At 53.1% G+C, this 115,343-nt stretch carries 103 protein-coding genes and 4 tRNA genes (2 of these 107 cut by a window edge); 35 read left to right on the forward strand and 72 right to left on the reverse strand.

Annotated elements, in window-relative coordinates:
• From topA to fadB, 3 genes are all read right to left on the reverse strand, one after another.
• Window positions 1-1,332 carry the 5' portion of a type I DNA topoisomerase gene (topA, locus tag DOQ08_RS13760; RefSeq protein WP_114335568.1) on the reverse strand. 1,311 nt of this gene lie to the left of the window's left edge, so the window shows 1,332 of its 2,643 coding nt (coding positions 1-1,332); its start codon is at window positions 1,330-1,332; its stop codon lies beyond the left edge, outside the window.
• Window positions 1,333-1,596: 264 nt separating this feature from the next.
• Window positions 1,597-2,772 carry an acetyl-CoA C-acyltransferase FadA gene (fadA, locus tag DOQ08_RS13765; protein WP_114335569.1) on the reverse strand — a complete coding sequence of 392 codons (1,176 nt, stop codon included), beginning with the start codon at window positions 2,770-2,772 and terminating at the stop codon, window positions 1,597-1,599.
• A 33-nt stretch (window positions 2,773-2,805) separates the two neighbouring features.
• On the reverse strand, window positions 2,806-4,953 hold the full coding sequence (fadB, locus tag DOQ08_RS13770; RefSeq protein ID WP_114335570.1) for a fatty acid oxidation complex subunit alpha FadB: 2,148 nt from the start codon (window positions 4,951-4,953) through the stop codon (window positions 2,806-2,808).
• A 342-nt stretch (window positions 4,954-5,295) separates the two neighbouring features.
• Here fadB and DOQ08_RS13775 point away from each other — a divergent pair, with 342 nt between their 5' ends.
• Both DOQ08_RS13775 and DOQ08_RS13780 read left to right on the forward strand, forming a co-directional pair.
• On the forward strand, window positions 5,296-6,114 hold the full coding sequence (locus tag DOQ08_RS13775) for an SNARE domain-containing protein (RefSeq protein ID WP_114335571.1): 819 nt from the start codon (window positions 5,296-5,298) through the stop codon (window positions 6,112-6,114).
• Window positions 6,115-6,227: 113 nt separating this feature from the next.
• The gene (locus tag DOQ08_RS13780) at window positions 6,228-6,659 is read left to right on the forward strand and encodes a universal stress protein (protein WP_114335572.1); all 432 of its coding nucleotides are present in this window, start codon (window positions 6,228-6,230) and stop codon (window positions 6,657-6,659) included.
• Window positions 6,660-6,702: 43 nt separating this feature from the next.
• Here the strand turns inward: DOQ08_RS13780 and DOQ08_RS13785 are convergent, their stop codons facing one another.
• From DOQ08_RS13785 to DOQ08_RS13800, 4 genes are all read right to left on the reverse strand, one after another.
• On the reverse strand, window positions 6,703-8,640 hold the full coding sequence (locus DOQ08_RS13785; RefSeq protein ID WP_114335573.1) for an ATP-binding cassette domain-containing protein: 1,938 nt from the start codon (window positions 8,638-8,640) through the stop codon (window positions 6,703-6,705).
• 5 nt (window positions 8,641-8,645) lie between these two features.
• Entirely contained in the window at window positions 8,646-9,443 is a 798-nt protein-coding gene (locus DOQ08_RS13790; protein WP_114335574.1) for an MOSC domain-containing protein, read from the reverse strand.
• Window positions 9,444-9,581: 138 nt separating this feature from the next.
• Window positions 9,582-9,657: transfer RNA gene (locus DOQ08_RS13795), tRNA-Gly, on the reverse strand.
• Window positions 9,658-9,772: 115 nt separating this feature from the next.
• Entirely contained in the window at window positions 9,773-10,375 is a 603-nt protein-coding gene (locus DOQ08_RS13800) for a DUF924 family protein (RefSeq protein ID WP_114335575.1), read from the reverse strand.
• A 54-nt stretch (window positions 10,376-10,429) separates the two neighbouring features.
• Between DOQ08_RS13800 and DOQ08_RS13805 the strand changes: the two genes are divergently transcribed.
• From DOQ08_RS13805 to DOQ08_RS13815, 3 genes are all read left to right on the forward strand, one after another.
• Entirely contained in the window at window positions 10,430-10,807 is a 378-nt protein-coding gene (locus tag DOQ08_RS13805; RefSeq protein WP_114335576.1) for a sirohydrochlorin chelatase, read from the forward strand.
• A 36-nt stretch (window positions 10,808-10,843) separates the two neighbouring features.
• Complete coding sequence (locus tag DOQ08_RS13810) at window positions 10,844-11,749, forward strand: TIGR01777 family oxidoreductase (protein ID WP_114335577.1); 906 nt, start codon at window positions 10,844-10,846, stop codon at window positions 11,747-11,749.
• A gap of 85 nt (window positions 11,750-11,834) precedes the next feature.
• Window positions 11,835-11,910 (forward strand) — tRNA-Glu (locus DOQ08_RS13815).
• A 7-nt stretch (window positions 11,911-11,917) separates the two neighbouring features.
• On the opposite strand, the gene ccoM is transcribed toward DOQ08_RS13815, so the two are convergent.
• Window positions 11,918-12,073 (reverse strand): cytochrome c oxidase subunit CcoM, encoded by a 156-nt coding sequence (ccoM, locus tag DOQ08_RS16195; protein ID WP_319921912.1) that lies wholly within the window; start codon window positions 12,071-12,073, stop codon window positions 11,918-11,920.
• 290 nt (window positions 12,074-12,363) lie between these two features.
• On the opposite strand from ccoM, the gene DOQ08_RS13820 reads away from it, so the two are divergent.
• Genes DOQ08_RS13820 through pta form a run of 3 tightly spaced genes read left to right on the forward strand, consistent with a single transcriptional unit; the run spans window position 12,364 to window position 18,168 of the window.
• Window positions 12,364-14,781: a bifunctional diguanylate cyclase/phosphodiesterase gene (locus tag DOQ08_RS13820; protein WP_114335756.1), complete on the forward strand. Its 2,418-nt coding sequence runs from the start codon at window positions 12,364-12,366 to the stop codon at window positions 14,779-14,781.
• A 20-nt stretch (window positions 14,782-14,801) separates the two neighbouring features.
• Window positions 14,802-15,986 carry an acetate/propionate family kinase gene (locus tag DOQ08_RS13825; RefSeq protein WP_114335578.1) on the forward strand — a complete coding sequence of 395 codons (1,185 nt, stop codon included), beginning with the start codon at window positions 14,802-14,804 and terminating at the stop codon, window positions 15,984-15,986.
• A gap of 28 nt (window positions 15,987-16,014) precedes the next feature.
• Window positions 16,015-18,168 carry a phosphate acetyltransferase gene (gene pta, locus DOQ08_RS13830; protein WP_114335579.1) on the forward strand — a complete coding sequence of 718 codons (2,154 nt, stop codon included), beginning with the start codon at window positions 16,015-16,017 and terminating at the stop codon, window positions 18,166-18,168.
• A gap of 33 nt (window positions 18,169-18,201) precedes the next feature.
• Here pta and der read toward each other — a convergent pair whose 3' ends face one another.
• The 13 genes from der to trmJ form a co-directional block, all read right to left on the reverse strand.
• Window positions 18,202-19,623, reverse strand: a complete 1,422-nt coding sequence (gene der, locus DOQ08_RS13835; RefSeq protein ID WP_114335580.1) for a ribosome biogenesis GTPase Der — start codon at window positions 19,621-19,623, stop codon at window positions 18,202-18,204.
• Window positions 19,624-19,683: 60 nt separating this feature from the next.
• On the reverse strand, window positions 19,684-20,853 hold the full coding sequence (gene bamB / locus DOQ08_RS13840) for an outer membrane protein assembly factor BamB (protein ID WP_114335581.1): 1,170 nt from the start codon (window positions 20,851-20,853) through the stop codon (window positions 19,684-19,686).
• Window positions 20,853-21,506 carry a YfgM family protein gene (locus DOQ08_RS13845; RefSeq protein WP_114335582.1) on the reverse strand — a complete coding sequence of 218 codons (654 nt, stop codon included), beginning with the start codon at window positions 21,504-21,506 and terminating at the stop codon, window positions 20,853-20,855. Before DOQ08_RS13845 ends, bamB begins: the two co-directional genes overlap by 1 nt.
• 50 nt (window positions 21,507-21,556) lie before the next feature.
• Entirely contained in the window at window positions 21,557-22,831 is a 1,275-nt protein-coding gene (gene hisS, locus DOQ08_RS13850; RefSeq protein WP_114335583.1) for a histidine--tRNA ligase, read from the reverse strand.
• A 39-nt stretch (window positions 22,832-22,870) separates the two neighbouring features.
• Window positions 22,871-23,989, reverse strand: a complete 1,119-nt coding sequence (gene ispG / locus DOQ08_RS13855; protein WP_114335584.1) for a flavodoxin-dependent (E)-4-hydroxy-3-methylbut-2-enyl-diphosphate synthase — start codon at window positions 23,987-23,989, stop codon at window positions 22,871-22,873.
• Between the two features lie 34 nt (window positions 23,990-24,023).
• Window positions 24,024-25,004 (reverse strand): RodZ domain-containing protein, encoded by a 981-nt coding sequence (locus DOQ08_RS13860; protein ID WP_114335585.1) that lies wholly within the window; start codon window positions 25,002-25,004, stop codon window positions 24,024-24,026.
• The gene (gene pilW / locus DOQ08_RS13865) at window positions 24,994-25,797 is read right to left on the reverse strand and encodes a type IV pilus biogenesis/stability protein PilW (protein WP_114335586.1); all 804 of its coding nucleotides are present in this window, start codon (window positions 25,795-25,797) and stop codon (window positions 24,994-24,996) included. The genes DOQ08_RS13860 and pilW overlap by 11 nt, the downstream gene beginning before the upstream one ends.
• Before the next feature lie 38 nt (window positions 25,798-25,835).
• On the reverse strand, window positions 25,836-26,945 hold the full coding sequence (gene rlmN, locus DOQ08_RS13870; RefSeq protein ID WP_114335587.1) for a 23S rRNA (adenine(2503)-C(2))-methyltransferase RlmN: 1,110 nt from the start codon (window positions 26,943-26,945) through the stop codon (window positions 25,836-25,838).
• A gap of 62 nt (window positions 26,946-27,007) precedes the next feature.
• Entirely contained in the window at window positions 27,008-27,436 is a 429-nt protein-coding gene (gene ndk, locus DOQ08_RS13875; RefSeq protein WP_114335588.1) for a nucleoside-diphosphate kinase, read from the reverse strand.
• A 68-nt stretch (window positions 27,437-27,504) separates the two neighbouring features.
• Window positions 27,505-28,653: an IscS subfamily cysteine desulfurase gene (locus DOQ08_RS13880; protein ID WP_114335589.1), complete on the reverse strand. Its 1,149-nt coding sequence runs from the start codon at window positions 28,651-28,653 to the stop codon at window positions 27,505-27,507.
• 23 nt (window positions 28,654-28,676) lie between these two features.
• Window positions 28,677-29,174, reverse strand: coding sequence for a Fe-S cluster assembly transcriptional regulator IscR (gene iscR, locus DOQ08_RS13885; protein ID WP_114335590.1), 498 nt, complete (start codon window positions 29,172-29,174; stop codon window positions 28,677-28,679).
• A 78-nt stretch (window positions 29,175-29,252) separates the two neighbouring features.
• Window positions 29,253-30,038 (reverse strand): serine O-acetyltransferase, encoded by a 786-nt coding sequence (gene cysE, locus DOQ08_RS13890; RefSeq protein ID WP_114335591.1) that lies wholly within the window; start codon window positions 30,036-30,038, stop codon window positions 29,253-29,255.
• Between the two features lie 4 nt (window positions 30,039-30,042).
• Window positions 30,043-30,903, reverse strand: coding sequence for a tRNA (cytosine(32)/uridine(32)-2'-O)-methyltransferase TrmJ (gene trmJ, locus DOQ08_RS13895; protein WP_114335592.1), 861 nt, complete (start codon window positions 30,901-30,903; stop codon window positions 30,043-30,045).
• A 192-nt stretch (window positions 30,904-31,095) separates the two neighbouring features.
• Here trmJ and DOQ08_RS13900 point away from each other — a divergent pair, with 192 nt between their 5' ends.
• The gene (locus tag DOQ08_RS13900) at window positions 31,096-31,896 is read left to right on the forward strand and encodes an inositol monophosphatase family protein (RefSeq protein WP_114335593.1); all 801 of its coding nucleotides are present in this window, start codon (window positions 31,096-31,098) and stop codon (window positions 31,894-31,896) included.
• Window positions 31,897-31,978: 82 nt separating this feature from the next.
• Here DOQ08_RS13900 and secF read toward each other — a convergent pair whose 3' ends face one another.
• From secF to DOQ08_RS13985, 17 genes are all read right to left on the reverse strand, one after another.
• A complete protein-coding gene (secF, locus tag DOQ08_RS13905) occupies window positions 31,979-32,932 on the reverse strand; it encodes a protein translocase subunit SecF (protein ID WP_114335594.1) in 954 nt (317 codons plus the stop codon).
• Window positions 32,925-34,799 (reverse strand): protein translocase subunit SecD, encoded by a 1,875-nt coding sequence (gene secD, locus DOQ08_RS13910; protein WP_114335595.1) that lies wholly within the window; start codon window positions 34,797-34,799, stop codon window positions 32,925-32,927. Before secD ends, secF begins: the two co-directional genes overlap by 8 nt.
• Window positions 34,800-34,886: 87 nt before the next feature.
• Complete coding sequence (gene yajC / locus DOQ08_RS13915; protein ID WP_114335596.1) at window positions 34,887-35,249, reverse strand: preprotein translocase subunit YajC; 363 nt, start codon at window positions 35,247-35,249, stop codon at window positions 34,887-34,889.
• A 41-nt stretch (window positions 35,250-35,290) separates the two neighbouring features.
• Window positions 35,291-36,412: a tRNA guanosine(34) transglycosylase Tgt gene (tgt, locus tag DOQ08_RS13920; RefSeq protein ID WP_114335757.1), complete on the reverse strand. Its 1,122-nt coding sequence runs from the start codon at window positions 36,410-36,412 to the stop codon at window positions 35,291-35,293.
• 14 nt (window positions 36,413-36,426) lie between these two features.
• Window positions 36,427-37,527 (reverse strand): tRNA preQ1(34) S-adenosylmethionine ribosyltransferase-isomerase QueA, encoded by a 1,101-nt coding sequence (queA, locus tag DOQ08_RS13925; RefSeq protein WP_114335597.1) that lies wholly within the window; start codon window positions 37,525-37,527, stop codon window positions 36,427-36,429.
• A gap of 181 nt (window positions 37,528-37,708) precedes the next feature.
• Window positions 37,709-38,947 (reverse strand): flagellar hook-associated protein FlgL, encoded by a 1,239-nt coding sequence (gene flgL, locus DOQ08_RS13930; protein ID WP_114335598.1) that lies wholly within the window; start codon window positions 38,945-38,947, stop codon window positions 37,709-37,711.
• Window positions 38,948-38,963: 16 nt separating this feature from the next.
• Window positions 38,964-40,997 carry a flagellar hook-associated protein FlgK gene (gene flgK, locus DOQ08_RS13935; protein WP_114335599.1) on the reverse strand — a complete coding sequence of 678 codons (2,034 nt, stop codon included), beginning with the start codon at window positions 40,995-40,997 and terminating at the stop codon, window positions 38,964-38,966.
• A gap of 6 nt (window positions 40,998-41,003) precedes the next feature.
• On the reverse strand, window positions 41,004-41,996 hold the full coding sequence (flgJ, locus tag DOQ08_RS13940; protein ID WP_114335600.1) for a flagellar assembly peptidoglycan hydrolase FlgJ: 993 nt from the start codon (window positions 41,994-41,996) through the stop codon (window positions 41,004-41,006).
• Window positions 41,997-42,004: 8 nt separating this feature from the next.
• Window positions 42,005-43,099: a flagellar basal body P-ring protein FlgI gene (locus tag DOQ08_RS13945; protein ID WP_114335601.1), complete on the reverse strand. Its 1,095-nt coding sequence runs from the start codon at window positions 43,097-43,099 to the stop codon at window positions 42,005-42,007.
• Window positions 43,096-43,797, reverse strand: coding sequence for a flagellar basal body L-ring protein FlgH (gene flgH, locus DOQ08_RS13950; protein WP_114335602.1), 702 nt, complete (start codon window positions 43,795-43,797; stop codon window positions 43,096-43,098). The genes DOQ08_RS13945 and flgH overlap by 4 nt, the downstream gene beginning before the upstream one ends.
• Before the next feature lie 3 nt (window positions 43,798-43,800).
• Window positions 43,801-44,589: a flagellar basal-body rod protein FlgG gene (gene flgG / locus DOQ08_RS13955; RefSeq protein WP_114335603.1), complete on the reverse strand. Its 789-nt coding sequence runs from the start codon at window positions 44,587-44,589 to the stop codon at window positions 43,801-43,803.
• Between the two features lie 83 nt (window positions 44,590-44,672).
• Window positions 44,673-45,425: a flagellar basal body rod protein FlgF gene (locus DOQ08_RS13960; protein ID WP_114335604.1), complete on the reverse strand. Its 753-nt coding sequence runs from the start codon at window positions 45,423-45,425 to the stop codon at window positions 44,673-44,675.
• A gap of 73 nt (window positions 45,426-45,498) precedes the next feature.
• Window positions 45,499-47,391, reverse strand: a complete 1,893-nt coding sequence (locus DOQ08_RS13965; protein WP_114335605.1) for a flagellar hook protein FlgE — start codon at window positions 47,389-47,391, stop codon at window positions 45,499-45,501.
• 28 nt (window positions 47,392-47,419) lie between these two features.
• Complete coding sequence (locus DOQ08_RS13970) at window positions 47,420-48,097, reverse strand: flagellar hook assembly protein FlgD (protein WP_114335606.1); 678 nt, start codon at window positions 48,095-48,097, stop codon at window positions 47,420-47,422.
• Between the two features lie 18 nt (window positions 48,098-48,115).
• Window positions 48,116-48,565, reverse strand: coding sequence for a flagellar basal body rod protein FlgC (gene flgC, locus DOQ08_RS13975; protein WP_114335607.1), 450 nt, complete (start codon window positions 48,563-48,565; stop codon window positions 48,116-48,118).
• Between the two features lie 32 nt (window positions 48,566-48,597).
• Window positions 48,598-48,999, reverse strand: a complete 402-nt coding sequence (gene flgB, locus DOQ08_RS13980; protein WP_114335608.1) for a flagellar basal body rod protein FlgB — start codon at window positions 48,997-48,999, stop codon at window positions 48,598-48,600.
• A gap of 220 nt (window positions 49,000-49,219) precedes the next feature.
• On the reverse strand, window positions 49,220-49,801 hold the full coding sequence (locus tag DOQ08_RS13985; protein WP_114335609.1) for a nitroreductase family protein: 582 nt from the start codon (window positions 49,799-49,801) through the stop codon (window positions 49,220-49,222).
• Window positions 49,802-50,014: 213 nt separating this feature from the next.
• On the opposite strand from DOQ08_RS13985, the gene DOQ08_RS13990 reads away from it, so the two are divergent.
• Complete coding sequence (locus tag DOQ08_RS13990) at window positions 50,015-51,454, forward strand: adenylate/guanylate cyclase domain-containing protein (RefSeq protein ID WP_114335610.1); 1,440 nt, start codon at window positions 50,015-50,017, stop codon at window positions 51,452-51,454.
• 5 nt (window positions 51,455-51,459) lie between these two features.
• Here DOQ08_RS13990 and queF read toward each other — a convergent pair whose 3' ends face one another.
• The 3 genes from queF to DOQ08_RS14005 are packed head-to-tail and all read right to left on the reverse strand — an operon-like array spanning window position 51,460 to window position 54,018.
• Window positions 51,460-52,278 carry an NADPH-dependent 7-cyano-7-deazaguanine reductase QueF gene (queF, locus tag DOQ08_RS13995; RefSeq protein ID WP_114335611.1) on the reverse strand — a complete coding sequence of 273 codons (819 nt, stop codon included), beginning with the start codon at window positions 52,276-52,278 and terminating at the stop codon, window positions 51,460-51,462.
• 19 nt (window positions 52,279-52,297) lie between these two features.
• Window positions 52,298-53,071: an ABC transporter permease gene (locus tag DOQ08_RS14000; RefSeq protein ID WP_114335612.1), complete on the reverse strand. Its 774-nt coding sequence runs from the start codon at window positions 53,069-53,071 to the stop codon at window positions 52,298-52,300.
• Entirely contained in the window at window positions 53,068-54,018 is a 951-nt protein-coding gene (locus DOQ08_RS14005; protein WP_114335613.1) for an ABC transporter ATP-binding protein, read from the reverse strand. Before DOQ08_RS14005 ends, DOQ08_RS14000 begins: the two co-directional genes overlap by 4 nt.
• Before the next feature lie 230 nt (window positions 54,019-54,248).
• Between DOQ08_RS14005 and DOQ08_RS14010 the strand changes: the two genes are divergently transcribed.
• Entirely contained in the window at window positions 54,249-55,373 is a 1,125-nt protein-coding gene (locus DOQ08_RS14010; RefSeq protein WP_114335614.1) for an organic solvent ABC transporter permease, read from the forward strand.
• On the opposite strand, the gene DOQ08_RS14015 is transcribed toward DOQ08_RS14010, so the two are convergent.
• The 3 genes from DOQ08_RS14015 to DOQ08_RS14025 form a co-directional block, all read right to left on the reverse strand.
• The gene (locus DOQ08_RS14015) at window positions 55,363-56,667 is read right to left on the reverse strand and encodes an HD-GYP domain-containing protein (RefSeq protein WP_114335615.1); all 1,305 of its coding nucleotides are present in this window, start codon (window positions 56,665-56,667) and stop codon (window positions 55,363-55,365) included. The genes DOQ08_RS14010 and DOQ08_RS14015 overlap by 11 nt on opposite strands.
• A 175-nt stretch (window positions 56,668-56,842) precedes the next feature.
• The gene (locus DOQ08_RS14020; RefSeq protein ID WP_114335616.1) at window positions 56,843-57,436 is read right to left on the reverse strand and encodes a hypothetical protein; all 594 of its coding nucleotides are present in this window, start codon (window positions 57,434-57,436) and stop codon (window positions 56,843-56,845) included.
• A gap of 59 nt (window positions 57,437-57,495) precedes the next feature.
• Window positions 57,496-57,774: a PilZ domain-containing protein gene (locus DOQ08_RS14025; RefSeq protein WP_114335617.1), complete on the reverse strand. Its 279-nt coding sequence runs from the start codon at window positions 57,772-57,774 to the stop codon at window positions 57,496-57,498.
• 187 nt (window positions 57,775-57,961) lie between these two features.
• On the opposite strand from DOQ08_RS14025, the gene DOQ08_RS14030 reads away from it, so the two are divergent.
• Both DOQ08_RS14030 and DOQ08_RS14035 read left to right on the forward strand, forming a co-directional pair.
• Window positions 57,962-58,975 (forward strand): Fe(3+) ABC transporter substrate-binding protein, encoded by a 1,014-nt coding sequence (locus DOQ08_RS14030; protein ID WP_114335618.1) that lies wholly within the window; start codon window positions 57,962-57,964, stop codon window positions 58,973-58,975.
• A gap of 158 nt (window positions 58,976-59,133) precedes the next feature.
• Window positions 59,134-60,822 carry an ABC transporter permease gene (locus tag DOQ08_RS14035; RefSeq protein WP_114335619.1) on the forward strand — a complete coding sequence of 563 codons (1,689 nt, stop codon included), beginning with the start codon at window positions 59,134-59,136 and terminating at the stop codon, window positions 60,820-60,822.
• 71 nt (window positions 60,823-60,893) lie between these two features.
• Here DOQ08_RS14035 and DOQ08_RS14040 read toward each other — a convergent pair whose 3' ends face one another.
• Complete coding sequence (locus DOQ08_RS14040) at window positions 60,894-62,561, reverse strand: AMP-binding protein (protein WP_114335620.1); 1,668 nt, start codon at window positions 62,559-62,561, stop codon at window positions 60,894-60,896.
• Window positions 62,562-62,817: 256 nt separating this feature from the next.
• Here DOQ08_RS14040 and DOQ08_RS14045 point away from each other — a divergent pair, with 256 nt between their 5' ends.
• The 3 genes from DOQ08_RS14045 to DOQ08_RS14055 all read left to right on the forward strand — a co-directional run bounded on the left by DOQ08_RS14045 (window position 62,818) and on the right by DOQ08_RS14055 (window position 65,568).
• Window positions 62,818-63,792, forward strand: coding sequence for an ABC transporter substrate-binding protein (locus tag DOQ08_RS14045; protein ID WP_114335621.1), 975 nt, complete (start codon window positions 62,818-62,820; stop codon window positions 63,790-63,792).
• Window positions 63,793-63,858: 66 nt separating this feature from the next.
• Window positions 63,859-64,764, forward strand: a complete 906-nt coding sequence (locus DOQ08_RS14050) for an ABC transporter permease (protein ID WP_114335622.1) — start codon at window positions 63,859-63,861, stop codon at window positions 64,762-64,764.
• Window positions 64,765-64,773: 9 nt separating this feature from the next.
• Window positions 64,774-65,568, forward strand: coding sequence for an ABC transporter ATP-binding protein (locus tag DOQ08_RS14055; protein ID WP_114335623.1), 795 nt, complete (start codon window positions 64,774-64,776; stop codon window positions 65,566-65,568).
• 55 nt (window positions 65,569-65,623) lie between these two features.
• On the opposite strand, the gene DOQ08_RS14060 is transcribed toward DOQ08_RS14055, so the two are convergent.
• Window positions 65,624-66,439, reverse strand: coding sequence for a DUF6160 family protein (locus DOQ08_RS14060; protein WP_114335624.1), 816 nt, complete (start codon window positions 66,437-66,439; stop codon window positions 65,624-65,626).
• Between the two features lie 372 nt (window positions 66,440-66,811).
• Between DOQ08_RS14060 and DOQ08_RS14065 the strand changes: the two genes are divergently transcribed.
• The 5 genes from DOQ08_RS14065 to DOQ08_RS14085 all read left to right on the forward strand — a co-directional run bounded on the left by DOQ08_RS14065 (window position 66,812) and on the right by DOQ08_RS14085 (window position 71,346).
• Window positions 66,812-68,950, forward strand: coding sequence for an adenosylcobalamin-dependent ribonucleoside-diphosphate reductase (locus tag DOQ08_RS14065; protein ID WP_114335625.1), 2,139 nt, complete (start codon window positions 66,812-66,814; stop codon window positions 68,948-68,950).
• A 30-nt stretch (window positions 68,951-68,980) separates the two neighbouring features.
• Window positions 68,981-69,679 carry a TSCPD domain-containing protein gene (locus tag DOQ08_RS14070; protein WP_114335626.1) on the forward strand — a complete coding sequence of 233 codons (699 nt, stop codon included), beginning with the start codon at window positions 68,981-68,983 and terminating at the stop codon, window positions 69,677-69,679.
• A gap of 107 nt (window positions 69,680-69,786) precedes the next feature.
• Window positions 69,787-70,239, forward strand: coding sequence for a hypothetical protein (locus DOQ08_RS14075; protein WP_114335627.1), 453 nt, complete (start codon window positions 69,787-69,789; stop codon window positions 70,237-70,239).
• Window positions 70,240-70,346: 107 nt separating this feature from the next.
• A complete protein-coding gene (locus DOQ08_RS14080) occupies window positions 70,347-70,835 on the forward strand; it encodes a GNAT family N-acetyltransferase (protein WP_114335628.1) in 489 nt (162 codons plus the stop codon).
• Window positions 70,836-70,839: 4 nt separating this feature from the next.
• Complete coding sequence (locus DOQ08_RS14085) at window positions 70,840-71,346, forward strand: methylated-DNA--[protein]-cysteine S-methyltransferase (protein ID WP_114335629.1); 507 nt, start codon at window positions 70,840-70,842, stop codon at window positions 71,344-71,346.
• Here the strand turns inward: DOQ08_RS14085 and DOQ08_RS14090 are convergent.
• Entirely contained in the window at window positions 71,309-72,187 is an 879-nt protein-coding gene (locus tag DOQ08_RS14090; RefSeq protein ID WP_227537695.1) for a metal-dependent hydrolase, read from the reverse strand. The two genes, DOQ08_RS14085 and DOQ08_RS14090, sit on opposite strands and share 38 nt — an antisense overlap.
• 148 nt (window positions 72,188-72,335) lie before the next feature.
• Here DOQ08_RS14090 and DOQ08_RS14095 point away from each other — a divergent pair, with 148 nt between their 5' ends.
• Window positions 72,336-73,355, forward strand: coding sequence for a class I fructose-bisphosphate aldolase (locus DOQ08_RS14095; protein WP_114335631.1), 1,020 nt, complete (start codon window positions 72,336-72,338; stop codon window positions 73,353-73,355).
• Window positions 73,356-73,384: 29 nt separating this feature from the next.
• Here the strand turns inward: DOQ08_RS14095 and DOQ08_RS14100 are convergent, their stop codons facing one another.
• From DOQ08_RS14100 to DOQ08_RS14130, 7 genes are all read right to left on the reverse strand, one after another.
• Complete coding sequence (locus DOQ08_RS14100) at window positions 73,385-74,362, reverse strand: tRNA dihydrouridine synthase (RefSeq protein ID WP_114335632.1); 978 nt, start codon at window positions 74,360-74,362, stop codon at window positions 73,385-73,387.
• Window positions 74,363-74,498: 136 nt separating this feature from the next.
• Entirely contained in the window at window positions 74,499-76,670 is a 2,172-nt protein-coding gene (katG, locus tag DOQ08_RS14105) for a catalase/peroxidase HPI (RefSeq protein ID WP_114335633.1), read from the reverse strand.
• A gap of 249 nt (window positions 76,671-76,919) precedes the next feature.
• Entirely contained in the window at window positions 76,920-77,138 is a 219-nt protein-coding gene (locus DOQ08_RS14110) for a DUF2835 domain-containing protein (RefSeq protein ID WP_114335634.1), read from the reverse strand.
• Between the two features lie 12 nt (window positions 77,139-77,150).
• A complete protein-coding gene (gene htpG, locus DOQ08_RS14115) occupies window positions 77,151-79,043 on the reverse strand; it encodes a molecular chaperone HtpG (RefSeq protein WP_114335635.1) in 1,893 nt (630 codons plus the stop codon).
• Window positions 79,044-79,414: 371 nt separating this feature from the next.
• The gene (locus tag DOQ08_RS14120) at window positions 79,415-79,849 is read right to left on the reverse strand and encodes a PaaI family thioesterase (RefSeq protein ID WP_114335636.1); all 435 of its coding nucleotides are present in this window, start codon (window positions 79,847-79,849) and stop codon (window positions 79,415-79,417) included.
• The gene (locus tag DOQ08_RS14125) at window positions 79,846-80,316 is read right to left on the reverse strand and encodes a PaaI family thioesterase (RefSeq protein ID WP_114335637.1); all 471 of its coding nucleotides are present in this window, start codon (window positions 80,314-80,316) and stop codon (window positions 79,846-79,848) included. Before DOQ08_RS14125 ends, DOQ08_RS14120 begins: the two co-directional genes overlap by 4 nt.
• An 18-nt stretch (window positions 80,317-80,334) precedes the next feature.
• A complete protein-coding gene (locus tag DOQ08_RS14130) occupies window positions 80,335-81,075 on the reverse strand; it encodes a DUF599 domain-containing protein (protein WP_114335638.1) in 741 nt (246 codons plus the stop codon).
• A gap of 194 nt (window positions 81,076-81,269) precedes the next feature.
• Between DOQ08_RS14130 and DOQ08_RS14135 the strand changes: the two genes are divergently transcribed.
• The 4 genes from DOQ08_RS14135 (at window position 81,270) to DOQ08_RS14150 (ending at window position 85,401) form a co-directional block, all read left to right on the forward strand.
• Entirely contained in the window at window positions 81,270-82,547 is a 1,278-nt protein-coding gene (locus DOQ08_RS14135) for a M48 family metalloprotease (protein ID WP_114335639.1), read from the forward strand.
• 165 nt (window positions 82,548-82,712) lie between these two features.
• Entirely contained in the window at window positions 82,713-83,258 is a 546-nt protein-coding gene (locus DOQ08_RS14140) for a hypothetical protein (protein WP_114335640.1), read from the forward strand.
• Window positions 83,258-84,445 carry an iron-containing alcohol dehydrogenase gene (locus DOQ08_RS14145; protein ID WP_114335641.1) on the forward strand — a complete coding sequence of 396 codons (1,188 nt, stop codon included), beginning with the start codon at window positions 83,258-83,260 and terminating at the stop codon, window positions 84,443-84,445. Before DOQ08_RS14140 ends, DOQ08_RS14145 begins: the two co-directional genes overlap by 1 nt.
• A gap of 173 nt (window positions 84,446-84,618) precedes the next feature.
• Window positions 84,619-85,401 carry a substrate-binding periplasmic protein gene (locus DOQ08_RS14150; RefSeq protein ID WP_114335642.1) on the forward strand — a complete coding sequence of 261 codons (783 nt, stop codon included), beginning with the start codon at window positions 84,619-84,621 and terminating at the stop codon, window positions 85,399-85,401.
• A gap of 8 nt (window positions 85,402-85,409) precedes the next feature.
• Here DOQ08_RS14150 and DOQ08_RS14155 read toward each other — a convergent pair whose 3' ends face one another.
• Both DOQ08_RS14155 and DOQ08_RS14160 read right to left on the reverse strand, forming a co-directional pair.
• Window positions 85,410-87,896, reverse strand: a complete 2,487-nt coding sequence (locus DOQ08_RS14155) for an ABC transporter permease (RefSeq protein WP_114335643.1) — start codon at window positions 87,894-87,896, stop codon at window positions 85,410-85,412.
• Complete coding sequence (locus DOQ08_RS14160; RefSeq protein WP_114335644.1) at window positions 87,896-88,615, reverse strand: ABC transporter ATP-binding protein; 720 nt, start codon at window positions 88,613-88,615, stop codon at window positions 87,896-87,898. Before DOQ08_RS14160 ends, DOQ08_RS14155 begins: the two co-directional genes overlap by 1 nt.
• 62 nt (window positions 88,616-88,677) lie before the next feature.
• Here DOQ08_RS14160 and DOQ08_RS14165 point away from each other — a divergent pair, with 62 nt between their 5' ends.
• Entirely contained in the window at window positions 88,678-89,307 is a 630-nt protein-coding gene (locus DOQ08_RS14165; protein ID WP_114335645.1) for an arylesterase, read from the forward strand.
• Window positions 89,308-89,499: 192 nt separating this feature from the next.
• On the opposite strand, the gene DOQ08_RS14170 is transcribed toward DOQ08_RS14165, so the two are convergent.
• Entirely contained in the window at window positions 89,500-90,408 is a 909-nt protein-coding gene (locus DOQ08_RS14170; protein ID WP_227537696.1) for a YheT family hydrolase, read from the reverse strand.
• Window positions 90,409-90,538: 130 nt separating this feature from the next.
• Here DOQ08_RS14170 and DOQ08_RS14175 point away from each other — a divergent pair.
• Window positions 90,539-90,614: transfer RNA gene (locus tag DOQ08_RS14175), tRNA-Asn, on the forward strand.
• A gap of 53 nt (window positions 90,615-90,667) precedes the next feature.
• On the opposite strand, the gene DOQ08_RS14180 is transcribed toward DOQ08_RS14175, so the two are convergent.
• Window positions 90,668-91,951: a M18 family aminopeptidase gene (locus tag DOQ08_RS14180; RefSeq protein WP_114335646.1), complete on the reverse strand. Its 1,284-nt coding sequence runs from the start codon at window positions 91,949-91,951 to the stop codon at window positions 90,668-90,670.
• Window positions 91,952-92,066: 115 nt separating this feature from the next.
• On the opposite strand from DOQ08_RS14180, the gene DOQ08_RS14185 reads away from it, so the two are divergent.
• Both DOQ08_RS14185 and DOQ08_RS14190 read left to right on the forward strand, forming a co-directional pair.
• Window positions 92,067-92,558 (forward strand): hypothetical protein, encoded by a 492-nt coding sequence (locus DOQ08_RS14185; protein ID WP_114335647.1) that lies wholly within the window; start codon window positions 92,067-92,069, stop codon window positions 92,556-92,558.
• 100 nt (window positions 92,559-92,658) lie between these two features.
• Window positions 92,659-93,261, forward strand: coding sequence for an outer membrane beta-barrel protein (locus DOQ08_RS14190; RefSeq protein ID WP_114335648.1), 603 nt, complete (start codon window positions 92,659-92,661; stop codon window positions 93,259-93,261).
• Between the two features lie 190 nt (window positions 93,262-93,451).
• Here the strand turns inward: DOQ08_RS14190 and rlmKL are convergent, their stop codons facing one another.
• Window positions 93,452-95,626: a bifunctional 23S rRNA (guanine(2069)-N(7))-methyltransferase RlmK/23S rRNA (guanine(2445)-N(2))-methyltransferase RlmL gene (gene rlmKL, locus DOQ08_RS14195; protein WP_114335649.1), complete on the reverse strand. Its 2,175-nt coding sequence runs from the start codon at window positions 95,624-95,626 to the stop codon at window positions 93,452-93,454.
• A gap of 319 nt (window positions 95,627-95,945) precedes the next feature.
• Here rlmKL and rmf point away from each other — a divergent pair, with 319 nt between their 5' ends.
• Complete coding sequence (gene rmf / locus DOQ08_RS14200; RefSeq protein WP_114335650.1) at window positions 95,946-96,158, forward strand: ribosome modulation factor; 213 nt, start codon at window positions 95,946-95,948, stop codon at window positions 96,156-96,158.
• A 172-nt stretch (window positions 96,159-96,330) separates the two neighbouring features.
• Here the strand turns inward: rmf and DOQ08_RS14205 are convergent, their stop codons facing one another.
• Window positions 96,331-97,356 carry a quinone-dependent dihydroorotate dehydrogenase gene (locus DOQ08_RS14205; RefSeq protein WP_114335651.1) on the reverse strand — a complete coding sequence of 342 codons (1,026 nt, stop codon included), beginning with the start codon at window positions 97,354-97,356 and terminating at the stop codon, window positions 96,331-96,333.
• A 403-nt stretch (window positions 97,357-97,759) separates the two neighbouring features.
• Here DOQ08_RS14205 and DOQ08_RS14210 point away from each other — a divergent pair, with 403 nt between their 5' ends.
• Window positions 97,760-98,920, forward strand: coding sequence for a cation diffusion facilitator family transporter (locus DOQ08_RS14210; RefSeq protein ID WP_114335652.1), 1,161 nt, complete (start codon window positions 97,760-97,762; stop codon window positions 98,918-98,920).
• A 14-nt stretch (window positions 98,921-98,934) separates the two neighbouring features.
• Here DOQ08_RS14210 and DOQ08_RS14215 read toward each other — a convergent pair whose 3' ends face one another.
• Window positions 98,935-100,434: a RimK family protein gene (locus DOQ08_RS14215; protein WP_114335653.1), complete on the reverse strand. Its 1,500-nt coding sequence runs from the start codon at window positions 100,432-100,434 to the stop codon at window positions 98,935-98,937.
• A gap of 200 nt (window positions 100,435-100,634) precedes the next feature.
• Here DOQ08_RS14215 and rimI point away from each other — a divergent pair, with 200 nt between their 5' ends.
• Window positions 100,635-101,750 carry a ribosomal protein S18-alanine N-acetyltransferase gene (rimI, locus tag DOQ08_RS14220; RefSeq protein WP_114335759.1) on the forward strand — a complete coding sequence of 372 codons (1,116 nt, stop codon included), beginning with the start codon at window positions 100,635-100,637 and terminating at the stop codon, window positions 101,748-101,750.
• Here rimI and uvrB read toward each other — a convergent pair whose 3' ends face one another.
• A complete protein-coding gene (gene uvrB, locus DOQ08_RS14225) occupies window positions 101,751-103,808 on the reverse strand; it encodes an excinuclease ABC subunit UvrB (RefSeq protein ID WP_114335760.1) in 2,058 nt (685 codons plus the stop codon).
• A 189-nt stretch (window positions 103,809-103,997) separates the two neighbouring features.
• Between uvrB and DOQ08_RS14230 the strand changes: the two genes are divergently transcribed.
• On the forward strand, window positions 103,998-105,182 hold the full coding sequence (locus tag DOQ08_RS14230) for a pyridoxal phosphate-dependent aminotransferase (RefSeq protein ID WP_114335654.1): 1,185 nt from the start codon (window positions 103,998-104,000) through the stop codon (window positions 105,180-105,182).
• Between the two features lie 70 nt (window positions 105,183-105,252).
• Window positions 105,253-105,328 (forward strand) — tRNA-Asn (locus tag DOQ08_RS14235).
• Window positions 105,329-105,556: 228 nt separating this feature from the next.
• Here the strand turns inward: DOQ08_RS14235 and pyrF are convergent.
• The 10 genes from pyrF to serC form a co-directional block, all read right to left on the reverse strand.
• On the reverse strand, window positions 105,557-106,267 hold the full coding sequence (pyrF, locus tag DOQ08_RS14240; protein ID WP_114335655.1) for an orotidine-5'-phosphate decarboxylase: 711 nt from the start codon (window positions 106,265-106,267) through the stop codon (window positions 105,557-105,559).
• Between the two features lie 31 nt (window positions 106,268-106,298).
• Window positions 106,299-107,468, reverse strand: a complete 1,170-nt coding sequence (gene lapB / locus DOQ08_RS14245) for a lipopolysaccharide assembly protein LapB (RefSeq protein WP_114335656.1) — start codon at window positions 107,466-107,468, stop codon at window positions 106,299-106,301.
• Entirely contained in the window at window positions 107,468-107,770 is a 303-nt protein-coding gene (locus tag DOQ08_RS14250; RefSeq protein WP_114335657.1) for a LapA family protein, read from the reverse strand. The genes lapB and DOQ08_RS14250 overlap by 1 nt, the downstream gene beginning before the upstream one ends.
• A gap of 65 nt (window positions 107,771-107,835) precedes the next feature.
• On the reverse strand, window positions 107,836-108,132 hold the full coding sequence (locus tag DOQ08_RS14255) for an integration host factor subunit beta (RefSeq protein ID WP_114335658.1): 297 nt from the start codon (window positions 108,130-108,132) through the stop codon (window positions 107,836-107,838).
• Between the two features lie 133 nt (window positions 108,133-108,265).
• Entirely contained in the window at window positions 108,266-109,957 is a 1,692-nt protein-coding gene (gene rpsA, locus DOQ08_RS14260) for a 30S ribosomal protein S1 (RefSeq protein WP_114335659.1), read from the reverse strand.
• A 131-nt stretch (window positions 109,958-110,088) separates the two neighbouring features.
• The gene (cmk, locus tag DOQ08_RS14265; RefSeq protein ID WP_114335660.1) at window positions 110,089-110,769 is read right to left on the reverse strand and encodes a (d)CMP kinase; all 681 of its coding nucleotides are present in this window, start codon (window positions 110,767-110,769) and stop codon (window positions 110,089-110,091) included.
• The gene (locus DOQ08_RS14270) at window positions 110,769-112,997 is read right to left on the reverse strand and encodes a bifunctional prephenate dehydrogenase/3-phosphoshikimate 1-carboxyvinyltransferase (RefSeq protein ID WP_114335661.1); all 2,229 of its coding nucleotides are present in this window, start codon (window positions 112,995-112,997) and stop codon (window positions 110,769-110,771) included. Before DOQ08_RS14270 ends, cmk begins: the two co-directional genes overlap by 1 nt.
• Window position 112,998: 1 nt before the next feature.
• Window positions 112,999-114,123 carry a histidinol-phosphate transaminase gene (gene hisC / locus DOQ08_RS14275; RefSeq protein ID WP_114335662.1) on the reverse strand — a complete coding sequence of 375 codons (1,125 nt, stop codon included), beginning with the start codon at window positions 114,121-114,123 and terminating at the stop codon, window positions 112,999-113,001.
• 32 nt (window positions 114,124-114,155) lie between these two features.
• Window positions 114,156-115,253 carry a prephenate dehydratase gene (gene pheA / locus DOQ08_RS14280; protein ID WP_114335663.1) on the reverse strand — a complete coding sequence of 366 codons (1,098 nt, stop codon included), beginning with the start codon at window positions 115,251-115,253 and terminating at the stop codon, window positions 114,156-114,158.
• A 2-nt stretch (window positions 115,254-115,255) separates the two neighbouring features.
• On the reverse strand, window positions 115,256-115,343 hold the 3' end of the coding sequence (gene serC / locus DOQ08_RS14285) for a 3-phosphoserine/phosphohydroxythreonine transaminase (protein ID WP_114335664.1). It continues 995 nt past the right edge of the window; 88 of the gene's 1,083 nt are visible here — the last part of the coding sequence; its start codon lies beyond the right edge, outside the window; it ends in the stop codon at window positions 115,256-115,258.

Here is a 115,343-nt window from a genome sequence, read left to right on the forward strand (position 1 = left end):
TTCAAACTTAACAATACGCCCACGGGTACGAAGCTCGTAATCGCCATTAGCCACCAGAATGGAGGTACTCAGGAATTCTGCATCAGCCATTTGACAGGCAATGAACTGACGCCAGATCAAGTCGTAGAGCTTTTCAGCGTCTTTCTCAAGGCCCGAAATATCGGAAGGCCTACGAGTCACCTCAGAAGGGCGAATGGCCTCGTGCGCCTCCTGAGCGCCCTCTTTGCTGCCATACAGGCGCGGGGCGTCCGGCAAATAACGGTCGCCGAACTGTTTTTGCACAAATTCCCGGCAACTCTCTACCGCATCCTTACTGAGATTGGTGGAGTCTGTACGCATGTAGGTGATGTAACCCGCCTCGTACAAACGCTGCGCCAACATCATCGTCTTCTTAACGCTGAAGCCCATCCGGTTACTGGCCGCTTGCTGCAGCGTCGAGGTAATGAACGGCGCTGACGGCTTAGATCGAGTCGGCTTATCTTCCCGTTTGGCAACCTTGAAGCCACCCTCTTTGAGGCGCGCCACATGTTCGTTGCTCTGAGCTTCGTTAACCGGGCGATAAGGCTTGCCAGCGTAACGGGTAACTTCAAATCTTACCGATTGCTTTGCTTCTTCCGGATTCAAATCTGCGTGCAACTGCCAAAACTCTTCCGGAACAAACTTACGTATTTCGCGTTCACGCTCGACAATCAGGCGAACCGCAACAGACTGAACACGACCCGCCGATAAACCGCGGGCAATTTTGCTCCAAAGAAGCGGCGAAACCATATAACCGACTACCCGGTCCAGAAAACGGCGGGCCTGCTGCGCGTTTACACGGTCGGTATCGAGATTACCCGGATCTTCAAATGCTTCCTGAATGGCACGCTTGGTGATTTCGTTAAACACGACCCGCCGATATTTTTCGGGCTCACCACCGATGGTTTCCTGGAGATGCCAGGCAATGGCCTCCCCCTCTCTATCCAAATCCGTCGCGAGATAAATGTGGTCTGCACTCTTCGCCAGACGTTTCAGCTCGCTCACCACCTTCTCTTTGCCCGGCAGGACTTCGTATCGCGCACTCCAGTCGCGATCAGGATCGACACCCATGCGTGCAACCAACTGCTCCCTGGCTTTACGCTTCTTGTGCTCGACCTTTTCCTCGGGACTCAACTTACGTGTAGCAGCCGCCTGCTTAGCCCGCTCTTTCGGGTCAGACTGACTACCACTACCACTGACTGGCAGGTCACGAATGTGGCCGACGCTCGACTTAACAATGAAGTCCGAGCCCAGATACTTGTTGATGGTCTTCGCTTTCGCTGGAGACTCGACAATAACGAGACTTTTACCCATATCGGAGATCTATATCCTTGGCGGCGAATCGGTTAATAACTGAACAAACCGCAAACTCGCATAAAAATCAGGCAACTGGAAACGTAAGGGTTGCCATTATGTATAGGCACACTGTTTTACAGGGTCAAGAATGCCAAGACAACCCATTCTTTGACTTGAAACAGTCTTTTTCTGATTTCTGGCACCAAAAAAGTGCACCACAAACAGGAAGGCCCGGCATAAGCCGGGCCTCCTTAATAAGCGCTACTGATCGTGATTACTCGATCAGAGACGCTCCCAGACCGTCGCGATGCCCTGGCCCAAACCGATACACATGGTGGATACACCAAGCTTACCGCCTTTGGCCTGCATAACGTTCAGCAGGGTGGTAGAGATACGGGCACCAGAGCAGCCCAGCGGATGCCCAAGAGCAATCGCGCCACCGTTCAGGTTAACCTTCTCTTCCATTACACCCAGAAGCTTCAGGTCTTTCAGTACTGGCAGAGACTGACCAGCAAACGCTTCGTTCAGCTCCCAGAAGTCGATATCTTCAACTTTCAGGCCTGCACGCTTCAGCGCCTTCTTGGTAGCCGGAACCGGGCCGTAACCCATGATCGCGGGATCACAACCGGCTACTGCCATGCTGCGGATCTTGGCGATCGGTTTCAGACCAAGCGCTTCAGCACGCTCTGCGGACATCAGCACCATGGCAGCGGCACCGTCAGTCAGCTGTGAAGAAGTACCTGCAGTCACGGTACCGTTCTTCGGATCAAAAGCCGGCTTCAGCTGGCCCAAAGATTCCGCAGTGGTTTCCGGACGAATAGTTTCGTCTTCTTCGATCAGCTTAACAAAGCCGTTTTCATCGTGACCTTGAACAGGAACGATTTCGTTCTTGAAGCGGCCCTCAAGCGTGGCTTCGTGAGCCAAGCGGTGAGAACGCGCACCGAATTCGTCCTGCTGCTCACGGGTAATACCGTGCATCTTGGCCAGCATTTCTGCAGTCAGGCCCATCATGTTGGACGCTTTAGCAGAATACTTGGATGCAGCCGGGTTGTGGTCGAAGCCAGCAGTCATAGGTACGTGACCCATGTGCTCAACACCACCAACCATGAATACATCACCGTTACCGGTCATGATGGCCTGGGCCGCAGTGTGGATGGCGCTCATAGCGGAGCCACACAGACGGTTTACAGTTTGTGCTGCAGACTCGTGCGGGATACGGGTCAGCAGAGAAATCTGCCGAGCCACGTTAAAGCCCTGCTCTTTTGTCTGGTTTACACAACCCCAGATTACATCTTCAACTTCTTTCGGGTCGAGCTTCGGGTTGCGCTCGAACAGTGCGTCGATCAGCGTAGCCGACAGGGTTTCCGCACGTACGTTACGGAAGCAACCGTTTTTGGCACGACCCATCGGAGTCCGTACGCAATCGACGACGACAACGTCTCTCGGATTAAGGCTCATTGATCTTTCTCCGTTCGGAAATCTCTTTCAGGGTTAGCCAAAGAATTTTTCGCCAGTCTTGGCCATTTCACGCAGCTTCTCGGTCGGATGGTACAAAGGACCCAGATCTGCAAACTTGTCTGCCAGTTCAACGAACTTGTCTACACCCATATCATCGATGTAGCGCAGCGCACCACCACGGAACGGCGGGAAGCCGATGCCGAAGATGAGGCCCATATCCGCATCGGCCGGATCTTCTACGATGCCATCTTCCAGGCAACGTACAGTTTCCAGACACAGAGGGATCATCATACGAGCAATGATGTCTTCGTCGCTGAAGTCGCTTTTGGCTTGTACTACTGGCTCAAGCAGCTTGTAGGTTTCTTCGTCTACAACCTTCTTCTGCTTGCCCTTGCGGTCCAGCTCGTACTTGTAGAAACCAACATCGTTCTTCTGACCGTAACGGTTGTTTTCAAACATTACGTCAATAGCAGTGGTTTCAGCGTGCTTCATGCGATCCGGGAAGCCTTCAGCCATGACTTCACCAGCGTGCTTGCCAGTGTCCATGCCTACAACGTCCAGCAGGTACGCAGGGCCCATCGGCCAACCAAACTTTTCCATAACCTTGTCGACTTTCTGGAAGTCGGCACCGTCACGGACCAGACCTACAAAGCCACCAAAGTATGGGAACAATACACGGTTAACCAGGAAGCCCGGGCAATCGTTAACAACGATCGGAGTCTTGCCCATGGCCTTGGCGTAAGCAACAGTGGTCGCGATAGCGCGGTCACTGGTCTTCTCGCCACGGATAACCTCAACCAGCGGCATCATGTGTACCGGGTTGAAGAAGTGCATGCCACAGAAGTTTTCCGGACGCTTCAGGTTTTTAGCCAGAAGGTTGATGGAAATTGTGGAGGTGTTAGACGTCAGGATAGCGTCTTCACGAACCGCTTCTTCGGTTTCACGCAGTACCGCATCCTTAACTTTCGCATTCTCAACAACAGCTTCAACAACCAGATCTACGTTCTTGAAATCACCGTAGTTTAGGGTCGGAGTGATGCTGTTCAGAACGTCGGCCATCTTGCCTGCATCCATACGGCCTTTATCAACACGCTTGGACAGAAGCTTCTTGGCTTCTTTCAGACCCAGCGCGATGCCGTCCTGGTTGATGTCCTTCATGATGATCGGCGTGCCTTTCAGTGCGGACTGGTAAGCAACACCACCACCCATGATACCGGCACCCAATACAGCGGCCAGCTTCACATCAGAGGCTTCTTTTTCCCACGCGCTGGCTTTCTTCTTCAGCGCCTGATCGTTCAGGAACAGACCTACCAGACAAGCGGCAACGTTCGTCTTGGCCATCTTGGCGAAGCCTTTCGCTTCAACCTCAAGAGCCTTGTCACGAGTCATGCCCGCATGCTTCTGCATCGTCTTGATCGCTTCAACCGGTGCCGGGTAGTTCTTGCCCGCTTTACCTGCTACAAACGCCTTGGAGATCTCGAACGCCATCATGCTTTCCATGGCGTTCAGCTTGATCTTGCCTTTCTTCTCTTCGCGACGAGCCAGGTTGTCCAGCTTGCCTTCGTTGCACTGATTGATAATGGCAACGGCAGCGGCAACCAACTGGTCAGGGGCTACAACAGCGTCTACAGCGCCAACTTTCAGAGCGGCATCAGCACGATTCTCAGCACCGCCGGCAATCCACTCAACTGCGTTGTCTACACCCACAAGACGAGACAAACGCACAGTGCCACCAAAGCCCGGGAAGATACCCAGCTTGGTTTCCGGCAGCCCTACCTTGGCCTTGGGAGCCATAACTCGGTAGTCCGTAGCCAGACACATTTCGAAACCGCCGCCCAGTGCGATACCGTTGATAGCGGTAACGGTCGGGAACGGCAGGTCTTCAACTGCGTTGAATACTTCGTTCGCCTTCAGGTTGTTGGCAACTAGCTCTTCCTCAGAACCCGCAAACAACTCGGTAAACTCGGTGATGTCTGCACCAACGATGAAGCTGTCTTTAGAGCTGGTTACTACCAGACCCTTCAGGTTCTTCTGGGATTTGAGTGCTTCAGCTGCGGCGCCTAGCTCTTCGATGGTGAGACGGTTGAACTTATTGACTGACTCGCCTTGCAAGTCAAAGTCCAACTGAGCGATCCCACCGTCGATCTCTTTAACCGTGATGGCTTTACCTTCGTAAATCATCAACTGATCTCCAGTCTGTGTTTGGAACTGCTGACAACCAGCGTACGCTATGCGTCTAACCGGCTGTTTGTGCAGCGAGATTTCGGTCACTGCCCGATCTTTCCGATCCAAAAATTCATACACTTGTTTGAATCGTGAGGGGACACGATGAAAAAAAATGGAGCGTTTGTCAATTTGTTTCTTTCGGAAGCCTCCACAAACTCACCGGAGAGCGGAGCGGAACTAGCTCACGGAACCCTCCGTAAACGCCGGAAACTTCTTGATAAGCCGACGGAGTTACTTTAACTTCGCTGAACGATAATAGTCCAAAATAATAAAACCGCATTACGGAGACTTATTCCGATGACCGGCATTCGCACGCGCTTTACATCAGTTATCTCGGCTTTCCTTTTTCTCACATTGGCAACGTTCGGAGCTCGAGCCCAGGAAACGGGCGGCGAATTTCTGGCCGACCTTCATGATTTTCGTATCAATAACTACTTCGCTGTGGATGCTTTCTACAGTTTCAGCGCAACCGGCGATACTGAAACCCTGAATCGAATTGTTGTTGCCATCAACAAAGCAAATGACGCAATGAATTCGGTGATTGCCAGCACCAGCGGCGTACTCTCCGCTGATCAAATCGAGGGACTTAACCAGTCCTTTGATAAATACAAAGATCTCATGCGCAGCAACATCAACGAAGTTCGCGACCGAGGCTATCCCGACCTCCGTTTGATGGCAGATCTGGCCGACACCGCGTCGACAATGAACGCAACGGCAACCGAACTGTACAGTGTCGCCCAACAGAATAGCGGCGCAAAGGCAGATGACCGTGTCGAATCCGCCCGATCAGCATCCGTGCTTATGGCGCAGATGATGGCCCGTTACGCCGCTCGTACGCACTCGTCGGTATCACAAACGTTCCAAGGTGCCACCACCGAAATCCCGCTGGACGAACAGGCCGAAGCCTTTGATCAATACCTGAAAAATGTGAACTCCGGCTCGCCAACTGGCGAACTGAAAGAAATTCTGAGCGACGTTTCTTCAAAATGGCAGTTTATTCGCAGCTCTTACGTCAACTACAACGACAACAACGTGTCGTTTATTATCGACCGCTACTCGAAAGGCATCATCGCCGGCCTGACCTCAGCCATTGAGCTGATGAACAGCAGCAGCTGATCCAGCTTTCGTCAGGGCCGTTTCATTTAACTGCCCTGACCCACCCCCTTCCATACAGTGACCAACGGTACTATGCTTGATTCATGCCTTATCAATCACAAAGGAGTGAGCGCATGCCGACGTACAAACGAATGCTGGTAGCGATCGACTTGACGGAAGAGGCCCCGCAAGTGCTGGACAAAGCGAAAGCGATTTGTGAAGCCCACGGCGCAAAGCTGATCCTTGCACACGTAGTAGAGCCGGTTGGCTATGCTTATGGCGGCGATATACCTATGGATCTCTCGGAACTACAGGACCAGCTAGATAAGGCTGCAAGAGAGCAACTCGGGAAATACGGCGAGCAGTATGGCATTCGTAAAGAAGACCAGATTGTGACGGTTGGCCGGCCAGAGTCTGAGATACACCGGTTGGTAGCCGAACACGATATAGACCTGACGATAGTCGGAAGCCATGGCCGCAAAGGTATTCAGCTACTGCTAGGCTCCACAGCCAACGGTGTTTTGCACGGTACAGAGTGCGATGTCATGGCGATCAGAATACACTGAGCCCGATCAAAACGGGGGCAACTTTATGCCCCCCCCCTTAGATTCATTGAGCAGCCTGCTCTTCCAGCTCCATCCAGCGCTCAATCACAGTCTCAAGCTCTGTTTCAGCCTCATTTAAGGCCTCCAGAGTATGGGCCACCTCTTCAGGTGCTCTAGAGTAGAATTCTGGAGCAGAGATCTCTTCCTGCAAAGCCGCCACACGAGTTTCAAGCTGCTCGATCTTGCCCGGCAACTGCTCGAGCTCAAGCTTGAGTTTATAGCTTAGCTTGACCGGTTTCGGCTTTAACGATGGTTTAGCAGCGCCTTCTTCAGGTTTAGCCGGTTCAGTTACAACCTTTTCTTTGCCACGCTTATCTTGCTTGTCGGGACGATTTCCTGTTGCTTCAGATGGGAAAACACCCCCCTGTCGCCGCCAATCCGTGTACCCGCCCACGTACTCACGTGCCACTCCGGTGCCATCCAGAAAGATCACATCAGTCACCACGTTATCGAGAAATTCGCGGTCATGACTGATGACAAGAACCGTTCCTTTGAACTCAGACACCTGCTCTTCGAGCAGCTCTAACGTCTCTACGTCCAAATCGTTGGTGGGCTCATCCAGAACCAGAATGTTTGCAGGCTTACTGAACAATTTGGCCAACAACAGCCTCGCCCTTTCACCCCCTGAAAACACGCTGACCGGGGAACGAGCTCGCTCCGGAGTAAACAGAAACTCCTGCAAATAGCCAAGAACGTGCTTACTCTGCCCATTTATTTCAATGAATTCACGCCCTTCGGAGAGGTTATCAAGGGCGTTTTTATCAAGATCCAACTCACCTCGGAGTTGATCAAAATACGCAACTTTCAGATTAGTGCCTAACCGGATGCTGCCAGAGCTGGGCTCCAACTCACCCAACAGCAACCGCACCAGCGTCGTCTTGCCGGTACCGTTTTCGCCAACCAGACCAATTTTGTCGCCTCGCAGAACTGTTAGATCCAAATCGCGAATGACCGGCGCCTGGCCGGGATAGGCAAAATCGGCATGTTTTGCTTCTGCGACCAACTTACCGGAGCGTGCGGCCTCTTCAACAGCGAAACTGGCGATGCCTCCACGCACCCTCCTCTGTCGATGCTCTTCCCGCATCGCTTTCAAGTGGCGCACTCGCCCCATATTTCGAGTTCTTCGGGCCTTGATGCCCTGCCGAATCCAAGCTTCTTCCTGCTTTAACCTCTTATCAAACAGAGCGTTCTGGCGCTCCTCTTCCTCGAGCGCCTTTTCCTTGAGCTCCAAATATTTATCATAGGTTGCCGAAAAACTGACAAGCTGCCCACGATCCAGCTCAACCACGCGAGTCGCCATACGGCGAATGAACGCCCGGTCGTGGCTCACGAACAACATCGCTCCACGGAACTGCGACAAGGCCTCCTCAAGCCAGGCAATCGCCGGCACATCCAAGTGGTTAGTCGGCTCATCCAAAAGCAACACATCCGGTTCAGCCACCAGCGCTTTTGCCAACAAAACGCGGCGCTGCCAACCACCCGAGAGCGTATTCAGAGCCCGATCAGGCTCTACACCATACTGCGCCAATATCGTGGTTACTTTTTGATCGAGGCGCCAACCATCAAGAGCCTCCAACCGCTCCTGAACCACCATCATTTTATTCAGACTGGCCTCGTCGGCTTGCTGAGACAATTGGTGGAACTGAGCCAGCAATTCGCCGGTTTCAGGGAAAGCTGATGCAACCACCTCATAGGCCGTGCGGGAATCTTCTGACGGCAGATTCTGAGGCAACACCGATAACACAGCCCCCTCTTCCAATCGCACCACTCCATTTTCCGGCGTGATATCACCTTTAACGATTTTGAGGAGTGTCGATTTTCCCTCGCCATTGCGGCCAAGCAAACACACCCGCTCGCCTGGCTCAATAATCAAAGATGCACCATCCAATAATGGGTGCATACCAAACGACAGGGATATTTTATCCAGGGTTAACAAAGGCACTGTATTCAACACTCCTGCTCGATAATAGAAACGGAATCCCCTACTACAACACTTCCGCGACCGTCGTGCACCGCGTTTTGACCAAATATCACGCCATCCGGGGTTTTGCGGTAACCCGAGAGAGTCTTAAGCGGCTCTGTACCCGGATCTTTCTGCCCTGTGTCCGGGTGGACGGTTGTCAGAACACACCGGGAGCAGGGTTTAACCACCCGAAAACAAAAACCACCGACCTTTAGCTCACGCCACTGATCTTCAGCCCAAGGCTGCGCTCCGGAGATTACAATATTGGGACGGAAACGGCGCATATCGACCGCTTCCGCAAGACGGCTGTTGAGCTCATCAAGTGACGCTGCATTAGCAATAAGAAAAGGGAAGCCATCGGCAAAACCGACTCGGCGCACATCCGCAACCCGCTCCGGATCCACTCTACGAAACGTTGAGTCTGGCATATACACCAGACGCAAAGGTTCACCACAGAAACGGCTTAGCGCCTCACTGACAGCAGATTGCGCGGCACTGGCAAGCACCTCATCGCGCCATACCGTTACTTGCTGCTGCTCGGCGGCGGGCGTCAACGGGAATTCTCCCTCGCCCGGAATTTGAATGCTCACCACCCCATCGACCAGAACAACCCCAATCAATGCCAAACGGGGCAATCGTCTTTGGGTGACGAACTTCCCGCCCACATCAACAATCATCCAACGACGATCACCGGAAGGGCCAAAATCATCGAGCTCCAGGCTCGACACCGGAACACCAGCAAGCGATTTTACCGGGTATATAAAGAGAGACTGTACGTTCATAAGGAACTCTTCCGGCAGGCGGCTACACTAATGAAACGCCAGAGTATAACCGAGGCGGACAGCTAACGCAGAAAGGGACCAAAAGACCGTGGACAAATAGCAAAAAACCCGACACAAAGGTCGGGTTTTTCTGAATTCTGGAGCGGGAAACGAGATTCGAACTCGCGACCCCAACCTTGGCAAGGTTGTGCTCTACCAACTGAGCTATTCCCGCTTTTCGGCTGTGAGGCATTGCCTCTCAACGGCTGCGTATTCTACTGATCCCGGCCCGGTCGTCAACCGTTTTCTATAACTTTTTTTCAAATTCTATAAATTGCTCAGATAACAACCTATTGACCATATCTGGAACCACTTTTTAGATAGATTTCCTCCTCTTCGGTAGAAACCCGCCCGAGCACCCTATTTCGATGCGGAAACCGCCCAAACTTTCGAACAACCTCCCGATGATCTTCCGCTGACTGCACAAAACTCTCCAGGAAATCGCCCAGCACGCCACTCTCCGTCGCTGCGAGTTGACGGTAGCACTGCACTGACAGCTCTTGGTCATGAAGCCGTTCCGAGTGCTGAAGCGGCATATAAACGAACGCGCGCATGACCGAAGGCAATGCCACATCAAAGCCCCTGTTCATCGCCGCTTTACACCGCTCACGGGCGAGCCGGTCATGCTCGAAGGCTAATGACGTGCCCCGGTATATGTTGCGAGTAAACTGGTCCAACAAAAGAATCTCAGCCAAAGCGCCGCCCGCCTGGGTACGCCAATTTTCCAACCCCTGCTCTGAAGCAAAAACCACCAACGACATAAAGCGCCGTCTTATCTCGCGATCAAACGCCCGATCAGACCGAAACCAGCGATTTCGATGAAATCTATCCGGAAGCCCCTGGTCATCTAATTCTCCAAACCAGAAATCCAAAAGCTCTTTCCAATCGAACATTACTCAACTCCCTGATACATTAAACCAATACCCGCAGACCAAACCGGAGATGTTATGTCCAGTACGCACCATATCATTTTGCTTGCCCACGGCAGCAGCGACAAACGCTGGTGCGAAACCTTCGAGAAGCTCGCAGAACCCACTCTCAACTCTATAGAGAACGCCACTATCGCCTATATGGAGCTTGCCGAGCCGTCGATGGAAACAATTGTTGCCCAAGCGCGAGCTAGCGGAGCCAGTCAGTTTACTGTAGTCCCTCTGTTTCTTGCCGCCGGCAGACATTTGCGCAAAGACGTACCTGCTATGATCAAAGAGATCGAGCAGGAGCACAACGTATCCATGCGACTGGCAGACCCAATCGGATACAACCCCCAGCTTGGACTGGCTATAAGGGATGTTGTGCAGGAAGAACTGGCTAAAACTGCCAATTAAACACACGGTTCATTTAAAAGAATCCGGGAGGCCGGCATGCCAAAGAAGATCCTTATCACTGGAGGCACTGGGTTCATCGGACGAGAGTTGTGCAAACAGCTACTAAAGGCTGGCCACACCCTGACCGTCTTAAGTCGACAAAAACCCGCAACCGTTAAATCTATTTGCGGCAAGGTTGAGCCGGTTTCTGATCTGAATTATTTGAAATCCCACCCGGGGTTTGATGCTGTATTCAACCTTGCAGGGGAAGGCATCGCAGACAAGCGCTGGACCGCCGAACGAAAAGCCACACTGTTAGACAGTCGAGTCGCGCTCACACTTGCGCTAATTGACGTAGTTAGATCCTGGGAAGAACTACCGCAAGTACTCATTTCAGGCTCAGCCGTCGGTTTCTACGGCGACCAAGGCAACCACCTTGTTACCGAAGACACTGCGCCTAACCCGGAGTTTACTCACAGACTCTGCGCAGAATGGGAAGACGCGGCGCGCACGCTGCAAGCTGATGCTGTGCGGGTATGCCTGTCACGCACCGGGCTAGTTGTCGGGAAAGGTGGCGGTTTTCTTGAACGAATGACGCTGCCGTTCAAGTTCGGACTCGGAGGAAAACTCGGTAGCGGTGAACAATATATGCCTTGGGTGCACCGAACCGACGTGGTAGCTGGCCTGATCTGGATGCTGGATAACCATTTAGCCCAAGGCGCCTACAATATGGTGAGCCCCAACCCGGTCACCAACGTCGAGTTTACGCGTGCATTTGCACACGTACTCAAACGCCCGGCTCTGCTCCCGGTGCCCGCACGTGCTTTAAGAATGCTATTGGGCGAAATGTCAGGACTACTTTTGACAGGTCAAAAGGCGATACCAGCTCGACTGCAATCCGAAGGCTTCAAGTTTAGCCACCCCGTTTTAGAGGAGGCATTAAACATCAGCATAAAAAAATAAAACTTTTTGAAAATAATCGTTGACACCTCGCCGGTCGATACTTAATATACGCGCCATCTCGACGAGGCAAGTCAAGAAACGTTGCGTCCCCTTCGTCTAGTGGCCTAGGACTCCGCCCTTTCACGGCGGCAACAGGGGTTCGAACCCCCTAGGGGACGCCAATTTTTTCTACGATACGCCTATCTGGCTTCGGCCACTTTTCCCTTTCGCTTTCCGTTCGTGCCGCTCCTGATCTTTGACCACAAAGATTCCAACACCAACGAAAAAGCTGATCATCAAAAGCACAGTTGCGATTCCCGCGAACACAACCACATCCATAAACATAAATACCCCCAGCACGACGGCTCTAGCTTCTTTAAATTGATTGAACTCAGGTTACGCGGTCCCGAAAATTTAGTATTGATCTGCATCAAGTCCTCTGCGTTGACAAGCTCAACAGCCAAACCTGAGAAGTGCGCCTCCTTTTTACTGTTGCGGAAACGCAAATCCTAAGCATTTAAAAAAAACTGCTGCTATAGTCAGTTTTTAACTGATCCGTTTACACATTCAATTTAGGGATTGCCAAGGACATGGCGACTCAGCTCGGAACCTCATGCGGTGACCAAACTAACAACATGCCCGATATCTCCAGTCGTCTAAGACGATTCCGACGCACTTCTCCCCTCTCGTTCCGGCTTCTCAGCTGGATACTTGTCTTCAGCTCGGCATTAACTCTTCTGGCATCAGGCGTGCAGATCTACTCAGATTACCGAAAAGATCTGAATGATATAGAAGACAGAATGGAAGTCATTGAATCCGGTTACGCATCAAGCCTCACCCGAAGCTTATGGGCATTGGACCAAAAGCTGCTGCAAACCCAGATGGAAGGTATATTAAGCCTGCCTGACATCTCTCATTTGCGCCTTCGCATCGAGCCCGATTCAGAATTGATCATGGGCAAGCTACCCGATGGCTCCAACACGCTTAGTCACAGTTTTGCCCTCGACCATCATGAGGGCGAGCTGTTCAAGCTTGGGCATCTGACCGTCACAGCAAGTCTCGACCGCGTGTACGAAGACCTGCAGACAAAGATTGGCGTTACGCTGATTACCCAGTTCCTGACCATCTTTGTGGTTTCTATTGTGATCCTATCCATCTTCCGGCATTTGGTTACCCGCCACCTGACCGCCATGGCGGAGTACACTCGTGATCTGTCGCTTGATGACCTTAGCCGTCCCTTACTACTGGACCGCCCCGAGCCGAAAAATCACTTTAAAGATGAGCTAGGCATGGTGACGGATGCCATCAACCAGATGCGAGAAAGGTTGAATGAAGATATAGCACGCCGGGAACACGATGCTGCCGAGATTCTGAAGTTCTCGAAAGCCATAGACCAAAGCCCGTCATCCGTTTTAATTTGCGACAAACACTGGCACATTGAGTACGCCAACCGGAAGTTCCTGCAACTTACCGGCCACCGCCCCGAAGACATTAAAAATCAGCATCCATCCAGTCTGATCAGCCAAAGTATGGGAGAGCGTGAAGCCGAGCAGCTTTGGCAGTCGGTACGCCTCCAGGTCCAGCGGGTCGGCGTATGGCAAGGCGAGGTGAACAGCTCGCGCTCTAATGGCGAACGCTACTGGGAACAACTGGTCATCACACCGATCAAAGGTGCGAATGATGAAACCACTGGCTTCCTGATACTTGGGGAAGACATCAGCATTCGCAAACGCTATGAGCAACAACTACTCAGGCAAGCTAACTACGATATCCTCACCGGCCTGCCGAACCGAATGCTCGCTCTCGACCGCTTGAAACTGGCCATTGCACAAGCGCGCAGAGACACCACACAAGTCGGCGTTATGTTTCTCGACCTCGACAACTTCAAACACATTAACGACACACTCGGTCATGATGCGGGCGACACCTTGTTAGTGGAAGCAGCACGCAGGGTATCGAGCTGCCTTCGGGGCACGAGCACCGTGGCAAGGCTCGGGGGCGATGAGTTTCTGGTGATACTTCCGGGGCTGACCGACGTGAACGATGCCCGGCAGGTTGCCCAGCGTATTTTGCTCACATTCTCATCCCCATTCCTGCTTCATGGCCAGGAAGTCTTCGTGACAACCAGTATCGGCATTGCCATATTTCCGGACGATGCCGACACCAGCGGATCGCTCCTCCAACATGCCGATGCCGCGATGTATGAAGCCAAACACCAGGGTAAAAGCTCCTACGCTCTCTTTACACCGGAAATGACCGAGGTTTCCCACGAACGCCTTCACATGGAATCCCACATGCGAAAGGCCTTAGAACTCAATGAGTTCCAATTGGTATTTCAACCGATTGTTGAGACCTCGTCAGGCAAACTGATGGCGACCGAAGCTCTGCTGCGATGGAACAACCCCTCGCTTGGTACTGTCATGCCGGACCGGTTTATTCCTCTGGCGGAAGAAACCGGCCTGATCATCCCCATCGGCGAATGGGTTATCCAAGAGGCCTGCAAGGCTGCCCAATGCTGGCAAGCCCTGACCGGATACGACATAGGGATTGCCGTTAACGTTTCACCCAGACAATTCAGAGATCCGGGATTCACCGACATTGTGCTAAAGGCGCTTGCTGACAGCCACCTCAAACCCGAATTGCTCGAACTGGAAATTACCGAACGGCTGATTCTGGACAATACGATCGAAACGGCCGACATTCTCAGGCAACTGGATGCCGCCGGCATTCGGCTGTCAGTTGACGATTTCGGAACGGGTTACTCAGCCTTGAGCTATCTCAAGACGTATCCCTTTGATACGCTTAAAATTGACAGGTCATTCATTCAAGACGTTCTTACGGATACCGACGACTCAGCGTTGGTCCGGGCCATCATTAACATGGCGCACAGCCTGGGCTTAACGGTCATCGCAGAAGGCGTCGAAGAAGAAGCGCAAACGCACTTCCTGAAGTCGGAGCATTGTGATTATTCCCAAGGCTACTTTTATAGCCGCCCCCTGCCAGAGCAGGAATTTATCCACTGGCTCGAAAATAATCACCGAGCCCATCCCTAAGCATCAAAACGGCATTACCCATGGAAGATTCGATACTGGTTGTAAACAGTGGCAGCTCCTCTGTGAAGCTGGCGCTTTTCGACAAACATCATCAAAAAAAAGCATCGGCGCTTGCCGAAAAACTGAACAAAAAAGATGCCATCGCCCGAATATCTGGCAGCCCTGAACCGATAGAACTTCCTGCGGGGGCTGATCACCAACAGGCGCTTCAGATTCTCATCGAAACCTTTACTCGAAAAGAACTGCTTCAAGGCCAGCCGCTGGCCATCGGCCACCGGGTAGTACACGGGGGCGAAACCTTTCGTGAAGCAGCACTGATCGACAGCAAGACAATAACCGCCATCGAAAAGGTTTCCGGCCTTGCTCCTCTTCACAACCCGGTGAATCTGGTTGGCATAGATGCCATGCAATCACTGTTTCCGTCGGTACCGCAGGTAGCGGTTTTTGACACAGCCTATCACCAATCGCTGCCTGAAAAGGCATACCGATACGCTTTGCCAAAACACTGCTACGAAGTCTGGGGGGTGCGCCGCTACGGCTTTCACGGCACCAGTCATCATTTTATGGCCCAGGAAGCGGCCCGATTGCTTGGCAAGGCCGTGGAGAATACATCCATTATTTCTGCCCACCTGGGTAATGGCTGTAGCATCACAGCTATACAAGACGGCAAAAGCGTAGACACCAGCATGGGTCTAACGCCGCTGGAAGGTCTGGTGATGGGCACACGCAGCGGTGACGTTGACCCGGGGTTATTTGACTATCTATCCGGCCGCGGCGTGAGCGCCAGCGAAGTCCACACCATGCTCAACAACGACAGCGGGCTAATGGGGCTGTCTGGTCATACCAACGACATGCGTACCCTGTGTGAGCTTGCCGAGAAGGGCGACAAACCCGCACGTTTGGCGATAGACGTATTCTGTTTCAGGTTGGCGCGCTATATCGGCGCCATGACCGCCTCGCTTACCCATTTGGATGCCGTGGTCTTTACCGGCGGGATCGGCGAAAACAGCGCTGAGGTTAGGCAGGAAACCATCAAGCATTTGAGTTTGCTCGGCCTGACAATTGACCCCGAACGAAACCAGCAGCATGGCAAACAAACCGACAACCGGGTGAGCCATGCCGATTCCCGCTTCCCGATTCTCACTATTCCAACCAATGAAGAATTGGTGATCGCCCGGGAAGCCAGCCGGCTGGCCAGACTCTAATCACTCACGAATTTAATTTGGATACGATATGGCAAAAAGTCTTTTTATTGCGCCTACTTCAATGAATTCAGGTTTAACCTCGGTATGTCTGGGGCTACTTAGAGCGTTGGAACAAGAAGGGGTTAGCGTTGGGTTCTACAAACCGTTCACTCAGTCGGTTCACCAAGGAGAGGCAATACACAATGACGGCAAAGACTCCTCTGTCGCATTTGTACGTGCACACGGTGACCAGCAAGTTCCGGACCCGATCCCCCTAAAAGAAGCGCAGCAGTTACTCAATCGCGGAAAAGCCGATCTACTGCTTGAAAACGTCGTCGGTGAGTACCAGAAAGTCGCCAAAGAAGTCGATGTGGTCATCATTGAAGGCCTTGTACCGGACAGCGGCGAAACCTACATTGCGCGGCTGAATGTTGAAGTAGCACGCAACCTGGGCTCCGAAGTTATTCTGGTAAGTGCTCCCAAAGACTGCTCAGCGAAAGAGCTGGACGAGGAACTCGATTTCTCGGCGCGGCTTTTCGCAGCACCGTCTGACCCGGAAGTGATTGCAGTTATACTCAACAAAGTGGGCGAACCACGTCAATCCCGCCCCGATCTGTCGCTCGAATCCCAAGATCAGACACCTCGGATTAACTTCCACGACTCGTGCAAAGTGTTCTCAACCGGGCGCTTCCATCTTCTGGGGCAAATTCCCTGGGACCCGCAACTCCTTGCGCCGCGCGTTTCAGATGTGGCGCGAGAGCTGGGCATAAAGGTGCTATACGAAGGCCAAATGCACCAACGTCGGGTACAAAAAGTATCTGTCTGCGCCCGTACCATACGCAACATGACAGACATACTAAGGCCCGGCACCCTTTTGGTGACCCCCGGGGATCGCGATGACATCATCGTGACAACCGCCGTTGCTGCCCTGAACGGCGTGCCTCTTGCGGGTTTGGTACTGACCGGTGGTTTGATGCCTGATGACAATATTATCGAGCTTTGCCGACGCGCACTCGATACAGGACTCCCGATTCTAGCCTCGAATAACAATACTTACGAGTCAGCTAACAGACTCGCCAGCCTCTCTCCCGCGGTACCGATTGATGATACCGAGCGTGTTGAGCAAACCATGGAGGCGGTAGCCAAAAACATCGATACGGCATGGCTGGAAGAGCATCTGAAAGTAACCCGGCAACGCCGCCTCTCTCCGCCGGCATTCCGTTACCAGCTTTCCGAACGCTCCCGTGCAGCGGATAAGCGCATCGTTCTTCCCGAAGGCAGCGAACCGAGAACCGTTCAAGCGGCGATTATCTGCCACGAAAGAGGCCTCGCTCGCTGCGCACTGATCGCCGCGCCGCAAGAAGTGCAATCCGTTGCCGATTCTCTGGGCGTGATCATCCCGGATGATATGGAAATTATTGATCCCCAATCGGTTCGTGAACGCTATATCGCCCCCATGGTGGAGCTTCGTAAACACAAAGGCCTGACGGCGGACCAAGCAGAAGCTCTCCTCGAAGACAACGTTGTACTGGGCACCATGATGGTTGCCATGGATGAGGCCGACGGCCTCGTCTCCGGTGCGATTCACACCACCGCGAACACCGTTCGCCCTGCTCTGCAATTGATCAAGACCCACGACAACGCCAAAGTCGTTTCGTCTGTCTTTTTCATGCTGCTACCGCAACAGGTGCTGGTATACGGTGACTGCGCGATTAACCCCGATCCAAACGCCGAGGAACTGGCAGACATCGCGATACAAAGTGCCGAGTCAGCAGAAGCGTTCGGGATCGAACCCGTTGTCGCCATGATCAGCTACAGCACAGGTGAATCCGGAACCGGGCAAGATGTCGAAAAAGTACGGGAAGCAACGCGCATTGCCCGTGAACGCCGACCGGATCTATTGATCGACGGTCCTTTGCAGTACGACGCTGCGGTTATCGAGAGCGTAGGCAGATCAAAGGCACCAGACAGCAAGGTGGCGGGCAAGGCAACCGTCTTCGTATTCCCCGACCTCAACACCGGCAATACAACGTACAAAGCGGTTCAGCGCAGCGCTAACGTAGTCAGTGTTGGCCCAATGCTGCAGGGCCTGAGAAAGCCGGTCAATGATTTGTCGCGAGGTGCATTGGTGGAAGATATTGTCTTCACCATCGCTCTGACAAGCGTCCAAGCGAAGCAGGTAGAAGATGCAGGAGCGGCCTAAGCCGCTCCCTAAACCGGCAGGTAGCCCGGCAGATCAGCGTTTTGTGCTTTTCTGCCGTACTTTTTTCACGATACGCCCTTTCTTCATATCGTTATCTTTCTTGACCCGCTGCCGCGGAGTAAGCCGGTCTACTTTATTCGCGAAGGGGTTTTCGCCACCGCGGAACTCGAAGCGAATGGGCGAGCCAACCACTTTTAACACCTTGCGGAACGTGTTTTCCAGGTAGCGCTTATACGCGCCAGGCAAAGACCCAACCTGGTTACCGTGCACGACGATCACTGGCGGATTAGATCCACCCTGGTGCGCGTATCGAAGTTTGATCCTCCGTCCGTGAACCATAGGAGGCTGGTGCTGGGCTATCGCGTCTTCGAGAATGGCGGTCAAGCGGTTCGTCGGCCACTTGGCCATTGAGGATTCGTAACTGGCCTGCACAGACTCATACATGGTGCCAACACCGGTACCGTGTAGGGCTGAGATATAGTACTTGTCGGCGTAATCGAGAAAATCCAGACGACGCGCCACTTGCTCTTTGACCTTGGCGCGATCTTCCGAATCCATGCCATCCCACTTGTTGATAGCAATGACCAACGAACGGCCCGCATCCAGCACGAAACCAATCAGGTGCAAATCCTGATCAACCAGCCCTTCCCGGGCATCAATGACCAAAATCACCACATGGGCATCATCAATCGCTTGCAAGGTTTTGATGATGGAAAACTTCTCGACCACTTCCTTTACATTCTTCCTACGACGCACACCCGCCGTATCAATCAAGGTATATTCGTGACCATGCCGTTCGTACGGAATGTATATGCTGTCACGGGTTGTGCCGGGCATGTCATAAACCACCACTCGCTCTTCCCCGAGCATGCGATTCACCAGCGTGGATTTACCCACGTTAGGACGCCCCACTACACCAATACGAATGCCCGGGTAGCGATCGGCCCGATCTTGCTCGTGCGGCTCTTCAGGCTCGGGAAGCAGATGCTCCAACAAGGAACGAACACCCCGGTTATGAGCGGCTGCGATCATGAAAACGGACTGAAAACCCAACTTGTAAAAATCAGCTGCCGCCACGTCGGGATCTTGGCCATCGGTTTTATTCACCACCAAATGGGCTTGCTTATCCGAGCGGCGAAGATGGTCTGCAATGACTTCATCGCCGGCGGTCAAACCAGCGCGGCCATCCACCAGAAACAATACGATGTCTGCCTCGTCAACGGCCTGAAGGGACTGCTGGGCCATTTCCGAGTCCAAACCGGCCTCTTGGCCTGTAAGTCCTCCAGTATCGATAACAATAAACTTTCGATCCTCGTAGAAACCTTCGCCGTACTTACGGTCACGGGTTAGTCCCGGAAAATCCGCAACCAACGCGTCCCGAGTCCGGGTCATTTGGTTAAACAAGGTGGACTTGCCTACGTTAGGGCGTCCTACAAGGGCAATTACTGGGGTCATAATGATCTGCTATACAAAGAAACAAAAACCCGGCCTGAGCCGGGTCATTTCAGCGGGGCTTCAGTCGTCTTGCTCAAGCTTAAGAACCGACATTTTGCCACCGTTACCATAAACCAAGAGGTTACCATTACTGAGAACCTGGACAGGTACGCGGATACCGTCACTGTCATATTTCGTCTGGCCGACCAAGCTACCATCGCTCATCTGCAAAACATGCAGATAGCCTTCATAGTCCCCGACAACCATGTACTCTCCGGTTACCGCCGGACGTGTGACCTGACGCCATGCCAAATCACTTTGTACCCAGAGCTCACGACGGTCATTGCCGCGCAATGCGACAACGTCACCGTTTGCCGCGGCAAGGAAGATATTCCCGTTACCAATCGCTGGAGAATAGTAACTGGATGCCGTGCGGCTCCAGATTTCCTGACCTGAGCGAATATCAATCAGCGCAAGTTTGCCCTGATAACCCACTACCATAATAGCGGAATCCAATACCAGGGGCTGCCCGCCAATATCAACCAGTCGCTCCAGTTCAGTACGCCCTTGTGCCTGGCCCACCTGATACTGCCACACCGGCTGGCCATTCTCGGCCGTCAGCGCAATTACCCGACCATTCGCGAACGAGGCAATTACAATATCAGCACCCACTAAGGGGGCCGCGGCTGTTCGCATAGTGAGCACCGGCACTTGCGCTTCATACTGCCACAGCTGTTCGCCCTTGTCGGAATCGAAGCTGATCACGCGTCCATCGGTGGTTTGAACAACGACCAAGGAACCGTTTGATTGCGGCGCTGCCAATACTTCTGTCGGCAAGTCAACACGCCAGTTTTCGCTGCCATCTTCACTGGACAGTGCAACCAGTTCTGCATCGCGGGTAACCAGATAAAGCTGCCGACCATCGGCACCAGGCCCAGCGAAAATTCGGTCGTTGAGCTCTTTCTCCCAAACCACTTTCCCGTCTTCCGCGGCTACCGTGACCACTTCGCCATCCGCAGAGGCAGCATAGATAACGTCACCCGCGTAAAGAGGCGCCAACTGCAGGAACTCTCCGTCATGTCCGTCGCCGACAGACATTTTCCAGACACGTTCAAATTCAACAGAGGCTTCTATCTCTGGTACCGGAGCTGGCTGCTCAAACGTATCCGTTGTACTGCAACCGGCCAGCAACAAGGCTAGAAACGCGCTTGCCGCTGCTAGAGAGAACGGTTTGTTACGCCCGAAAGGCATTAAGCGCCCTCCCCGACACCAAGGTCAGACAGTTTGAGTTCCAATAGATCGCCACCACGTGCTTGGCCTTGCTTTCTAGCCGCCAGATACGCTTCGCGGGCGGCTTCAGTGTCGCCTTTCGCAAGCAGGATGTCGCCTCTCAACTCGGAGAACACCGCAGCAAAAGTTTGCGCGTCTTTTACACCATCCAGCGTGGACAGAGCGGCATCGTGCTCACCCGCCGCGAACTGAGCTTGTGCCAGACGGTTGCGAATAACCAGCGACAACGCCTTATAGTCGGCAGCCTTGTCTAGCGCCCATTTCAGGGATTCAACAGCCGCTTCGGGGTTGTTTTCAACCATCATCTGCTGACGAGCCAACACCAGGTTCCCGTAGATAGCGTAAGCACTGCTACCATGCTCTTCGCGCAAAGACTCCGCCACGAATTCAACGGTATTGTTGCTGTCTTCATCACCGGTGGAGAAAGCCGTCAATAGCGTTGTAAACTGATTCGCGGCTTCTGCACGCTCTTGGGCCTGATGGTTTTGCCAAGCCTGCCATCCGAACACGATCGCCAAGGCTGCGCCAATACCGATGAGCAATGAGCTACCGTTCTTTTTCCACCAGTCCTTGATTGCCTGGACCTGTTCTTCCTCGGTGCGTAACTCAGCCATGAAAACTCCTGTTTAATTATTAGTTGTCGCCCGTTGTCCGGCCGATTCTTTTATACCAAAGGTGCCAGAACGTTCGCCAATTCTGACTGCGAGACTTCCTGTTGAGGCTGGTCATCCCTCAGGGGTTTCAGACCCACAGTGCCATTCGCCACTTCGTTTTCGCCAAGAATAACCGCATAACGAGCGCCGCTGCGATCGGCTTTTTTCATCTGGCTTTTGAAGCTGCCGCCTCCGCAGTGGCTAATCACCACTTTACCGGGCAAGGCATTTCTCAGCGTGTTGGCGATCGCCATGGCCGAAGCAACCGTTTGCTCACCCATCGCGGTTACATAAACATCGGCCTCGTTATTGACCTCATCCGGAACCAGATTAAGAGTTTCCAGAAGCAAAATCAGTCGCTCCAAACCCATCGCAAAGCCAACGGCCACCATCGGTTTACCGCCTAGCTGTTGAACCAGTCCGTCGTATCGGCCGCCCGCACAAATCGTCCCTTGCGCACCCAGACTTTCGGTAACCCATTCGAAAACTGTCTTGCCGTAGTAATCGAGACCGCGCACCAGCGCCGGGTTAACGGTATAGGCAACACCCGCGGAATCCAGCAAAGCTTTAAGCTGCTCAAAGTGCGTCACAGACTCTTCGTCAAGGTACTCGCTCAAAACTGGAGCATTCTCTAGCAGCTTTCGCGTGTTCGGATCTTTGCTATCCAAAATACGAAGCGGATTGGTGGTCAAGCGGCGTTTGCTGTCTTCGTCCAATTCGTCCCGATACTGTTCGAGATAGCTCACCAGAGCGTCGCGGTATACTTTGCGAGCTTCGCTGGTGCCAATGGAGTTGATTTCCAGACGGGCATGATCAGACAACCCGAATTCTTCCCACAGGCGCGCCGTTAGCATCAAAAGTTCCGCATCGATATCCGGACCGGCCATACCAAAGCACTCAACACCGATCTGGTGGAACTGGCGATAACGGCCTTTCTGCGGGCGTTCATGACGGAACATGGGGCCGGTGTACCAAAGGCGGCGGGTCTGATTGAACAGCAATCCATGCTCTTCGGCGGCGCGCACGCACCCTGCAGTACCTTCAGGCCGCAAGGTCAGGCTGTCACCGTTACGGTCCTCGAAGGTATACATTTCTTTTTCAACGATGTCGGTAACTTCGCCGATGGAGCGCTTAAAAAGATCGGTTTGCTCCACAATCGGCATGCGAATTTCCTGATAGCCGTATTGTGAAAGCACCTTTCGAACCGTTGATTCAACGTACTGCCAGACGGGTGTCTGGTCCGGAAGGATGTCATTCATCCCCCGGATTGCCTGAATTTTAGCCAATGTAAAACCCTGATTGCTTCTTAAATAAATGTTTGGAGATCAGTCTTCGGACTTTGCAATTAACAGCGAGTCCTGCTCTTCGCGACGAGCAACCTCTTCTCGAATCAACCGCTCCAAGTCATCCGTCAGCGTCTCATTGACCAACTTTTGGTTAGGCTTTCCGTGAAGATAAAACAGATTCTTCGGTGAACCACCGGTCAGGCCGATATCCGCCTCCCGAGCTTCGCCGGGGCCGTTAACAATGCAGCCGATAATCGCGACGTCCAGCGAGCGGTTAACATCTTCCAGCCGTGCTTCGAGGTCATTCATGGTCTGAATAACATCGAAGTTCTGCCTGGAGCAGCTCGGGCAGGCAATAAAGTTAATGCCGTGGCTACGCAAACGAAGACTTTTCAGAATATCAAAACCGACTTTGATTTCTTGCACAGGGTCGGCAGCCAGCGATACCCGGATGGTGTCGCCAATGCCGTCCATCAACAACATACCCAGACCGATCGAGGACTTCACGGTACCCGAGCGGAATCCGCCGGCTTCGGTGATGCCCAAATGCAAAGGCTGTTCAATTTGCTGGGCGATCAGGCGGTAGGCCGCTACCGTCATGAATACCTCTGACGCCTTCAAGCTGACCTTGAAGTTCTGGAAGTCATGACGATCAAGGATATCTATATGGCGCATGGCAGATTCAACCAGCGCCTCTGGCGTTGGCTCGCCGTATTTACGTTGCAAAGCTTTTTCAAGGGAACCCGCATTCACGCCGATGCGGATGGGAATATTGCGATCCTTTGCAGCGTTGATCACTGCGCTCACGCGGTCATCTCGACCAATGTTGCCCGGATTGATTCGCAGACAGTCAACGCCAAGTTCGGCAACCCGAAGCGCGATTTTATGATCAAAATGGATATCGGCAACCAACGGAACCGATACCTGCTTGCGGATCTGCCCGAATGCTTCTGCAGCCTCCATTGACGGCACAGAGACCCGGACAATATCAGCCCCTGCTTCCTGAATGGCGTTTATTTGACCTACCGTGGCGGCCACATCACAGGTATTGGTGTTGGTCATGCTCTGAACCGCGATGGGTGCGTCACCACCTACGGGCACATCACCAACCATGATCTGCCGGGATTTACGTCTTTTGATCGGGGAATCTTGTTTCATTGACAGGAACCAGCACTATATCCGGACGTTTAATTCAGGGTTCGAGTGTGAACTCTGACCGATTGTTCACGACACGAAAGTTACCCATATCGAGCGTTTCATTTTGAAACCGGATAACTTCCACTGCACTCATGGCACCGACAACCACGTTTAATGGCGGCGTGCCACGCACATCTAACTTGTCGCCTTGTTGGCGTAGGCCACTAACCAAACGCTGGCCGGTGGCATCGGTAACTTTTAGCCAGCAGTCACCACTGAATGTCATTTCCAAGCGACCAACAGAAGACTCCGCTACAGAATCGACAGCGTCGGCTGCCTCAAGCGGCTCCTCGTCCGAAGCGGCCGGCTCTTCAACGGGATCTAAGGTATCTGGCAGAACTTCCGTTTCCTCGACATTGCTTTGTGCCATGGGAAGCGGGTCGTCGGCTTCACTCAACGGTTCTTCGCTTTCAGGAATATCGGTTGCAGCCGTTTCCCTGGCAGGAGAAATGGCTGGAGAATCAATAGCCGGTTCTGACAACTCTTCGGCCACATCCCCGTCCTGATCCATCACGGTTTCAGAAGCACGCGAGGCACTGTCCTCGTTAGCTGTTTGCTTTTGCGTCACGAAATACAAGGCGATAGACGCAACCACGCCAATCAACAAGAGCCAGAGAATCGTTTTGGCAATTCGCTGTTTCCGTTTTTTGCGGCGCTCAATATCAACCAGCGGGCTAGTTTGCAAAGCCTCTTCGCGCCGTTTTCGGGCCGGAGCCAACTCCGCATCAAGATCACGGATTACCGAGTCTGCATTCAAACCTACTTGCCGGGCGTAGGCCCTGACATAGCCTTTCAGAAACAGTTCGGTATCAATTTTTTCGTAGTCCCCGGCCTCGATTGCCTGAACTACCGAAGGGCGAAGGTGTTGCTGCTCGGCCACAGCCGAAACCGACAAGCCTTTCGCTTCCCGTGCTCGCTTTAACTGTTGGCCAACAGGCTCCGCAGGGCTGTAATTTTCCGGCTTATCACTGACCATTCGCAACCAGCACCTTATATTGTTGGTATTCCTCAGACTCGGCGAACTCATTTTTCAGCAAGAGAGCCAAGCTAGCCTCTTGATCACGGTCCTGAAAATATCGCGCAATTCGAATACCCGTATACAAACTCTCGGCAGAATGCACCAGTCTGGGCGTGTTCTGAATCATGACCTGTAGACGTGAGTAATAACGCGAAGCGGCCGAATAGTCGCTCTGCTCCACCAAAACACGGGCCAGTGATAACAGGGTACGTGCCTCGCCACGACTCAATTCAACCGCTCTGCGGTAGGCTTGCTCGGCCTGCTCTAAATTACCAAGCTTTTCGTGGGTCAGCCCAAGATTGTAAAAAACACCACTACGGTCTTTGTAGGCGGTATCTTCAGATGCTTTCGCGAACTGAGCTCGGGCTTTATCGTAATCGCCCTGACTGTATAGGAATGCCCCGTAATACACCCTGCCACGTGTGTAACTGCCATCTGCAGAAACAGCGTCCTTGAAACTCTGTTCTGACAGCTGCTCGTCCCCTTCAGCGCTATAGACCAATCCCATAGCGGCTAATGCGGGCGCATAGTCGTCGTCAATTTCCAAGGCGCGATCGAGATGATGACGGGCACGGGTCAGATTCCCCTGTCCAATGTACCGTGAAGCCAGCTTAACGTAGTTCTCAAGGGCTTTTTCGCGATCCGCTTCACGGGTAAACCGGCTGTCTGTAGTGGTTACGCAGCCTGAAACGAGCATTCCCAAAACCAGCAAGGAAAGCGTGGCCAGTTTTACGGCTGTGTTTTTAACCATCTACAAACACCTTCTGTTATAACTGAACACCTTCGGGATCAGGGGTTCACTTGTTGCACGGCGATATAGCGTTGGCTACGTTTTGTCCGGTCTTCAACCCGGCCAACCAGCTGGCCACAAGCCGCATCGATATCGTCTCCGCGCGGCGTACGAACCGTGGTCACATAGCCGGCTTCCGTCAGCGCGTTCTGGAAACGCCGCGTAGCGTTCATGCTCGGACGTTCGAAATCACTTTCCGGGAACGGATTAAACGGTATCAGGTTGATTTTGCATGGCAACCCTTTCAACACCACCGCTAACTCTTTCGCATGCTCAAGCTTATCATTAACGCCTTGAATAACCGTGTATTCAATGGTCGCCTTTCGCTTATCGGGCAATCTCGCAAGATAACGGCGTGTGGCGGCCAACAATTCAGAAATCGGGTACTTTTTATTCAGCGGCACCAATTGGTTACGCAGCTCATCATTAGGCGCGTGAAGCGAGATGGCCAGTGAAACATCCGTAACCTCACCCAGGCGATCCAACGCTGGAACCACACCGGACGTACTTAATGTGACACGACGCTTGGAAATCCCGTAAGCGAGATCTTCCATCATCAGGTTCATGGCATCGACAACGTTATCGAAATTGAGCAGTGGCTCGCCCATACCCATCATGACCACATTGGTAATCGGCCGGCTACTAGGCTCGTACGGCATGAATGCCTTTCGGGCGACCCATACCTGCCCAATAATTTCCGCAGCGGTAAGGTTTCGGTTGAAACCGCGCTTGCCAGTTGAGCAAAAGGTGCAATCCAGGCTACAACCAATCTGAGAAGATACGCACAACGTGCCCCGTTCACCATCGGGAATCAATACAGTTTCAACGTTGTTCCCGTTGTCCATCCGCATGACCCATTTACGGGTTCCGTCTTTGGATGTCTCGTCGTAAACGACCTCCGGGCCACGTATTTCCGCGATTTCCTTGAGTCGCTCGCGCAGAGCCACGCTCATATTGGTCATTTGATCGAAGTCATCAACGCCACGCTGATGAATCCACTGCAGTACCTGCTGAGCGCGAAAGCGTTTTTCGCCCAGGGTCTCGAAAAAGGCCTCCAGCTTTGCTTTTGGCAGTCCGAGAAGATTGGTTTTTTCAGCAGGGGCAGTCATGGCATAACCTCGATCAGATAACCAATTCAGGGGCGACGAATGTCACCCCTGAAAGGACAACTTTAGCCGCGCGGGCAGATTTCGTTGTCGTTGAAAAAGTATGCCACTTCGCGCTCGGCAGAAGCTGCAGAGTCGGAGCCGTGAACGGCGTTGGCATCGATAGAAGAAGCGAAATCTGCACGGATGGTGCCGGCTTCAGCTTCTTTCGGGTTGGTAGCACCCATCAGTTCGCGGTTCTTCAGGATGGCGCCTTCGCCTTCCAGAGCCTGAACAACAACAGGACCAGAAGTCATGAATGCAACCAGGTCGTTGAAGAAAGGACGCTCTTTGTGCTCAGCGTAGAAACCTTCAGCTTGTTCCTGAGTCAGGTGCATCATCTTGGCTGCAACAATTTGCAGGCCAGCCTTTTCGAAACGGCTGTAGATTTCGCCGATTACGTTTTTGGCTACCGCGTCGGGCTTGATGATAGAGAGCGTGCGCTCGTTTGCCATGTCATTTCTCCAGTCTGGTTAGGGGTAAAAATCAGGGCGTAGATTATACGCAGTCAATGGGCCACTGCCTACCGCACCTTGCGAAGTCGAGTAACTACATCAACAATTTGACTGCTTGCACATTCAATTTCTTCAGTCGTTGTGTAACGACCAAGCGAAAACCTCAACGCACGGTGGGCAAGTTCGTCACTCAGGCCAATACCGCGGAGTACGAAAGACGGCTCAACCGAAGCCGACGCACAGGCAGAACCCGAAGACACCGCCATGTTCCGAAGGCCGAGCATAAGCGATTCGGCTTCAACACCTTCAAATGACAGGTTAACAACACCTGGCACGCGATACTCCGAACTACCGTTAAAATGCACGCCTTCCAATGACTCTAGGCCAGACAAGAAACGCTGGCGCAAATCTTCCAGTCGCGCCATTTCTTCCTCGAGCCCCTGACCGGCCAGTTCGAACGCCTTGCCCATACCCACAATCTGATGGGTAGCAAGAGTGCCAGACCGCATATTCCGCTCGTGACCGCCGCCATGCATCTGAGCTTCGACACGAACGTCCGGTGAGCGACGCACGTATAAGGCCCCTATACCTTTGGGACCGTATACCTTGTGAGCAGACAACGACATCAGATCAACATTAAGCTGACCGACATCTACCGGGATCTTTCCGGCCGCTTGCGCCGCATCAACATGAAATCGAATGCCACGCTCTCTTAACAGGGAGCCAATGGCCGAGATATCGGTAATGCACCCCAGCTCATTGTTCACCAGCATCAAACTGACGAGCACCGTATTATCTTTTAGCGCCTGCTCAACAGATTCCGGAGAAACACGACCATCGGGCTCGGGGCGCAACCAGGTAACTTCGACGCCCTGCTCCTCCAACCACTTGCAGGTGTCCACCACCGCCTTATGTTCGATGATCGAAGTCACAATGTGCGGTTTACTGCCGATATCCACCGACCCTTTTATCGCCAGGTTATCGGATTCGGTCGCGCCCGAAGTCCAGACAATTTCTCTAGGGTCAGCATGAATCAGCCCGGCCACTTGGCGGCGAGCATTTTCGACTGCAGCTTCAGCCTGCCAGCCGAACCCGTGGGACCGCGAGGAAGGATTACCAAAAACACCATCCAGCGTAAGGTGTTTTGCCATTAACTCAGCGACAACGGGATCAACCGGCGTTGTCGCCGCATAATCAAGATATACAGGCTTTTTCATAATTTAACGGGGGTACGTTGTTTTCAGGCCGGAGCCTGATCTGTCAGTTGGCGGGTATTGATCGCATCTGCATCGGCCTCTGACTGCTTGCGATTTTGCCGGTCAGCAACCAATTGAATTTCACGTTTGCGCATCAAGTCGCCGAGACTGATATCGCTCAGGAATTGGTGAATCTGGTCACTCAAATCGGACCAGAGGTGATGTGTCAGGCATTTTTCGCCATTCTGACAATCACCTTTATTGCCACACCGCGTGGTATCCAGCGATTCACTAACCGCATCAACCACTTCAGCAATAAACACCTCATCCGCGTGACGACTCAACCGGTATCCTCCACCGGGCCCTCGGATACTCACCACAAGGTGGTGCCGACGCAAACGGGAAAAAAGCTGTTCCAGGTAGGATAAGGAAATTTCCTGGCGCGACGAAATATCGGCCAGACTCACCGGCCTTTCACTGCTATGCAGTGCCAGATCCAGCATTGCTGTTACGGCATAGCGGCCTTTTGTGGTGAGCTTCATATTCTCAGCCCCGACGATGGGTTTGAATATCGGATTCCATCGTCGAGTATGAATTGACCTACTAAAACAGTCAAGTATTCAGGCTTTGCCGTCGCTCTCGGGCTCATCGCGCACACAATCAAAATCCTCTTCATCCAATTGCGGCAAATCCCCGTTCTGATAATCGCTATTTACTTTGCGAAGCGCCTTGCACATCACCTCCAGCCGCTCGTCCACAGCATGCATGTGATCAAGCAAAGCACGAACGGAGCGAGCTACAGGGTCGGGCATTTCTTCGGTAACTCCGTATGCATCGAAGCCCATGCGCTCCTCCATCACCTTGCGGCGCGGATTTTCCGCTTCTTCTGCCTTACGCTTAACAATAACCCGTCCCGGAATACCCACAACGGTTGCGCCGGCAGGGACAGCCTTGGTCACAACAGAATTGGAACCAACCTTGGCCCCGGCACCGACCTCGAAGGGCCCTAGAATCTTCGCGCCAGCGCCAACCACTACGCCGTCACCGATTGTGGGGTGACGTTTGCCTTTATTCCAGCTGGTACCTCCGAGAGTAACACCTTGATAAAGAGTGACATCATCACCAATAACCGTGGTTTCCCCAATCACCACACCCATGCCGTGATCGATAAAGAAGCGACGACCAATAGTGGCTCCCGGATGAATTTCAATACCCGTGAACCAGCGAGTCAGAGTCGAGATCGTGCGTGCCAGCCACTTCAGACCCAAACCCCAGATCCAGTGCGCCAAGCGATGCAGAAGCAGCGCATGCAGCCCCGGGTAGTTCGTTAGCACTTCAAACGTATTGCGTGCTGCAGGGTCGCGATGAAAAACGCTGTTTATGTCTTCCCTTAAACGTTCAAACATAACTCTACTCCTGGCCTTTATTTTGGGAGTCTTGGGCATTCCCGGCACTCTGCTCTTTGCTGCCCTGGATACCAGCCGCTTTCTGTATAGAGGAAAGAACGCCGCGAAGAATATTTACTTCCATTTGGTCCATGCGTGCTCGCTGGAAAAGCCGCCGCATACGCGCAATCAGATGGCGCGGGTTATCCCGGCGATGGAAATTTACGTCCACGAGCGTCTGCTCGAAATGCCCGAAAAAGCCTTCCACTTCACCGGCAGTCGCGGGCGGCGAATCCCAACCCTCATCACCAGGAGCGACCATGGGCTGAAGGTATGGGCGAGACTCGCCCTCTTCAAGACTTTTCAGATAAAACATTCTTAGCTCATAACAAATAACCTGAACCGCCATGGCCAGATTCAAAGAGCTGTAATCCGGATTCGAAGGAATATGAATGTGGTAATGGCAACGCTGCAGCTCTTCATTAGACAAGCCATGGTTCTCGCGCCCAAACACCAGGGCCACTTTCCCACTTTCTGCCTGCTGCACGGCTGTTGCTGCCGCATCGGGCGGCGGAATCACGGGCCAAGGCACCTTGCGGCCGCGGGCGCTGGTCCCCATCACCATCACGCAATCTGCAACCGCCTCATCCAGCGACGAAACCACATGGGCCCTATCCAGTACATCACTTGCACCCGCTGAACGGGCGTAAGATGTCTCATCAGGAAACGATGCCGGGTTCACGAGCCACAGGTTACCAAGACCCATGTTTTTCATAGCTCGCGCAACCGCGCCGATGTTTCCGGAGTGCGAGGTTTCTACCAGGACAATGCGAATTTGGTCATTGAAGGAGTCATTACTTTCCGGCGACAGCGCGGGTTCATGCATGGTATCAGGGCCTGTTACTCGTCAATATTTTTAAAAAAGAGGCGAATCATAACAGAAACCTGAAAAGAACGGTTCCCAGAATATCCCGAAACCCTGCGGTATGCGTGCATTTGCTGAGGCAAAAAGCATACAAGCACCCTGAGTTTTTGCTATGATGGCGACCCTTCACACATTCGGATAATGAACTCTCAGATGCAACCAGCAATTAAAATGGCCCTGCGCGTTGCCCGCCAGGGGTCTGACTACCTCAAGGCCCATTTCGAGCGTCAGGAACCCAACGGCAAAGACGAAGCCGACCGTTACCTGCAGCTGGAACGGGTAGAGCAATCTATCTACGACAACTTCACAGAACAGTTGGCGAAAGCGTATAAAGATCACACCATTGCACCAATGGGTGAAGCGGATGCCAACGGCAGCGAAAGAAGCTGGCACATTTTCCCGATTCTCGGCCGGGAGAACTTCGTTCGCGGCATCCCCGAGTTCGCTCTGGCACTTTCCCAGAAGAAGAACAACCGCACCGAGAACCTCTTGGTTGTTAACCCTATAACTGGCGAAGAATACTCTGCAAGCCGTGGTCACGGCGCAGCATTGAACAGCCGCCGGGTTCGCGCTTCAGACGTGAAGATGCCAGGCAAATCAGCGCTTGCCACCAACCTTCTTGATCAAAGCCGCCAAGGCGACGACCCAATGATCTGGGGAGAGATGGCGGCAACTCTGGCTCGTGATACGGCAATTTTCCGCACCTCCGGCTGCGTCGTGCTTGATATAGCCCGCGTCTCCGCAGGCCTGCTGGATGCCGCCATTATTTTCAGGCCATCCGCTGCCGATCTCGACCTGGGCGTAACCCTAGCCATGGAATCCGGTGCACTAACCGGCGATTTCTCTGGCAACCCTTCGGCAGGCTCAGCTCGCCAGCTGATTGTCGCCAACCCGAAATTGTTCCGGGAGCTTCTCAAGGTAATGAATCCGTTCCGCGGCCGACTACCTCGCTAAGCGTTTTACCGGACACAAAAAAACCGCCATCATCTCTGATGGCGGTTTTTTTATGCGCCGGCATACACCGGCACAGATTTCATTACATACGATTCAACCACTCAGGCGGCTGTTCTTCTTCCGCTTCGTCTCCTGCGCCCTCTTTCGCTGGCACCATAAGATCGTCGCGGGTGACTCCCATAACCATCAACATGTTTGCAGACACGTAGATTGACGAATACGTACCCACAACCACACCAATGATCAACGCCAAAGCAAAGTTGTTAATCGCTTCACCACCCAAGAAATAAAGGGCAATCAAAACAACCAAGGTTGTGCCTGACGTATTGATCGTACGGGAGATTGTTTCGTGGATGGACTGGTTGATCACATCCCAAGGCTCTCCCACCCGCAACTTACGGAAGTTCTCACGGATACGATCCGCTACAACGATCGTGTCATTTAGCGAGTAACCGATTACAGCCAGAATAGCCGCAAGCACGGTGAGATCGAAAGTCCACTGGAAAAGCGCAAACATACCGAGAACAATCAGTACATCGTGTGCCAGCGGGATAACAGAGGCGATTCCAAACTTGAACTGGAAGCGCATACCAACATAAATCAGGACCACTGCAAGCGCAATCAGAAGCCCAAGCCCACTGTCCTCTTTCAGCTCTTCACCGACTTGAGAACCGACGAACTCCGAACTGACCAGCTCAAGGTTGTCGCCAGATTCCGAGAGCGCAGCCGTCACTTCACGGGCTAATTCATCATTCCCGGCTTCCGCCATGCGAATCAGAACGGTGGTATCGGCACCAAAATTCTGAACCGAAAACTGCTCGTATCCGGCTTCAGTAAGTTGATTACGAATTGTGTCCAGGTTCGGAGCCTCAGCATATTCAAACTCAACAGAGGTACCGCCCGTGAAGTCCATACCCAAATTCAGGCCTCGAACTCCGAGCAACACAATAGAGCCAATCACCAACACCAGCGACAACACTGACGCGGCCTTTCGAAGCCCCATAAAATCAAACGGTTGTTTCTTCATATCAGACATTGGCGAGCTTACCCCCGATCGAAAGTTTCTCGACCCTGCGGCCGCCGTATACGAGATTGACGATGCCTCGGCTTACCATCAAACCACTGAACATGGATGTGAGTATGCCGATACACAGAGTGACCGCAAAGCCCTTAACCGGGCCAGAACCCATGGCGAACAAGATAATTGCCACCAAAAGCGTTGTGATATTGGCATCGAAAATCGAAACGAAGGCACGCCCGTAACCCGCGTTTATCGCGCTCTGAGGCGGAACCCCTGCCCTAAGCTCTTCCTTGATCCGCTCAAAGATAAGAACGTTAGCATCAACAGCCATACCTACCGTCAATACGATACCGGCGATACCCGGCAGCGTAAGCGTGGCAGACAGAATCGACATGCACGCCACAAGCAGCATGAGATTCAAGGTCAAAGATATGTTGGCAATCACACCGAAGCCACGGTAGAACGCCAGCATATAGAGAAGCACCAGGCCGAAGCCCAAGGCTACAGACATCACACCCGCATCGATGTTTTTCTGACCAAGGCTAGGCCCGATAGTGCGCTCTTGTACAAAGTACATCGGTGCAGCCAAAGCACCGGCTCGCAGCAGCAGCGCCAGCTCAGCCGCTTCCGGAATCGAATCCAGACCCGTGATACGGAAACTACTTCCCAATGCCGATTGCACAGTTGCGAGACTGATCAGTCCTTTCTCGACAACGCGCTTTTCAACCTGCTTCAGCTCTCCGTTAACCTCTCGGCTTTCGGTTTCTGTACGGAACTCAATAAACAAAACGGCCATACGACGACCGATATTGTTTCGAGTCGCGCGATTCATCAAATCACCACCAACAGAGTCCATGGTGATGTTGACCTGAGGCTGGCCATTTTCATCAAAGGCCTGTTGCGCATTTGCCACATTATTACCTGTAGCAATCACATCACGCTGCAAACGTGCGGTACGCTGAGGGGTATCGCGGAAGCTAAACTGCTCGGTTTCCGAGGAAGAAGCGTCTTGGCGAGCCTCCATCCGGAATTCAAGATTTGCCGTGGCACCCAGAACCCGCTTCGCTTGGGCGGTGTCTTGTACTCCGGGCAACTCTACGATAATGCGGTCTGACCCCTGACGCTGTACCAAAGGCTCTGCAACCCCGAGTTCGTTCACCCGGTTTCGGATGGTGGTCAGGTTCTGTTCCAGCGCGTACTCTTTAATGCCCTGAACCTCTGCGTCTGACAAGGTCAGCGTCAGAAGGTACTCTCCGCCTTCCGAGCTTTCGTTTAACAGAAACTCGTTGTACTGAGCACGAACCAGCGAGAAGGCCTCGGCCCTTGTTTCGGAATCCCGGAAGCTTAGAACGATGTCACGGCTATTTCGAATGTCACCGCCACGGTAGCGAATCCTCTCTTCACGCATATCCTGTTTGATCTGACCTGACAACGCTTCCAACCTTTGAGTCACCGCGGTGTCCATATCAACTTCCAGCAGGAAGTGAACACCACCCCGCAGGTCAAGCCCCAACTTCATGGGGCCAGCGCCCAAACTGCGCAGCCAGTCCGGAGTTGATGGAGCCATGTTCAGCGCTACCAGATAATCATTTCCCAGAGCCGCTTGCACCGCTGGGCGCGCGCGCAACTGAGCGTCAGAACTGTTCAGGCGAATCAGAGCATCGCGCTCTTCAACGGTACTGGATTTAACTTCGATACCCTGACTTTCCAAGGCACCTAAAGCACGATCAAGTATGCGCTGATCAACCTCAGTGCTACCTCGTGAGCCAGTGATCTGGATGGCGTAATCGTCGGGGAAGAAGTTGGGTAAGGCGTAAATGAATCCAATGACCAGAGCGAACACGATCACCAGATTTTTCCAGAGAGGATACTTATTTAGCATGGGATCCCTTTGAGCCGGCTAGTCCGCCAGCCTTGGTGTTTCAGCCAAAATGATTCGGCCGGCGCTATGCACCGGCCTGGAATCGGCTCAGATATCCTTGAGCGTGCCCTTGGGCAGAGCACCGGCAACAGCAACTTTCTGAATCTTGATTTCGATGTTGTCAGCAACTTCCAGAACGATGAAATCGTCGGAAACCTTGGTGATACGGCCAACCATGCCACCAGACGTTACCACTTCGTCGCCCTTGTTCAGGCTGGACATCAGGTTCTTGTGCTCTTTTGCACGCTTGGACTGCGGGCGCCAGATCAAGAAGTAGAAAATCAGAATGAAGCCTGCGAAAAAGATGACCTGACCCATAACACCCATGGACTGACCTTCAGCGCCTTGAGCCATGGCCAGGGTCGGCAGAAGTGTCAGCAGGCCCGCGATTAGCAGTTTGATTGAGTTCATTCAGTTTCTCCGTTTATAGACTGTTCTTTAGTCAAAATTGATCACTCATCGCCCAACGGCGGCACAGTTTCACCGCGTAAGGCGTAGAATTCGCTTACAAAGTCGGACAATGTACCTGCTTCAATGGCACCACGCAATCCGCTCATCAGGTTCTGATAAAAACGCAGATTGTGGATGGTGTTTAGCTGGGAACCAAGCATTTCCCCGCACTTATCCAAATGATGCAGATAGCTTTTCGAAAAGTTTTCGCAGGTATAACAATCACAGCGCTCATCCAGCGGACCCGCATCATGACGATTTTTTGCGTTTCGAATTTTTACGATGCCTGTTGAGGTAAACAAATACCCGTTACGAGCATTACGAGTTGGCATCACGCAATCGAACATATCAACACCACGACGTACCGCTTCCACGATATCCTCCGGGCGCCCTACGCCCATCAAATACCGCGGCTTGTCTTCTGGCATTTTGGGCGGCAGATGATCCAGAATCCGGATCATATCCTCTTTTGGCTCACCCACCGAAAGCCCGCCAATGGCGTAGCCATCAAAGCCGATTTCGGTCAAGCCCTCGAGAGAACGATCACGCAGAGATTCATACATACCGCCCTGCACAATACCAAACAACGCAGACGGATTACCTTCATGAGCTTTCTTGCTGCGCGCAGCCCAACGCAACGACAACTCCATCGAGTCCTTCGCTTGCTTTTCGGTGGCCGGATACGGTGTACATTCGTCGAAAATCATAACGATGTCAGAACCGAGATCACGCTGGACCTGCATCGCAATTTCCGGGTTGAGCTCAACCTTGGCACCATCGACCGGCGAACGGAAGGTTACGCCCTTCTCGGTAATTTTGCGCATTTCACCAAGACTGAACACCTGAAATCCGCCAGAATCGGTGAGAATCGGGCCGTGCCATTGGGTGAAATCGTGCAGATCACCGTGCGCTTTAACCACTTCGGTGCCGGGGCGCAGCATCAGGTGAAAGGTGTTTCCGAGAATAATCTCTGCGCCAATCTCTTTGATATCACGGGGCAACATACCTTTAACCGTGCCGTAGGTACCCACTGGCATGAAGGCCGGGGTTTCAACGGTGCCACGAGGAAAAGTCAGGCGACCACGACGGGCCTTACCGTCTTCACCCAGCTTTTCAAAAGACATAAAACAGGATTCATTCACAAATTTTCTCCACTGGAATCGGAGCTGGCTGTATCAGCTTGATCTGAGCTTGTCAGCCTACCACGGCTCGGCTCTTGAGCCGTCAGGAACATAGCGTCGCCGTAGCTGAAAAATCGATACTGCTGCTCTACCGCTTCACGGTAGGCAGCCATAATGTTGTCGTACCCGGCAAACGCACTGACCAACATAATCAATGTCGACTCGGGCAGATGAAAATTGGTCACCATGGCATCTATGGTGTTAAACCGGTAACCGGGGAAGATAAATATGTCCGTTTCACCCCGAAAGGTGCCCAACTCCCCGGATTGACTTGCAGATTCCAGCGAGCGTACAGATGTGGTGCCTACCGCGACCACTCGCCCACCCCTTGCCCGGGTTTTGCGAACCGCTTCGACTGTTTCTTCCGGCACATGAGCGACTTCACTGTGCATCACGTGCTCTTCGATCTTGTCGACCCGCACAGGCTGGAAGGTACCCGCACCTACATGCAAGGTGACGTAGGCGAATTCCACGCCTTTGGCCTTCAGTGTTTCGAGCAGCGCATCATCAAAGTGCAATCCAGCCGTGGGTGCTGCCACCGCTCCGGCTTCCTGAGCGTATACCGTCTGATATCGCTCGCGATCAGACAGATCATCATCACGTTCCATATAAGGTGGAAGCGGCATGTGACCGATGCGCTCCAAGAGATCGAGAATGGGCTCGTCGCCTTCATTCACAAACCGGAACAACGCATCTTCCCGACCAATCATGGTCAATGAAGAGCCGTCTTCCAGAATAACCTTCTGCCCTTGTTTCAGAGCCTTGGAGGCTCGTGCATGGGCAAGAATCTCCCGTTCACCCACCAACCGCTCAACGAGAACCTCAACACGGCCACCGGTTTCTTTTTGACCGAACAGGCGTGCTGGAATAACACGGGTGTTGTTGAAAACGAGAAGGTCACCGGGTTCGAGTAAATCCGGAAGATTCGTAAACTGGAGATGCTGCGTGTGGCCGGAAACCCCTTCAAGGGTCAGCAAACGAGAGGCACTGCGTTGTTTAAGCGGATAACGAGCGATCAACTCGTCCGGCAAGTCAAAATGAAAATCGGAGACGTTCATGGGCCGGCTATTTGAGATGCCGTAGGATACGGCCAATAAATGGTAGCGGCGGGCGGACTCGAACCGCCACTCCCGTTAAGGAAACNTCACCACGCCGCCATCAGGAAGTGGTGGGAATTATACTGAGCCTGAGTCTGAAAGCAACACGCAAAGTAAAAAAATTTCCCACTGCCTCAAACAATTACAATCGATCAAATAATGACAACCGCGAGATCTGCGCAAACGACTGCTGAGCAGCCTGCAAGACAAAGCTTTGGAAACTCAGATTACTGATTGCTTCCGCATAATCAACGTCTTGCAGCTGCGACCGTATCTCTTTGGTGTAAAGCGCAGAATCTTCCAAAAACGCACTGGTAGATTCCACCGCGTTCATGCGGCCACCTATTTCGGTTTGCTTTAGAAGGATAGACTCCTGGCCGTTGTCCAGATTGGCTAAGGATTCTGATATCAGGGCATCGTATTCCGCATTGCCCTTTGGAGAATCCTTCGAGATGTTATCCAGACCAGCTATGAGATTTTCAATGGTGCCGAAAATGGACTGTTTGTCGTTGATGCCGATTGTGAACGAATCACCTGTCCCCGCAACTGCATCGTAAGCCGCATCAGTGACGGTCATTTCAATTCCAGCCACTTGAAACGTATCACCAACGCTCGGAATAGGTGTTGGTGTCAAATCCAAGGCACCGCCATTCGCTGTGATAGACAACTCTCCTGCCGCATTCACCACAGAAACGGTTAGGTCATTAGGTACGTTCGGCGCGACTGAATCAAACGCGGCCTGAAGGGCACTTTCATTTTGCACAGATAGGCCGGCAATAAATCCGTTGGCCGATGTCGTCTCTTTCATCGAGACCGTAGCGGGAACATTACCAAAAATCCCCTTCCCGTGATCACTAATCGGAACTGTCACACCATCATCTATTTCCAGAACACGCTGCCCTTCATCTCCGTTATAAGTCCAGGCACCATCTTCTTTAACGAAAGCCGGCGAACCACCCTGAAATCCGCTGAAGATATACTCACCTGAAGCGTCACGAGTATTAGCTACGTCAGCCAATTGCCCTAGCCGTTCTTTGAGTTCCGACGAAATAGACTTGCGATCATTGGCGGACAACGAACCGTTACCGGCTTGCACCGTCAGCTCCCTCACCCGCTGGATAATGTCGATGGCACTGCTCAGCGCGCTCTCCTCCTGCTTCAGTCGGTTATCCGCCAGATCGGCGTTACGCTGATAGGTTTCAACGCGACTCAGATTCTGATCGAGCTTAAGAATACGCGCTGCTGCTACCGGGTCATCAGAGGGTTTATTGACCTTCTTGCCGGTGGAGATCTGTTGCTGGGTCTTAACCAGATCGCTATTGATATCCTGCATCCGGTTGATACCACCGGAGAAGATTTGCTGTGATGAAATACGGACCATTTTACCTTACCCCACCTTACCGGAAGCTTTGCAGCAACGTGTTGAACAAGTCCTGCGCCACCGACATAACTTGCGCCGAAGCGTTGTAGGCCGCCTGATACTGAATCAGCTTACCTGCCTCTTCATCCAAATTGACTCCGGATACCGATTCCCGCTGGTTGTTGGACTGCTCCAGCAGAGTTTGGCCTGCCGCCTTATCAAGTTGGCTCTGTCGGGTTTTCACGCCCACGTCTTCTACCAAGCCGGCGTACCCTTCGGCAAAGTTCTGGCTGCCGCCGTTCAAGGTGTTGGCCGTTCCTAAAGCCGCCAGCAATTCCGCGTTTCGGTTATCGGAAACGCCGTTTTTATTGAAGTCGATAACAAATTCATCGCCCACCGCCGGCTCGCCGGTCATTTCAAACTGATAGCCTTGATAGCTGTCACCGTCTGAAGGATTATCACTGAAGAATGTGTTTACCTTTTTAGGATCATAGCTTCCCGTTTCCAGCACGTTGTTGGTGCTATCCCTGATGGTGTAACTATACGTTCCGCTAGTTGAATCGTATGCGCCGAACTCGATCTCTATCGGTCCGTTAGCCAAAGCGCCGCGGGTCTGGAATCCAGGCAACAACGCATTGGTATTCGGGTTGCGGACATTCAGCATTTTGCCCTGCGAAATGCTTGCCGTTCCGAGATTCCCCTCCGCCGCACTGGCCCGAATCGGACTAGCAAACGCAAGATCCTCTTCCCGGCGAACGTTCAAAGCAATATTGGCCGCTGCATTTCGGCTAGGCTGAATCAGGTACTCATCACCCGGATTGAAATCGCCGCCCTCAATCCGCACGTTAAAGCCCGGCATGCTGATTTCAGATTGTACCGGGTCGGGCAGCCGCCCTTGGCGAGCTACTTCTCCTGTTGAGGCATCCACCAACTGATAGCTTTTGCCGTCACCGCTGAACTTCAACGACCAAGTGCCGGCCGCCAACAAACTGCTGTCGGTAATTTCAACAGCCAACTGGGCGTTTTGAGGCTCGGTGTTATTGCCGTTCGCAATCACTCGGCTGCGCTGAAACGCTATGCTGTTTATATCGGTAAAGAAGTTTCCGCCCAAATCCCCTTCCAGATCCATACCGATTTCGTGCTGGTGGTTAATCGCGGATGAAATCCCGATCGCCAAACGGCCAAGCTCATCAAACGCTGGGCGCAAAGCTTCTCGCTCAAAGCGGCGCAAGCCGCCCAATGACCCACCCTGAATTTGGTCATCAACCTGCAACAGACGTCCACCGCTGGTAAGTGTGAACTCCAACTGAGCGGGGTCTTGCGCACTGGTTCTCGTGCCCAATTGCGCCGCATCGGACCCAGTAACGAGCGACTGCCCGTTAGCCAGCGAAACGTTCACCTGGCTGCCATCCGTGTGAGTCACCCGAATGCCTACGAGCGCCGACAGCTCCCGCAGGTTTTCGTCTCGCTTATCCATTAACTCAAGCGGCATTTTGCCCTGAGCGATACCGGGCGATTCGGAAATCGCCAGGTTCAGGTCGGCAATATTTTTCAGCAGCGTGTTGGCATCTTTTACGCCCTGCTGCATTTGGGTTTTGACAGATTCCCGTTGCTGTATGAACTGTTCGTTCAGGGCCTGAAAGCGATTAACCACTTGTTGTGCTTCACTCAGAACCAACTGCCGTTGCGGCAAAGACGTTGGGTCTTCCGCGGCATTTTGGAGGGAGGCAAAGAAGTTGTTCAGCGCATTGCTCAAACCAGTGCTTTCGCCGCCAAGCAAGTTATCCAGCTGCGTAAGCTCCGCGTTGAGGGCGTTCTGCTCTCCAAACAGGGTGCTGTCTTCCCTCAACTGCTGCGTTAGATATTCATTCGCCAAGCGGCGAATGTTCTCAATCGATACGCCAGTACCAACGGTTCCAGCTCCGGTTCGATTGCCTTCTTGCGTGGCAAACTGAACTTCCTGACGACTGTAGCCCGGGGTGTTGGCGTTGGTAATATTATTGGCCGTGGTATTGAGTGCGCTCTGGTGGCTGAGCACACCCGACAAGCCTATCCCGATTAATCCTGCCATGACCTGTTACTCCTTTATCCCACCGTTGCCCATGGACAACGTCATCAGGGAATCACGATTCATAATCCGGCGAATCTTTGAACCGTATTCCGGATCGGTGGCGTAACCAGCTTGCTGCAGTTTTTCTGCGAATACTTCAGGCTCGCCTGCTGAAGAAAGCACATCTTTATAACGCGGATTACTTTGAAGGAATTCCACATAGTCACGGAAACTGGCTTCGTAATCCGGATACGCCCGGAAGTCGGCTCGCTCTTTCATTGCAACACCGCCACGAAACTCAGTGGTGGTAATGGTGACGGCATCGCCATTCCATCGACTGTCTGCTTTGATGCCAAACAGGTTGAAACTCGGCTCGTTTCCATCACCTTCAATCATGTGCTTGCCCCACCCTGTTTCCAGTGCGGCTTGGGCAACCATCAAGCGAGGATCAATGCCGCTCTCCCGGCCAATGCGCCGGGCATAGGGCATCAACTCGCTGACAAAGTGCTCCGGGCTATCAAAGGTGGCAGGCAATTGAGTATTAGGGCTCAATTCGGAAACATCACCAGGCAATGCCTGAACCACGTCCTCTACCACCTTCATTCGTTCAGGTAATGCGGGAGAAATAGCAGGTAAGGTGCGGTCGTAATCCGCCAGCGTAGCTTTGTGGCCTGCCAGTTTTTCGCCGTTAGACGTCACACCCGGAATACTCTCGCCCAACTGCCGAACCAGCGCTTCGGCCAAACCGGTCCCTGAGCCAGTCGCCATACTCAGACTGATCTGGCTATCGAACATGTCCCGGTAGAATTCGCTCTCGTTGCTGTTCAGGTAATTGCCTTCGGCGAACACTTCACCCGCCTTGCGCATGGACTTAAGCATCTCCGACAGGAACAGGCTTTCAAACTGTTTAGCCACCTGTTCAAGCGCTGCTTTTTTATCGCTGCGCGCCTGCATCTTCAGCGAATTAAGGCCGCTGAAATCGGTGTATACCTGAGCTTGCTGTACGCGATGGTCCTGCATGACTTCCCCTAGATCACAATCAGCTCGGCTCGCAACGCGCCAGCCTGTTTCAGAGCTTCCAGCACAGCCATAACATCGCCAGGCGCTGCCCCAACCTGGTTAACCGCCTGAACGATTTCATTCAGCGTTGTGGCCGGGCCAAACTGGAACATTCGTGCCGGGTCTTCAGTGATCGCAATTTGAGTGTTGGCCTGCACTTCCGTGTCGCCACCCGCAAAGGGGTTAGGCTGAACAACTTCAGGATTTTCCTGAATGGTCACGGTCAAATTACCATGAGTAATCGCGGCCGGGCTCACCTTCACGTTCTGGCCCACGACAATTGTCCCCGTGCGGCTGTTGATCACCACTTTGGCGGATTCTTCTGCAGGCTCAACTTCGATATTTTCAACGATCGACAAAAAACTCACCCGCTGGGAAGGGTCACGCGGCGCTCTGACCGAGATCGATGTAGGGTCATGGGCGTAGGCCATATCAGGCCCCAGATGGCTATTGATCGCCTCTACAACCCGGCGAGCTGTTGTGAAATCCGACCGAAGCAGATTAAACGTGATGGTATCGCCACGATTAAACGGAGAGGCCACTTCCCGCTCAATGGTCGCTCCGTTAGGAATGCGACCTACACTCGGCACGTTCACAGTGATACGCGAACCGTCTAACCCCTGCGCACCAAAACCACCCACAACCAGGCTGCCCTGAGCCATGGCATACACTTGCCCGTCTGCGCCCTTGAGCGGAGTCATTAATAAGGTGCCACCACGCAAACTGTCGGCATTACCAATCGACGAAACGGTGATGTCCAACTCCTGACCAGACTTGGCGAAGGCCGGCAAAGTGGCGCTCACAGTTACAGCGGCTACGTTTGCAAGCTTCGGGTTAACGCCATCCGGAAGGGTGATGCCAAACTGATTCATCATGTTCCGAAACGTCTGGTTGGTGAACGGTGCTTTATCACCCGTTCCGTCCAACCCCACCACCAGGCCATAGCCAATCAGCTGGTTGTTCCGCACACCCTTTACTTTCGCCAGATCTTTCAGGCGATCCGCCGCCACCGGAGATGCGATCACCGCCAGCAAGGTAAAAACAACACAAAGTTTGCGGATCATAACGGCCACCACTCACTGTTAAAGAAGCGGGCCAGCCAGCCCATTTGATTAGCCTGATCGAAGTCACCGGTGCCGCCATAGGCAAAGCGGGCATCCGCTATCCGATTGGAAGCCACCGTGTTGTCGGGCGCGATGTCCTGCGGGCGAACCATGCCCGTCAGGCGAATGTACTCATCACCATTGGTCAGTGACAGCCACTTCTCGCCACGAATACGCAACACGCCGTTCGGCAACACCTCAGTTACCGTCACGGTGATGCTGCCCGCCAGGCTGTTGCTTTGATCCGCTTCGGCGGAACCTGCGAAATCCCGCTCCAGGTTGGCCGAGGCATTCAAGCCAATATTATTCTTTCCGAAGATGTTGGGCTCAGGCAGGCTCAACTCCTGGTCTTTGGTGATCGTGGTTTCGGCATTTTTGCTGGCGCGAGTGGACTCTTCCAACAAGACCGTGAGGACATCGCCAACGTTCAGTGCTTTGGTATCACCGTAGATGTTGTAGTTACGGGACACCTGATAAATAGAGCCGGAGTCCGGGTCACGCTGCATCATGGCCTGAGCACGCACCGGCGCATACGCCGGGTCGTCGGGCATCGCACGAGGGCGGGTCATGGCCGTGCAGCCTTGCAAGATAATAAGGCCTCCCACCAATGCCAGTGTGGCCACGCGCTTTGCTGTCCAGGTTTGATGGTTGCGTTTCATAACTTACCCAATATTGTTGGTAATGAACTGAAGCATCTGATCGGTTGTGGAAACCACCTTGGAGTTCATCTCGTAGGCGCGCTGAGTGGTGATCATGTTGACCAACTCTTCCACCACTTCCACGTTTGAAGATTCAACAGTGCCCTGCTCGATGGTGCCAATTCCCGCCAACCCCGGCTCGCCTTCCTGAGGATCGCCACTGGCATTGGTTTCCTTGAACAGGTTGTTACCAATCGCCTGCAATCCTTGAGGATTGATGAAATTCACCAGCGTGATCTGCCCCAGATTGACCGGCGCAGCCTGATCATTCGTGACCGCCGTAACCGTGCCGTCGCGACCGATAGTGACGTTCGTCGTGTCTTCCGGCACGTTGATGTTCGGTTCCAGCGGGTAGCCGTCTGGAGTGACCACATCGCCATCAGAATTCAACTGGAACTGACCGTCACGGGTGTATGCAATCTGGCCATCAGGCATGGCAATCTGGAAGAAGCCCCGACCATTAACGGCCATATCCAGTGGCTGCTCGGTAATCTGCAGATTGCCCTGGCTGAACTGCTTCGCCGTGCCCACCACACGGACACCCGTACCCAATTGCAAGCCGGATGGCAGCTCGGTGTTTTCGGTGCTCATTCCGCCGGGCTGGCGATTGATCTGATACAGCAGATCCTGAAACACTGCACGGTCCCGTTTGAAACCGGTGGTGTTTACGTTCGCCAAGTTGTTGGAGATCGTGGACAGATTGGTGTCCTGTGCGCTCAACCCGGTTTTACTGACCCATAGTGCTGGATGCATGTTTCTACTCCTTACCTTGCCGGCTGCCGAAGCGGCCATTGTTTGCCGCTTGATGCCGGCCGGTGATGCTTAATTCAGCGTTATCAGAGATTCTGCAACAGTCGTGCCGTTGCTTCGGAATTCTCGTTGGCGGTGGACATAACTTTCACCTGCATCTCGTATTGGCGAGACAACTGCAGGTTGGAAATCATCTCTTCCACGGCATTGACGTTGGAACTTTCCAAAAACCCTGTCGCAACGCGCATATTGGCGTCCGCGGGCTCAACCCCGCCAATCGCCTGCCCCGGCTTACGGCGGATAAACCCGTCCAAACCCTTTTCCAAAGCATCGGCGGGTGGGTTCACCAACTTCAGGCGGTCAACCTCCACCAACTGATCAGGCGGACCACCCACCGGAACAACGGAAACCGTGCCGTCAGCTCCGATCAACAAATCATCAAACGGCGGCAAAGCAACTGGCCCACCATTGCCCAGCACCAACTCACCACTGGGCATGCGAACCAATCCATTCACATCCACCTGAAGGCTGCCGCTGCGGGTGAACACTTCTTCGCCTTGATTGTTCTGAACCGCCAGCCAACCGTCGCCTTCAACGGCAACATCGAGTTTTCGACCGGTATCCATCAGGGCACCGGCGGAAAGATCTGTGCCTGGCCGCTCGGTCATGGCATAGGCGCGGGTAGGATGATGCTCACCAAACACCGGCATGCTGCGGGCCTGAGCAAAATCCTTCTTGAACCCCGTGGTGTTCACGTTGGCGAGGTTGTTAGCGTGGGCACGCTGGGCCAGCATGTTCTGCTTGGCGCCAGACATTCCAATGTAGAGGGCTTTGTCCATGGGCAAACTCCTGCCGGAATTTTGACTGTTTCCAGTCTTCCTGCAGGAGTCATGCCATGTTTACATGACAGGGTTAGCGGAGGTTGATAATGGTCTGGGTGACCGCATCCGAGGTTTCAATGGTTTTGGCGTTTGCCTGATAGTTACGCTGGGCAATGATCAGGTTGACGAGCTCGGCTGAAAGATCAACGTTGGATTCTTCAACTGAACTTGCCTTGATTGATCCCAAGGTTCCGGTATCCGGAGCGCCGATCACCGGCTGCCCGGATTCGAAGGACTCAACCCAAGTGGTGTCGCCTACCGGAGACAAGCCATTGGTGTTGTTAAACGATGCCAACGCCACCTGCCCCAAGGCTTTAGATTGGCCGTTGGTGTAGCGGGCAAAGATCACCCCCTCGCCAGACACGTCTAATCCGGAAAGCCGCCCGGTTGTATAACCGTTCTGCTGCTGATTGTTCACCCCGAATGTGGCGCCATACTGGGTAGCTCTGCCAAGATCCAGAACGAAGGCGGAGCTGTTAGCGGGCAGCGGAATCGGGCTAACCACACTTGAAGGATCTGCGGGTGGGCCATCTGCGCCATTCGGAGCGCCATTCGGATCTTTTGGCACCCAGTCAGCGATAATGATTTCTCCATTCACATTGCCGTTAATGGACTCCAGCTGACCGTCTTGGTTGAAGATAGCGGTGTATGGCTGCTGATCCGTACCTGCAACCATCTCGCCATCGATCTCGATGTATATTGACCACTGGCTCTGACCGACACCATTACCCGGCGATGGCTCTTTCACGAAGAACTGGGTCATTTCGTGGGTGTTGCCCAAGCTGTCATAGATTTTTGTCGAGGTGGCGTGGTTGTATGTGCGTTGGTCTATGGGGTTAAAGGCATTGATTGGAGTTGGCAGTGTATTATCAAACTCCGATTGCAATTGATTGGAACCGCTCACCGTTACGATGCCGTCGACATTTCGGTCTGAGGAAATGCTAATCGCGCCCACCGACGTCTCTGTCGAGCTCGGATTATTCCCTACTCCCCACTCCACATCAAACCTCTCGCCGGAGCCATTTGTGATCTCGAGGCTACCGGTATCACCATTCACCTTTGCAGAAATAGAATTGTCGCTGATGTTAGAAATCGCTTCAGCCAGTTCTTGCAGATTGTTCACTTCAGTCAAGTTGCTAAGGTCAATGCTCCCGACCCGAAACCTAAAGTCTGGATCTTGAATTTCCGCTGCGGACGGTGTCCCAGAAGCTAATGTCACAGTCTCGGTCCCAGAAGCATTGACACCTGGCGCCAAAGTTATCTGCTCAGCGATTTCTCTGGCTGATACTGGAGCTGCGGGCGGTGCAGGGTTCGCAATAGGTCCAACACCATAATCGGGACTACCGTCAGAGTATGTAAATCTATATTCACCGCCCGCAAAGGCTGAGGATGGCAATGAAAAACTACGAACCTGTTGCTCCAACACCGACTGTCTGGAATCCAAATTCAAATCCGTGACCAAATTCGTGGTTCTGCGCGGCGCAAGGTTACCGGTCTCAATCGCGAGATCCCCACGCACACCTGACAGATTCCCGTCATCATCAGCCGTGTAACCCTGAACCTTCATATTCTGGTTATTAACCACGAACCCGTCTTTATCAATCCCGAATTGGCCTGCCCGTGAGTAACGGGTTTCACCGTTATTGCTCAGAATAAAAAACCCATCACCGCTGATAGCCATATCCAGCCCGCTGTCGGTGAAGCTGATGTTGCCCTGGCCAAACGACTGCTTAACATCCTGTACCCGAACACCGTCGCCGATCGGGTTTGTCCCGCCACTTAAAAAGCCGTTGGCGTACAAATCACCGAACTGCACTTTGCTGCCTTTGAAGCCGACGGTACTGGCGTTGGCAATGTTGTTGCCGGTTACGTCCAGATCCACCGATGCGGCCCGCAGACCACTTAGCCCTGTATTAAATGCCATGACTTATACCTCCTGGTCCGACACCGGTTCAGTTAATTTGTTTCACATCAGAGAGGGCAATTGAGCCCATGCCAGCGAGATTCAACGTGATGGAGCCGCCGTTATTCAAAGACACACTGTCTACGTTCGCACTCACCATGGTGCCCAACTGCTGCGGCCCGGACGGGTAACTACCCTGTGCAACAATTTGGTAAGGGCCTTGCGGCAAAGCATTGCCGTTGCCGTCTTGCCCATCCCAACGGAAAGACACCACACCGGCCTGACTGCTACCCATATCAATCTGCCGTACAAGCTCGCCAGACTGGTTCATCACAGACAATCGCAAGCCGCCGGTTGAAGCGGGAACATCGATGGTGCCTGTAACCTCACCCTCTGCGCCCAGAATGCCCACACTTGAGGGTGCCAGAACCGTTTTGCCCACCATGGCCGACGCTTGCAACGCCTGACTTGAGCGGAACTGACCTGCCACCTCATCCACCGTGCCGGTGAGGTTTTGCATTTCTTCCAGAGAACTGAACTGTGCCAACTGGGAGATAAAGTCGCCGTTGTCTTGTGGCTCCAGCGGGTTCTGATTTTTCATCTGTGCCAACATCAACTCCATGAAGGCATCCTTACCAAGCTCACTACCACCCTGGGCCTTGCTGTCCTGCTGCACTCGATACTGGCCCAGCACATCGGCGACGGACGCTGAATTTACTGCACTCATCACTCTCTCCTCGCCCTATTACTGCTGACCCAGCGTTAAGATACGCTGCATCATGGATTTAGCGGTATTCATTACATCCACGTTCATCTGAAAGCTTCGCGATGACGACATCATGTCTGCCATTTCTTCCACTACGTTAACGTTGGGGTAAAACACGTAGCCGTCTTCATTCGCTGCGGGGTGGTTTGGCTCGTAACGCATCTGAAGCTCTGCGTCGCTTTCGACGATTCCCTCTACCCGAACGCCGGCACCCGAGCCTTCCTGCTGACCAACGCCAAAGGTTTGCTGGTCCGGGTTCAGCAGGGATTGCTGAATCGCGGCGAACACCGGCTTGCGCGCGCGGTAAGTTCCCTCTGTGCTTGAACTGGCGGTTTCGGCATTAGCAATGTTCGAGGCGGTGGTGTTCAGCCGCAGTGACTGCGCGGTCATGCCTGAACCCGCGATGTCGAAAATATTACCCAGTGACATGACTGTCTCCTTCAATCAAAAGTGGCTGCGGCTTACTCGCCTTTCAGGGCTTTGGTCAGTCCGGAAAATTTGCTGCTTAGAAACTGGAAGCTGGCTTGATAATCCATGGCATTGCGCATAAAACGGGATTGTTCCTGCTGCGCATCCACAGTATTGCCGTCTACAGACGGTTGGTGAGGTGTGCGGTACAGCAACTCACCATCAGCTCCGCTAGTACCGGAAACATCCATATGTGAACTATGGGTAGTGGCCATCTGAACACCGCTCATTTCATTCTGCGCTTTTTGCATCATGGCTCGGAAATCGATGTCCCGAGCTTTGTATCCCGGGGTGTCTGCGTTCGCCAGATTGTTCGCGAGCACTTCTGCGCGCTTAACGCGCCCTTGAAGAGCCTGCTCGTGAATACCCAATGCGCTATCGAATGAAATTGCCATCACTGCCTCCAGAAATCTGCTCCGGCTTTTTGATCACTCAGTGATTGCCGGTTTTGCGTTCTGAAAGGGATAAAGCAAGCGGGATGCCAAAAACAAAAAAGCCTGCAGAAATGCAGGCTTCGTGGGGACTCGAGCGGCAACCGGTCAGTGTTTCGACCGGCAATACTGTTTCAGATCAGGCAAAGGCGGCAAGCTATTTCCTCACTGTGCCACCCTGCTTTCACACGCTCCAGGGGCGTAATTGTTCAGGGCCTAACCACTCCTCGACGAACTCGCCACTCGATGGCCGTGGAACGGGAGGCTTACGGGATGAAACCGTGCCAGTGTAAAGAAAGCCGGTAATGATCTCGTCCTCCGACAGGCCAAGCCCCTTGCGCACGGCGGCGTCGTAGGCGAATGCACCCGAACGCCACATAATGCCGTAACCTGCATCTGACAATGCCAGTGACAAAAAGGACATCCCCGAAGCGGCAGACATTACCTGCTCGACATCCGGAACCTTTTTATGAGGCTTGGGCGAAGCGATACCCACAATGACCATTGGCGCACGGAGCGGTGCGTTTCTGGCATTTTCACGTGTTTTCTCAGAGGCATCCGCCCCGCAAGATTGCGCAAACAGATCCCCGAGCGCTGCCAATGCTTGGCCTTCAATAACGAGATATCGCCAAGGGCGCAGCAGCGCATGATCCGGCGCGCGAGCCGCGCACTGGAGCGCCAGATCAACTACATCCCGGGGCGGAGCCGGTGCCTCTAACCTCGGCTCGGACGAACGCTCCATAAGAAACTGGGTAATAGAACTCATATACTCTCGCTATTCATACAAGTGTGTGCAAAATCGTCGTGTCTGTTGACGTGGGTTAATTGTGGCTAACACGTAATACTGTTAATCTTTAGTCGCAGATACTACCAATAAAAAAACTTTCGGCACTCACCATGAGCCACACTCAACAAAACCAAAGCGCTGACCAACAGGACGTCTCTACGTTCAGCGCGACCTTATGGGTGCGCCATTAAGATGATGAGTGCTCCGGCTGAGCTTCGCAACGTTTCCGCCAGCTCTGGCAAGGTTTCGTTAAACGACCCCTACGATAACACGGTCGTGATCCCCCCCATGCCAGACTACAGTGGGCGCATCCTGGCCTACACGTCCACATCCATTGTTATCGCCACCGGCGTATATCAGAACATTTTCGTGCATTGGCTTCTATGGCTCGTGGCGATGGGAATGGTTTGGCCCCACGTTGCGCATTTCATTACTCGCCGCACATTCCTGAAAAACTCACCGCGAATTCGCCAGAAGATGTTACTGCTCGACTGCGCTTTCGGCGGCTCTCTGATTGGAGCAATGGGCCTGGTTGCTATTCCCACCACCGCGATCGTTCTCATGCTGATGTTCAGCTGTCTGATTGTGGGCGGTGTGCGCCAATGGCTGTTTGGTACTGCCCTGACCGGCGCCTCTCTTGCAGCCACTGTTGCGGTTCTTGGCAGCGCGGATAATCTGCAGGCACCGCTTCTGACCAGCGTCATCGCTGTGCTGGCAACCGGCGTATACATCTGCGTAACGGCCTATTACTCTCACGTTCAGGCTAGAGCCCTGCTCTACGCCAAAACCCAGATTCAGAATCAGCGAGAGCAATCCATTGCGCTCTCCCACAAACTGTCCAAATACCTCTCTCCGCAGGTATGGCAATCTATTTTTACCGGCGAACGCGATGTTCGGCTCGAGACTCAGCGTAAGAAGCTCGCAGTGTTTTTCTCCGACATTAAAGGCTTTACAGAATTGTCGGAAGAAATGGAGCCAGAAGCGCTTACCGAACTCTTGAATCACTACTTTAATGAAATGTCTCAAGTAGCACTGCGCTACGGTGGCACCATCGACAAGTTCGTTGGCGATTCCATTATGGTATTTTTTGGCGACCCCACCAGTCGCGGCCAGCGCGAAGATGCGTTTGCGTGCGTGTCTATGGCGATCGACATGCGTAAGCACATGAAAATCATGCGCCAGAAATGGCGCAGCCAGGGCATTAAAACGCCATTGGAAATCCGCATGGGCATCAGCACCGGCTACACCACCGTCGGCAACTTTGGTGCCGAAAACCGCATGGATTACACCATTATCGGCAAGGAAGTGAACCTGGCCAGCCGACTGGAATCATTAGCCGAGGCTGGCGAGATTCTGATTTCCTATGAGACCTTCTCGCTGATCAAAGACCGCATCATGTGTCGGGACAAAGGCGAAATCACCGTAAAAGGCTTCGGTAAACCGGTGCCAATATACGAGGTGGTGGACTTCCGCAGAGACATGGGGCCGAACCGCAGTTTCCTGGAACACGAGCACAGCGGATTTGCCATGTATCTGGACTCTGACAAAATCACCGAGCGAGAGCGCACCGCCATTCTGACGGCGCTCGAAGATGCCGCTGATCGTCTTCGAAGGGAAGACGATACAGAGTAACCCTGTTACTGCCTGACCAGCCTGGGCCCCAACCCTTCCTGAGGATTGGTGCTTCGCCAAGGGTTGATATCCAGCCCGCCCCGTCGAGTGTAGCGCGCGCAAACCATTAACTCTGAAGGCTTACACCGTTGCATGACATCCGTGAACACGGTTTCTACGCAGTGCTCATGAAAGTCCTGCTTCTGCCGGAAGCTGATGATGTAACGAAGCAGCCCGGCCCGATCAATGGCCGCCCCGGTATAGCGTATGAAGATCGTCCCCCAATCCGGCTGCCCCGTGACCGGACAGTTACTTTTCAGCAAATGGGAGCACAACCCTTCCGTCACCTCGGGACCCTTCGCCGACAGGGATTCCGGCGCGTATTCGTAAACGACCTCTTCGACCGTCTCGTTATCGATCAGCTCGTAGCCATCTGGCCGCCCCACCGCCGGGGCGGTTGCATCGACACTCTGCATCTGCACGTGAACTGCACCGCCACACACCTTAGACAAATCTCGAGTGATGGTTTCAGCGACCTGCTGCTCAGACGAAAAAACATGCTGGTTCAATGAGTTGAGGTACAATTTTAAGGATTTACTCTCAACAATCGATGGCGATGCAGCCGGAAAACGGATCTCCGCCCACGCCACCACCGGAACGCCGCCCGGTCGCAGCCAGGATAGCTCCCAAGCCTGCCACATATCTTCGCCAAACCAAGGCCAGCGGCCATCCTCAAGACCAATCCGCCGACGGTTTTCTTCCCGGGCGACCGGAAACAGCAGCGAAGGATCGTACTGATCCGGGTAGTCGCTGGATTTGCCCAGCGGAGCGTTATCAAGTGCCATATCGGTTACCGGACCCCAATTAGTGTCGAATGCCTTTGCCGCGCGCCAACATGCGAAGGGCAATGGCTGAGAGCAAAACAATAAAAACCAGAATCATACCAAGCGAAACGAACGGATTAACATCCGAAACACCCAGTATGCCGTAGCGAAAGCCATTCACCATATACAGAATCGGATTGGCCAACGACACGTTTTGCCAGAACTCTGGCAACAAATCGATGCTGTAAAACACCCCGCCCAGATAGGTCAAAGGGGTGAGCACAAACGTTGGTACGATGGAGATATCATCAAATTTGGTTGCGAGCATGGCGTTGATGAAGCCCCCGAGGGAAAACAACGCGGAGGTCAGGAAAACGGTAATGATCACCATCGGCAGGTTATGGATAGCCAGTTGCGTGAAAGCCAGCGACAGCAGGGTTACGATAAGCCCGATAATCAGGCCTCGGGACATACCGCCAACCACGTAGCCGGCTAGAATCGTCCAATTCGGCACTGGCGATACCAAGAGCTCTTCAATACTGCGCTGAAACTTCATCGAGAAAAACGACGACACCACGTTGGCATAGGAGTTGGTGATCACTGCCATCATGATCAGCCCCGGAACAATGAACTGCATATAGTCAAAGCCGCCCATGTCGCCAATACGTGAGCCGATCAAATTACCGAAGATTATGAAGTACAGCGTCATGGTGACCGCAGGTGGCAAAAGAGTCTGCGGCCAAATCCGGGTAAATCGGCGAATTTCACGCAGAACAATGGTTTGAAACGCCGTCCAAAGAGCTAAAGCTGTCATGCAGTGCCCTCCTTTCCTTTTGCGGCGTCAGCGGCATTCTCTTCCACCATCCGCACAAACAACTCTTCGAGGCGATTCGCCTTGGTTCGCATACTGCTTACCTTGATGTTTTGTTTTTCCAGTTCCTTGAACAATGCGTTTAACCCTTGCCCTTTTTCCACCTCGACTTCCAGAGCTCCGTCATCGTTAATCACGCATTTGAAATTGTCCAATTGAGGAGCCGCATCCAGTGCTTGTTCGGTATCAAGAATAAAGGCCTCGACACTGAGCTGCTGCAGCAATTCTCGCTTACTGGTATGGCGAATGATTTCGCCATGATCAATGATGGCGATATTCCGGCACAGGGCTTCCGCCTCTTCCAGATAATGAGTGGTCAGGATGATCGTGGTACCCTGCCGATTTATCTCTTCTAGGAATTGCCACATCGAGCGGCGCAGTTCGATATCCACTCCGGCAGTGGGTTCGTCCAATATCAGGAGCCGGGGTTCATGCACCAACGCCCGTGCAATCATAAGCCGGCGCTTCATGCCTCCGCTCAACATCCTAGCGGGGGTATCGCGCTTATCCCACAAGCCCAGTTTTTTCAGGTACTTTTCAGCGGATACTCGGGCCTTCTTCAACGGAATCCCGTAATAACCCGCCTGAGTGGTGACAATATCAAACACCTTTTCAAACTGATTGAAATTGAACTCTTGAGGGACCACGCCAAGATTAAGCTTCGCGTCGGAAAGCTGAGTGTCGATATCTTTTCCGAACACCCGAACCACGCCGCCAGACTTATTCACCAGCGAAGACACGATTCCAAGCGTGGTTGATTTACCCGCACCATTCGGGCCCAGCAAGGCAAAAAAATCACCTTCAGCGACCTGAAGGTCAATCCCTTTCAGAGCGTAGAAGCCGTCTCCGTAGCGTTTCTCAAGTTCTTCAATTTCCAATGCATAGGTCATAAATAGAACCGCTGTTATTGAATACACCGCACTCACGGTAAATATGTAGTGCGCTATGTGATTGAGGCAATCCGGCAAAATTCAAGGAGCTGCACATGAAACCCCCAAACTGCGACAGGTTTCCCGATATAGACAAATCACCCTCCCTATAATGCCGTTACAACAACTTACAAAACCTGCAACTGCCTTTGGCAAAATCAGGTGATCGCGAAGGGATTGTACGACACACCATGGAACTCGTTCATCTGCGCCGTTTATTGCTGCCACTTTCTGCTGCCCTTGTTCTGTCCGCTTGCTCTGACGGCGGCGGTTCAGGTTCGGACGACACCCTGACTGGTCAAATCCAAAGCCACGGCATAAGCGGGCTTACCTATAGAACCCGTTCCCGTGAAGGTACGACCGACGCACAAGGAACATTTCGATACTATCCCGGTGAAACGCTGACGTTGAAAGTCGGGGCCTTGCCGATTGCAGATACAGTCCCTGCCAAAGAATTTGTCAGCTTGCTCGATTTCCAGCCGGAACTTCGTATGGCCCTGGAAACCTCAAAAGTTGACAGCCAGAATCTCATAGATCACGCCCTGACTGAATCCACGCTATTGAACAACCAGGAATTACTCAATCGCACCCGCTTTCTGATGGCATTGAACTGGACAGAAGTCATTCAGGGTGATGAGGGCATTGATATTAGGCCTCGCGTGATTGATCAACTGAACGCAGCACTGAACGACCCTGAGCTACCCTCTGCAGTCGACTTTTCGATACCCTCCGCCGACTTCGAAGCACAAGACTCCGCCGCGAACCTATTACTGGCCAATATTTGCTTTCACGAAAAAGGTGATCAGCTGTGCGAGAAGCCTCCAACACCAGCTGAAATCGAAAGTGCACCGGAGCGCCCCGAAAACGACGACGAGATCGACCCGAACGTCACCTACAAGCAAGATCTCGAGTCATTAAGAGAACGTATTCTGCAATCCGTTCGAAGCATCGAAGATATCGATGCCCAAGGCGCCAAGGAATACCTGATCAAAGAACTTGCAGGTATCACGAATGCAATCGGCAGACAGTATTACCTGTCTGATCACGTTGCATCACATGCCGCAAGCGACACCACCTTAAAAAGCATCTCGATCAGTAAGGTGGGCGGCGATATTGGTCTTACCAAGAATGGGGTCGAAGCGATCAGTACACGCCCCCAAGACGTTGCCGTGCATACCTGGAGCTGGCAAGAAGCCGAGGTTGAATACTTCGTGGATGGGAGTGCGGGTGGGGAGTCTGAAATATTGATCAATTTCAAACCCGAAAACGATTACCGATGGATTCGAAAGTCGCTTCGGGTTTTGATCACCGAGTAAAAAGCTTACCGAGTGACCAGCGTGGCTCATTGGTCGCATCAAGAGCCATCAGGTCGAGGCCGTCGGTACCGTGCGGCAAACACTCTCGGACGGCAAGAGCGGCGCCCTCTGTCTGGGACTCGTTATAACGCGCCAGATCAACCACCTTGCCACTCTTAAACGAACTTTGTTCGCTCGACTGCATAATCATAACGCTTGGCCATAACCGGCGCTCCGGGCTGTGTGACACAACCACACCACGACAACCATTAGACAGCTCAACCAAAGTTCCAGCTGGATACACACCGACAGCCTGAATGAATGCCTCTACCAAGTCCTTCTGGAACTCGATGTTTCTCATTTCATAGAGCAAACCTACCGCTTTGGCCGGCGTCATCGGCTCTTGCCCCTCGCGCGGTGCTATCAGGGACTCGAAAAACTCGGCAATACCCGCCACTTTCGCCAACAAAGGGATCCTCTCACCACCAACACCGCACGGGAAGCCGGAACCGTTATGACGTTCTCTATGCCCTTGCACAACACTCAGGACCGCCTTCGAAACTCCAGACGGCTTCAAGATCTCAACACCACGCTGGACATAGGTTCTAAAAATCTCGAAATCTTCAACCGACAGATGCTGTTCCTGTTGGACGATTTCCGCAGGTAAGGTGGTTTTACCAACCTGAGATAACAAGCAGCCAGCCCCGAGATGATTCAGAAGCCCTTCATTCAAGCCGAGTTGACGACCAACCACCAATGCCCACACAGAGGTATTGAGCGCATGTCGATAGACAAAGTCATCGTATTGACGGGTTCTACTCAACCACAAGAGCGCACTGGGTTGCCGGCAGACACTTTTCACCATCTTCCCGGTGACGTCAGCTACCAGACGGGCATCCAAACCAGCCTCTGAACGAACCGAGTTGAACAGCCGCTCAAGCGCAACTTCGGCATCGCCCAATAACCGCTTGGAGGTTTTGATTTCTTTCTTTAACGTCGTGCTAACTTTATGACGGACCGGTTCACGAATACTCAGGGGCGGGAGCTGAACCTCTTCACGTCCGTTCGCTCTTTGTTTGGCGCGTACCCGAAACCCCGCAACTGGCTGAGCATCAACAGTCACTGACTCACGGGTTTCTGGCTCGTCAACCATTACCCATTTACAGTGTGAGACGAGCGCTCGCACGTCATTTTGCGAGCGAATATAGAAGCCTTGTATCGGGAACGGAGTCTGATGCCACGGCCGATCCAGATCCGACACGAACATGCCGATCTCCAGATCGTGTACCGCTAGCTTACGTTGCTGAACCCCCACCGCATTCCCCTCAGATATAAATGTCTCAGGGTACTAAGTGTGACAGGTCCGTGCCTAGCTGCCATTACCGTTTTGTAGAGAAGCGTCACCAAAACAAACTCAAAAGTAACGCTACTTATCAATTCGAAACTAAATGTATGAGCGAAAAATCGTTCTCAGAGAAACCTCTCCCGGGCTAATCTGCCTTACACACCGATTCATCAAACTCGGGCAGCCGGGCATTGAGCGAGCCTCTTGGCACTTTGCGAGAATATACCGTATAGGCAACGGTTGACGCTCGAAGGTAATCCATATTGACCACCTCGTCACCCTTGGAAACCTCTGGAGCTCTGGGCCGACAAGCAACCGATAGCAGAAATTTGCCACCAATATCAGCAATACGTTCCACAGATTCGGGCCCAACCACCTGCAAGCATGCCACCTCATTGACCGGGCCGCTTTCAAACACACTTTCATCAAGGCGTTGCTCGCCACACGCCCTTATGCCAGCCCCACAACCGCCCGTTTGTTCGTGACTGTCGTCGTAAAGCCTCCAAACCCGATCACTGCACTGGGCTTCAACTTTCATGCTGGTTGATTTGTCACGAATGAAAGACCAACCCGGGTAGTCTGCCGATTGCCATGAAACTCTTATTTGCCGGGGGTCGCCCGACGAATTTTCACCAGGAAACATCGCGTAGTGCGTGTAATAACTAGCACACCCCGGGAGTGCCAGAAACAGAACAACGAAACCCAATAGTTTTGCACGACAGGCATTAATCAACATCATGAAAGCGAGCCTTCCCAAGCCGATGAATCCATTACCAACCTTTCCAAAAGACTGAGGAGCTACTCGGTATCCAACGCAAATTGCAGCCCGTAGCCCTCATCGGTTTTGCGCACAACCACCATATTCAGGATCGGCGCAGGTACCGGCAGCCCCTGGACCTGCACAACGACGCTGTCTCCCAAATCAGGGGCAAACGAGGCTCCTTCCAGCGCAATAAATATTCCGCCATCGGAAATGTCGCGCGTCGGGAAAACATGCTCCCCCAGCTCTTCATGGATAACCTTGACTCTGGCACTCATGGCCGTGCGACAGTGTTCCCTGCGATCACTTGTGGACATTCGGGGATTCCTAAGAAGTTACGTCTTTTTATAGTGTTAAGAAGCATAACATCATTTTTATATAAATATGCCAAGAGAGTTATTGACTCAGCCTCAACCATGAATGAGAATGGTTGTCGTTTTGAAATGCCGTTGATACCCAATTACGGAACGCATTCACTAGCATCAAAATCAAAGGAAAGCACCTATGCGTATGAAACTAGCCGCAACCGCCGCCATGGCACTTGCAGCCATGCCACTCAGCGCCTCAGCCGATGGCGAAGTTAATATCTACTCCTATCGCCAAGCATACCTGCTAGAGCCGCTACTGAACGCGTTTACGGAAGAGACCGGCATTGAAACCAATGTTGTGTTTGCCAAACAAGGTCTGGCGGAGCGCCTTGAGCGCGAAGGCCGCAATAGCCCGGCCGACGTTGTCATGACCGTTGACATCTCTCGCATCAACGAGCTCGTTGAACGAGATCTGGTGGCAGGCGTTGAATCCGACACCCTTTCTCACAACATTCCAGAGAACCTTCGCCACCCTGAAGGCAAATGGTACGCCCTAACCACTCGGGGTCGTCTGATTTTTGCCTCTAAAGACCGCGTAAAGGAAGGCGAGATCACCACCTACGAAGAGTTGGCCGATAAAAAGTGGGAAGACCGTATCTGTACCCGCAGCGGCAAACATCCGTACAACATCGCTCTGATCTCTTCCATGATCGCCCACCACGGCGAAGCTGAAACTGAAAAATGGTTGAAAGGCGTCAAGAACAACCTGGCACGCAAGCCTCAAGGCGGCGATCGTGACCAGATCAAAGCCATTGCCGAAGGCGAATGCGACATCTCTATCGGTAACAGCTACTACTACGGCAACATGCTGAAAGATGAAAACCAGCGCCCGATTGCCGAACAGGTAAATCTGGTTTTCCCGAACGCTGAAGACCGCGGCACTCACGTAAACATCAGTGGTATCTCACTGACCAAGAGCGCGCCAAATAAAGACAACGCCATCAAACTGATGGAATTCCTGTCTTCGCCGGAAGCCCAGCGCATTTACGCGGAAGCCAACACTGAATACCCGGCCAACCCGGAAGTAGAGCCGACCGGTATCGTCGCAGAATGGGGTGATATCAACCCGGACGACCTGTCTTTGCAGGAGATTGCAGAAAATCGCAATGCCGCTGTAAAGCTGGTTGATCGTGTGGATTACGACAGCTAAATATTGTCATCCATTCAGATGATGCAAAAGGGTGCATGATTAATGCACCCTTTTTTGCGTTATTGAACACCACAAGATGACTCGAGTCATTGCAGGGAGCCGGCTCAGTATCTAAAATCGCAACACTTCTCATCACCACTTTCATATACAGGAATGCCATGACCGAGGTTGTTAGCAGTGCCGACCCAGGGCTTTCACAACCCCTACTGGCAAAACGCACCTCGAAACGATGGCTTTTAAGCGCCATCATCACCACCGCGATTGTTGCGCTCCCTGTACTAGCGGTCATTTTTCTCGCCTTATTTCCCGAAGAGAACATCTGGCCGCACTTAATCAGCACCACTTTGCCTCGTTATCTCATCACAACGCTTCAACTGATGGTTGGTGTTGGCGCACTGACACTGATTATCGGTCTATCAACGGCCTGGGCCGTTACCATGTGCGATTTCCCCGGCAGGAAATTTTTCGAATGGGCCCTACTGCTTCCCTTTGCTGTACCGGCCTATGTCATCGCCTATGTATACACCAGCCTGCTGGACTATGCAGGCCCGGTGCAGAGAGCACTACGAGAGTGGTTTGGCTGGCAAAATGCCAGCGATTATTGGTTCCCCGAGATTCGCAGCCTGGAAGGCGCCACCCTGATGATAGGCCTAGTCCTGTACCCATACGTGTACCTTTTAGGCCGCGCCGCTTTTCTCGAACAGTCGCCATCGCTCTTTGCGGTTAGCAGAAGCCTTGGACACTCGGCCTTAAGCACATTCTTTAAAGTGGTACTGCCCATCGCACGCCCGGCCATTGCCGTTGGTCTGTCACTGGTGCTGATGGAAACGTTGAACGATTTTGGCACTGTGGATTTCTTTGCGGTGCAAACCCTAACCCGCGGCCTGTTTGATACCTGGATGAATCTAGGCAACCTTGGCGGTGCGGCGCAAATTGCCACCACCATGCTCATCTTCGTGGTGATTCTGGTAACGCTGGAACGCTACTCACGTCGCAGGCAGCAGCAATTCGCCGCCCGAGACAACCGAGACCCGATCCGGCGTTTCAGCATGTCGTTTCCTCGCCAGATGATCTGCGTGGCGGTTTGTGCCATCCCGCTGATCTTCGGTTTTCTGATCCCCGGCGCAACCCTTGGTTACTATGCCTGGGAATACTTCGATGTCAGCTGGAATCCGGATTTCGTGCGCAACACCATGAACAGCCTGTTCCTGTCAGGCACCGCCGCATTAACCACTCTGTTCATCGGTGTAACGCTTGCTTACAGCCGCCGGCTTCATAACACCAAGGGCATGAAAGTCTTAATGCGCTTGTCTAGTCTGGGTTACGCCATGCCAGGTGCGGTGCTTGCCGTTGGTGTGATCGTTCCTCTTGCCGGCTTTGACAACTGGCTAGACTCACTCATGAGGGATTACGTTGGCATCAGCACTGGCTTACTACTGAGCGGTTCGGCCTTTGCCTTGATATTCGCGTACACCGTTCGTTTTCTGGCCGTATCAGCCGGTAGCGTAGAAAGCGCCCTGCAGAAAATTACACCCAGTATGGACATGGCGTCTCGCTCTTTAGGGCACAGTCCCGGGAAAACGCTTCTCAACGTTCACTTGCCTATGTTGCGCGGAACGCTGCTGACGGCTGCACTGGTGGTATTCGTCGACTGCATGAAGGAACTGCCGGCAACGTTGATTCTACGGCCCTTCAACTACGAAACTCTTGCAACGTATGTGTACCAGTTTGCCTCGGATGAACAGCTTTACCACAGCGCCCTGCCCGCTTTGATTATTGTTTTGGCAGGCATCATTCCGATCATCCTGATGAGCCGATCTATTTCCAACTCTCGCACCATGAGTTGATCCCCCCTCCAGAAACGAAAAAGGCCCGACTTCAGTCGGGCCTTTCTTTTATCTGGCATCTGGCTTAGCGCTTATTGCCAAATTACCTTCTGCTTCTGAGCGTACCAACCGTCAACCTTAGCCTGGTATGCATCTTCAACCACATTACGCTTAAGTTTAAGCGTTGGGGTCAGGAAGCTGTTCTCGATCGACCATTCATCACTGACCACCGTAATGAACGCCAACTGCTCGTGCGGATCAACCGTCTTGTTAACGTCTTCAATCAGCTTCGTGAAGCTCTGTTCGATCTCCGCACGGAAGGCCGCATCGGCAGACTTCGGACGAATCTCTTCAGACAGCACTACCAGAGCGTGCGGCTGAGTCTGGTTAGCGCCAGACACACACACCATCTCGATCGCGTCGTGAGACATCAAGCTATTTTCGATTGGAGCCGGAGCAATATATTTACCCTTACTGGTTTTAAAGATTTCCTTGATTCGACCAGTCAGCTTCAAGCGACCCATCTCATCAATTTCACCCTTATCGCCAGTCCGAAGGAAACCATCTTCAGTAAAGGCTTCGGCAGTTTTTTCTTCATCTTTGTAATAGCCCATCATGGTGGCAGGGCTCTTAACCAGAATCTCACCGATCTCGCTGATCTTGGTTTCAACACCGGGCAATGCCTCACCCACGTATCCGGTGCGAGTCCGACCCGGCTTGTTCATATGGGAATAGGCAAAGTTCTCAGACATACCGTAACCCTCGAGCAGCTCGAGCCCAAGGTTGCGATACCAGTCCAGAACATCGTGAGACAAAGGTGCAGAGCCGGAACCCGCCAGCTTCACCTTGCTCAAACCAAGCCCTTTGAGAACCTTCTTTTTGATCACTTTGTTCAGCAGAGGGACTTTAAGCAAACGCTCCAGTTTTTTCTTTGGTAGCTTCTGAAGAACACCGTGCTGGAACTTCACCCACAGGCGCGGTACGGACAAGAACAGAGTCGGCTCAGCCCGCTGCAAATCAGCAACAAAGGTATCGAGGGATTCAGCGAAATACAGCTCAAAACCAGCATACAAAGAACCCAGCTCTACGAACGTGCGCTCAAATACATGTGCTAGTGGCAAATAGGACAGCATCCGCTCGTTTGGCCCTACGCCCAGGGTTTTGGTACCACCCACAGCGGCAAATGCCATGTTCTCAAAGCTCAGCATGACCCCTTTCGGACGGCCGGTACTGCCCGAGGTGTATACAATGGTTGCCAATTCGCCCGGTTCGCGCTGCGGCTTGCCTTCAAGCGGCGGGTACTTCGCGACAATATCGTCCCAGGTTTCAAAATCGTTGGGCGGGCTCAATGGATAGGAAATGCAACGAACCGAGTCTGGCACGCCAGGCTTCATCATGTCCCAGTCGTCCAACTTACCCACGAACAGGACATCACACTCTGCGTGGCCCAAAATATAATTCACGGTGTCTGCATTCAGCGTCGGATACAAAGGCACAGAAATGTGGCCCGCCAACCATATGGCCCAGTCCGTCATGACCCAGTGGGCGCAGTTCTTGGAAATAAGGCCTATGCGGCTTTTTTCAGGGAGGTTGAGGGATTTCAGGTAAGCCGCCATTCGACGAGCTTCGTCGATCGCGCGACCCCAGGTATATTCAACAACCTGACCATTGCCAATTGGCTGGGTCATGTATAGCGAGTCGGCGTTCGTGGCCTCCCAGTGGTAGACCATATCGAGCGGGAGTTTTTGGGTGGAGTCCATGGATCTTCCTGTCTTTTCTTTATAGTTGGATGACTTGCGTATTATTAGACTTTAGTCGCGCAATGCAACACATGAGTGTATATCCAAATGTTGTCAATACGAAACTTTTTCGATTCCTCAGCGCTTCGCCACTTTAAACCTGAAAACTGTCGATAGTCACTACCCTCAATGCCGTAAGCCTGTGTTAAACTGGCCAACTTTGATTTTTCCTCCCTGAAAAATAGGGAAAATAACCTCAAAAATCGGAGATGGGCATATGGCCAGAAAGACACTGCGCACCTTGCTGGGCGCATCATTGCTGGCGGCTGCGAGCCTCGTACAGGCTGAAGACACACGTGTTGTAGCCATCACGCAAATTGTTGAACACCCCGCTCTAGACGCGGCTCACCAAGGCGTGAAAGACGAATTGGCAGAGCAAGGATACATTGATGGCAAAAACTTGCGCCTCATGCACGAAAGTGCCCAGGGCAACTCCGCTATTGCGACTCAGATCGCCCGTAAATTTGTGGGTGAGAGCCCCGATGTGATCGTGGCCATTGCAACTCCGTCGGCGCAAACCGTCGCGGCCGCTGCGCGCAAGACTCCCGTGGTATTCTCCGCAGTCACAGACCCCGTTGCAGCCAAGTTGGTTAAAAGCTGGGAAGCACCCGGCGCCAACATTACCGGTGTAAGTGACATGCTCCCGATTGAAAAGCACATCGATTTGCTTCAGCGCATCATGCCTGATGCCAAGAAAATCGGGACCGTTTACAATCCGGGCGAAGCTAATGCCGTCGCTTTGATCGAATTGTTAGAAGAACGCCTCGAAGCGCGAGGCCTGGAGCTGGTAAAAGGCGCAGCCACCAAGACTTCCGAAGTACTGGGTGCCGCGCGCTCTTTGGTCGGCAAAGCCGATGCCATCTACCTGACCACAGACAACACGGTGATCAGCGCCGCAGAAGCGGTGGTTTCCGTAGGTGAGCGCTCTAACATTCCGGTGTTTGCAGCAGACACCGCCACGGTCGCTCGTGGCGCCGTTGCAGCTTTAGGCTTTGATTATTATAAGCACGGCCGTCAAACCGGAGCGATGGTCGTTCGCATTTTGGAAGGTGCTGAAACGGCCACTATGCCGGTAGAAACCATGGAAGAACTGGACCTGTTTGTGAATCCTGCTGCCGGAGAGCGCATGGGCCTCACCCTGTCTGAAGACCTTATCAAGGACGCCAAAGAAGTCGTCAACAGCGACAAATAATGCCTGACCAACACGGGCGAGCCTCACAAGGGCCCGCCCGTTTTCTTTCACGGTGACCTATTACCCATGCTAAGCGAAATCGCATTTTACGGTGCTCTTGAAACCGGCCTCATCTATGGCCTGGTTGCTTTCGGTATCTATCTCTCTTTCCGCGTTCTGGATTTTCCAGATCTAACTGTCGACGGCAGCTTTCCTTTAGGTGCTGCAGTAGCGGCCGTTCTTATCATTTCAGGCTGGAATCCATGGCTTGCTACTGGCATGGCTGTGCTTGCAGGCATGGCAGCTGGAGCGGTGACGGCCATATTGAATGTCAAACTCAACATTCTGAACTTGCTGGCTTCGATTCTGACCATGATCGCGCTTTACTCCGTAAACCTGCGCATCATGGGCCGCCCGAACCTAGCCCTGTTAACCGAAGATACGGTGCTGACCCCTTGGTACGACATTGAATTTCTGGAGTATCACCAAGTATCGGTGGTGTTGTTCGCCATTGTCGCCATCATTTCCCTGATCTTGCTATGGCGATTCATGAAGTCAGAAACCGGCCTTGCGATGCGCGCAACCGGTGCCAATGCACGAATGGCCCGCGCCCAAGGTATTGCCACCGGTGGCATGATCATTTTTGGCGTTGCGCTTTCAAATGGACTAGTCGGCCTTGCCGGCGCGCTATTCGCACAAAGCCAAGGCGCTGCAGACGTCACCATGGGTGTCGGCGTTATCGTTATCGGTCTCGCGTCACTTATCGGCGGTGAAGCAGTCATCACGCCGTCAACCGTAATGCGCGCACTGATCGCCTGCGTTATTGGTGCCATTATTTATCGTCTGGCCATTGCCTTCGCACTGAACGCTGACGTTCTCGGGCTTCAGGCACAAGACCTCAACCTGATTACTGCGGTTCTGGTAACTCTGGCGATTGTTTTGCCGGGTGTGCGCACCAACCTTACAAACCGCTTTAGCCGCAAGAAAGCCTGAGGAGGCCCTATGATCAGCGCAACCGATCTTAAGCTCACCTTTGGCAAGGGAACGCCTCTGGAAAACCCCGCCTTGCGTGGCATGAGCCTGACCGTTAATCAGGGTGAATTTGTTACCGTCATTGGCAGTAACGGCGCCGGCAAATCGACGTTTTTGAATGCCTTGTCCGGCGAAGTCATGGTCGATAGCGGTAAAATCGTTGTCGACAACCTGGACGTCACCAAGCTGCCCACCCACAAACGGGCAGGACGAGTAGCTCGCGTGTTCCAGGATCCGCTGGCTGGCACCTGCGAAGGTTTGAGCATTGAGGAAAATCTGGCTTTGGCCATTAAACGCGGCCAACGCCGGGGGCTGACCAGCGCTGTTAAACGGCAATATCTGGAGCAGTTCAGGGAAAGCCTCTCAACATTGAAGCTAGGCCTGGAAAACCGTCTTGGCGACAAAATGGGGCTACTATCCGGTGGTCAGCGCCAAGCTGTTAGCTTGCTGATGGCAAGCCTGACCCCCTCCTCTATCCTTTTGCTGGATGAGCACACCGCGGCACTCGACCCTAAAACGGCAGCGTTCGTGCTCGAGCTAACCACCAAAATCATAGAAGAGCAAAAGCTGACTGCACTGATGGTTACCCATAGCATGAAGCAGGCCCTGGAAGTTGGTTCGCGCACAGTGATGCTGCACCAAGGTCAGGTAGTCTTCGATATTGGCGGTCAGGAACGAGAAGGACTGAACGTGAAAGATCTCCTTGAACTGTTTGAAAAGCAGCGAGGAATCTCCGTAGACGATGACAGCCTGTTACTCGGCTAACGTAAAAGGGGAGCCAATTTGGCTCCCCTTTTCTTCTAATGGACACGTTTAAGCATTAGTGCCCGTATATCAGCATCGATGTATTCGTAATCGCCAGGTTATCCAAGGCAACTGAACCGATAGACGTACCGCCCACGATAACACTCCCTATCCGCATATCCGCCTCAAACGTTTGCAAATCAACGGCCAGGCTCTGTACTCCTTGCGAATTGGCTGCCTTGTAGATATCTAACTCCACAGGCACAAACACTCTCAAGGGCTGAGGTGCCTGCAGGTCATAATCTGGCCCTGTCAGCTCAAGATCCCGAATGCCCAATGCCAGGAACGGCACATCGAAATCCATGTCATCAATAGCGAAGTCGGCTTTAAAATTCAGTTTGTCTGTTGCTGTATCAATCCGGATGGTACCGGAACCGAGCACCATATCCATATTGAAGTTGTTAAGGACCGTGGTAGATCCGCCAGTTCCCTTCAGATTCCAGGCACCGGTCGAAATTCTCAAGTCCACTGCGTTGAACGCAAGAGGTAACAAGTTAATGATCGCATCGCCATCCCTAGCCACGTCAATGTTAACCCGAACGTTGTCGAGTCGGTCTGAGGCTGCACCGCTCATGTTCAGCCCCATCTCAGAGAACATATCGGTGCGATTCGCACCGCCGACAAATATATCGTTTACTTCCAGCGATCCTTCATCGGTATAGATAAAGCGATCGATATTCAGCTTTGTCTCAAGCTCAATGGTTACCCCTGCCTGGCCAGTAATATTCCCCATTGAAGTTTCATCCAGCGGTTGAACGCCGGTGCCGGCGAGTACCAGCGTCGGCGCTCCACTAACGAACAGCGCTAATAATGTTGGTTTCAGGCCTTTCATTATTTTTTTCCTTGTATAGTATTAGCCAATCCCTATGGGCCACTGCTTACGTACGACACCACCACTACAGTTTACCGACACGTCGTCAACCAAGACGTGCAATGTTCACAAATCTCTCAGGTTGCTCACTTATAAATCAGTGCTGAAAACCTTAACTTTCAGACTATTTTTCGAGAGCCGGCCACTAGCGCAAGCCCCACACGGGGTTGCGAAGTTTCAAGTCTTTTTTCATTGAATTTCTTTGCTCGCGCCTCTCAATTCATAGCTTATCCCTTATTCACAAAACACTATATCCTGTTATACTCATCGAAAATTAACCCATATATAGGGTTATAGACGAGAAATTAGATTTCAAAAAAGCAGAGGGTGGCAATGAACGCTAAGGCACAGGCAGTGATCACAACGATTCCCATGCAGGAAGCTTCACTCGACATTTGGGCCAGCAAATATCAGCTGAAAACCAAAACCGGCGAGTCAGTCGATAAAGACATTAATGCAACCTACGAACGGGTCGCCAAAGCCCTTGCTGAAGTCGAAAAAAAGAATGTACGCGACAAGTACATGAAAGAATTCCTGTGGGCTTTGCAAAATGGTGCCATTCCAGCCGGCCGGATCACATCTAATGCCGGAGCCGAAGCACACAAGCCGGCCACCTCCACCATTAACTGCACCGTGTCCGGCAACATCCAAGACTCCATGAACGACATTCTGGAGAAAAACCACGAAGCAGGCCTCACCCTCAAGGCTGGCTGTGGTATTGGTTATGAGTTCTCTACCCTGCGTCCCCGTGGTGCCTACGTAGCTGGCGCAGGTGCAACAACATCTGGCCCGCTGTCGTTCATGGATATCTTTGACCGCATGTGCTTTACCGTATCTTCTGCGGGCGGCCGTCGCGGCGCGCAAATGGCAACCTTTGACGTTCACCACCCTGACGTCATCGAGTTTATTCAGGCCAAGCGCGAAGATGGCCGTTTGCGCCAGTTCAACCTGTCCCTGCTTATCACTGAAGATTTCATCGAAGCAGTACGTAATGGGGATGACTGGCACCTGTCTTTCCCGGTCAGCCGGAAAGAAGTTGAGCAAGAAGAACTCGACCTGACCGACACCAGCAAGTTCTTGTACCGTGACTTCCCGGTTCAGGACAGCTACGTGGTTAATGATGAAGGCAAAGTAGCCTGCCGCATCTATAAAACCGTAAAAGCCCAGTTTATCTGGGACACTATTATGACAAGCACCTACGACTACGCCGAGCCAGGTTTCATCCTGATCGACAAGGTCAACCAGATGAACAACAACTGGTTCTGTGAAGACATCCGTGCCACAAACCCATGTGGCGAGCAGCCGTTGCCTCCTTATGGCAGCTGCCTGTTGGGCTCTGTGAACCTGACCAAGTTCGTAGACTACCCGTTCACCGAGAAAGCCAGCTTCAACTACGAAAAGTACCGTAAGGTTGTGGGCACCTTTACCCGCATGCTGGACAACGTTGTAGAAATCAACGGTTTGCCCCTGGAAGAGCAGCGCCATGAGATTACCTACAAGCGCCGCCACGGCATGGGCATTCTGGGCCTGGGTTCCACGCTTGCAATGCTACGCATGCCTTACGGCTCAGACGAATCCGTAGCGTTTACTGAAGAAGTTGTTCGCGAAATGGCTGTTGAAGGTTGGCGCCAGTCCCTGGCTCTCGCCGAGGAAAAAGGCGCGGCCCCCATCATGGATGACGAGTTTGAAGTTACACCCAAGATGCTGGCCAAGTGTCCTGAATTGGCCCAAGACGGCCACAAAGTCGGGGACAAGCTAAAAGGTAAGCTGCTGCACGCAAAATACAGCCGTTATATGCAAAAGATTGCTGAGGTTGAACCGGAGCTGATCGAAAAGCTGGCAGAGACAGGTGGACGATTCACACACCACACTTCAATCGCACCAACCGGCACCATTAGCCTGTCTCTGGCAAACAATGCCAGTAACGGTATCGAGCCAAGCTTCTCGCATCACTATGCTCGCAACATCATCCGTGAAGGCCGTAAAACCAAAGAGAAAGTTGACGTTTTCTCCTTCGAGTTGCTGGCGTACCGCCACCTGGTTAATCCCGGTGCCATGCCCTTCTCTACGGACGAAGACAAAAAATTGCCTAGCTACTTCACGACATCCGACGACGTGACACCGAAGCAGCACGTAGACATCCAGGCCGCCGCTCAGAAATGGGTAGATTCGTCTATTTCCAAAACCGCGAACGTGCCTCAGGATTTCGCATACCAGGACTTCAAGGGCATTTATCTGTACGCCTACGACCAAGGCCTGAAAGGTTGCACCACCTTCCGCTTCAACCCGGAAGCTTTCCAGGGTGTATTGGTCAAAGAGAAAGATCTCGAGAACACTCTGTACGAGTTTACCCTGGATGATGGCAGCAAAGTCACCTTGAAGGGCAACGAACAGGTAGAATACGACGGCGAAATCCACACTGCCGCGAACCTGTTTGATGCGCTTAAAGAAGGCACTTACGGCAAGTATTGATCCCGGAACCCGACAGATAGGACAAAGAACATGACAGTTAAAATCAGCAACCAGATTGTCGGCTACCGTGTGAAAAAAGCCGACACAGAAACCAGCAACGACAGCCCGGCCGCTGCGCAGCCGGACAACAAGCCCGTTCAGATGAACGAGTACATCGAACGGCCTGATTTCTTGCTGGGTACCACCTACAAGATCAAGCCGCCGGTGGCGGAACACGCGATGTACATTACGATCAATGACATCCTGCTGAACGAAGATACCGATCACGAAAGCCGCCAGCCCTACGAAGTGTTCATCAACTCCAAGTCGATGGAACACTTCCAGTGGGTTATCGCCCTGACCCGGGTTATTTCTGCGGTATTCCGCAAAGGCGGGGACCTGACCTTCCTCGTTGAGGAACTGCGCAGCGTGTACGATCCGAACGGCGGTTACTTCAAGAAAGGTGGCGTGTTCATGCCCTCGCTGGTTGCCGAAATTGGTGCCGTCATCGAGAAGCACCTGAAGGCCATTGGCCTGCTGGAAAGCGACGAGATGAGCGAAACCACCAAGCGCATCCTGGCGGAAAAGCGCGCTGAATTCGAAGCGTCGCACAGCACAGCCACCAACGATGACACCAGCAGTGACTACCCGGCCAATGCCACTATGTGCGGCAAGTGCAGCACTAAAGCGGTGATTGTGATGGACGGTTGCGCCACTTGCTTGTCCTGCGGTGACAGCAAATGCGGTTGATATAGCTCAACAGCAGTAAACGAAAGCCCGGCGGCGCGAGTTGCCGGGCTTTTTATTTTCCCGCTCGGCATGCATGCTCGCCTGTTCATTCTTGACGGTACACAGTTATGGTAAAATCCCTTGCTCTTTCAAGTCTTCTTGCCATTCTGGCCGGGCTGATTGCTTTTCAGTATTACATCACGTCCGTTCCCAGCCTCGAACAACCCATAAAGGCCGAAAATGCCCGCTATGTCGATAACGACAACTCGTTGCTCGTCTCAATGGTTGGAAGCGACGGCCAGTCCTTCACCATCGGCCTTCGCGGCGATATCGTCGAAAAACCGGAAGAAGCCGCACTGTTCTTTATCAGCCATCCCGACATTGTCCCCTATGTGTACTGGCCGGGATTACGCAGCAATGATGAAAAACGAGTGACAAAGGTACTCAGCCAATGGGCAGAAAACCTCAACAACCCGACAACCCTAGAGGACCGTTTTACCGGGACTGTTCACGAGAATGATTATCCGAATGCAGATACGGCAGCGCATCGGATTTACTCGCTATTAAAGAACAGAAACTGATGCCGGGCCAAGGCTGGATTTTCCTGCAGTTGTCGGTATGCTTCAAAGAGCGGTCAACGTCTTTTGGCCACAACCTGCTTTCCAACACAGGTAGACACTGAAACGATATGACTACAGCCACTGAAATCACTATTCGCAAATATCGGATTAAAGACCTGAGCCCCGTCGTTCGCCTGTTTACCGACTCTGTTCACGAACTGACCGCAGCCGCTTACGACGAAACCCAGCGTTATGCCTGGGCCTCCCGGACACCGAACCTGGACACCTGGCAGGATCGTTTGGCCTCGCTGGAAACACTCGTGGCAGAAGACGGAAATGCGCTCGCCGGCTTTATTTCTTATGAGCCAAGCGGAGCTATAGATTTGGTGTTTACCGGGCCAAACTATGCCCGCCAAGGTATTGCCTCAGCTCTTTATCAAGAAGCTGAACAGCAGCTTCAGCAAAAAGGCGTCAAAGAACTTCAAACAGAAGCCAGTGTCATTGCCCGCCCCTTCTTCGAGAAGCACGGATTTGAGGTTATTGAAGAACAGCAGGTGACCATGAAAGGCACCCAGTTCCTGAGATTTAAAATGCACAAAACATTGCAGGGCTCGTAGAGTAATGCTCTTTGGCATTGCTCACAGCGCCATCGGATGGGCGCTTGCCGTGTGGAACGAGCAGGGCCTTTGTTCAGTCGAATTGGGTGATCACAAGGAGCAGTTAACGGCCTTGCTCAAAGCCCGTTTTCCCAATGAAGCGGTGCCACCGTCAAATGGCGAAAGTACCAAGCTTTTCAGCAAAATCATACGGGCGCTGGAAAACCCGGAAAACCGTTTCGACTATCCCCTCCTTCTAGCCGGCACTGAGTTTCAAATACAGGTCTGGCAGGCTCTTCAATCCATCCCACCGGGACAAACGGTCACTTATTCGGAACTGGCAAACCAACTCGGCAAACCAAATGCTGTCCGCGCGGTGGCTAATGCGTGCGGCGCGAACCAACTAGCCGTCATTGTCCCGTGCCACCGGGTTGTACGATCCGATGGTGGTTTGGGCGGCTACCGATGGGGCATCGAGCGGAAAAAGACGCTGCTCAATCGCGAAGCGAAGCTGGCAGCCATCGTCTCTTAGCCTTTGCAAGCAGATCCCGCACATCGTTATTCCAAGGGTGGAAATTAGGACTGTAATACCGCAAGTACGAGGGAATCATTTTTCGGAAGATGCCCGGCTTGCCCCACATGTAGTTGACGGCACCCAGCCAGGATTTCAGATTGCCGAGCTCTCCCTCCTCCCTCATTAACTGCACTAAATGAAGCGAGGTGTAGAACGGAAACATCACACTGACGTACATCATCTCGGTCACGCGAACGAACTCGCTGCCGCCTACCGACCGGTATACATCGAAAGCAACCGCTTTATGCTCTGACTCTTCTATCGCGTGCCAAGCCCAAACCGGTGCAACCCGTGGATCCATTTCATCCAACGCATCAAACTTCAACAAGAACTCTTCTGCCATCATAGCCGTGAAGTGCTCAACTGCGACCGTGTGAGCTAACTGCCGCTCAGGACTCAGGTTCTTTCGCATCCAATCCATAAACCACTGGATTTCACGCTCGATGCGGGCGAGTCCAACGCCCTTTTCCTCCAAGCAGCCATTCATCAATTTGTGCTCTTTCGAATGATGGGCTTCCTGGCCTATAAAAGCACGAATCGACCGCTGAAGTTCCGGATCTGCAATCTGGTCCTGATAATAACGCACCGAATCGATAAAGAACCGCTCACCGGGTGGAAAGCTGGCCGACAAAGCGGCCAACAACAGGGTTTTGGCCGGATCGTTATCCCACCAGTATTTCGGCAAGTCCTGAGACAACTCGAAATCCGGGCTGCGCACCACTGGTTGAAAACCTTTCGGCGTCAACGACCGATAAACCTTCTTCCTTGCAGTCTTGCCGGTGTTCGTGGCCATGTTCATTGCAAACCTCCAGCCTTTATCCAGTGGACTTACCCTCAGGCTAGACCTCCTGATCGATATTGGGCAGGTGTTAAGAGGCCAAATTCATCTCATGATCATGGGATTTACCGGCTAAACTCACTTAAGAGCATTGATTCAAGGAGGCATCATGAGCACCGCCCAAGAATTGCAAACCACCATCAATGATCTGGTTCAGCCTGACAAAGGCATACTTGCTGCGGACGAAAGCGCGCCCACCATTGCCAAACGGTTTTCAGCTATTGGAGTCCAGTCAACAGAAGACTCCCGGCGGGAATACCGGAGTTTAATCTTCTCAACGCCCGATCTGGGCGACCACATCAGTGGCGTTATTCTCTTTGAGGAGACCTTGGCGCAACTCAGCCTTGATAACATACCTATTCCAAAGCTGCTTGAAACCCAGGGCATCGTACCCGGAATAAAGGTTGATGCGGGTAAAGGGCCGCTAGTGAACGCCCCTGGCGATGAAATTACCTACGGATTAGATGGGCTGGCTTCGCGGCTCGAACGATACAAAGCACTGGGTGCCCGCTTTGCGAAGTGGCGAAGTGTTTTTCATGTTTCGGATACCCTGCCCTCCCATCAGGCCGTTGAAGCCAACGCCGAAGTTTTGGCTCGTTACGCGGCGGAATGCCAGGAGCTGGGTATTGTGCCCATTGTCGAGCCAGAAGTGTTGATCGATGGTAACCACTCGATCGAGCGAACGGCGGAGGTGAGCGAGAACGTCTTGTTCAAGGTTTTCGGAGCCCTGCACCGGCATCGTGTCAGGTTCGAGTGGATGGTGCTGAAACCCAGTATGGTGACACCCGGCAAAGGCGCAGAGAAAGCATCGCCCGAACAAATCGCCACAGCTACTCTGCGTGTGTTTCGGCGCACTGTACCGGCTTCGGTACCCGGCATCATGTTTTTATCGGGAGGGCAAACACCGGAAGAATCGACGGCCAACCTTAATGCGATCAATAGCATAGGCCCCCAACCCTGGGCGTTAAGTTTTTCGTATGGCCGCGCACTCCAGGAGCCCGCTCAGAAAGCCTGGGCAGGCGAGCGGAGCAATGGAGAAAAAGCCCAAGCCGCTCTGAAGAAACGCGCTCACCTGAACGGATTGGCGCGTTCGGGGCGTTATTCACCGGCTCTCGAACAGGAAAACTGACCACGGCATCAAAACACCGACATGAACTCTCAGGCAGCCTCTGTGTCGCTGACGGGCGTGGCGGCCACCTGACTGAGGCAGGCCAGCATCGGTGCCACATCGCGCAGTTTGCGCGCCTCTGGCCACAGCAGTTCTGCTTCCGGGAAGCCTTGTCTGAGGAAGTTAAGCCACTGCTTTATGCGCCCGGTTACAAACCGGTCTTCTAGTCGGGTCTGCAAGGCCGCCGCGTATTCGCGAACCAACGCCACCGCTTCTGGCCAAGTCATTGGCTCCAACGATTCTCCGCGCTGGGAAGCTTTAATCTGAGCCGCCAGATCTGGGCGCGCGATCAAGCCCCGACCAATCATCACATCGTCACAACCCGAAACTTCCCGGCAGCGCCAGTAGTCATCAACCGTCCAGATTTCACCGTTGGCAATTACGTGACTGTTGACCGCTTCTCGCACCTTGGCAATCTCTTCCCAGTAGGCCGGTGGTTTATAACCGTCCACCTTGCTACGGGCATGAATGACGATTTCCGATGCGCCGGCAGCCTCCAGAGCTTGCCCGCAGGCAACCCCCATGGACCGGTCGTCGTACCCCAAGCGCATCTTGGCGGTAACGGGAATATCGGCAGGAACGGCTTTACGAACGCCAGCGGCAATCTCGTACATCAGCTCCGGCTCACGCATCAGCACACAGCCGCCTTTGTGCCGATTCACGGTTTTCGCGGGGCAACCGAAGTTTATATCAACCTGTGTCGCCCCCAACTCAGCAGCTTTCGCACCGTGTCGCCCCATCATTTCGGGGTCTGACCCCAATAGCTGAACCGCTACCGGAACACCAGCCTGAGTCAGGGATTGGTTATGCAGTTCCGGAGCGTATTTGTAAAAAATACGGGGTGGCAACATGCCCTGCGTCACACGAACAAATTCGGTAACACACCGGTCAATACCACCGACCTTGGTCAGGGTTTCGCGGATGGGTGCATCGACCAGCCCTTCCATCGGGGCAAGGATGATTCGCATGAAAACTCCAGAGCAATAACAGAATATTCAGAGTGAGGCTGATCAAAAATCAAGCGGAGGAGGATTGTAAGGAATTTACCGGAAAGTTGATAGCAGGATACTCCCCTATCGGAGCATCCTGCCGATTTGTGCTGGTTTATTTTTGCAGATCAAAACGATCAGCATTCATTACCTTGGCCCACGCTCTGACAAAATCATTTACAAACTTCTGCTGATTGTCGTCCTGAGCATACACTTCGGAGTACGAGCGCAGGATTGAATGAGAACCGAACACCAGATCGACGCGGGTCGCCGTCCACTTCAGTTCACCCGATTTACGGTCGCGAATCTCATAGAGATTGCTGCCTACCGATTTCCAGGTGTTTCCCATGTCAGTCAGATTAACGAAAAAGTCGTTGCTCAATACCCCGACGCGGTCGGTGAATACGCCTGCACCACTATCGCCGTAGTTAGTGCCAAGCATACGCATCCCGCCAATCAGCACCGTCATCTCTGGTGCCGTCAGGCCGAGCAGTTGAGCGCGATCGAGCATCAGCTCCTCCGGCTTGACCACATAATCTTTCTTCAACCAGTTCCGGAATGCATCAGCCACCGGCTCCAATGGTTCAAAAGACTCTGCGTCGGTCATTTCATCCGTTGCGTCGCCTCGCCCTTTCAGGAATGGAACTCGTACCGTGTAGCCCCCGGCTTTGGCCGCCTGCTCAATGCCAACACTGCCACCAAGCACAATCACATCGGCCACGCTGGCGCCGGTATCCGCAGAAATCCGCTCGTACACGGCGAGGACTTTCGCCAGCCGAGCCGGCTCGTTGCCCTCCCAACGGTTCTGAGGTGCCCAACGAATCCGCGCCCCATTCGCACCGCCGCGTAAGTCAGAGCCTCGGAAGGTACGGGCGCTGTCCCATGCGGTGCTGACCATTTCGCTAATGCTCAAACCGCTTGCGGCTATCTGCTGCTTTACGACTTCTTCGCTGTAATCCAGGTTTCCAGCAGGAACCGGATCCTGCCAAATCAGCTCTTCAGCGGGCACATCCGGGCCAATATAGCGAGTTTTCGGTCCTAAATCGCGATGCGTCAATTTAAACCAAGCCCTCGCAAAGGTATCCCGAAAATACTCGGGATCGGCCATAAACTTCTCACAAATGGCGCGATATTTAGGGTCCATTTTCATCGCCATATCCGCATCAGTCATAATCGGATTGTGGCGCACCGACGGATCACTGGCATCCCGCGGCTTATCTTCCTCCTTAATGTCGATCGGTTCCCACTGCCAGGCACCTGCCGGGCTCTTTTTTAGCTCCCACTCATAGCCAAACAGAAGCTCGAAGTAACCCATATCAAACTGGGTCGGGTTCGTGGTCCAGGCGCCCTCAATACCCGAGCTGACCGCACGACTCGCCAACCCGTTCATGTTCGGGTTATGCCAGCCAAGGCCTTGGTGCTCCAGGTCGGCCGCCTCGGGATCAGCCCCCAACACCGACGCATCACCATTACCGTGGCATTTACCAACGGTATGCCCACCAGCCGTCAAAGCGGCGGTTTCCTCATCGTTCATCGCCATCCGGGCAAAGGTTTCACGCACTTGTTCGCCGGTCTTCAACGGGTCTGGTTGTCCGTTTACACCCTCGGGATTGACATAAATCAGCCCCATTTGAACTGCCGCCAAGGGGTTTTCCATGGTGTCAGGCTTGCTGATATCGTCATAACGCTCGTCGGACGGCGCCAACCACTCTTTCTCGGAGCCCCAATAGACGTCTTTTTCAGGGTGCCAAATATCTTCACGGCCAAAGGAGAAGCCGTAAGACGGCAGGCCCATCGATTCATAAGCGACGGTACCTGCAAGCACCAATAAATCGGCCCAACTGATTTTATTGCCATACTTCTTCTTGATCGGCCACAGCAACCGGCGGGCCTTATCCAGACTGACGTTATCCGGCCAGGAACTTAAGGGGGCAAAGCGTTGGTTACCGCTGCTCGCACCACCCCGGCCATCAGCCAGGCGGTAGGTTCCTGCTGCGTGCCACGACATGCGAATCATCAAGCCGCCGTAGTGCCCCCAATCCGCCGGCCACCAGTCCTGGCTTTGCGTCATCAGGTCGTGCAGATCGTTCTTGATGCCTTCGAAATCGAGTGTTTTTACCTCTTCCCGATAATCAAAATCGTCACCCATCGGATTCGTTTTTTGATCATGCTGGTGCAAAATGTCCAGATTCAATCCTTCTGGCCACCAGTCCGTCACGTTACGACTCGTGGTCGAATTCGCCCCGTGCATCACCGGGCACTTGGCACTTGGGTTATTGTGCGACATAGACTTCTCCTACTCTTCAGTGTTTCGTGAAATGCGCCATCGCAAAGTTCTCCCAGTAATCAAACAAGATTTGGGAGACATCACTCCATATACGAGACTTACAGTCCTTAGGTGCTGACATAGCATCATCCTTTCGCATCTGATTTAGATGAGACCAGATTACATTCACGAGAAATAAAGAGATAATTAATTAAAGTCAGGCTGATGAAAGATTTTATTAATCGAAGGGTGGCAGTCAGACGAATCGCATCAGAGCCTTTCAATAGAGGAGAATTTTCCGGAGTCGTCAAACAGAATACGAAAACTGCCTCGTACGCCGTCATGAAGGTAGAACTTGGAGAGAATACGCGCCGGGAAACGGACGGTGCGTCCGTCCCGGCTCGTGGTGTGAACATCGGAGGCTACGCCCTCATAGAACTTAATCCATTCCTCAGGGCTGATGGCAATGTCCACAATAATTTGCTGCATTCAGCTACTAACTCAGTTAGCCAATTCAAGCAGCAAACGGTTCAAGCGGCTGACGTAAGACCCGGGATCTTTCAGCTGCTCGCCGCTGGCCAACGTGGCCTGATCGAACAATACGGCCGATAGTTCGGCGAAGCGCTCTTCGCCCTGCTCACTTTCCAAACGCTGAACCAGCGGGTGATCCACGTTGATTTCAAAGATCGGCTTGCTGTCCGGCACCGTCTGGCCAGCTGCTTCCATGATCTTCTTCATCTGGGCGCCCATGTCGAACTCACCGGTCACCAGGCAAGCCGGGGAGTCTGTCAGGCGATTGGTTACCCGCACTTCCTGAACACTGTCTTCCAGAGCCTTCTTGATGCGCTCCGTCAGCTCTTTGTGCTCTTTCGCCGCTTCTTCCTGTTGCTTCTTATCTTCCTCGGTTTCTACTTCACCCAAGTCGAGATCACCCCGAGCAACGTCCTGGAACTGCTTGCTGTCGTATTCGTTGAGGTAACCCATCATCCACTCGTCGATACGATCAGACAGGATCAATACCTCAATGCCCTTCTTGCGGAAGACTTCAAGATGCGGGCTGCTCTTGGCGGCCACGAAGTTATCAGCGGTGATGTAGTAGATCTTCTTCTGACCTTCTTTCATTCGGCTGATGTAGTCATCCAGAGACACGTTCTGGGTGGCTTCACCGGTATGGGTCGAAGCAAAACGCAGCAGGCCAGCAATCTTTTCTTTATTGCTGAAGTCTTCAGCCGGACCTTCTTTCAGAACCGCTCCGAACTCATTCCAGAACTTCTGGTATTCGTCAGCATCCTTCTTAGCCAGCTTAGACAGCATGTCCAGTACACGCTTGGTCATGGCGGTACGAATACTTTCCACGGTGCTGTCGTTCTGCAGAATCTCACGAGACACGTTCAGAGACAGGTCGTTGGAGTCGATCACACCTTTGGTGAAGCGCAGGTACAACGGCAGGAACTGCTCGGCGTCGTCCATGATGAACACACGCTGAACATAGAGTTTCAGACCACGCGGCGCTTCACGGTTGTACAAATCAAACGGCGCACGTTTGGGAATATACAGCAGGCTGGTGTAGTCCAGCTTACCTTCCACTTTGTTGTGCGACCAGGTCAGCGGGTCTTCAAAGTCGTGGGCGATGTGCTTATAGAACTCTTTATACTCGTCGTCTTTGATCTCGGTACGCGGCAGAGTCCACAGAGCGGTCGCATCGTTGATGGTTTCGTCTTCGCCCTTCTTGTCCTCTTCCTCACTCTCGGATTTCATAACAACCGGGAAGGAGATGTGATCGGAGTACTTCTTCACCAGAGTACGCAGCTTCCAGCCATCGGCGAATTCGGTGGCATCGGGCTTCAGGTGCAACACAATCTCGGTACCGCGCTTGTCACGGCTAACCTGTTCGATTGTGAACTCACCATCGCCCTTGGAGGACCAATGCACGCCTTCTTCAACCGGGGTGCCCGCACGGCGGGTGAACACGTCAACTTTGTCAGCAACGATAAATGCGGAGTAGAAGCCCACACCAAACTGACCAATCAGCTTGCTGTCTTTCTTCTCATCACCAGACAGCTGCTTGAGGAATTCAGCTGTGCCAGAACGCGCGATGGTACCCAGGTTGGCAACCACGTCATCGCGGTTCATGCCGATGCCGTTATCGGTCAGGGTGATGGTGCCGGCATCTTTGTCGTAATCCAGGCGGATTTTCAGATCCGAATCACCTTCAAACAACGCATCATCTTTCAGGGCGGCGAAGCGCAGTTTATCTTCGGCGTCTGATGCGTTGGAAATTAGCTCACGAAGGAAGATTTCCTTGTTGGAATACAGAGAATGGATCATCAGCTGAAGCAGCTGCTTCACTTCAGTCTGGAATCCTAGGGTCTCTTTATTGGTTTCTACCGTCATGGTTTTTATCGTCTCCTGCTCGTTACTTAGGAGGAATGGCATGGTCAGCTAGTGCTTTCCAAAACACGCTGTGGATACGTCCATGTACGCTCTGCTTCGCCATCCATGGCTACGCAAGGTTTTGGAAAGCACTAGCTGACCACGCCACCCAACTATGGAATTGGGTTCCGTTACAGCACAAAGTCTGGGCAAGCGGCCGGTATGGCTTTCTGGAACCGTGCGGAGCCATGGATGGCGGAGCCCGAGCCGAACAGGGACGTCTCGAGGCGTGTTTCAGAAAGCCATACCGGCCGCTTGCTTACTCCGCTGCTAGAGTGCTGAAACCAAAGATGGGGCTCAGCCGGGGCATTTCAACCCCGGCAAAAGCAAAATCAGTCTTCGAGCAGGAAGTGAGCCCGTGCGGTGGCAATGGGCTGGGAGCGGGACTTTTGCCAAGCGGTGATCATCACATTTGCCACTCTATTCCCCTGACGAGTCAAATGGCATTCAGCGTAGGTCTCGCGATTCAGACCGGCACGCAGATAATCCAACGAAAAGTCGACAATTCTCGGCATGCGCAGCGTGTCTTGGGACATCATCAGGTAAATCGCGGCCGACATCTCCATGAAACCACCAATCACGCCGCCATGAATAGCTGGCAAAATCGGGTTGCCGAGGTTCGCTTCCTTCACCGGCAGGCGGAAAATCAAATCATCCCCGAAACGATCACACTGCAAGCCAATCCACTTTGCGTAAGGAATGCTATCCAGCATTCGGGAAAAGTCACCCGTTTGCTGGGTGTACTTCAAAATTTCCGGACTGGTCATTCCACACCTCCGGTAATCAGATCTCGATAGCACTTCGGGCTGGCTTCCTTACCAATACGCATAAACGTGCCCACACAGTTGGCAATAATCTCCCCACCCTCCTGGTACGCAACACAGCGGGTAAAGATAATATGCCGGGTCACCTTGTAGGTTTCTGCACGCGCAAATACAGGTTTCCTTGGCTCAGCCGGGCGCATGTAGTCAACGCGCAAATCCAGCGTCGGGCACAGCTCGAATTCATCCAACGCGCAAATCATGACCGACCCTGACGTAGTATCCATCAACGTGGTGATCGCACCACCATGAATCACACCGGTATCCGGGTTGCCAATGATTTCGTCGCTGTATGGCAGTTCCATTACCAAGTATCCGTCACCCACTTCTTTCGGCGCCAGGCCCAAAGCTTTCGCCTGGTTTAACGTACTAAGAAACCGGGTGACCCGGTCGATTCGGGTTTCATCATTCATTCAGGAAGGTCCAGCAGATCAGTTTTTCAGTTTTTCAGTCGCGTTCTGCGGCGTAGACTTGGCCTCGCAGAACACCTTGCCGTCTCGCAGAGCGCATAGAGCATCGGAATGGAATTCGCGGCGATACAGTACGATCACCACCAAAGTTGAAGCTGCAATAAACACCAAAGGGTGAATGAAGCCAACAATGACGGCGAGCGCGTAATAATAAGATCGAAGCCCCAGGTTGAAGGCATCGCCCGCCAAATTACAGATGTGCCCGGCATTTCGAGCGAAGGTTTCCCGCGCAGCCGGGCTGGTTTTACTGTCATTAGCCAGAGGGGCGCTGCCTATCATCACCGCCACGAAGTTGTACATCCTCATGGCCCATGTGAATTTAAAAAAGGCATAGACAAACACGACCAGCAGCACAACAAGTCTTAACTCCCACACTTCACGAGTGGGTGCGAAGCTGAACGGCATGGTGGCAAACACTTCCATTGCCTCGCTAGTATAACCCAACGCCGTCAGCAGTCCCGCCAAAATCAAAAGACAACTGGATGCAAAGAAGGCTCCGTTTCGCTCAAGATTACCTACCGCAGATGTATCCGCAATGCGGTTTTCACGCTTCAGCATCACCCGCATCCAATCCTCCCGATACATATCGAGACTGTTCGACAAACACGGATGATTACGGGCCCGCTTTTTTGAGTACCAGGTATAGCCACCCCAGCAAACAAGGAACCAGAGCAAAGCCAGAATGTCTAGGTAGTGTGTCATCGGCTAATTATCTGCATCCAGGCCAATAAAAATGCGGTTAGAAGACTTACATATAATACGGTAAGCGAGCCTGCTGAGCCACTTTACAGCGAACGTCAATGCGGCATACTGCCGCGATTATGCTATAAACTTCGGTCTTAATAGCCGTTTTCTGTACGGAACGAACATCTAGACGCAACGTGAAGGAGCCATGCGTGAAAACAGGAAACCTGCTCGGTCTGCTCATTATTCTGGCCATTCTATCGGCCCTTAGCGGATGCGCCGTCAATCCGGTTACCGGTGAACGCCAGCTGTCGCTGATCCCCGAAAGCCAAGAGTTATCATTAGGGGCCGAGCAATACGTGCCGACCCAACAAACACAAGGCGGCAAGTTTTATCTTGACCCTGAACTGACCGTATACGTTCGGGAAGTCGGCCAAAAAATGGCACAAGTGAGCGACCGCCCTGACCTACCCTACGAGTTCGTTGTGCTAAATAGCAGCGTACCCAATGCCTGGGCACTTCCGGGCGGAAAAATTGCCATTAACCGAGGTTTGCTGGCCAAACTTGATGACGAGGCTCAACTGGCATCCGTACTGGGCCACGAAATTGTTCACGCAGCCGCTCGCCATAGCGTGCAGCGTATGCAGAAAGGCACACTCATCAGCCTGGGCATGGCTGGCATTGGTATGGTCATGTCCGATAACGAGTGGGCCGGCCTGATTATGGGGGGCGCGGCTGTAGGCGCACAACTGGCATTGGCACAGTATGGCCAAGGGGATGAACTGGAGTCCGATGCCTACGGCATCAAGTATATGAAAGCCGCAGGGTACGACCCGCAAGCGGCAGTTGAACTGCAACAGCTGTTCTTGTCCTTGTCGGAAGGCAATCAGTCGAGCTGGTTAAACGGCCTGTTTGCCAGCCACCCGCCTTCCGCAAAGCGAGTGCAGGCCAATCAGGAACTGGTCCAGAAAATCGGCGCGGGTGGCTACCGGGGTACCGACATTTACCAGCGCCGAATCGCCATGATCAAAAAGCTTCAACCGGCTTACGAGGCTCATGACAACGCCATGAAACTGGCGTCGGAAGGCGATTTTTCCGGGGCTTTGTCCTCCATCAACAAGGCCATCAAAATAGAACCCCGCGAGGCAATGTTCTTTGCGTTACGTGGTCGGATCTATAAAAACCAGAATCAGCTCGAAAAGGCCCGTGAAGACTTTGATAAGGCCGTTTCGCTGTACCCTGAGATGTTCCAATACCAACTCCACAATGGATTGAACGAGCTGGCTCTGAACAATTTATCCAAAGCCAAAGGTCATTTGGAACGAGCAAATGAAGTAGTGCCAACCTCCATTGCTTATCTACGTCTTGGCGATATTTCCAGAGAACAGGGTCGCAGGGATGAAGCCATAAGCTATTATTCCGCGGCAGCGGAGGCCGGCGGCGAGATTGGTGAAGAGGCCAAACGCAAACTGGCGGCCATGACAAACTAAAAGCACATCGAAATTTCCAAATAAAAACCGGAAGTTAACCACTTCCGGTTTTTTTATGCCCGGAAACATTGCCCGTTTGACGCCACTACCGTGTCAATGATTACATTGACTTCTAGAGCAATAACTCTAAAAATCAGATAACTCAATAACAATCGGATGAAAAACATGCTCTCTAAACGACTGCAACCGATCGCATTTCAGGCGAGGCGAGCCTACGTCGACTTGATGTTTCAAGTCATGGGGCGCGCTTTGCAAGCCATTACCGAAGTAGACGAAACCGCTCGCGAAGAAACCCGCTTCCTCCCTGTTGGATTTCTTTTTGAGATGCAGGTCATGCCTGCCGGCCCGAAGCTGATCGTGGAACACACCGGTGATGGTCGCCTTCAGTATCTAGGTGACGAAGCGTCACGGCCAGTTGATTTGTCGATTCAATTCAAACACATGGCTCATGCATTTCTGGTGATGTCGTTTCAGGAAAAGACCGCCGTGGCGTTTGCGCACGACCGCATGTTGGTTGATGGCGACGTAAGCTTGGCGATCAAAATGACCCGTGTTCTCAATCGTTTAGAGGCGTTCATACTGCCTAAGCTGGTTGCCGAACGTGCTGTAAAAGAGTACCCGGCAACCCTCAACCTCCCGAATAAATTGCTGAATGCTGCACGCATTTATCTGAAAGTTGCCACCAACCTTGTCGAGACAGTGAGAGCATAATGACCAACAAATACTACGAGTTCTTCTGCCCGGTTAAAGTCATTGCAGGCAAAGCCGCTTTAGAGCACATCCCTTTCGAGTTGACCAGCCTCGCGGCCAAGCGTCCGATGATAATTACAGACAAAGGGGTGCGCGCTGCAGGCCTTCTGGACCCTGTGATTGCTGCCTGCGAAGACAGCGGTTTAGACATTGTTTCAATTTACGACGACGTGCCGCCAGACTCATCCACAACCGTCGTTGGCGCTATCGCCAAGGTATACCGTAAAGAAAAATGCGATTCGATCATTGCTGTTGGCGGCGGCTCAGCCATCGACACCGGCAAAGCCGTCAACATCCTCGTTTCCGAAGGCGGTGATGACATCGCTGAGTACAGTGGTGCGGGCATACTGAAAAAAGCGTTAAAACCGTTCTTTGTGGTGCCAACTACAGCGGGTACCGGCTCCGAAGTAACGTCCGTTGCGGTCATTACCGATGCGAAAAAAGGCGTAAAACTGCCCTATTCATCGCCATTTTTGCTTCCCAACGCTGCCGTTATCGACCCTCGGATGACGCTTACACTGCCTCCGCACATTACCGCCGCCACGGCCATGGACGCGCTTACTCACGCCACCGAGGCCTTTACCTGCATGGCGAAGAACCCTCTGAGCGACGCTTACGCGACCGCCGCGGTGAGAAAAGTCAGCCAGTCACTGCTGAAGGTGATGGACAAACCTAAAGACGAAGACGGCCGCTTGGAATTGGCCCAGGCCTCCACCATGGCAGGCATTGCATTTTCCAATTCCATGGTTGGTCTTGTCCACTCTCTGGGACACGCTACGGGCGCCATTTGCCACCTGCCACACGGCCTGTGCATGAGCCTGTATTTGCCTTACGTGCTGGAATTCAACCTGGAAAGTATTCGCGAACCCTTAAGCGATCTGCTCCTGCACCTTGAAGGTCCGGAGGTGTATTCTGCAACTCCAGCCGCTCGCCGAGCGGAAGCAAGCATTTCATCCATTCGCAAACTTCGTGACGAACTCTACAAACGCTGCAAACTTCCACGAACGCTGAAAGAAACCGGCAAGGTTCTTGAAAGCCAGCTGGAAGCCATCGCTAAAATGGCATTGGACGACGGTTCCATCATGTTCAACCCAAGGGAAGTCTCGCTTGAAGACGCAATGACGATTTTGAGACGCGCCTGGGTCTGACAAATCACTTTGGTACGAAATGCTGCCCGCCGACAATCGGGTAGCATTTCGCTACACAACTAAGATTTCACCCGCACTCTTAAAGAGGTATTATTCCGTTAGCATTCTAGCAACGATACGGCTGGAGGCACTTTAGTCAGATTTCGTTCTCCCAGCTGCGTGGGTGTGTTGCCATGATTCGTCGATGCTTTAAGCGCTTAGACCATTACCTTAGATTGCTCCCTTTCGCACTGTTTTGCGCAATCATATCGGCTAACGCCTCGGCCGATACGCAAGACACCGGCAAATCACTTCGCCTGAACATTTCCCCCCATGGCTACCCGCCCTACCTGATTGTCGAAGGAGAGACACCATCCGGCATTTTGTGGGACGTAATGACTACAATAGCGCCCCGTTTGGGATACGAACTGATCCCCAGAAAAATCCCACGAAAACGGGTTGATAACATGCTGCTTGATGGCTACATCGACGGCACGTTTCGAGCCATTGAATGGACCGAAAAACCAGAGAACTATCTATTCACACAAGCGGTCGTAAATGTCGAAGAAGTGTTGTTTTTCAATCGTGAATCCGCAACCGATTACTCTCACCCCTCTGACCTTTTCGGACATACCGTCGTTGCCCATTTAGGATACAAGTACCCGAGTCTTGCCCCCTATTTCGAGCAGGGAAAAATCAAACGCTTCAATGTGTCCAGCGACAAAGATCTGTTTCGTTATGTCTTGCTGGGCGATCGCTTTGATGCCGCCTTGGCTGACCGCTTGGTGGGACAGTGGATTCTTCGCAATGAAGGGCTTACTAATCAGTTTCGGTCGTCTACTGGAAATATCAGTCAGTATGGTTACCGCCTCATGCTTCGAAAGGATTGGGCGGAGTTCGCACAAGGTTTTAATCGTGAATTGGCGGCCATGCGCGAGAATGGCGAACTGGATGCCATCCTCGCGAATTACCGTTAAATCCGGAGTTACTCCAACCTGCGCAGCAGCAACATTGGGGAAACGCTCAGTACCGGCCTTAGCTGCCAGCGCCCGAACAGAGCCAGCAAAAAGGCGCTGATCAGTGGAACCGATAACACCACTTGCCAGTGCCAGCGAAATTCGCCTTCAAAAGCCCGAGCCTGCAAAGCATAAACCGCTGCTTCAGCCGCTAGCACGCCAAGCACCCCGGCAAAAAATCCCAGTAACGCAAACTCCAGCATAGTGCTTCGCACTAACAATGACTGCTGGCCTCCCAGCGTTCGCAGCAATGCGCCTTCCCGCTGCCTGTCCCGCAAAGTAGCGCTCACCACCGCAGCCATCACCACAAGCGCCGCCGCAAGAATCAAAGCCAGAATGGCTTCAATGGCTTGCGTCACCTGCTGAACGATTTCCTGAATGCGCTTGATGATGTGATCAATCTCCAGGACAGAAACCGTTGGGTACTGCCGGGAGAACTCGTTCAGCAACAGTTTGTCGTTCTCATCAAGGTGAAAACTGGTGATCCAGGTCGCCGGCATTTCAGTCATTCCGCCACCAGGTGGAAACGCCATATAGAAGTTGGGTTTCATACTGTCCCATTTCACGCTTCGAATGCTGGCAACCGGCTCCGTGATTTTTTCAGAGCCGATGGTGAACGTTAATTGATCCCCCAGCTTCAAGCCCAGTTTGCCGGCCAACTCTGCCTCTACCGAAACGCCTTCTGTGTTATCACCAGTGAACCATTCACCTTCCTGAATCTGATTATCTTCCGGAAGCTGCTCCATCCACGTGAGGTTTAACTCGCGATTCAAGGCATTGATGCGCTCGTCTTTGCTTACCGCTTCTTTAACGGGCTGACCGTTTAACTCGGTCAGCCGGCCCCGAACCATCGGGTACACGGTATCCAAATGCACACTGCGCTCGGCCCAAAAGGATTCAATAGCGGCAACATCATTCGGTGCAATATTGATCAGAAAGTGATTGGGCGTATCTTCCGGCAACTGTGCCTGCCAATCCTCCAGCAATGCAGAGCGAACCAGCACCAATGTAGCCGCCAGCATCAGTGTCATGGCAAATACCGCCATTTGCGCCATGCTGGCTTGTCGGTGTCGATACAGCCCGACAAGCGCCAAACGCCATGCATTGCCGCCCCCGCGCACACGCCGTAGCAAAGACACCATCAGCCAGCCTATGAGCGCCAACACCGTCAGCAGAAGCACCAAGCCGCCGAGCAGCGAAATGACCAAGGTTAATTCGCCCGCATACAGCCACACCAAGCCAAAAACCGCAGTAACTGCAATGACCAGGTCCGGGACCACGTCCCTCCCGGACTCGCCCGGCTGGGCTCGCAAAACCCTCATCGCAGGGACGTTTTGAAGTCGGCGAATAGGTGGGTAGGCAAATGCAAACAACGAAATCAGCGCAGTTAGCAACGCCGGTGTGAGTGCCGCGGGGTCTAAGTAGAAATCAATGGGGCGTTCCAGCACGTCGCTCAACATACGCACCAGCATCCAAAACAGGGGCAGTGCAACGGCTAGACCACCAACAATGCCCGCCACACCCCACAAGGCGAGGCGGCGCAGATATAAACGGCCAATCCCACCACCAGTGAGCCCGAGAGTTTTCAGTAGCGCGACTGTATCCCTTTGGGAAAGCGCATACTGACGGCTCGCAACCGCGACGGCCACAGCGGCTAGCAATACGGCCAAGCTGCCACCCAGCAACAAAAATCGCTCAGCGCGCTCTAGTGATCGCGAAAAGGTTTCGCCATCTCTGACCCCTTCCCATTCATGGCTAGGTTCCAGTTGTGGTTCAAGCCATTGATAGTAGTCTTCCAGCAGACGCTCTTCGCCAGCAAACAGGTAAACAAACCCCACTCGACTGCCTTCCTGAAGCACTCCGGTGGCCGCCACGTCGTCCGCGTGCATCATCACGCGAGGTGCCAATGAGGACAGCCTGAAACCGCCATCTGGCTCTCGTATCAGCAGGTTCGAGACGGTAAGTTTAAGATTCCCTACTTCCAGAGTGTCGCCAATGTCGAGCTCCAACAATTTGAGCAGCCTCGGATTGATCCAGATCTCTCCGGGTCTTGGCCCCGCATCAACGGTTATTCGCGGTGCATCTTCGTTGGGTTGAACTTCGATGTCACCACGCAGTGGATACTCATCACTAACAGCTTTCACCGACACCAACTGGAATCCGTTTTCGCCGAACACCATGGTTGAAAACTTGATCATCTGACCGGTTTCCAAACCACGGCTTTGTGCTTCTTCTATCCAGCCCGAAGGCACAGGCTTTCCGTTCTCTGCATCGAGCTGGCGATCAGCCGCCAAAAAGGAGCTTGCGGAGGATACCAGTGTGCGTTGGAGCTGGTTGGCAAACAGCGCGATGGTTGCCACCGTCGCCACAGCAATAATCAAGGCAACCAGCACCACTCGAACATCTCGCTCGCGCCAGTCTCGCCTTACGGACATGAGTTTCTTTGCGGCAGCCATCAGTCAGCTAACTCCCGAGCCGCATCAGGCTCGCTCAACACACCTGCCTCAATATGGAAGGTGCGATTACAGCGTGCGGCCAGTCGCTCATCGTGGGTCACCATCACCAAGGTGGCGCCCTGCTCCCGGTTTAGATCCATCAGCAAATCGGAAACGGACTGGCCGGTTCGGTTATCCAGATTTCCTGTGGGCTCATCGGCAAACAGGATGCTTGGCTCGGAAGCGAATGCACGAGCAATAGCCACTCGTTGCTGCTCCCCTCCGGATAACTGTCGCGGTGTATGGTTGAGGCGCTCCCCCAAACCGACGCGCTCAAGCAAATCACGAGCACGTTGATGGGGTGCTTCTATGCCGGCCAGTTCCAGAGGTAGCATAACGTTTTCTAACGCGCTCAGCGCCGGAAGTAGCTGAAAGGATTGGAAAACAAACCCCACTCGCCGGGCACGTAGTTTGGCGCGCTCGTCTTCGGTCAGACTACTGATCTCGGCCCCATCCAATTCCACGGTACCTTCACTTGGGGTGTCGAGTCCGGCGAGCAATCCTAATAGCGTGGTTTTACCGGAACCGGAACGACCAACGATGGCGACGGATTCACCCCGATTGATTTCCAGGTTAACCCCCTGCAAGATCGTCAGCGTGTCAGTTTCCAGGCTGACTGTGTGGGTCAATCCGGATACTCGCAGCATTGGGCGATGGTTATTCTTTGTCAGGTCCGTCATTTGGTTCACGATTTCTCCGTTCGCTGGCGTTTAAGGTTTAAATTTTAAGGGTACACGAATCTATGTTTCATAAGGCGTTTACGTTTGTTCGGTCGTTTTTTCTCTTCACTTTGGTTTTACTTTCGTGGCCCGCTCTGGCGAATCAATCCACGGTGCTTGTTGTTGGCGACAGTTTGAGTGCCGCTTACGGTGTTCCTTCCGAAACCGCTTGGGTGCCTCTGCTGCGTGATCGGCTGGAGCGCGAGGGCCTGTCATGGCAGGTGGTTAATGCCAGTATCAGCGGTGAAACGACCGATGGCGGTTTGCGCAGGTTGCCCCGTTTGCTTAAGCAGAATGAGCCGGATGTGGTTGTCATTGAGCTCGGCGGTAACGATGGTTTGCGCGGCTTTCCTCCGAATGTGATTGAGGCGAATCTGGCCAAGATGATTGAGCTGTCGCTGGATGCAGGTGCTACTCCGATTCTTGTAGGCATGCAGATTCCACCGAATTACGGTCAGCGTTATACGCAGATGTTTTCGGATATCTTTCCAGCGTTGTCTGACCGGTATAGCGTAGGGTTGGTTCCGTTCTTTTTGGAGGGAATTTACGATCAAGAGGGGTTGATGCAGGGGGACGGCATTCATCCGACTGAGGAGGCGCAGCCTTTGTTGCTGGAGAATGTTTGGCCCCAATTGGAGCCTTTGGTTCAGTAAATCACCCACCCTAGGCTCTCCGGCTTTGGAGAAAGCCAAGGGAGTGCGGTAGCTTTTCCTGAAACCGCTACGAGCACATCCATGTGCGCTTCTCTCAGGCCATCCTTGGCCTTCGAAATTTCAGGAAAAGCTACCGCACTCCCTTGCCCCAGACTTTGGGGGGAGCGCCAAAATGCCCGTCAATCAGACTAACTAAACAAAATTTCCAACGAAATCCAGAACCCGCCTCTCCGACCAGTAGTAACCATCTTTTGCGTGTTCGACAAATCCGACATGACCGCCCCACCGCGGCGCTTCAACTTTCACGTGTCGGCCCAATACTTTTTTTGATTCCGGGTAGCAGGCGGCAGACAGGAATGGGTCGTCAGCGGCGTTGACCATCAGTGAGGGCACCCGAATGTCGTTAAGCCGGGATAACGCCGAGCATTGGGCCCAGTAGTCTCTTGCATTTTTGAAGCCGTGTAACGGTGCGGTGTATCGGTTGTCGAATTGATGGAAATTTCGAATGTTTTTGAAGTCGCTGATGTCGATCAAGTCGGGGAAGCGTTCGGCTTTCTCCTGCATTTTTCCGTACAGGTCATTTAGAAATCTTTGCATGTAGATCCGGCGACTGGGCAGTGCCAGCATGTCGGCGCTGCCGGCGAGGTCAACGGGGACGGAATAAGTCACGGCACCGCTGATTCGGCTGTCGAGTTGTTCGCTTTGTTGCCCCAGGTACAACAAGGTGAGGTTGCCGCCCATGCTGAAGCCGGATAGGAACACATTTTTGTAGCTGTCGCGCAGCGCTCGGGTGACGACGGTGTGTAGGTCTTCTGTGGCGCCGCTGTGGTAGAACCTGGGTTGGTGGTTCATGTTGCCGCCGCATGAGCGGAAGTTCCAGGCGAGTACGTCCCAGCCTTCGGCCATGAGAGCTTTGGCTAAGCCGAGTACGTAGGGTCTTCGGCTGTGGCCTTCCAAGCCGTGTGAGATCACAGCGATCCGGTCGCTGTTTTGCCGGTACCAGTCCAGATGCAGTTCGTCGTTATCCGGGGTGGCGAGCACCTCGGTTTGGGGCGCTGGCATCTCGACGTTTCGGAACAGTGTGGGCCAGATGGACTGCACGTGCCCGTTACGTAACCACACCGGTGGGCGGTACGGATACTGGACTCGCCTGTGCAAATTTTGACCTTTTAATTCAGGGGGTTGACGAACCAAATCAAAGTCCTTAATATGCGCCGCACATTGATGCTGTTCCCCGATAGCTCAGTTGGTAGAGCAACGGACTGTTAATCCGTTTGTCGCTGGTTCGAGCCCAGCTCGGGGAGCCACTTCTTTTAAAAAGCCGCTGATTCTTTCAATCAGCGGCTTTTTTCTTTCTACGTCAAAGCATTTCTTCCCGCTGCATAAATTCTTTGAGAACCTGATACAGGGTGAAGCCATCCTGAACGCCAATCAGCTCCCGAATCGAATGCATCGCAAACTGTGGCACACCAATATCAAGAGTGGTTACGCCGAGGTTGGCGGCTGTCAGTGGACCGATGGTGCTTCCGCACCCCATGTCACTGCGTACCACGAAGGTTTGGTGAGGCAATCCAAGTTCGTCACTGATGTGTCGATACAACGCCGCTGAGCGGCTGTTGGTTGCATAACGTTGGTTGTGGTTCACTTTGATCACTGGCCCTTGATTCAGTATGGGGCCATGGTTTTCATCGTGCTTGTCTATGAAGTTCGGGTGCACGCCGTGCGCGTTGTCTGCGGAGATCATCATAGATCGGGCAATCGCCCTGCCCTTGCCAGCGCCACACCAGCGCTCCAGCACTTCTCCCAGGAACGGCCCTTGCGCGCCCTCTGCAGACACACTGCCGACTTCTTCGTGATCGTTGCACACCAGCAGTGCCGCTTCGTCACCCGAAGTGTCGAGGAGCGATTGCAGCCCGATGTAACAGCTCAACAGGTTGTCCAGGCGAGCAGAGGCCAGGAAGTCTTCCCGAAGGCCGACCAGTGCAGCATCTTGAGCATCGTAGAAGCTGAGTTCGTAACCAAGAACTTTCCTGGCTTTAAGACCGGATTCGTTGGCGATCTGCTCCTTGAGTAAGTCGCTGAACGTTTCCGTCTCAGATGCCTGCATCAATAGCGGAGGCAGGTCGGTCTGGGCGTTAACCGAGCGGTTGCTGTTGGCTTCACGGTCCAGGTGAATGGCCAAGCTCGGTATGATGGCGACAGGCTTTTTAAAGTCGATGAGGACATCCTGAACTTTTCCATGCTCATCAAGCACAGTAACCCGGCCAGCCAGCGATAGGTCCCGGTCAAACCACGGGTTCAGCAACACGCCACCGTAGACTTCAACACCCAACTGGAAATATCCCTTGCGGCGAACTTCCGGGTTCGGCTTTACTTTCAGGCACGGGCTATCAGTATGCGCGCCTACCATTCGGATGCCCGAGTTTTCAGCGCCTTTCTTCCCGGTGCGAAACGCGATGATGGACGAGCCGTTACGAATCGCGTAATAGCTTTTACCCTGCTCAAGCGCCCATTCATCCCGCTCATCGAGCCGTTCAAAGCCGGACGCCTCAAGGCGTTCTTTCATTGTATTCACCGCATGCCAAGGCGTGGGCGATGCGTTTAAAAACTGCAGCAAGTCATTATTAAATTCAGTGTGTTCCATGATCTTCCTGATTGCATGATAATGGCGGCTACAGTATGGCACGAAGCCGCTACCTCGCCTACAGGCTGGCGGTTTGTCCCTATTAGTAATCCAACGATTTAACCCGGAGTTCCCTGTGTCGATACCCCGTTTTCTGGACATCGAATACTGCCAAACCGACGATGCACTTTTCCCGACAGCCATTGCCTGGTCTTTGGAAGACGGGCAAATGAAGTCCGTGGTCATCGCTCCCGATGAAGCCTGGGTTCCCGATGGTGCAGATTTGGGCGATATCGATCTGTTCTACCTCGAGGAACAGGGTGTTCCCATTCTTGAGCTTGTTCGCGAGCTTCACGAAGACCTGCCCGGCCAAACGGTTTACGTTGACGGCATAGATCCGGATGAGACTCTGATAGATCTTATTTTCGAAGCGGTGAAGCAAGAAGCACCGTTCGAAATTGCGCCTATCGCCGAACTGGTAACCGATCTGGATGCCGGCACTCTGGAAGATCGCCGGCGGGAGCTGATGTTTGAAGAAGGCCTGGAACCGCAGCTGCCCGAAAACGGGGTATACGCTTTGTTGCTGATTGCTCGTGAGTCAGGGTTACTAGATGACCTGTTCATCTAAGCGTTAGAGACGAGGAAGTGTGACAGGTGTCTGCGTAACAAGGTGTTACACAAGGCAGAATCTGGCGTCAGCACCGTTACTGACAGGAAGCCAGATAATAATGAACAAGGTCGCAACCCGTTTCCTCACCACAAGCATGATGTCCTTGTGCCTGTTACCTGTGGCAACGCAAGCTCAGGAAACGCCCCGCTCAGACAAACACTACGTCGGCCTGCTGGCAACCACCATTGAGCATCGGTCTATTGGGAGGTTTTCCAAAGAAGATGCCTGGAGCCAAGCAGGCACTCTGGTGATTGGCGGTCATTTGAACGACCTCATTCACGCCGAAGTCCGTATGGGCGGCGGCTATAAAGATGCTGAAATCAACAGTGATTTCACCCTCGCCATCGATTATTACGGCAGCTGGTATATGGGGCTGCACTACCCGGTTGGTGAGCTCGGTAACGTGTACGCTCAGGCTGGTTTTACCCACATCAGTGGTGAGGCCACGCTTGATAATCCCGACGAGCGTCGTAACCGGGAGTTTCAGGAGTTTGGCGAGGACTATCCGAGCAGCAGCTTCAGTTTCAGCTGGATAGCGGGTATCGATTTCGAGTTAATCGACAGTATGTATCTGGTGCTGGAAGGCGGGAAGTTGTTCGAAGATACCGATACCAGCGCGAATGCCTTTCAGTTTTCTTCAGGAATTCGTTACGAGTTTTAACGGCACTCCTGATTCGGTGCAGGTCAAGCGGGGCTGGAATCCTTTTTCTGGAACCGCTACGAGCACATCCATGTGCGCTTCTCTCAGGCCATCCTTGGCCTTCGACATTCCAGAAAAAGGATTCCAGCCCCACTCGCCCCAGACTTAGGTTTCAGGGAAGAGGCCCTCGCCTGCCTCTTCCCCCTCAAATTCAGACCTTATGCTGAATATGCCAGCACTGGTGAATCTTCTGGTTCCGCTGAAAATCCTTATCCAAGGTGCTCGCAGTCACCTCTTTCACATCGAACTCCGCAGCCAAGTCCTCGTCCAGCTTAAACTTGCGGAAATTGTTAGAGAAGATCAGCAAACCGTCAGTGGACAGGCGTTCCATGCACTGACGAACCATCACACCATGGTCCCGCTGAACGTCCAACACACCCGCCATACGGGCTGAGTTGGAGAAGGTTGGCGGGTCCATGAAGATCAGGTCGAAGGTTTGATTCGCCGTTCGCTTGTCCGCCAGCCATGCCAAGCAGTCAGCCTGCTCAACCAAGTGCTTACGTGGGTCTGCGCCATTGAGGGAAAGATTATCCATAGCCCAGTTGACGTAAGTTTTGGACATGTCCAGGCTCAACGAACGACTGGCACCGCCGACCGCCGCATGTACCGTTGCTGCGCCGGTGTAACAGAACAGGTTCAAGAACCGCTTACCTTGGGCATTCTGCTGAATCCAGTGGCGCACGGGGCGATGATCCAGAAACAAGCCGGTATCGAGGTAGTCCTTCAGGTTAACTTTCAGCGTACAGCCATGCTCTTGTACCTTGAGGTATTCGCCGGTCGCCGCTTGCTTCTCGTATTGCTTGGTACCGCTTTGCCGCTGGCGCTGCTTGCAGACCATGTCTTTAGGGTCGATATCCAGCACGTCCGGAATGATGGCCAAGGCTTCCGCTAAACGTTCGCGAGCGGCCCTTTCGTCGATGGATTTCGGAGCCAGATATTCCTGAACGTGCACCCTGCCCTCATAGATATCGATCGCCAATGCGTATTCCGGCATATCGGCATCGTATAGGCGGTAGCAGCCAATGTTTTGCTTTCTGGCCCATTGCCCTATGGATTTCACGTTTTTCTTCAAACGGTTCCGAAGCATCTCCGCCCGTTCAGCGTTCACAATACGCGGGACCACTTGACCGGCGGCGGCCGGGTCTCTGGGAGTCATCGCGTTTTCAGGACGTACTTCGAACAACAGCAATTGCGCCGGCAGTTTGCCGTTGAACAGGTTGTATTGCTTGAAGCTTCGAAGTCCGACGGATTTGCCAAACTCAGGTGCGCCAGTAAACACACCTAAACGCCAGCCGGCCAGCTCGCGAAGCGAAACCTCGCCGATACTCTGGTAGAGCGACGCGAGGACGTTTCGTTCGCTCAACCGCTCACCGTATGGAGGGTTCGTCAAAACCAGACCCTGATCCGCCCAGCTGTCTTGGCGGGCAAATTCGGCCAATGCACGCTCTTCTACAGTAACGATACCTTCAAGCCCTGCACGCTGGATGTTTCTTTGTGCGGTATCCAGCACTCGGCGGTCCTGATCGAACCCTGCAAACACGGGCACTCTGCCCTGCTTACCCTCGTGTGCCCGGCGCTCGGCTTCCTGGCGAATACTCATCCACAGCTCGGGTTGGTGGCCGGGCCACTTTTCAAATCCGAAGCGCTCCTGTCTTCGGCCCGGCGCAATGTCCAGAGCCATCAGCGCCGCTTCGATCAATAGCGTGCCAGAACCACACATGGGATCGACAAAATCCCCACCCGCGGCGGCAATACCCGGCCAGCCGGCTCGCAATAGAACAGCGGCGGCCAGGTTTTCTTTCAAGGGTGCCAAGCCCTGCTCTGTGCGATAGCCGCGCATGTGAAGACTGTGGCCACTGAGATCAAGACCAACGGCCAAACGGCCACGGTTCAGCCGTGCAGAGATGGTCACATCCGGATCTTTCTGGGCGACCGCTGGCCTCGGCGCGCCGGCGCCGCGAATGCTGTCTACGATGCCATCTTTGACTTTCTGAGCACCAAACTGAGTGTTTCTAAGGGCTTCATTTTGCCCGAGGAAATTAACCCGAAAACTGCCACCCGCCCGAATATGAGCCTGCCAATCCAATTTTACGATGCCATCGTAAAGCTCTTCGGCACTACGAGCATCCACTTCATCGATATGCAGGATCACACGGTTCGCTAATCGGGACCACATGCAGGCTCGATATCCGGCTTCCATTTCACCTTCAACCCAAACACCCGCCGGTGCATTGCGCACTAACGAGAGGCCAAAAGTCTCCAACTCATCACCCAGGAGATACTCTACGCCCTTAGGGCAGGTTACAAAAAAGACATACTTGGACAAAATCAACTCCTGGTTTTCTAGATAAAGCTGGTAAGCCGCTGGATTCGCAGCGAAAGCCAAAATGGCCTGTCATCATTAGTTCATAAAACTATAAGAAATCGTTCATATAGACGAAATCGTTAGTGTACTTCTCATCAAGGTTCGTCTTACCTTGTACTTGACGCGTCGTTCTGGAAGCAACAATTAAAGCTTCCATTAACAGGATCCTGACTGCTCTGACCGGAGCTGGCAATAGTGGGTTGTCCCGGATGGGCTCCACAAGCCATGGTCATCGCAGATGTGTACACGCTTGTTCTGTTAATCCATAGTGAGGAACGGCATGAAAAGACAGAAAAGAGACGTTTACGCTCGTGCATTCAAGCGGGGATACCTCGCTGGCGTGTCCGGAAAATCCAAAGACAGCTGCCCAATAGATCAACCAGATGCGCGCCAGGAATGGTTGAACGGGTGGCGAGAAGGCCGCACAGATAACTGGGAGGGCATGACCGGCGTTTCCGGCATCCACAAGTTAGCCAACGTAACTGCAACATAATCGCGGTGTTGGCCTATCTCAGTTAGTTTGATTTGTTTTTAAAATAACCTTAACACGACAATTTGACGCAGTATTCCGAGCAACCGAAACGGGGCCACCCGCCCCGTACCATGCGAAGAAGCGCCACGGGGTTCATTCCCCGCAAAGGGCCCGCTAAGCGGGCCCTACCATTTTATGCCTTCCGCTCTTTTCGAACGGCCTCTACCGCCTCACCAATCAGCTTCGGCCCTTTATAAATAAAGCCGGTGTATATTTGCACCAATTTAGCGCCTGCCCGAATTTTTTCTGCTGCGCTCTCTGCATCCGTAATGCCACCAACACCAATAATCGGTATGCGATCACCTAGCTCAGCATACAATCCGGCGATAACCCGCACTGACGACTCGCGCACGGGCGCCCCGCTCAAACCACCAGCCTCCTGCGCGTGCTGGTGCCCCTTAACGGCTTCTCGGCTGATGGTCGTATTCGTCGCAATCACACCGTCCAACCCGGCCTCAAGCAGCGCTGAAGCGACAAACCGGACACCCTCATTATCCATGTCCGGCGCAATCTTGACCGCTATCGGCACGTAACGCCCTTGCACTTGGTGGCAGCGTGTCTGTTCGTCTTTAATTGCATGGAGTAACTGCTTCAACGAGTCACCAAACTGGAGATCCCTCAGGCCCGGCGTGTTTGGCGACGAAACATTCACAGTGATGTAATCGGCATAGCTATAAACCGCCGCAATGCCTTTGCGATAATCAGACTCGGATTCCTCGTTCGGCGTGTCTTTGTTCTTGCCAACGTTAATACCAAGAATTCCCTTATAACGCCGATTCTCGACGTTGCCGATCAAATGCTCGAGCCCTTCGTTGTTGAAGCCCATTCGGTTAATGATGGCTTCATGCTCCGGCAATCGGAACATTCTCGGCTTCGGGTTGCCAGGCTGAGCCAAAGGCGTGACCGTCCCCACTTCGATAAAGCCGAAACCTAGTGCACCCAGCGCGTCCAAATGATCTGCATTTTTGTCCAATCCCGCAGCAAGGCCCACCGGATTCGGAAACTCCAAACCCATAACGTTTACGGGGCAAGGATCAGGGTGTCGCGTGAACACATTAAGCATGCCCACTTTTTGAGCAACATCGAGTCCCTTTAATGCCACGTGGTGTGCCTGCTCTGGCGGTAATCGGAATAACAAATTTCTAAGAACGGGGTACATCAGAAAACTCCTTGCAAGAGGTGGCGGGAGTATACCGGAAGTTTTCCACACCATCTTCCTGAACCGACAAATGTCGCCAAAAGCCGCATGCTGTCGAGGCTTCCGAAGCTTTTCCACGGAATCTGTGGATAACTCTGTTAATAAGCGCGGGGCAAACGTTTCCAAGCCTTGATAACTGCGCCAGCCTACAGATTGATCATTTTTTAACCAGCATTTTAGTCTTTAATTTTCAACAACTTACAAAGACTGAAATAAGAATTGACGATAACCGTAACGCAATGGTAGCTAGCAATTAATATTTCATAATGTGCATAAACCCGTCGATCATTCTTGATTTTGCAAGCCCTTTTTTAAGTTTTTGAGGCTATACTGGCGCCACAGCAATACAATGGAGCCTGCTTGAATGGAAAACCTATCGAAAAGCCCCGCGAATCTCGAGCGAGATCTCGATGCCGAAAAAAACGCAGCCTCCAAAGTCACCATCATCGGGATGCTGCTCGATGCTTTTCTTGGCCTGGTTAAAGTCGTTGCCGGCACCCTCTTCCATTCCCACGCACTGGTTGTAGACGGCATTCACTCGTTTACCGATGTTGCCTCCGACTGGGTTGTCCTGGCAGTGATGCGTTTATCCCGGAAAGGTCCGGATGACGACCACCCTTATGGTCATCAACGCATTGAAACCCTGGGAACCCTGTTGCTCGGGAGCATTCTTATCGCTGTAGGTGCGGCCTTGGCCTGGGAAAACACTCTGCGCCTGTTTGAAGGCGATGAGCTTTTCATCCCCGAGTGGCCCGTCCTCGTTGCTGCAACCATTTCGGTCTTGAGTAAAGAATGGATTTTCCGTTATACCCGGCACGTGGGTCTCAAAATCCGTTCCGATCTTATTGTCGCAAACGCTTGGCACAGTCGCACGGACGCGTTTTCGTCCGTCGTCGTTCTACTTTCAACCATTGGCGCAATGCTTGGCGTGGTTTGGCTCGACACGGTGGCTGCGGTGGCCGTTGCCATCATCATCGTACACGTCGGATGGAAATTCACTTGGGATAGCGTTAAAGAACTGATCGATACCGGATTGTCTCAGGAAGATACAGAAAAGCTCCGAGCCATCGCCCTTTCAACGCCAGGTGTTCGAAACGTACATGAACTGCGAAGCCGTCGCATGGGGCAAGACATTTTTCTGGATGTTGATCTTGTCGTGAGGCCGGAGATCAGTGTTTCAGAAGGCCACCAGATAGGTCTGAAAGTTGTCGCCGGAATGCGCGAAGCCCTCGAGAACATCCAGGACATTACCTTTCATATTGATGCTGAAAACGATGAGGACATTCCATCGCTCAATGCGCCGGGACTACCGTCTCGTGAAGAAATCCATACGGAGATCAGTGAAACACTGGGTGAACTGCCGCCTCAAAGCCGGCTGGGCCTGCACTATCTCAAAAAGCGCGTGCATCTCGAGATTTTCCTGGACGAGGACTACCCTGCCCCGGAGATCACCAGCCAACGCGTTCGCGAAGCATTGGCCAACCCACCTTGGCTGGGCAGTGTCCGGATCTGGGTTGCCGCCTGATCCGGAATACACAGCTACCTTCGACGATTGGCTTCCATGCGGGAAAGGAACTCCTGCATAACCAAGGTATAAAGCTCTCCCCCCAGAAATTTATCCTCAACACCTGAGTCGATACTGGGGTTATCGTTCACCTCGATCACCGCAACCCGATTACCCGCTTGCTTGATATCGACACCGTAGAGGCCATTACCAATCAGGCGTGTGGCATTAAGTGCTGCCTGAATCACGTTTCTAGGCACCTCATAGGTCGGCATGGTTTCAAAACCACCGCTTTCGACCGATGCGCCGCCATGCTGATAAATCTGCCAGTGCCCTTTTACCATCATGTATTTGCACGCATAAATCGCACGGCCACCCAGAACGCCTATCCGCCAATCGTACTCCGTGTAAAAGTACTCCTGAGCGAGCACCAGAGCAGACTGTTTGAAAAGGTCTTTCAAACCAGCTCTTAATTCTGTTTCATCCTTGGCTTTGGCTACTCCAAGTGAAAACGCACCGTCTGGTATCTTTATAACGACAGGAAAGCCTAACTCGTTAACAACCTGCTCAACCGCATCCTTCTGATCTTTGGAAAGAATCAGCGTCTTTGGTGTCGGCACCTTGTTGTTTTTCAGCAGGTCGGCCAGAAACACCTTGTTGGTGCAACGCAAAATAGACACCGGGTCATCGATCACCACCATACCTTCCGCCTCAGCCTTACGAGCGAAACGGTAAGTGTGGTGATCAATCGCCGTGGTTTCCCGAATAAACAAACCATCGTATTCCGGCAACCGCATGTAGTCCCGGCGAGTGATTCGCTCAACGTTGATACCCAGCTTACGCCCCGCACGCTCGAATCTCTTTAACGCCGCCTCATCACTCGGCGGCATTTCCTCATCCGGATTAACCAGCATGGCAAGATCAAATCTATAGCGACGGCGCGTTTTGGGTTTGCGCCATACCATACTGCTAAAGCGGTCGAAGGCTTCGGCAAACAGATCCTGCTCACGTTCATTCAAGTCTGCCGGACACGCCGGCTTCATAGATTCGATTTGCCACTGTTTCCGATGGCGGAAAACCACCTCGAGGATCGGGCAAGGAAAGCGCTCAAACAGGGCCCGTGCCACCGGTTTCAAGTCAGCATGTTCAGCTTGACCAAAATAAGTGCGAATCCGGACCTCATGAGTAGCAGCCCGTTCGTCTGTGGACGGATCGATCTCATGAGCCTCATTTTCCAGCCACTGAATAACGCTCGAGTCCAAGTCCTCCAGCTCAAGAGAAAACAAGCCCTTACGACTGAGGTCATTCAGCGTCATCACCGAAGGCACGACATGGTGGCCTCGTGCTTCCGCTAACAACGAGCAATAGTAGCCCCGGCTCAGGTATTTGGCGCTCTGGCAAAGATTAATAACCCGCACCCGGCTGTTAGCGGGAGCCGTAAATTTGAGGTACTGATCAAAGGTGAGTACGTCTTCGCTAGGGTAATACGGCGCCCAATCTTTCGCGCGATCCACAACGATTAACAAACGGGACATAACAGGCATTCCTCCCTGAAGGTTCAGCCGGGTAATTAGCGCAACAATACGCCGCTGCAGGGCGCGCCACAATCAACCATTGATGAGTGCTTTTACGCATGCTTGCGCGCTACCGGAAGGCCCCTGTCTCTACCATAATAGCTGCAGAGGACATGCACGCCAGCTTCCTCGACCTTTTCATGCTCCGGGATTCAATCACTATGCACGATGTACTGCTACGACAAGCTGTCGCTGACGACCTTAAAGGCCTCGTCGAGCTTGAAAACCGGTGCTTTACCGAAGACCGCATTTCCCGCCGGAGCTTTCGCCGTTTTCTGGAAGTCCCCAGAGACAGGCTGATCGTTGCTGTGCGGGGCGAGGAGCTGGTGGGCTACTGCTTGGTTCTCATGAGTGCCGCGACTCGCTTGGCCAGAATCTACTCCATTGCGGTCTCCCCGACAGTGCGCGGCAAAGGTGTGGGCGAAAAACTGGTTAAAGAAGCGGAGAAAGAAGCCGCTGATGCCGACCGCATCATTATGCGACTCGAAGTCCGGGAAGATAACAGCGGTGCCATTAATCTGTACCGGCGTTTGGGCTATCGCCAATTCGGCACCTACCGCGATTACTACGAAGACCAAGGCACTGCGTTGCGGTTTGAGCGGCGGATCCTGTATTACGAACCTTCGCGGGAGTTTCTGCCGGTGCCCTATTACCCGCAGACCACCGAATTTACCTGTGGCCCGTCAGCCTTGATTATGGCCCTATCCGCGCTGGATGAACGGCAACCACTGACCACACTTGAAGAGCTGAAAATTTGGCGTGAAGCCACCACGATTTTCATGCTTGCGGGTCATGGAGGGTGTGGCCCTCATGGCCTTGCACTTTCGGCCTGGAACCGTGGCTTTGAAGCCAGTGCCTGGATCAGTCAAGAAGGCGCTCTTTTCAAAGATACCGTGCGTAATGACGACAAAAAGCGGGTGTTGGAACTGGTACACGAAGGTTTTTTACATGACATCGGCCAAACCGGGATTCAAATTCACCACGACCCGCTGACTCTGGAAGCCATGGAGACAGCACTTCACAATGGCCAAATCCCGGTCATTCTGATCAGTACGTGGCAACTGAACCGAAGCCGGGTGCCGCACTGGGTGACTGTGTGCGCTATCGATGACGATTTCGTATACCTGCACGATCCGGAGATCGATGCCGAGGAAGGCGAAACCGTGGCCGACAAGCAATATCTGCCCATCGACAAGCGGGTGTTCAGTAAAATGTCGAGCTATGGCCGCAATCAACCACTGCAAGCAGCGGTGATTGTCGGCCCACGGCGACCATGATCAGCCGTTGCGGATTGCGGCTTCCTTAAGCTCTGAAATCCGATCCCGCAAGCGCGCAGCGGCTTCAAAGTCCAGATCGGCCGCTGCTTTGTACATCTCGTCTTCCAGCCCGGCCACTTCTTTAAGCAAATCCTGCGGAGACCGCTTGCTTGCCGCAACGAGGTAGTCTTCCGACTCCTCCGCGGCTTTCTGGCCCGGTCGTTCCGCTTTGCGGCGACCACGACCTCCGCCCGGCGCACCTTCCATGATGTCTGCGATTTTTTTGTTCAGACCGGTCGGTGTGATGCCATGCTCTTCGTTATGAGCCTGCTGCTTAGCTCGGCGGCGCTCGGTTTCATCCAGAGCTCGCTGCATGGAGCCGGTTATCCGGTCGCCGTATAGAATCGCTTTACCGTTTACGTTACGAGCAGCTCGCCCGATGGTCTGAATCAGCGACCGCTCGCTGCGCAGGAACCCTTCTTTGTCGGCATCCAGAATGGCCACCAAAGAAACCTCTGGCATATCCAAGCCTTCCCGCAACAGGTTAATACCAACCAGCACATCGAACTCGCCGCGGCGCAGATCCCGGATAATTTCCACCCGCTCAACCGTATCGATGTCCGAGTGCAGGTAACGCACCCGGATATCGTGCTCCATCAAGAAATCGGTCAAATCCTCTGCCATGCGCTTGGTCAACGTAGTCACAAGCACACGCTCTTTCACTTCGACGCGCGCGTGAATCTCGGAAAGCAGGTCATCCACTTGCGTGGACGCAGGGCGCACCTCAATCTCCGGGTCCAACAGCCCGGTCGGGCGAACCACCTGCTCTACAACCTGCCCCGCATGTTCGGCTTCGTAATTACCCGGCGTTGCCGAAACAAAAATCATCTGTGGCGCGATTCGCTCCCACTCTTCAAAGCGCATGGGGCGGTTGTCGAGCGCGGAGGGCAGCCGGAAGCCATACTCCACCAAGGTTTCCTTCCGCGAGCGGTCGCCTTTGTACATGGCACCAATCTGCGAAATCGTCACGTGGGACTCATCCACCACCAACAACGCATTAGGTGGCAGGTAGTCGAATAAGGTCGGAGGCGGTGCGCCCGGGTCTCGGCCCGACAGATACCGTGAATAGTTTTCAATGCCGTTGCAGTACCCAAGCTCCAACATCATCTCGATGTCATAGCGGGTCCGCTCTTCCAACCGCTGCGCCTCCACTAAACGATGGTTATCGCGCAACTGCTTCAGCCGTTCATCCAGCTCCACTTTGATGTTCTCAACCGCATCCAGCACTTTCTGGCGCGGGGTGACATAGTGCGATTTCGGGTAGATGGTTACCCGAGGCACACGGCGCAGGACTTCACCGGTCAGGGGGTCAAAATAGCTGAGCTGCTCCACCTCATCGTCGAACAGCTCAATACGAATGGCCTCACGCTCGGATTCGGCTGGAAACACGTCAATCACATCGCCCCGAACCCGATAGTTGGCCCGGTGGAATTCCACATCGTTGCGGGTGTACTGAAGCTCAGCCAAACGACGCAAGATATCCCGCTGCTCCACCGGATCACCACGATCCAGATGCAGCATCATCTTCATGTAGGACTGCGGATCACCCAAGCCGTAGATCGACGACACAGAGGCCACGATAATCGCATCCGGTCGTTCTAAAAGCGCCTTGGTTGCCGACAAACGCATCTGTTCAATGTGTTCGTTGATGGAAGCATCTTTTTCGATAAACGTATCGGAAGACGGCACATAAGCTTCCGGCTGGTAGTAGTCGTAGTAAGAAACAAAATACTCCACCGCGTTGTCCGGAAAGAACTCTTTGAATTCACCGTACAACTGAGCCGCCAAGGTCTTGTTGTGCGCCATAACAATCGTTGGCCGCTGAACCTCTTGGATCACGTTTGCGATGGTAAATGTCTTACCGGAACCGGTCACGCCCAGCAGAGTCTGATGCGCCAAACCTGAGTGTATACCGTCTACCAGCCCGGCAATTGCTGCGGGTTGGTCCCCAGCCGGCTGATAGGCAGACTCAACACGAAAGGCACCCTCTTTGGTAGCACTAGGTGATTTACTGGCCATAACAGGCAAAGAACCTCCAATCATCAGTAGCAACCATCACGGCTACTACTTACAAGAAATTTAGCGATACCGCTGCTTCATGATACCATCAGCCCGATCGACGGCCGTGTAAAATTCAGCCGGGAAGTATACCCCCGGAGCTATCACGCCGGTCGCAGCCCATAAGACGCAGCTTTAAGGAGCTCAAGTTTGGACCTTCAACTTTCCAGCCGTGTACAGGCCATCAAGCCTTCCCCGACCCTCGCAGTGACCAACAAAGCAGCTGAACTTCGCGCTGCCGGCCAAGACATTATTGGCTTAGGTGCTGGCGAACCGGACTTCGATACCCCAGAGCACATCAAACAGGCCGCTATTGAAGCCATTACCAACGGTCAAACCAAGTACACAGCCGTTGATGGTACGCCTGCTCTGAAAAAAGCGATCATTGCGAAGTTCAAACGTGACAACGGCCTGGAATACGAAGCCAATCAGATTTTGGTATCCAGTGGCGGCAAGCAAAGCTTTTTCAACCTGGCTCTGGCCACCCTGAACCCGGGCGATGAAGCCATTATCCCCGCTCCATACTGGGTATCTTACCCGGACATGGTTCTGGTTGCAGAAGGCAAGCCGGTAATCATTGAGACAAGCGTGGATACCCGCTTCAAGATCACTCCGGAACAACTGGAAAATGCGATTACTGATTGCACCCGTCTGTTCGTGATCAACAGCCCGTCCAACCCGAGCGGCATGGCCTACTCGATGGAAGAGCTGAAGGCGATTGGCGAAGTGCTGAAGAAGCACCCGAACATCATGATCGCCACTGACGACATGTACGAGCCGATTCTTTGGACCGGCAAGCCTTTCTGCAACATCGTGAACGCGTGCCCAGAGCTTTATGAGCGCACCTTCGTACTGAACGGCGTTTCAAAGGCCTACTCCATGACGGGCTGGCGCATTGGTTATGCTGCGGGCCCGGCGAAGATCATCGGCGCGATGAAGAAAATCCAGTCCCAGAGCACCTCAAACCCCTGTTCGATCTCTCAGGCGGCCGCTACCGCCGCGCTTGACGGCGATCAGGCGTGCGTAGGCGAAATGGTTAAGTCGTTCAAGCAGCGCCACGACTGGCTGGTTGACGCTTTGAATAAGTTGCCGGGTGTTGAGTGCCCTTACGGCGACGGCACCTTCTACGTGTTCCCAAGCTTCCAAGGCGCAATTGATGCAACGGATGGCGTAAGCACGGACGTTGAGTTTGCCGAGAAGCTGCTGAGCGAAGCGGGCGTTGCGCTGGTTCCGGGTTCTGCGTTCGGTAGCCCGGGGCACATGCGCTTGAGCTTTGCGACCAGCATGGACAACCTCGAGAAGGCGGTTGAGCGTTTGGAAAAAGCTCTTGGCTAATTTTTTTAGTTAAGGGGTTGACGAGGCGGTATGGCCACACTAATATACGCGCCTCGTCACATGACGATGTTCCCCGATAGCTCAGTTGGTAGAGCAACGGACTGTTAATCCGTTTGTCGCTGGTTCGAGCCCAGCTCGGGGAGCCATTATTTCGAAAGCCCGCTAGTTCTATGAATTAGCGGGCTTTTTTGTGGCTGCTTGTTTTACCTGAGACTTCGGGAGATTGCAGCCCTAGCCTGCCTGCTTGGATGCCATGGATGGCCGGAGAGAAGCACACATGGATGTGCTTGTAGCGGTTTTCGGGAGCGGCCTCCATCCTTGGCGCCACCCCCGCAACAAAAGGCTAGGGCCGGAAGCGAAACGTCCGCCGCAAGTTAAACCCCTTGAACCTCAGCATGAATAGCCTCCAACGCCGCCAGAGGATCAGCAGCCTTGGTAATAGGACGACCAATGACCAGGTAGTCAGAACCCGCTTTAAGGGCATCCGTGGGGGTCATGATACGCTGCTGATCGCCCTTTTCAGCGGTCAGCGGGCGAATGCCTGGGGTAATGAGCTGGAAGCCAGCACCCTGCTCGGCTTTCAGGCGCGGAGCCTCCTGCGCAGAGCATACGACACCATCCAGACCACAGTTCTTGGTTAAGGTGGCCAAACGAGAGACATGCAGCTCTGGCGAATCGGTGATACCGATACCTGCCAAATCATCTCCTGACATACTGGTCAGAACCGTAACCGCAATCAGCAACGGCTTATCGGCACCAAATTGTTCCAAACGCTCACGGCAGGCGACCATCATCTTTTCACCACCAGAAGCATGAACGTTTACCATCCACACACCAAGATCCGCAGCAGCAGCAACTGCCGAGGACGTTGTGTTCGGAATGTCGTGGAATTTTAGATCCAGAAACACATCAAAGCCCCTACCCTGCAGCGCTTTAACCAACTGCGGGCCGGAGCGGGTAAACAGTTCTTTACCCACCTTAAGACGACACTTTGCAGGGTCCAGCTGATCGACAAGCGCCAGAGCCGGGTCCTGAGAGGGAAAGTCTAAAGCAACAATAATTTTAGGGTCGTTTGGGTTTTGCACGTTCGATTTTCCCAGTCAGTAAATTAAAACGTTATTCAGCTTCTACACCTTGAATCGGCCGTACAGTTTCCCATTGCTTACAGCTTGGGCACAGCCAGTGCAATTGCTGGCCATCAAAGCCGCAATTCACACAACGATAGATTGGGCGATTGGCGAGAATCAGATGACCGATACGGCTTACCAAGCGCCCTTCATCGGTCGTCATGCCTTTCTCATAACCGGCCAACTCAACAAGCCGCAACAAGCCACGTACTGAAGGCCTAACCTCCAATTCCTGCCGCAACAGATCAATCGCCGCAGGGCGGCTGGAGGAGCACTCCACCGATTCTACCAGCGCAAGCAGCAAACTGGTGCTCGGGTGTTGCTCATAGAGCTTTTTCAGCTTTTTAAATAAGCGCCCTACGTCACCGTGATCGCGCTCAAGCTGCATGAGCCGATCGACGGCTTCGGGGCCGAATTCGGGATTTTGCTCGAACACCTTCAGACCTTGCTTACCAGCTTCCCGGAAATTTCCTTGGCGAACATGAAGCTTCATCAGCAGCAAAGTCGCCCGCACACAGGACGGGTCGTACTCCAAAGCCTCCCGAAACAATTTCTTTGCGGTCCAGCGATCGTCCTCTTTGAGCGCCAAATCCGCAAGCTCGCAGGTAATATAAGCAAGAGTCTTAAACACGGCAGGATCGGAGTCCGTCCGTGTGAGCGTTTTCGCCACTTGGCCGGCCTTTTCCCACTCTTTCTCTTGTTGGTACAACTCGATAAGCTGGCTCGCGGCCCGGCGACCATACTCCCGGTCACCCATCAACTCCTGAAAAAGCGCCTCGGCCCTATCCAGCAGACCTGCACCCAGATAATCCATTGCCAATTCAAGCGTCACCCGAGGTGTGTAACGAGCGGGCAATTCCGGACGCGCCAGTAGGTTTTGATGGATCAGGGTGGCACGATCAGTCTCTCCCTTGTTACGGAAGTGGCTGCCAATCGACAAATGAAGGCTGACCGTGTCCTTGTTAACCGGCAATGACTGCACAAAGTTTTCTACGGCTTGGTCAGAATAGTTGGTAAAGAGGAATTGAAGGCGATCTTTAACAGAATCTACGTCGGATATGGTTTTACGTGAACGCCGATAGGAGCTCCCATAACGCCCCACTAGCCAGCCAACAGCAACCGCAACCGTTAGAAGCAGCCAGTTAAACACTAGTTCCATTAAAGTGCCTGGTCGTTATCAGCCCTGGACTTCTCTAGCGCTTGCTCTGCTCGCTCAAGCCGCTTTTTAAGGTTCCGCCGGGATACCGACGAGCGGAACGACCCGATCAACATAAGCAGAACGCCTACCAATGCTCCCAGCACAAACGACATGATAATCCAGACCGCAACACCATGTGGCTGAGTTTCAAACAATAGGAAATTAAGGGATACCGCCATCTGATTGTTTAACGAGAACACCAGAGCAACGACTATCAGAATAATAACCAAAACAATTAAGAGAATCTTCTGCAGTGCTGCCATCTCGTATACGCTCCAGACGGGTAAATTGCTAATTTAGTGGTGACCGAAAACTCACTGAAGCAGGATTAAAATCCCTTTTTCAGGCTATCGTTAACCTGTTCTCGAAGCTCTTTCCCGGGCTTAAAGTGCGGCACGTACTTCGCTGGCAACTGCACAGCTTCGCCAGTTTTTGGGTTTCGACCAACACGCGCTTCCCGGTGATGCAAAGAAAAGCTACCAAATCCTCTAATCTCAATACGCTGACCATCTGCCAATGCCTGAGACATGTGCTCAATAATGGTCTTAACAGCCAACTCGACATCCTTTACCGAGAGCTGTGTCTGCTTTGATGCTACCAGTTCAACCAGTTCGGACTTCGTCATGAGGCACTTTCCTCTGTCATTATTATTCCGCACGTAAATGCTGGATTCCAATGACTATAGTTTAGCCAAACCAGAAAAAAACACAAAAAAAACGGGCTCTTAGAGCCCGTTTTTTTCACTACCAACCAGACTTTTAGTCTTTGTTGGCATTTTGCTGCTGCATCTGTTCCTTGATCAGGTCACCGATGGTGGTGGCACCTGAGGTTTCTGCAGTCTTGCTACGTACGTTATCAAGAGCCTGCTTGTCGTCTTCAACATCTTTAGACTTAACAGACAGGTTGATTACGCGGTTCTTGCGATCGATGCTGATGATCTTCGCTTCGACTTCTTCGCCTTCTTTCAGCACGTTGCGCGCGTCTTCAACGCGGTCACGGCTGATTTCAGAGGCTTTCAGTACCGCTTCAACTTCTTCGTTCAGGGCGATGGTAGCGCCTTTGGCGTCAACCGCAGAAACTGTGCCCTTAACGATGGAGCCCTTGTCGTTCAGCTGAACGAACTCGGCGAACGGATCGCTTTCCAACTGCTTGATACCCAGGGAGATGCGCTCACGCTCTGGATCAACAGACAGGATAACGGTTTCAACTTCGTCGCCCTTCTTGTATTCACGAACGGCTTCTTCACCAGTCTCGTTCCAGCTGATGTCTGACAGGTGAACCAGACCGTCGATGCCGCCATCCAGACCGATAAAGATACCGAAGTCAGTGATTGACTTGATCTTACCGGAGATGCGATCGCCTTTGTTGAAGTTGCCAGAGAAGTCTTCCCAAGGGTTAGACACACACTGCTTGATACCCAAAGAAATACGACGACGCTCTTCGTCGATATCCAGGATCATCACTTCAACTTCGTCACCTACCTGAACAACCTTAGACGGGTGGATGTTCTTGTTGGTCCAATCCATTTCGGATACGTGTACCAGACCTTCAACACCTTCTTCCAGCTCAGCAAAGCAGCCGTAATCGGTCAGGTTGGTTACACGAGCAGTTACGCGAGCGCTCTCTGGGTAACGACCTTTGATATCTACCCAAGGATCTTCGCCCAGCTGCTTCAGACCCAGTGAAACACGGTTGCGCTCACGGTCGAACTTCAGGACTTTAACATTGATTTCGTCGCCCACATTCACGATTTCGCTTGGGTGCTTGATGCGCTTCCAAGCCATGTCAGTGATGTGCAGCAGGCCGTCAACACCGCCCAGATCTACGAACGCGCCGTAGTCGGTCAGGTTCTTGACGATACCTTTGATTTCCAGACCTTCGGTCAGAGTTTCCAGCAGAGCTTCACGCTGCTCGCTGTTTTCAGCTTCCAGAACGGCGCGGCGAGAAACAACCACGTTGTTACGCTTCTGGTCCAGCTTGATAACCTTGAACTCGAGTTCTTTGTTTTCCAGGTGCGCAGTGTCGCGAACCGGACGAACGTCTACCAGGGAACCCGGCAAGAAGGCACGGATACCAGCCAGATCAACGGTGAAACCACCCTTAACCTTGCCGTTAATAATACCTTTAACCACTTCTTCAGCTTCGAAGGACTTCTCAAGAACCTTCCAGGCTTCGGCACGCTTCGCTTTCTCACGAGACAGACGAGTTTCACCGAAACCGTCTTCAACTGCGTCGAGAGCTACGTCGACTACGTCGCCGATTTGAACTTCCAACTCGCCTTTTTCGTTGAGGAACTGGGAGGCGGGGATAACGCCTTCGGACTTCAGTCCAGCGTTAACGGTGACCCAGTCGCTATCAACATCAACTACGGTTCCCTGAACAATGGAACCTGGCTGCATGTCGATTTCTTTTAAACTTTCTTCGAATAAATCCGCAAAGCTCTCGCTCATTATGTGCCCTATATGATCAACGCAAGTATGCTCCGTGCCGCCAGCAACACGGTCTGTTAATGATTTCCGGATTCAGCCTGCGGCTGGCAAAATTTTGCTGACTCCGGCATTCCAACGACAAAAAGGTGTAGTCAGGCCTGACCTGCTGCGGCCATACACCTGTCTAACACCTCTTCTATACTCAAACCTGTAGAATCAATGACTTGCGCATCATCCGCAGGCTTAAGAGGGGCCGCAGACCGGTTCATATCCCGGTCGTCACGTACCCGAATCTCGTCTAAAACGGCGTCAATACTAACATCGACCCCCGCTTCCTTCAACTGATTATAACGACGGCGCGCGCGCTCTTCGGCACTTGCCGTCAGGAAGATTTTCACGGGTGCGTCAGGAAAAACCACGGTACCCATATCCCGTCCGTCCGCTACTACGCCGGGAGCCTTCTGGAAATCTCTTTGGCGCTGCAGCAAAGCGTCCCGAACCGGTTGCATCACGGCAACTTTCGATGCGTTGTTGCCACAGGCCTCGGTACGGATTTCGGAAGTGACCTCCTCTCCCGCTAAAAGCACACGCACCGGCTGGCCAACCTCTCCTGGCTCAAACTCAACATCCAGAGTTGCCGCCACGGTCACCAATCCCGTTTCATCTTCCAGCGATACTCCCTGACGCATTGCCGCCAGAGCAGTCAGCCGATACAAAGCGCCACTATCTAGCAAGTGCCACCCTAGTTTACGGGCCAACATCTGGGTAATCGTGCCTTTACCCGCACCGCCGGGGCCGTCCACTGTAATGACCGGGGCCTTGCTATCCACCATTAAGAAGCACCTTCTGTTCTGATATTGAAACCTGTCTGTTTTGCCAGCTCAACGAAATCCGGGAACGATGTCGTCACGTTCGAACAGTCATTAATCGTAATCGGACCAGTCGCACGTAACGACGCAACAGCGAAAGACATCGAGATCCGGTGATCTTCGTGACTCTCAACCGTACCAGAGCCAATCGTCTGACCACCCTCAATAATAATGCCGTCCGGGGTCACGGTGGTTTCGACACCAAGCGCAGCCAAACCATCCGCCATCACCTGGATCCGGTCACTCTCTTTTACCCGCAACTCTTCTGCACCCCGAAGCACCGTGCGGCCTTTGGCGCATGTCGCTGCGATAAACAGAACCGGGAATTCATCAATGGCCAACGGCACCTGGTCTTCCGGAATCTCTATACCGTGCAACTCGGCAGAACGTACTCGCAGATCGGCCACCGGCTCGCCGCCAATCACACGCTCTTCGAGTATCTCGATATTAGCCCCCATCTGGCGCAGGATATTAATCACGCCGACACGCGTTGGGTTCATACCCACATGTCGCAAGGTGAGATCTGAATCCGGCGCAATAGACGCGGCAACCAAGAAAAAAGCCGCTGAAGAAATGTCGGCGGGTACATCGATAACGCCAGCTTCAAGCTTGCCGCCGCCGGTTACCTTGGCCGTTGCACCATCGCGCTGCACATCATAGCCAAAACCTTGCAGCATACGCTCTGTGTGGTCTCGAGTAGGCGCAGGCTCGGTAACCGACGTTGAACCATTCGCGTATAAGCCAGCCAACAACAGACAGGACTTAACCTGTGCACTGGCTACTGGCATGTCGTAATGGATACCCGTCAGCGACTGCCCACCTTTAATCTTCAGCGGTGGACGACCGCCTTCCGCCGTTTCAATCACGGCCCCCATGGTACGCAGGGGATCAGCAACCCGCCCCATTGGGCGCTTTGACAAACTGGTGTCACCAGACAGTTCGGAATCAAACGGCTGAGCGGCCAGCAAGCCGGCAAACAAACGCATGCCCGTGCCAGAGTTACCCAAATACAGCGGGCCGCGGGGTGCTTGCAAACCATGCAGCCCCACACCGTGAATCCGGACCAATCCGTTTTCCGGACCTTCGATGGTTACACCCATGTCGCGGAAGGCTTGCAGAGTGGCAAGGCTGTCTTCGCCCTCGAGGAAGCCCTTAACCTCGGTCACACCTTCGGCCAGTGCGCCCAGCATGATGGAACGGTGCGAAATGGATTTATCACCCGGCACCCGAATATCGCCGCGGACAGAACCACCCGGCTGCATATGAAAGATAACTTGCTGATCACTATTATTAGTCACGTACGCCTGCCCTGAAAGCATCTTCGTAAAATGTTCGCGCGCCGCCTTGGCACGACTGAAAACCCGGAGCAAGGTCGCTCCATCGCCATCGGCAATGGCACCCCGGAGTTCGCCCAAATCGTGGGTGAAATGGTCAATCACACGCAGTACTGCGTCGCGGTTTGACAGAAATATGTCATGCCACATCAACGGATCACTGGCTGCAATTCGAGTGAAATCCCGGAAGCCTCCGGCAGCGTACCGGAAGATGTCCAGATTCTCATCCTCACCCGCCAACGTATCAACCAGCGAAAAGGCGATGAGGTGTGGCAAATGGCTGGTCGCGGCAAGCACTTCATCATGGTACGCGACCGACATGGTTAAAACGGTAGCTCCGGCACCTTCCCACAAAGCTTTCAAACGCGCCAAGCTCAAGCTGTCGGCGTTATCAGCCGGAGTAAGAATTACTTTGTGGTGAGCAAAAAGATCGGGATTCGCCGCTCGAATGCCACTCTTTTCCGAGCCAGCAATAGGATGGCCCGGGATCACGTTCGGCGGCATCTCACCGAACACAGCCTCTACATCGGAAGCAAAACTGGTTTTGGTGCTACCCACATCGGACAGCACGGTATCGCGACCGAGCCAGGGCTTGATTTGTTCAAGCACGGTACGGGTAGCCCGAACGGGCACTGCCAGAACAACCAGGTCACTGCCCTCAACCGCCGCTTTAAGACTTGGCGCCGCCTGGTCAATCACTCCGAGTTCAACGCCTAATTCAAGCTCATCAGCACGCTGATCAAAGCCTACAACAGACCCTGCCAGCTTATGCTTTCGAATAGCACTAGCGAGCGAACCACCGATCAGGCCGAGGCCAATAATCGCAACCCGTTCAAACGAAGGCGTGTTATCAGCCACCTTAGCGCCCTTCCTGTGCGGAGGTTAACGCTTCCGACAGAGCCGAAAGGAAGCGCTCATTCTCATCGGGAAGACCTACAGATACGCGCAGATGGTTAGGCATTCCGTAGCCAGCAACCGGGCGAACAATCACGCCACGGGCCAACAAGGCCTGATAAACAGCAGCAGACTGCTCGCCCACATCGACCGCAATGAAGTTGCCTACGGAGGGAATGAAAGATAACCCGATACGGTCGAAGCCTTCAGCCAGCTGGCGCAAACCGGCTTCGTTCACCTCTCGCGAACGATTCAAATAGGCATCGTCCTCAAGTACCGCAGCCGCAGCCGCCAAGGCAACCGAATTCACATTGAAGGGCTGCCGCACACGATTCAGCACATCGGCAATTTCGGGAGAACTGATGCTGTAGCCAACCCGCATCGCAGCCAAACCCCACGCCTTGGAGAAGGTCCGACATACAATCAGATTCGGGAACCGCTCGAGCAACTGAATGCCGTCAGGATATTCTTCACCGGTCAGGAACTCGCAATAGGCCTCATCCAGCACAACCAATACGTGTTCAGGAATTCGTTGCAAAAACGCTTCAATCGCGTCAGCGGTATGCACCGTGCCTGTCGGATTGTTCGGGTTAGCGACAAAGATAAGTTTGGTGCGCGCATTGACCGCTTCCGCCATGGCATCGAGGTCGTGGCCCCAATCTTTAGCAGGAACGGACACACCTTTTGCACCGATGGCCTGAGTCACCAACGGATAGACCGCGAAGGCGTATTGCGAGAACACCACTTCGCTCTCGGGCCCGGCAAAACAGCGAGCAATCACTTCCAGAACATCATTGGAGCCATTGCCCAACGTAATCTGGTTCATAGCCACACCAAACCGGTTCACCAACGCCTGCTTCAGCGCAAATCCGTTGCCGTCCGGGTACAGGCAGGACTCTTCGAGTGCCTTGCGAGCGGCGGCCATGGCTTTTTCGCTAGGCCCAAGTGGGTTTTCGTTGCTAGCCAGTTTGATAATCTCTTCCGGGTTCAATCCCAGCTCACGGGCAAGCTCTTCGATAGGCTTTCCGGGCTGGTACGGAGACAGAGCCTGAACACCTTTCACCGCAAGACTCTGGTAATCCACTGACATTCAACATTCCTCCGGGTCTATTCAATCTGAGTTTAAAGCACGCCAATCGGGTAGGAACCCAAGCGCTTTAACTCAACCGCTTCATCGTCGATCTCGGCCAACACTTTACGCGCAAGCGCATCTTCCATGTGTCCTTCAAAATCGATATAGAACACATACGCCCAGGTGCCGCTGGGTGACGGACGAGTTTCAATGCGGGTCAGACTGATGCCTTCGCGATGGAAGGGCTCCAATAATTGATACAAAGCACCCGGCTTATTGCGCATCGAGACCAAAATGGACGACTTATCCTGACCACTGGCCTCAACCTCTTCCCGCCCGATAATCAGGAACCGGGTGGTATTGTCCGGACGGTCTTCAATACGACTGGCCAACAGATCCATACCGTAGAGTTCGGCCGCCATGTCTCCGGCTATAGCTGCCGAACCTGGCTCTTCCGCGGCACGACGGGCTGCCTCAGCGTTACTTGAAACGGTAATCCGCTCAACGCCGGCCCGATGAGAGTCCAGCCATTGACGACACTGCGCAAAGGACTGCTGATGCGAGTAGATCCGGGTGATCTGTTGATCTTTAAACTTCGGAGACACCATCAGATGATGATGAATACGAAGCTGAACCTCACCGCAAATCTTAAGCGGCGAAGACATGAACATGTCGAGTGTATGATTAACCATTCCTTCCGTTGAGTTCTCGACCGGTACTACGCCGTAGTGGGCGGAGCCGGATTCAACCTCACGGAACACTTCATCAATCGCCGGCATCGGCACGCTGATGACAGAATGGCCAAAATGCTTGAGCGCAGCCGCTTGGGTGAAAGTACCCAAGGGCCCCAGAAACGCGATGTGCATCGGTTTCTCTAGCGCCAGACAAGCCGACATAATTTCCCGAAACAGTCGGGCCATTTCTTCTGCCGGCAAGGGCCCCGGATTTTCTTCTTTTATCCGGCGAAGCACCTGAGCTTCACGCTCCGGACGGTAGAAAAACACATCCTGCCCAGGGTTGGCGGCCATTTTTACATGAGCCACTTCCTGAGCGCAGGCGGCTCTGGCGCTGATCAACTTCATGATCTGCTGATCAAGGCTGTCGATTTCTTCCCGAAGTTCGCTCAGGCGGGCCTTCTCGTCGGTCATGATCAGCCCCGCTCCTTCGCGAATTCAGTCATGTATTCAATCAAAGCGTCCACGCCTGCTTCGGGCATGGCGTTGTACAAGCTGGCACGC

The sequence above is a fragment of the Marinobacter litoralis genome (assembly GCF_003336705.1).
Taxonomy (GTDB): domain Bacteria; phylum Pseudomonadota; class Gammaproteobacteria; order Pseudomonadales; family Oleiphilaceae; genus Marinobacter; species Marinobacter litoralis.

What these genes read in the sequence shown, in the direction of transcription:
- fadA (WP_114335569.1), bottom strand. Translation starts at nt 2,772, where the DNA reads ATGAGCCTTAATCCGAGAGACGTTGTCGTCGTCGATTGCGTACGGACT.
- fadB (WP_114335570.1), bottom strand. Translation starts at nt 4,953, where the DNA reads ATGATTTACGAAGGTAAAGCCATCACGGTTAAAGAGATCGACGGTGGG.
- DOQ08_RS13775 (WP_114335571.1), top strand. Translation starts at nt 5,296, where the DNA reads ATGACCGGCATTCGCACGCGCTTTACATCAGTTATCTCGGCTTTCCTT.
- DOQ08_RS13780 (WP_114335572.1), top strand. Translation starts at nt 6,228, where the DNA reads ATGCCGACGTACAAACGAATGCTGGTAGCGATCGACTTGACGGAAGAG.
- DOQ08_RS13790 (WP_114335574.1), bottom strand. Translation starts at nt 9,443, where the DNA reads ATGAACGTACAGTCTCTCTTTATATACCCGGTAAAATCGCTTGCTGGT.
- DOQ08_RS13800 (WP_114335575.1), bottom strand. Translation starts at nt 10,375, where the DNA reads ATGTTCGATTGGAAAGAGCTTTTGGATTTCTGGTTTGGAGAATTAGAT.
- DOQ08_RS13805 (WP_114335576.1), top strand. Translation starts at nt 10,430, where the DNA reads ATGTCCAGTACGCACCATATCATTTTGCTTGCCCACGGCAGCAGCGAC.
- DOQ08_RS13810 (WP_114335577.1), top strand. Translation starts at nt 10,844, where the DNA reads ATGCCAAAGAAGATCCTTATCACTGGAGGCACTGGGTTCATCGGACGA.
- ccoM (WP_319921912.1), bottom strand. Translation starts at nt 12,073, where the DNA reads ATGTTTATGGATGTGGTTGTGTTCGCGGGAATCGCAACTGTGCTTTTG.
- DOQ08_RS13820 (WP_114335756.1), top strand. Translation starts at nt 12,364, where the DNA reads ATGCCCGATATCTCCAGTCGTCTAAGACGATTCCGACGCACTTCTCCC.
- DOQ08_RS13825 (WP_114335578.1), top strand. Translation starts at nt 14,802, where the DNA reads ATGGAAGATTCGATACTGGTTGTAAACAGTGGCAGCTCCTCTGTGAAG.
- pta (WP_114335579.1), top strand. Translation starts at nt 16,015, where the DNA reads ATGGCAAAAAGTCTTTTTATTGCGCCTACTTCAATGAATTCAGGTTTA.
- der (WP_114335580.1), bottom strand. Translation starts at nt 19,623, where the DNA reads ATGACCCCAGTAATTGCCCTTGTAGGACGCCCTAACGTAGGCAAGTCC.
- bamB (WP_114335581.1), bottom strand. Translation starts at nt 20,853, where the DNA reads ATGCCTTTCGGGCGTAACAAACCGTTCTCTCTAGCAGCGGCAAGCGCG.
- DOQ08_RS13845 (WP_114335582.1), bottom strand. Translation starts at nt 21,506, where the DNA reads ATGGCTGAGTTACGCACCGAGGAAGAACAGGTCCAGGCAATCAAGGAC.
- ispG (WP_114335584.1), bottom strand. Translation starts at nt 23,989, where the DNA reads ATGAAACAAGATTCCCCGATCAAAAGACGTAAATCCCGGCAGATCATG.
- DOQ08_RS13860 (WP_114335585.1), bottom strand. Translation starts at nt 25,004, where the DNA reads ATGGTCAGTGATAAGCCGGAAAATTACAGCCCTGCGGAGCCTGTTGGC.
- pilW (WP_114335586.1), bottom strand. Translation starts at nt 25,797, where the DNA reads ATGGTTAAAAACACAGCCGTAAAACTGGCCACGCTTTCCTTGCTGGTT.
- rlmN (WP_114335587.1), bottom strand. Translation starts at nt 26,945, where the DNA reads ATGACTGCCCCTGCTGAAAAAACCAATCTTCTCGGACTGCCAAAAGCA.
- ndk (WP_114335588.1), bottom strand. Translation starts at nt 27,436, where the DNA reads ATGGCAAACGAGCGCACGCTCTCTATCATCAAGCCCGACGCGGTAGCC.
- DOQ08_RS13880 (WP_114335589.1), bottom strand. Translation starts at nt 28,653, where the DNA reads ATGAAAAAGCCTGTATATCTTGATTATGCGGCGACAACGCCGGTTGAT.
- iscR (WP_114335590.1), bottom strand. Translation starts at nt 29,174, where the DNA reads ATGAAGCTCACCACAAAAGGCCGCTATGCCGTAACAGCAATGCTGGAT.
- cysE (WP_114335591.1), bottom strand. Translation starts at nt 30,038, where the DNA reads ATGTTTGAACGTTTAAGGGAAGACATAAACAGCGTTTTTCATCGCGAC.
- trmJ (WP_114335592.1), bottom strand. Translation starts at nt 30,903, where the DNA reads ATGCATGAACCCGCGCTGTCGCCGGAAAGTAATGACTCCTTCAATGAC.
- DOQ08_RS13900 (WP_114335593.1), top strand. Translation starts at nt 31,096, where the DNA reads ATGCAACCAGCAATTAAAATGGCCCTGCGCGTTGCCCGCCAGGGGTCT.
- secF (WP_114335594.1), bottom strand. Translation starts at nt 32,932, where the DNA reads ATGTCTGATATGAAGAAACAACCGTTTGATTTTATGGGGCTTCGAAAG.
- secD (WP_114335595.1), bottom strand. Translation starts at nt 34,799, where the DNA reads ATGCTAAATAAGTATCCTCTCTGGAAAAATCTGGTGATCGTGTTCGCT.
- yajC (WP_114335596.1), bottom strand. Translation starts at nt 35,249, where the DNA reads ATGAACTCAATCAAACTGCTAATCGCGGGCCTGCTGACACTTCTGCCG.
- tgt (WP_114335757.1), bottom strand. Translation starts at nt 36,412, where the DNA reads ATGTCTTTTGAAAAGCTGGGTGAAGACGGTAAGGCCCGTCGTGGTCGC.
- queA (WP_114335597.1), bottom strand. Translation starts at nt 37,527, where the DNA reads ATGAACGTCTCCGATTTTCATTTTGACTTGCCGGACGAGTTGATCGCT.
- flgL (WP_114335598.1), bottom strand. Translation starts at nt 38,947, where the DNA reads ATGGTCCGTATTTCATCACAGCAAATCTTCTCCGGTGGTATCAACCGG.
- flgK (WP_114335599.1), bottom strand. Translation starts at nt 40,997, where the DNA reads ATGGCAGGATTAATCGGGATAGGCTTGTCGGGTGTGCTCAGCCACCAG.
- flgJ (WP_114335600.1), bottom strand. Translation starts at nt 41,996, where the DNA reads ATGCAGGACCATCGCGTACAGCAAGCTCAGGTATACACCGATTTCAGC.
- DOQ08_RS13945 (WP_114335601.1), bottom strand. Translation starts at nt 43,099, where the DNA reads ATGATCCGCAAACTTTGTGTTGTTTTTACCTTGCTGGCGGTGATCGCA.
- flgH (WP_114335602.1), bottom strand. Translation starts at nt 43,797, where the DNA reads ATGAAACGCAACCATCAAACCTGGACAGCAAAGCGCGTGGCCACACTG.
- flgG (WP_114335603.1), bottom strand. Translation starts at nt 44,589, where the DNA reads ATGCATCCAGCACTATGGGTCAGTAAAACCGGGTTGAGCGCACAGGAC.
- DOQ08_RS13960 (WP_114335604.1), bottom strand. Translation starts at nt 45,425, where the DNA reads ATGGACAAAGCCCTCTACATTGGAATGTCTGGCGCCAAGCAGAACATG.
- DOQ08_RS13965 (WP_114335605.1), bottom strand. Translation starts at nt 47,391, where the DNA reads ATGGCATTTAATACAGGGCTAAGTGGTCTGCGGGCCGCATCGGTGGAT.
- DOQ08_RS13970 (WP_114335606.1), bottom strand. Translation starts at nt 48,097, where the DNA reads ATGAGTGCAGTAAATTCAGCGTCCGTCGCCGATGTGCTGGGCCAGTAT.
- flgC (WP_114335607.1), bottom strand. Translation starts at nt 48,565, where the DNA reads ATGTCACTGGGTAATATTTTCGACATCGCGGGTTCAGGCATGACCGCG.
- flgB (WP_114335608.1), bottom strand. Translation starts at nt 48,999, where the DNA reads ATGGCAATTTCATTCGATAGCGCATTGGGTATTCACGAGCAGGCTCTT.
- DOQ08_RS13985 (WP_114335609.1), bottom strand. Translation starts at nt 49,801, where the DNA reads ATGAGTTCTATTACCCAGTTTCTTATGGAGCGTTCGTCCGAGCCGAGG.
- DOQ08_RS13990 (WP_114335610.1), top strand. Translation starts at nt 50,015, where the DNA reads ATGATGAGTGCTCCGGCTGAGCTTCGCAACGTTTCCGCCAGCTCTGGC.
- queF (WP_114335611.1), bottom strand. Translation starts at nt 52,278, where the DNA reads ATGGCACTTGATAACGCTCCGCTGGGCAAATCCAGCGACTACCCGGAT.
- DOQ08_RS14000 (WP_114335612.1), bottom strand. Translation starts at nt 53,071, where the DNA reads ATGACAGCTTTAGCTCTTTGGACGGCGTTTCAAACCATTGTTCTGCGT.
- DOQ08_RS14005 (WP_114335613.1), bottom strand. Translation starts at nt 54,018, where the DNA reads ATGACCTATGCATTGGAAATTGAAGAACTTGAGAAACGCTACGGAGAC.
- DOQ08_RS14010 (WP_114335614.1), top strand. Translation starts at nt 54,249, where the DNA reads ATGGAACTCGTTCATCTGCGCCGTTTATTGCTGCCACTTTCTGCTGCC.
- DOQ08_RS14020 (WP_114335616.1), bottom strand. Translation starts at nt 57,436, where the DNA reads ATGATGTTGATTAATGCCTGTCGTGCAAAACTATTGGGTTTCGTTGTT.
- DOQ08_RS14025 (WP_114335617.1), bottom strand. Translation starts at nt 57,774, where the DNA reads ATGTCCACAAGTGATCGCAGGGAACACTGTCGCACGGCCATGAGTGCC.
- DOQ08_RS14030 (WP_114335618.1), top strand. Translation starts at nt 57,962, where the DNA reads ATGCGTATGAAACTAGCCGCAACCGCCGCCATGGCACTTGCAGCCATG.
- DOQ08_RS14035 (WP_114335619.1), top strand. Translation starts at nt 59,134, where the DNA reads ATGACCGAGGTTGTTAGCAGTGCCGACCCAGGGCTTTCACAACCCCTA.
- DOQ08_RS14040 (WP_114335620.1), bottom strand. Translation starts at nt 62,561, where the DNA reads ATGGACTCCACCCAAAAACTCCCGCTCGATATGGTCTACCACTGGGAG.
- DOQ08_RS14045 (WP_114335621.1), top strand. Translation starts at nt 62,818, where the DNA reads ATGGCCAGAAAGACACTGCGCACCTTGCTGGGCGCATCATTGCTGGCG.
- DOQ08_RS14050 (WP_114335622.1), top strand. Translation starts at nt 63,859, where the DNA reads ATGCTAAGCGAAATCGCATTTTACGGTGCTCTTGAAACCGGCCTCATC.
- DOQ08_RS14055 (WP_114335623.1), top strand. Translation starts at nt 64,774, where the DNA reads ATGATCAGCGCAACCGATCTTAAGCTCACCTTTGGCAAGGGAACGCCT.
- DOQ08_RS14060 (WP_114335624.1), bottom strand. Translation starts at nt 66,439, where the DNA reads ATGAAAGGCCTGAAACCAACATTATTAGCGCTGTTCGTTAGTGGAGCG.
- DOQ08_RS14065 (WP_114335625.1), top strand. Translation starts at nt 66,812, where the DNA reads ATGAACGCTAAGGCACAGGCAGTGATCACAACGATTCCCATGCAGGAA.
- DOQ08_RS14070 (WP_114335626.1), top strand. Translation starts at nt 68,981, where the DNA reads ATGACAGTTAAAATCAGCAACCAGATTGTCGGCTACCGTGTGAAAAAA.
- DOQ08_RS14075 (WP_114335627.1), top strand. Translation starts at nt 69,787, where the DNA reads ATGGTAAAATCCCTTGCTCTTTCAAGTCTTCTTGCCATTCTGGCCGGG.
- DOQ08_RS14080 (WP_114335628.1), top strand. Translation starts at nt 70,347, where the DNA reads ATGACTACAGCCACTGAAATCACTATTCGCAAATATCGGATTAAAGAC.
- DOQ08_RS14085 (WP_114335629.1), top strand. Translation starts at nt 70,840, where the DNA reads ATGCTCTTTGGCATTGCTCACAGCGCCATCGGATGGGCGCTTGCCGTG.
- DOQ08_RS14090 (WP_227537695.1), bottom strand. Translation starts at nt 72,187, where the DNA reads ATGAACATGGCCACGAACACCGGCAAGACTGCAAGGAAGAAGGTTTAT.
- DOQ08_RS14095 (WP_114335631.1), top strand. Translation starts at nt 72,336, where the DNA reads ATGAGCACCGCCCAAGAATTGCAAACCACCATCAATGATCTGGTTCAG.
- DOQ08_RS14100 (WP_114335632.1), bottom strand. Translation starts at nt 74,362, where the DNA reads ATGCGAATCATCCTTGCCCCGATGGAAGGGCTGGTCGATGCACCCATC.
- katG (WP_114335633.1), bottom strand. Translation starts at nt 76,670, where the DNA reads ATGTCGCACAATAACCCAAGTGCCAAGTGCCCGGTGATGCACGGGGCG.
- DOQ08_RS14110 (WP_114335634.1), bottom strand. Translation starts at nt 77,138, where the DNA reads ATGCAGCAAATTATTGTGGACATTGCCATCAGCCCTGAGGAATGGATT.
- htpG (WP_114335635.1), bottom strand. Translation starts at nt 79,043, where the DNA reads ATGACGGTAGAAACCAATAAAGAGACCCTAGGATTCCAGACTGAAGTG.
- DOQ08_RS14120 (WP_114335636.1), bottom strand. Translation starts at nt 79,849, where the DNA reads ATGACCAGTCCGGAAATTTTGAAGTACACCCAGCAAACGGGTGACTTT.
- DOQ08_RS14125 (WP_114335637.1), bottom strand. Translation starts at nt 80,316, where the DNA reads ATGAATGATGAAACCCGAATCGACCGGGTCACCCGGTTTCTTAGTACG.
- DOQ08_RS14130 (WP_114335638.1), bottom strand. Translation starts at nt 81,075, where the DNA reads ATGACACACTACCTAGACATTCTGGCTTTGCTCTGGTTCCTTGTTTGC.
- DOQ08_RS14140 (WP_114335640.1), top strand. Translation starts at nt 82,713, where the DNA reads ATGCTCTCTAAACGACTGCAACCGATCGCATTTCAGGCGAGGCGAGCC.
- DOQ08_RS14145 (WP_114335641.1), top strand. Translation starts at nt 83,258, where the DNA reads ATGACCAACAAATACTACGAGTTCTTCTGCCCGGTTAAAGTCATTGCA.
- DOQ08_RS14150 (WP_114335642.1), top strand. Translation starts at nt 84,619, where the DNA reads ATGATTCGTCGATGCTTTAAGCGCTTAGACCATTACCTTAGATTGCTC.
- DOQ08_RS14155 (WP_114335643.1), bottom strand. Translation starts at nt 87,896, where the DNA reads ATGGCTGCCGCAAAGAAACTCATGTCCGTAAGGCGAGACTGGCGCGAG.
- DOQ08_RS14160 (WP_114335644.1), bottom strand. Translation starts at nt 88,615, where the DNA reads ATGACGGACCTGACAAAGAATAACCATCGCCCAATGCTGCGAGTATCC.
- DOQ08_RS14165 (WP_114335645.1), top strand. Translation starts at nt 88,678, where the DNA reads ATGTTTCATAAGGCGTTTACGTTTGTTCGGTCGTTTTTTCTCTTCACT.
- DOQ08_RS14180 (WP_114335646.1), bottom strand. Translation starts at nt 91,951, where the DNA reads ATGGAACACACTGAATTTAATAATGACTTGCTGCAGTTTTTAAACGCA.
- DOQ08_RS14190 (WP_114335648.1), top strand. Translation starts at nt 92,659, where the DNA reads ATGAACAAGGTCGCAACCCGTTTCCTCACCACAAGCATGATGTCCTTG.
- rmf (WP_114335650.1), top strand. Translation starts at nt 95,946, where the DNA reads ATGAAAAGACAGAAAAGAGACGTTTACGCTCGTGCATTCAAGCGGGGA.
- DOQ08_RS14205 (WP_114335651.1), bottom strand. Translation starts at nt 97,356, where the DNA reads ATGTACCCCGTTCTTAGAAATTTGTTATTCCGATTACCGCCAGAGCAG.
- DOQ08_RS14210 (WP_114335652.1), top strand. Translation starts at nt 97,760, where the DNA reads ATGGAAAACCTATCGAAAAGCCCCGCGAATCTCGAGCGAGATCTCGAT.
- DOQ08_RS14215 (WP_114335653.1), bottom strand. Translation starts at nt 100,434, where the DNA reads ATGTCCCGTTTGTTAATCGTTGTGGATCGCGCGAAAGATTGGGCGCCG.
- rimI (WP_114335759.1), top strand. Translation starts at nt 100,635, where the DNA reads ATGCACGATGTACTGCTACGACAAGCTGTCGCTGACGACCTTAAAGGC.
- uvrB (WP_114335760.1), bottom strand. Translation starts at nt 103,808, where the DNA reads ATGGCCAGTAAATCACCTAGTGCTACCAAAGAGGGTGCCTTTCGTGTT.
- lapB (WP_114335656.1), bottom strand. Translation starts at nt 107,468, where the DNA reads ATGGAACTAGTGTTTAACTGGCTGCTTCTAACGGTTGCGGTTGCTGTT.
- DOQ08_RS14250 (WP_114335657.1), bottom strand. Translation starts at nt 107,770, where the DNA reads ATGGCAGCACTGCAGAAGATTCTCTTAATTGTTTTGGTTATTATTCTG.
- DOQ08_RS14255 (WP_114335658.1), bottom strand. Translation starts at nt 108,132, where the DNA reads ATGACGAAGTCCGAACTGGTTGAACTGGTAGCATCAAAGCAGACACAG.
- rpsA (WP_114335659.1), bottom strand. Translation starts at nt 109,957, where the DNA reads ATGAGCGAGAGCTTTGCGGATTTATTCGAAGAAAGTTTAAAAGAAATC.
- cmk (WP_114335660.1), bottom strand. Translation starts at nt 110,769, where the DNA reads ATGGTGGATAGCAAGGCCCCGGTCATTACAGTGGACGGCCCCGGCGGT.
- hisC (WP_114335662.1), bottom strand. Translation starts at nt 114,123, where the DNA reads ATGTCAGTGGATTACCAGAGTCTTGCGGTGAAAGGTGTTCAGGCTCTG.
- pheA (WP_114335663.1), bottom strand. Translation starts at nt 115,253, where the DNA reads ATGACCGACGAGAAGGCCCGCCTGAGCGAACTTCGGGAAGAAATCGAC.